The 112,213-nt window shown below is 71.0% G+C and carries 110 protein-coding genes and 2 pseudogenes (2 of these 112 running past the window's edge); 39 read left to right on the top strand and 73 right to left on the bottom strand.

From position 1 onward, the window contains the following. From OHS58_RS38625 to OHS58_RS38610, 4 genes are all read right to left on the bottom strand, one after another. Positions 1-652 carry the beginning of a LamG-like jellyroll fold domain-containing protein gene (locus OHS58_RS38625; RefSeq protein WP_328645689.1) on the bottom strand. 8,126 nt of this gene lie to the left of the window's left edge, so 652 of the gene's 8,778 nt are visible here — the first part of the coding sequence; it begins with the start codon at positions 650-652; its stop codon lies beyond the left edge, outside the window. A gap of 211 nt (positions 653-863) precedes the next feature. Beyond that, positions 864-2,468, bottom strand: coding sequence for a hypothetical protein (locus OHS58_RS38620; RefSeq protein WP_328645688.1), 1,605 nt, complete (start codon positions 2,466-2,468; stop codon positions 864-866). A gap of 59 nt (positions 2,469-2,527) precedes the next feature. Beyond that, a complete protein-coding gene (locus OHS58_RS38615; RefSeq protein WP_326945634.1) occupies positions 2,528-2,917 on the bottom strand; it encodes a hypothetical protein in 390 nt (129 codons plus the stop codon). Positions 2,918-2,976: 59 nt separating this feature from the next. After that, on the bottom strand, positions 2,977-3,606 hold the full coding sequence (locus OHS58_RS38610) for a hypothetical protein (RefSeq protein WP_328645687.1): 630 nt from the start codon (positions 3,604-3,606) through the stop codon (positions 2,977-2,979). A gap of 185 nt (positions 3,607-3,791) precedes the next feature. On the opposite strand from OHS58_RS38610, the gene OHS58_RS38605 reads away from it, so the two are divergent. Further along, positions 3,792-4,472, top strand: a complete 681-nt coding sequence (locus tag OHS58_RS38605) for an acylneuraminate cytidylyltransferase family protein (protein ID WP_326945632.1) — start codon at positions 3,792-3,794, stop codon at positions 4,470-4,472. 1 nt (position 4,473) lies between these two features. Here OHS58_RS38605 and neuC read toward each other — a convergent pair whose 3' ends face one another. Together neuC and OHS58_RS38595 are read right to left on the bottom strand one after the other, a co-directional pair. Continuing rightward, positions 4,474-5,604 (bottom strand): UDP-N-acetylglucosamine 2-epimerase, encoded by a 1,131-nt coding sequence (neuC, locus tag OHS58_RS38600; RefSeq protein ID WP_326945631.1) that lies wholly within the window; start codon positions 5,602-5,604, stop codon positions 4,474-4,476. Continuing rightward, a complete protein-coding gene (locus OHS58_RS38595) occupies positions 5,597-6,622 on the bottom strand; it encodes an N-acetylneuraminate synthase family protein (protein ID WP_328645686.1) in 1,026 nt (341 codons plus the stop codon). Before OHS58_RS38595 ends, neuC begins: the two co-directional genes overlap by 8 nt. Before the next feature lie 128 nt (positions 6,623-6,750). Between OHS58_RS38595 and wzm the strand changes: the two genes are divergently transcribed. From wzm to glfT1, 3 genes are read left to right on the top strand one after another with little or no spacing between them, the layout of a single operon-like run. Next, entirely contained in the window at positions 6,751-7,704 is a 954-nt protein-coding gene (gene wzm, locus OHS58_RS38590; protein ID WP_328645685.1) for a galactan export ABC transporter permease subunit Wzm/RfbD, read from the top strand. 3 nt (positions 7,705-7,707) lie between these two features. Then, entirely contained in the window at positions 7,708-8,523 is an 816-nt protein-coding gene (gene wzt, locus OHS58_RS38585; RefSeq protein ID WP_247059962.1) for a galactan export ABC transporter ATP-binding subunit Wzt/RfbE, read from the top strand. Then, positions 8,523-9,431 carry a galactofuranosyltransferase GlfT1 gene (glfT1, locus tag OHS58_RS38580; RefSeq protein ID WP_326945628.1) on the top strand — a complete coding sequence of 303 codons (909 nt, stop codon included), beginning with the start codon at positions 8,523-8,525 and terminating at the stop codon, positions 9,429-9,431. The genes wzt and glfT1 overlap by 1 nt, the downstream gene beginning before the upstream one ends. Positions 9,432-9,435: 4 nt before the next feature. Here the strand turns inward: glfT1 and OHS58_RS38575 are convergent, their stop codons facing one another. The 9 genes from OHS58_RS38575 to OHS58_RS38535 all read right to left on the bottom strand — a co-directional run bounded on the left by OHS58_RS38575 (position 9,436) and on the right by OHS58_RS38535 (position 17,024). Next, positions 9,436-10,404, bottom strand: coding sequence for a hypothetical protein (locus OHS58_RS38575; protein ID WP_328645684.1), 969 nt, complete (start codon positions 10,402-10,404; stop codon positions 9,436-9,438). Next, positions 10,401-10,781 carry a hypothetical protein gene (locus OHS58_RS38570; RefSeq protein WP_326945626.1) on the bottom strand — a complete coding sequence of 127 codons (381 nt, stop codon included), beginning with the start codon at positions 10,779-10,781 and terminating at the stop codon, positions 10,401-10,403. Before OHS58_RS38570 ends, OHS58_RS38575 begins: the two co-directional genes overlap by 4 nt. Positions 10,782-10,803: 22 nt before the next feature. Further along, positions 10,804-12,132 (bottom strand): hypothetical protein, encoded by a 1,329-nt coding sequence (locus tag OHS58_RS38565; RefSeq protein ID WP_328645683.1) that lies wholly within the window; start codon positions 12,130-12,132, stop codon positions 10,804-10,806. Continuing rightward, entirely contained in the window at positions 12,132-12,950 is an 819-nt protein-coding gene (locus OHS58_RS38560; RefSeq protein WP_328645682.1) for a WXG100 family type VII secretion target, read from the bottom strand. Before OHS58_RS38560 ends, OHS58_RS38565 begins: the two co-directional genes overlap by 1 nt. A 13-nt stretch (positions 12,951-12,963) precedes the next feature. Further along, complete coding sequence (locus tag OHS58_RS38555; protein ID WP_328645681.1) at positions 12,964-13,461, bottom strand: YbaB/EbfC family nucleoid-associated protein; 498 nt, start codon at positions 13,459-13,461, stop codon at positions 12,964-12,966. A 103-nt stretch (positions 13,462-13,564) separates the two neighbouring features. Next, positions 13,565-15,097: a hypothetical protein gene (locus OHS58_RS38550; protein WP_328645680.1), complete on the bottom strand. Its 1,533-nt coding sequence runs from the start codon at positions 15,095-15,097 to the stop codon at positions 13,565-13,567. 9 nt (positions 15,098-15,106) lie between these two features. After that, entirely contained in the window at positions 15,107-15,676 is a 570-nt protein-coding gene (locus OHS58_RS38545; RefSeq protein ID WP_328645679.1) for a DUF3558 domain-containing protein, read from the bottom strand. A 6-nt stretch (positions 15,677-15,682) separates the two neighbouring features. After that, on the bottom strand, positions 15,683-16,129 hold the full coding sequence (locus tag OHS58_RS38540; RefSeq protein ID WP_326945619.1) for a hypothetical protein: 447 nt from the start codon (positions 16,127-16,129) through the stop codon (positions 15,683-15,685). Positions 16,130-16,259: 130 nt separating this feature from the next. Then, positions 16,260-17,024 carry an ESX secretion-associated protein EspG gene (locus OHS58_RS38535; RefSeq protein WP_247059943.1) on the bottom strand — a complete coding sequence of 255 codons (765 nt, stop codon included), beginning with the start codon at positions 17,022-17,024 and terminating at the stop codon, positions 16,260-16,262. 141 nt (positions 17,025-17,165) lie between these two features. Here OHS58_RS38535 and OHS58_RS38530 point away from each other — a divergent pair, with 141 nt between their 5' ends. Next, on the top strand, positions 17,166-17,411 hold the full coding sequence (locus OHS58_RS38530; RefSeq protein ID WP_326945618.1) for a hypothetical protein: 246 nt from the start codon (positions 17,166-17,168) through the stop codon (positions 17,409-17,411). 53 nt (positions 17,412-17,464) lie between these two features. Here OHS58_RS38530 and OHS58_RS38525 read toward each other — a convergent pair whose 3' ends face one another. Continuing rightward, positions 17,465-19,384, bottom strand: coding sequence for a glycosyltransferase (locus OHS58_RS38525; RefSeq protein ID WP_326956317.1), 1,920 nt, complete (start codon positions 19,382-19,384; stop codon positions 17,465-17,467). An 8-nt stretch (positions 19,385-19,392) separates the two neighbouring features. Further along, complete coding sequence (locus tag OHS58_RS38520; protein ID WP_247059940.1) at positions 19,393-19,863, bottom strand: GtrA family protein; 471 nt, start codon at positions 19,861-19,863, stop codon at positions 19,393-19,395. A 125-nt stretch (positions 19,864-19,988) separates the two neighbouring features. Here OHS58_RS38520 and OHS58_RS38515 point away from each other — a divergent pair, with 125 nt between their 5' ends. The 6 genes and pseudogenes from OHS58_RS38515 to OHS58_RS38490 form a co-directional block, all read left to right on the top strand. After that, positions 19,989-21,359, top strand: a complete 1,371-nt coding sequence (locus tag OHS58_RS38515; RefSeq protein ID WP_328645678.1) for an FAD-binding oxidoreductase — start codon at positions 19,989-19,991, stop codon at positions 21,357-21,359. Then, entirely contained in the window at positions 21,356-22,111 is a 756-nt protein-coding gene (locus tag OHS58_RS38510; RefSeq protein WP_326956319.1) for a decaprenylphospho-beta-D-erythro-pentofuranosid-2-ulose 2-reductase, read from the top strand. Before OHS58_RS38515 ends, OHS58_RS38510 begins: the two co-directional genes overlap by 4 nt. Before the next feature lie 101 nt (positions 22,112-22,212). Then, complete coding sequence (locus tag OHS58_RS38505; protein WP_328645677.1) at positions 22,213-22,833, top strand: VC0807 family protein; 621 nt, start codon at positions 22,213-22,215, stop codon at positions 22,831-22,833. A 50-nt stretch (positions 22,834-22,883) separates the two neighbouring features. Then, complete coding sequence (locus tag OHS58_RS38500; RefSeq protein ID WP_328645676.1) at positions 22,884-23,495, top strand: VC0807 family protein; 612 nt, start codon at positions 22,884-22,886, stop codon at positions 23,493-23,495. Next, positions 23,492-23,998 (top strand): YceI family protein, encoded by a 507-nt coding sequence (locus tag OHS58_RS38495; protein ID WP_328645675.1) that lies wholly within the window; start codon positions 23,492-23,494, stop codon positions 23,996-23,998. The genes OHS58_RS38500 and OHS58_RS38495 overlap by 4 nt, the downstream gene beginning before the upstream one ends. Positions 23,999-24,083: 85 nt before the next feature. Continuing rightward, positions 24,084-24,794 (top strand): annotated as a pseudogene (locus OHS58_RS38490) (DDE-type integrase/transposase/recombinase); the annotation flags it as partial. Between the two features lie 89 nt (positions 24,795-24,883). Here the strand turns inward: OHS58_RS38490 and OHS58_RS38485 are convergent. From OHS58_RS38485 to glf, 5 genes are all read right to left on the bottom strand, one after another. After that, positions 24,884-26,401: a hypothetical protein gene (locus tag OHS58_RS38485; RefSeq protein WP_328645674.1), complete on the bottom strand. Its 1,518-nt coding sequence runs from the start codon at positions 26,399-26,401 to the stop codon at positions 24,884-24,886. A 102-nt stretch (positions 26,402-26,503) separates the two neighbouring features. Beyond that, entirely contained in the window at positions 26,504-27,316 is an 813-nt protein-coding gene (locus OHS58_RS38480; protein WP_328645673.1) for a hypothetical protein, read from the bottom strand. A 111-nt stretch (positions 27,317-27,427) separates the two neighbouring features. Further along, positions 27,428-28,420: a decaprenyl-phosphate phosphoribosyltransferase gene (locus tag OHS58_RS38475; RefSeq protein ID WP_328645672.1), complete on the bottom strand. Its 993-nt coding sequence runs from the start codon at positions 28,418-28,420 to the stop codon at positions 27,428-27,430. Continuing rightward, positions 28,417-28,935 carry a phosphatase PAP2 family protein gene (locus OHS58_RS38470; RefSeq protein ID WP_328645671.1) on the bottom strand — a complete coding sequence of 173 codons (519 nt, stop codon included), beginning with the start codon at positions 28,933-28,935 and terminating at the stop codon, positions 28,417-28,419. The genes OHS58_RS38475 and OHS58_RS38470 overlap by 4 nt, the downstream gene beginning before the upstream one ends. After that, a complete protein-coding gene (gene glf / locus OHS58_RS38465; protein WP_247059928.1) occupies positions 28,928-30,151 on the bottom strand; it encodes a UDP-galactopyranose mutase in 1,224 nt (407 codons plus the stop codon). The genes OHS58_RS38470 and glf overlap by 8 nt, the downstream gene beginning before the upstream one ends. Before the next feature lie 79 nt (positions 30,152-30,230). Between glf and OHS58_RS38460 the strand changes: the two genes are divergently transcribed. After that, complete coding sequence (locus OHS58_RS38460; protein WP_328645670.1) at positions 30,231-32,240, top strand: DUF6541 family protein; 2,010 nt, start codon at positions 30,231-30,233, stop codon at positions 32,238-32,240. A gap of 138 nt (positions 32,241-32,378) precedes the next feature. Here the strand turns inward: OHS58_RS38460 and OHS58_RS38455 are convergent, their stop codons facing one another. Beyond that, on the bottom strand, positions 32,379-33,275 hold the full coding sequence (locus OHS58_RS38455; RefSeq protein ID WP_326956326.1) for an LLM class flavin-dependent oxidoreductase: 897 nt from the start codon (positions 33,273-33,275) through the stop codon (positions 32,379-32,381). 96 nt (positions 33,276-33,371) lie between these two features. On the opposite strand from OHS58_RS38455, the gene OHS58_RS38450 reads away from it, so the two are divergent. Beyond that, complete coding sequence (locus OHS58_RS38450; RefSeq protein ID WP_326951732.1) at positions 33,372-34,172, top strand: HAD family hydrolase; 801 nt, start codon at positions 33,372-33,374, stop codon at positions 34,170-34,172. A 4-nt stretch (positions 34,173-34,176) separates the two neighbouring features. On the opposite strand, the gene OHS58_RS38445 is transcribed toward OHS58_RS38450, so the two are convergent. The 3 genes from OHS58_RS38445 to OHS58_RS38435 form a co-directional block, all read right to left on the bottom strand. Beyond that, positions 34,177-34,908, bottom strand: coding sequence for a lysophospholipid acyltransferase family protein (locus OHS58_RS38445; protein WP_326956327.1), 732 nt, complete (start codon positions 34,906-34,908; stop codon positions 34,177-34,179). Between the two features lie 69 nt (positions 34,909-34,977). Then, positions 34,978-36,411 carry a glycan biosynthesis hexose transferase WsfD gene (gene wsfD / locus OHS58_RS38440; protein ID WP_328645669.1) on the bottom strand — a complete coding sequence of 478 codons (1,434 nt, stop codon included), beginning with the start codon at positions 36,409-36,411 and terminating at the stop codon, positions 34,978-34,980. Continuing rightward, complete coding sequence (locus OHS58_RS38435) at positions 36,408-38,072, bottom strand: hypothetical protein (RefSeq protein ID WP_328645668.1); 1,665 nt, start codon at positions 38,070-38,072, stop codon at positions 36,408-36,410. The genes wsfD and OHS58_RS38435 overlap by 4 nt, the downstream gene beginning before the upstream one ends. 194 nt (positions 38,073-38,266) lie before the next feature. On the opposite strand from OHS58_RS38435, the gene OHS58_RS38430 reads away from it, so the two are divergent. Next, positions 38,267-40,150, top strand: coding sequence for a DUF6541 family protein (locus OHS58_RS38430; RefSeq protein ID WP_328645667.1), 1,884 nt, complete (start codon positions 38,267-38,269; stop codon positions 40,148-40,150). Between the two features lie 202 nt (positions 40,151-40,352). On the opposite strand, the gene OHS58_RS38425 is transcribed toward OHS58_RS38430, so the two are convergent. The 7 genes from OHS58_RS38425 to OHS58_RS38395 are packed head-to-tail and all read right to left on the bottom strand — an operon-like array spanning position 40,353 to position 46,736. Further along, entirely contained in the window at positions 40,353-41,336 is a 984-nt protein-coding gene (locus tag OHS58_RS38425; RefSeq protein ID WP_247059918.1) for a lysylphosphatidylglycerol synthase transmembrane domain-containing protein, read from the bottom strand. A gap of 12 nt (positions 41,337-41,348) precedes the next feature. Next, on the bottom strand, positions 41,349-42,593 hold the full coding sequence (locus OHS58_RS38420; RefSeq protein ID WP_328645666.1) for an acyl-CoA reductase: 1,245 nt from the start codon (positions 42,591-42,593) through the stop codon (positions 41,349-41,351). Beyond that, complete coding sequence (locus OHS58_RS38415) at positions 42,590-43,642, bottom strand: LuxE/PaaK family acyltransferase (RefSeq protein ID WP_326945600.1); 1,053 nt, start codon at positions 43,640-43,642, stop codon at positions 42,590-42,592. The genes OHS58_RS38420 and OHS58_RS38415 overlap by 4 nt, the downstream gene beginning before the upstream one ends. Continuing rightward, on the bottom strand, positions 43,639-45,033 hold the full coding sequence (locus OHS58_RS38410) for an AMP-binding protein (protein WP_328645665.1): 1,395 nt from the start codon (positions 45,031-45,033) through the stop codon (positions 43,639-43,641). Before OHS58_RS38410 ends, OHS58_RS38415 begins: the two co-directional genes overlap by 4 nt. Continuing rightward, on the bottom strand, positions 45,030-45,767 hold the full coding sequence (locus OHS58_RS38405) for a glucose 1-dehydrogenase (protein WP_326945598.1): 738 nt from the start codon (positions 45,765-45,767) through the stop codon (positions 45,030-45,032). Before OHS58_RS38405 ends, OHS58_RS38410 begins: the two co-directional genes overlap by 4 nt. Beyond that, positions 45,760-46,005, bottom strand: a complete 246-nt coding sequence (locus OHS58_RS38400; RefSeq protein WP_285456927.1) for an acyl carrier protein — start codon at positions 46,003-46,005, stop codon at positions 45,760-45,762. The genes OHS58_RS38405 and OHS58_RS38400 overlap by 8 nt, the downstream gene beginning before the upstream one ends. 11 nt (positions 46,006-46,016) lie before the next feature. After that, on the bottom strand, positions 46,017-46,736 hold the full coding sequence (locus OHS58_RS38395; protein ID WP_328645664.1) for a UDP-N-acetylglucosamine acyltransferase: 720 nt from the start codon (positions 46,734-46,736) through the stop codon (positions 46,017-46,019). Positions 46,737-46,886: 150 nt separating this feature from the next. Between OHS58_RS38395 and OHS58_RS38390 the strand changes: the two genes are divergently transcribed. Beyond that, positions 46,887-47,993 carry a DegT/DnrJ/EryC1/StrS family aminotransferase gene (locus OHS58_RS38390; protein WP_326945596.1) on the top strand — a complete coding sequence of 369 codons (1,107 nt, stop codon included), beginning with the start codon at positions 46,887-46,889 and terminating at the stop codon, positions 47,991-47,993. Continuing rightward, positions 47,990-48,946 carry a Gfo/Idh/MocA family protein gene (locus OHS58_RS38385; protein ID WP_326945595.1) on the top strand — a complete coding sequence of 319 codons (957 nt, stop codon included), beginning with the start codon at positions 47,990-47,992 and terminating at the stop codon, positions 48,944-48,946. Before OHS58_RS38390 ends, OHS58_RS38385 begins: the two co-directional genes overlap by 4 nt. Here the strand turns inward: OHS58_RS38385 and OHS58_RS38380 are convergent. The 3 genes from OHS58_RS38380 to OHS58_RS38370 all read right to left on the bottom strand — a co-directional run bounded on the left by OHS58_RS38380 (position 48,927) and on the right by OHS58_RS38370 (position 50,649). After that, positions 48,927-49,220 carry a hypothetical protein gene (locus OHS58_RS38380; protein WP_328645663.1) on the bottom strand — a complete coding sequence of 98 codons (294 nt, stop codon included), beginning with the start codon at positions 49,218-49,220 and terminating at the stop codon, positions 48,927-48,929. The genes OHS58_RS38385 and OHS58_RS38380 overlap by 20 nt on opposite strands. A 197-nt stretch (positions 49,221-49,417) precedes the next feature. Next, positions 49,418-50,143: a hypothetical protein gene (locus OHS58_RS38375; protein WP_328645662.1), complete on the bottom strand. Its 726-nt coding sequence runs from the start codon at positions 50,141-50,143 to the stop codon at positions 49,418-49,420. Further along, the gene (locus OHS58_RS38370; RefSeq protein WP_328645661.1) at positions 50,140-50,649 is read right to left on the bottom strand and encodes a SigE family RNA polymerase sigma factor; all 510 of its coding nucleotides are present in this window, start codon (positions 50,647-50,649) and stop codon (positions 50,140-50,142) included. The genes OHS58_RS38375 and OHS58_RS38370 overlap by 4 nt, the downstream gene beginning before the upstream one ends. A 124-nt stretch (positions 50,650-50,773) precedes the next feature. On the opposite strand from OHS58_RS38370, the gene OHS58_RS38365 reads away from it, so the two are divergent. Further along, complete coding sequence (locus tag OHS58_RS38365; protein ID WP_328645660.1) at positions 50,774-51,394, top strand: hypothetical protein; 621 nt, start codon at positions 50,774-50,776, stop codon at positions 51,392-51,394. A 408-nt stretch (positions 51,395-51,802) separates the two neighbouring features. After that, a complete protein-coding gene (locus tag OHS58_RS38360; RefSeq protein ID WP_328645659.1) occupies positions 51,803-52,795 on the top strand; it encodes an IS481 family transposase in 993 nt (330 codons plus the stop codon). Here the strand turns inward: OHS58_RS38360 and OHS58_RS38355 are convergent. Genes OHS58_RS38355 through OHS58_RS38335 form a run of 5 tightly spaced genes read right to left on the bottom strand, consistent with a single transcriptional unit; the run spans position 52,792 to position 57,356 of the window. Then, positions 52,792-53,367, bottom strand: a complete 576-nt coding sequence (locus OHS58_RS38355; protein WP_328645658.1) for a Uma2 family endonuclease — start codon at positions 53,365-53,367, stop codon at positions 52,792-52,794. The two genes, OHS58_RS38360 and OHS58_RS38355, sit on opposite strands and share 4 nt — an antisense overlap. 57 nt (positions 53,368-53,424) lie before the next feature. Further along, on the bottom strand, positions 53,425-54,054 hold the full coding sequence (locus OHS58_RS38350) for an acyltransferase (RefSeq protein ID WP_328645657.1): 630 nt from the start codon (positions 54,052-54,054) through the stop codon (positions 53,425-53,427). Continuing rightward, complete coding sequence (locus OHS58_RS38345) at positions 54,041-55,237, bottom strand: glycosyltransferase family 4 protein (protein WP_326956338.1); 1,197 nt, start codon at positions 55,235-55,237, stop codon at positions 54,041-54,043. Before OHS58_RS38345 ends, OHS58_RS38350 begins: the two co-directional genes overlap by 14 nt. 32 nt (positions 55,238-55,269) lie before the next feature. Continuing rightward, positions 55,270-56,199, bottom strand: a complete 930-nt coding sequence (locus OHS58_RS38340; RefSeq protein WP_328645656.1) for an NAD-dependent epimerase/dehydratase family protein — start codon at positions 56,197-56,199, stop codon at positions 55,270-55,272. A 23-nt stretch (positions 56,200-56,222) separates the two neighbouring features. Continuing rightward, positions 56,223-57,356: a DegT/DnrJ/EryC1/StrS family aminotransferase gene (locus OHS58_RS38335; protein WP_328645655.1), complete on the bottom strand. Its 1,134-nt coding sequence runs from the start codon at positions 57,354-57,356 to the stop codon at positions 56,223-56,225. A gap of 127 nt (positions 57,357-57,483) precedes the next feature. Here OHS58_RS38335 and OHS58_RS38330 point away from each other — a divergent pair, with 127 nt between their 5' ends. Next, a complete protein-coding gene (locus OHS58_RS38330) occupies positions 57,484-60,579 on the top strand; it encodes a BTAD domain-containing putative transcriptional regulator (protein WP_328645654.1) in 3,096 nt (1,031 codons plus the stop codon). On the opposite strand, the gene OHS58_RS38325 is transcribed toward OHS58_RS38330, so the two are convergent. Further along, complete coding sequence (locus tag OHS58_RS38325; RefSeq protein ID WP_328645653.1) at positions 60,554-61,045, bottom strand: nuclear transport factor 2 family protein; 492 nt, start codon at positions 61,043-61,045, stop codon at positions 60,554-60,556. The genes OHS58_RS38330 and OHS58_RS38325 overlap by 26 nt on opposite strands. Beyond that, positions 61,042-61,638: a TetR/AcrR family transcriptional regulator gene (locus OHS58_RS38320; RefSeq protein ID WP_326945584.1), complete on the bottom strand. Its 597-nt coding sequence runs from the start codon at positions 61,636-61,638 to the stop codon at positions 61,042-61,044. The genes OHS58_RS38325 and OHS58_RS38320 overlap by 4 nt, the downstream gene beginning before the upstream one ends. 95 nt (positions 61,639-61,733) lie before the next feature. On the opposite strand from OHS58_RS38320, the gene lhgO reads away from it, so the two are divergent. Further along, a complete protein-coding gene (gene lhgO, locus OHS58_RS38315; protein WP_247059886.1) occupies positions 61,734-62,918 on the top strand; it encodes an L-2-hydroxyglutarate oxidase in 1,185 nt (394 codons plus the stop codon). A 3-nt stretch (positions 62,919-62,921) separates the two neighbouring features. On the opposite strand, the gene OHS58_RS38310 is transcribed toward lhgO, so the two are convergent. Both OHS58_RS38310 and serS read right to left on the bottom strand, forming a co-directional pair. Then, positions 62,922-63,923: a DUF3558 family protein gene (locus OHS58_RS38310; RefSeq protein WP_326945582.1), complete on the bottom strand. Its 1,002-nt coding sequence runs from the start codon at positions 63,921-63,923 to the stop codon at positions 62,922-62,924. 64 nt (positions 63,924-63,987) lie between these two features. Continuing rightward, entirely contained in the window at positions 63,988-65,250 is a 1,263-nt protein-coding gene (serS, locus tag OHS58_RS38305) for a serine--tRNA ligase (protein WP_326956345.1), read from the bottom strand. A gap of 120 nt (positions 65,251-65,370) precedes the next feature. Between serS and OHS58_RS38300 the strand changes: the two genes are divergently transcribed. Continuing rightward, positions 65,371-66,663: an aspartate aminotransferase family protein gene (locus OHS58_RS38300; protein WP_326956346.1), complete on the top strand. Its 1,293-nt coding sequence runs from the start codon at positions 65,371-65,373 to the stop codon at positions 66,661-66,663. Between the two features lie 166 nt (positions 66,664-66,829). On the opposite strand, the gene OHS58_RS38295 is transcribed toward OHS58_RS38300, so the two are convergent. The 4 genes from OHS58_RS38295 to OHS58_RS38280 all read right to left on the bottom strand — a co-directional run bounded on the left by OHS58_RS38295 (position 66,830) and on the right by OHS58_RS38280 (position 70,022). Beyond that, positions 66,830-67,735 carry a haloalkane dehalogenase gene (locus OHS58_RS38295; RefSeq protein ID WP_328645652.1) on the bottom strand — a complete coding sequence of 302 codons (906 nt, stop codon included), beginning with the start codon at positions 67,733-67,735 and terminating at the stop codon, positions 66,830-66,832. 71 nt (positions 67,736-67,806) lie between these two features. Continuing rightward, positions 67,807-68,259 (bottom strand): DUF350 domain-containing protein, encoded by a 453-nt coding sequence (locus OHS58_RS38290; protein ID WP_247059881.1) that lies wholly within the window; start codon positions 68,257-68,259, stop codon positions 67,807-67,809. Between the two features lie 44 nt (positions 68,260-68,303). Then, a complete protein-coding gene (locus OHS58_RS38285; RefSeq protein WP_326945578.1) occupies positions 68,304-69,470 on the bottom strand; it encodes a glutathionylspermidine synthase family protein in 1,167 nt (388 codons plus the stop codon). Further along, positions 69,471-70,022 carry a hypothetical protein gene (locus OHS58_RS38280; protein ID WP_326945576.1) on the bottom strand — a complete coding sequence of 184 codons (552 nt, stop codon included), beginning with the start codon at positions 70,020-70,022 and terminating at the stop codon, positions 69,471-69,473. It lies immediately after the preceding gene. 154 nt (positions 70,023-70,176) lie between these two features. Here OHS58_RS38280 and OHS58_RS38275 point away from each other — a divergent pair, with 154 nt between their 5' ends. The 3 genes from OHS58_RS38275 (at position 70,177) to OHS58_RS38265 (ending at position 72,176) form a co-directional block, all read left to right on the top strand. Continuing rightward, the gene (locus OHS58_RS38275) at positions 70,177-71,235 is read left to right on the top strand and encodes a septum formation family protein (RefSeq protein WP_247059878.1); all 1,059 of its coding nucleotides are present in this window, start codon (positions 70,177-70,179) and stop codon (positions 71,233-71,235) included. Beyond that, positions 71,235-71,585 carry a metallopeptidase family protein gene (locus OHS58_RS38270; protein ID WP_155548455.1) on the top strand — a complete coding sequence of 117 codons (351 nt, stop codon included), beginning with the start codon at positions 71,235-71,237 and terminating at the stop codon, positions 71,583-71,585. Before OHS58_RS38275 ends, OHS58_RS38270 begins: the two co-directional genes overlap by 1 nt. A 108-nt stretch (positions 71,586-71,693) precedes the next feature. Next, the gene (locus OHS58_RS38265; protein WP_328645651.1) at positions 71,694-72,176 is read left to right on the top strand and encodes a hypothetical protein; all 483 of its coding nucleotides are present in this window, start codon (positions 71,694-71,696) and stop codon (positions 72,174-72,176) included. A gap of 4 nt (positions 72,177-72,180) precedes the next feature. Here OHS58_RS38265 and OHS58_RS38260 read toward each other — a convergent pair whose 3' ends face one another. From OHS58_RS38260 to pheA, 3 genes are all read right to left on the bottom strand, one after another. Next, entirely contained in the window at positions 72,181-72,822 is a 642-nt protein-coding gene (locus OHS58_RS38260) for a DUF4232 domain-containing protein (protein ID WP_326945574.1), read from the bottom strand. 171 nt (positions 72,823-72,993) lie between these two features. Continuing rightward, positions 72,994-73,611, bottom strand: a complete 618-nt coding sequence (locus tag OHS58_RS38255) for a histidine phosphatase family protein (protein WP_328645650.1) — start codon at positions 73,609-73,611, stop codon at positions 72,994-72,996. Continuing rightward, a complete protein-coding gene (gene pheA, locus OHS58_RS38250) occupies positions 73,608-74,516 on the bottom strand; it encodes a prephenate dehydratase (RefSeq protein WP_247059872.1) in 909 nt (302 codons plus the stop codon). The genes OHS58_RS38255 and pheA overlap by 4 nt, the downstream gene beginning before the upstream one ends. 98 nt (positions 74,517-74,614) lie before the next feature. On the opposite strand from pheA, the gene OHS58_RS38245 reads away from it, so the two are divergent. From OHS58_RS38245 to OHS58_RS38235, 3 genes are all read left to right on the top strand, one after another. Further along, complete coding sequence (locus tag OHS58_RS38245) at positions 74,615-75,229, top strand: macro domain-containing protein (RefSeq protein ID WP_328645649.1); 615 nt, start codon at positions 74,615-74,617, stop codon at positions 75,227-75,229. A gap of 110 nt (positions 75,230-75,339) precedes the next feature. Then, positions 75,340-76,272 carry a type I pantothenate kinase gene (coaA, locus tag OHS58_RS38240; RefSeq protein ID WP_247059870.1) on the top strand — a complete coding sequence of 311 codons (933 nt, stop codon included), beginning with the start codon at positions 75,340-75,342 and terminating at the stop codon, positions 76,270-76,272. Positions 76,273-76,481: 209 nt separating this feature from the next. Then, positions 76,482-76,637, top strand: a complete 156-nt coding sequence (locus OHS58_RS38235; protein ID WP_247059869.1) for a hypothetical protein — start codon at positions 76,482-76,484, stop codon at positions 76,635-76,637. A 1-nt stretch (position 76,638) separates the two neighbouring features. Here the strand turns inward: OHS58_RS38235 and OHS58_RS38230 are convergent, their stop codons facing one another. The 3 genes from OHS58_RS38230 to OHS58_RS38220 all read right to left on the bottom strand — a co-directional run bounded on the left by OHS58_RS38230 (position 76,639) and on the right by OHS58_RS38220 (position 80,714). Then, positions 76,639-78,150, bottom strand: a complete 1,512-nt coding sequence (locus tag OHS58_RS38230) for a hypothetical protein (RefSeq protein WP_328645648.1) — start codon at positions 78,148-78,150, stop codon at positions 76,639-76,641. A 190-nt stretch (positions 78,151-78,340) separates the two neighbouring features. After that, on the bottom strand, positions 78,341-79,693 hold the full coding sequence (locus tag OHS58_RS38225; RefSeq protein WP_442875489.1) for a DUF6880 family protein: 1,353 nt from the start codon (positions 79,691-79,693) through the stop codon (positions 78,341-78,343). Between the two features lie 88 nt (positions 79,694-79,781). After that, positions 79,782-80,714, bottom strand: coding sequence for a nitrate- and nitrite sensing domain-containing protein (locus tag OHS58_RS38220; RefSeq protein ID WP_328645647.1), 933 nt, complete (start codon positions 80,712-80,714; stop codon positions 79,782-79,784). A 136-nt stretch (positions 80,715-80,850) separates the two neighbouring features. Between OHS58_RS38220 and OHS58_RS38215 the strand changes: the two genes are divergently transcribed. Then, positions 80,851-81,174 carry a nucleotide pyrophosphohydrolase gene (locus OHS58_RS38215; RefSeq protein ID WP_326945569.1) on the top strand — a complete coding sequence of 108 codons (324 nt, stop codon included), beginning with the start codon at positions 80,851-80,853 and terminating at the stop codon, positions 81,172-81,174. On the opposite strand, the gene OHS58_RS38210 is transcribed toward OHS58_RS38215, so the two are convergent. The 3 genes from OHS58_RS38210 to OHS58_RS38200 are packed head-to-tail and all read right to left on the bottom strand — an operon-like array spanning position 81,171 to position 83,466. Then, positions 81,171-81,509, bottom strand: a complete 339-nt coding sequence (locus tag OHS58_RS38210) for a DUF3024 domain-containing protein (RefSeq protein ID WP_328645646.1) — start codon at positions 81,507-81,509, stop codon at positions 81,171-81,173. The genes OHS58_RS38215 and OHS58_RS38210 overlap by 4 nt on opposite strands. A gap of 24 nt (positions 81,510-81,533) precedes the next feature. Next, on the bottom strand, positions 81,534-82,070 hold the full coding sequence (locus tag OHS58_RS38205) for an AAA family ATPase (protein WP_328645645.1): 537 nt from the start codon (positions 82,068-82,070) through the stop codon (positions 81,534-81,536). 10 nt (positions 82,071-82,080) lie between these two features. Beyond that, positions 82,081-83,466, bottom strand: coding sequence for a 3'-5' exonuclease (locus OHS58_RS38200; protein ID WP_328645644.1), 1,386 nt, complete (start codon positions 83,464-83,466; stop codon positions 82,081-82,083). 193 nt (positions 83,467-83,659) lie between these two features. Between OHS58_RS38200 and OHS58_RS38195 the strand changes: the two genes are divergently transcribed. Then, the gene (locus OHS58_RS38195; protein ID WP_328645643.1) at positions 83,660-84,457 is read left to right on the top strand and encodes an excalibur calcium-binding domain-containing protein; all 798 of its coding nucleotides are present in this window, start codon (positions 83,660-83,662) and stop codon (positions 84,455-84,457) included. A 14-nt stretch (positions 84,458-84,471) separates the two neighbouring features. Then, a complete protein-coding gene (locus tag OHS58_RS38190; protein WP_328645642.1) occupies positions 84,472-86,754 on the top strand; it encodes a helicase-associated domain-containing protein in 2,283 nt (760 codons plus the stop codon). Here the strand turns inward: OHS58_RS38190 and OHS58_RS38185 are convergent. Next, complete coding sequence (locus tag OHS58_RS38185; protein WP_326945563.1) at positions 86,751-87,404, bottom strand: class F sortase; 654 nt, start codon at positions 87,402-87,404, stop codon at positions 86,751-86,753. The two genes, OHS58_RS38190 and OHS58_RS38185, sit on opposite strands and share 4 nt — an antisense overlap. Continuing rightward, complete coding sequence (locus OHS58_RS38180; protein WP_328645641.1) at positions 87,401-87,895, bottom strand: excalibur calcium-binding domain-containing protein; 495 nt, start codon at positions 87,893-87,895, stop codon at positions 87,401-87,403. The genes OHS58_RS38185 and OHS58_RS38180 overlap by 4 nt, the downstream gene beginning before the upstream one ends. Positions 87,896-88,197: 302 nt before the next feature. Here OHS58_RS38180 and OHS58_RS38175 point away from each other — a divergent pair, with 302 nt between their 5' ends. Then, positions 88,198-88,824, top strand: coding sequence for a response regulator (locus OHS58_RS38175; RefSeq protein ID WP_247059859.1), 627 nt, complete (start codon positions 88,198-88,200; stop codon positions 88,822-88,824). Positions 88,825-88,829: 5 nt separating this feature from the next. On the opposite strand, the gene OHS58_RS38170 is transcribed toward OHS58_RS38175, so the two are convergent. From OHS58_RS38170 to OHS58_RS38145, 6 genes are all read right to left on the bottom strand, one after another. Further along, a complete protein-coding gene (locus tag OHS58_RS38170) occupies positions 88,830-90,026 on the bottom strand; it encodes a hypothetical protein (RefSeq protein ID WP_328645640.1) in 1,197 nt (398 codons plus the stop codon). A 276-nt stretch (positions 90,027-90,302) separates the two neighbouring features. Continuing rightward, positions 90,303-91,733: a GAF domain-containing protein gene (locus OHS58_RS38165; protein ID WP_328649922.1), complete on the bottom strand. Its 1,431-nt coding sequence runs from the start codon at positions 91,731-91,733 to the stop codon at positions 90,303-90,305. Positions 91,734-91,792: 59 nt separating this feature from the next. Next, positions 91,793-95,458, bottom strand: a complete 3,666-nt coding sequence (locus OHS58_RS38160; protein ID WP_328645639.1) for an ATP-binding cassette domain-containing protein — start codon at positions 95,456-95,458, stop codon at positions 91,793-91,795. Continuing rightward, a complete protein-coding gene (cydB, locus tag OHS58_RS38155) occupies positions 95,455-96,462 on the bottom strand; it encodes a cytochrome d ubiquinol oxidase subunit II (RefSeq protein ID WP_328645638.1) in 1,008 nt (335 codons plus the stop codon). The genes OHS58_RS38160 and cydB overlap by 4 nt, the downstream gene beginning before the upstream one ends. Positions 96,463-96,714: 252 nt before the next feature. Continuing rightward, positions 96,715-98,187, bottom strand: coding sequence for a cytochrome ubiquinol oxidase subunit I (locus tag OHS58_RS38150; RefSeq protein ID WP_328645637.1), 1,473 nt, complete (start codon positions 98,185-98,187; stop codon positions 96,715-96,717). Between the two features lie 79 nt (positions 98,188-98,266). Further along, positions 98,267-99,232, bottom strand: a complete 966-nt coding sequence (locus tag OHS58_RS38145; protein WP_328645636.1) for a S41 family peptidase — start codon at positions 99,230-99,232, stop codon at positions 98,267-98,269. 185 nt (positions 99,233-99,417) lie between these two features. Here OHS58_RS38145 and OHS58_RS38140 point away from each other — a divergent pair, with 185 nt between their 5' ends. Together OHS58_RS38140 and OHS58_RS38135 are read left to right on the top strand one after the other, a co-directional pair. After that, positions 99,418-100,005, top strand: coding sequence for a TMEM165/GDT1 family protein (locus OHS58_RS38140; RefSeq protein ID WP_247063852.1), 588 nt, complete (start codon positions 99,418-99,420; stop codon positions 100,003-100,005). A gap of 128 nt (positions 100,006-100,133) precedes the next feature. Next, a complete protein-coding gene (locus tag OHS58_RS38135) occupies positions 100,134-100,802 on the top strand; it encodes a DUF998 domain-containing protein (RefSeq protein WP_328645635.1) in 669 nt (222 codons plus the stop codon). On the opposite strand, the gene OHS58_RS38130 is transcribed toward OHS58_RS38135, so the two are convergent. From OHS58_RS38130 to OHS58_RS38120, 3 genes are all read right to left on the bottom strand, one after another. Further along, complete coding sequence (locus OHS58_RS38130) at positions 100,799-101,179, bottom strand: DUF6188 family protein (RefSeq protein WP_328645634.1); 381 nt, start codon at positions 101,177-101,179, stop codon at positions 100,799-100,801. The two genes, OHS58_RS38135 and OHS58_RS38130, sit on opposite strands and share 4 nt — an antisense overlap. Positions 101,180-101,261: 82 nt before the next feature. Then, positions 101,262-101,903, bottom strand: coding sequence for an IclR family transcriptional regulator (locus OHS58_RS38125; protein ID WP_247059844.1), 642 nt, complete (start codon positions 101,901-101,903; stop codon positions 101,262-101,264). Further along, a complete protein-coding gene (locus tag OHS58_RS38120) occupies positions 101,900-102,754 on the bottom strand; it encodes a hypothetical protein (RefSeq protein WP_305879381.1) in 855 nt (284 codons plus the stop codon). Before OHS58_RS38120 ends, OHS58_RS38125 begins: the two co-directional genes overlap by 4 nt. An 85-nt stretch (positions 102,755-102,839) precedes the next feature. On the opposite strand from OHS58_RS38120, the gene OHS58_RS38115 reads away from it, so the two are divergent. From OHS58_RS38115 to OHS58_RS38105, 3 genes are all read left to right on the top strand, one after another. Beyond that, positions 102,840-104,012: a homogentisate 1,2-dioxygenase gene (locus OHS58_RS38115; RefSeq protein WP_328645633.1), complete on the top strand. Its 1,173-nt coding sequence runs from the start codon at positions 102,840-102,842 to the stop codon at positions 104,010-104,012. An 80-nt stretch (positions 104,013-104,092) separates the two neighbouring features. After that, positions 104,093-105,901 carry a substrate-binding and VWA domain-containing protein gene (locus OHS58_RS38110; RefSeq protein ID WP_326956366.1) on the top strand — a complete coding sequence of 603 codons (1,809 nt, stop codon included), beginning with the start codon at positions 104,093-104,095 and terminating at the stop codon, positions 105,899-105,901. After that, positions 105,901-106,638: a hypothetical protein gene (locus OHS58_RS38105; RefSeq protein ID WP_328645632.1), complete on the top strand. Its 738-nt coding sequence runs from the start codon at positions 105,901-105,903 to the stop codon at positions 106,636-106,638. Before OHS58_RS38110 ends, OHS58_RS38105 begins: the two co-directional genes overlap by 1 nt. 180 nt (positions 106,639-106,818) lie before the next feature. On the opposite strand, the pseudogene OHS58_RS38100 reads toward OHS58_RS38105, so the two are convergent. Beyond that, positions 106,819-107,077: pseudogene (locus OHS58_RS38100) on the bottom strand (IS110 family transposase); the annotation flags it as partial. Positions 107,078-107,306: 229 nt separating this feature from the next. Between OHS58_RS38100 and OHS58_RS38095 the strand changes: the two are divergent. After that, complete coding sequence (locus tag OHS58_RS38095) at positions 107,307-107,780, top strand: DUF4231 domain-containing protein (RefSeq protein ID WP_247059836.1); 474 nt, start codon at positions 107,307-107,309, stop codon at positions 107,778-107,780. Here OHS58_RS38095 and OHS58_RS38090 read toward each other — a convergent pair. Further along, positions 107,777-108,691: a LysR family transcriptional regulator gene (locus tag OHS58_RS38090; RefSeq protein ID WP_328645631.1), complete on the bottom strand. Its 915-nt coding sequence runs from the start codon at positions 108,689-108,691 to the stop codon at positions 107,777-107,779. The two genes, OHS58_RS38095 and OHS58_RS38090, sit on opposite strands and share 4 nt — an antisense overlap. A gap of 92 nt (positions 108,692-108,783) precedes the next feature. Here OHS58_RS38090 and OHS58_RS38085 point away from each other — a divergent pair, with 92 nt between their 5' ends. Next, positions 108,784-110,025 (top strand): MFS transporter, encoded by a 1,242-nt coding sequence (locus OHS58_RS38085; RefSeq protein ID WP_328645630.1) that lies wholly within the window; start codon positions 108,784-108,786, stop codon positions 110,023-110,025. Here the strand turns inward: OHS58_RS38085 and OHS58_RS38080 are convergent. Next, positions 109,992-111,041 carry a hypothetical protein gene (locus OHS58_RS38080; protein ID WP_326945551.1) on the bottom strand — a complete coding sequence of 350 codons (1,050 nt, stop codon included), beginning with the start codon at positions 111,039-111,041 and terminating at the stop codon, positions 109,992-109,994. The two genes, OHS58_RS38085 and OHS58_RS38080, sit on opposite strands and share 34 nt — an antisense overlap. A gap of 166 nt (positions 111,042-111,207) precedes the next feature. Between OHS58_RS38080 and OHS58_RS38075 the strand changes: the two genes are divergently transcribed. Further along, positions 111,208-112,002, top strand: coding sequence for a DUF2470 domain-containing protein (locus tag OHS58_RS38075; RefSeq protein WP_247059832.1), 795 nt, complete (start codon positions 111,208-111,210; stop codon positions 112,000-112,002). Here OHS58_RS38075 and OHS58_RS38070 read toward each other — a convergent pair. Next, a protein-coding gene (locus OHS58_RS38070; protein WP_328645629.1) for a PPOX class F420-dependent oxidoreductase crosses the window boundary here: on the bottom strand, positions 111,994-112,213 show its end. It continues 242 nt past the right edge of the window; the window shows 220 of its 462 coding nt (coding positions 243-462); its start codon lies off the right edge, out of view — the gene reads right to left on this strand; it ends in the stop codon at positions 111,994-111,996. The two genes, OHS58_RS38075 and OHS58_RS38070, sit on opposite strands and share 9 nt — an antisense overlap.

Here is a 112,213-nt window from a genome sequence, read left to right as displayed (position 1 = left end):
CGCCCGCGGTGGCCGTCAGCCGGAGGTCGGTGTCCGGCCGGACCGCCGGGTAGGTGACGGCGTCACCGTGCACCTGGCCTGCGGCCGGAGCCGCGTCTCGCAGGGCGTACCCGAGGGACAGCCCGTCGACCCCGAACGTCGCCACCGGGTCGGCGGCCGCGGAGGTGGCGAAACTGACGTCCGCGGCACTCGTCTTCGGCCGGAGCCGACCATCCGCCCCGGCGACCAGGTTCAGGTCGGCCGGCTGCCAGCTGCCGTCCGGCCGCCGGACGTTCGACGGCCCGCTGTGCACCCGGAGGGTCCGGGTGCCGTCCGGGTTGTCGAACGTTTCGGTGTTTTCCGTGCGGTCCTGCGGTCTTTCGACCGCCTTCGGATCGATCGAAGGCCGGTCGTTGCGCTGCACCACGGCCGGCTTGACGTGCTGCCGAGCGGCCATGGCGGCCGTCTGGGCGGGCGGCACGGCCCGTTCGTCCGCCACGGCACCAGGAGGCCGCGGGGTGTCCCTCGGTGACAGGGCCGGGTTGCCGTCGTCGCCGACGCCCGCTCCCGTGCCTGCGCGCTGCGCGGGGGAATCGAGTGACGCCCCGGCCGGCAACGGCGCACCGGGCTTGGCGTACTCCACCGCCGAGCCCGCGACGGGAAGCAGAATCACCAGGACAAGCGCGAAAATCGACCAAATCCGCGCAGAACTCAGCGCGCGTGAACGCACCACGAAGACGCCCCCTCGGACCACACCAAACGCAGCCGTCCCCCGACGCCAAGCGGAGACGCTATGCAAGAGTTGATCAGGAGGTCAATCTTCTTGACGCGGAGTTAACTCGAATGTTGTAACTCAGAGACAAGTCGACCTTACTCCGAGTGGTCTAGCGTCGAGGGCAGACCGTCAGCTCGCCCGCAGGAAGGGCGCGGTCGCAGTCGAACCGGCCGCGCAGCCGCGTCGCGACGTCCGGCGGGAGGCGGTCGACCGCCAGCCAAGAGGACTGGACCACCAGGTACTCGGCGGCGGTCCGCTCGATGCACGCCAGGTTCTCCCGGTAGCTCTCCAGGCCGCGCACCGCCGGGACGTAGGTACCGCGCTGCACGAACACCGGCGCCGGGTACCGGCAGTCGGCCGGGTTGCCGAAGAAGTACGCCATGTCGCCGAACGCCAGGTAGAGCACGGTGGCATCCGGGCCGATCCGCGCCCGGACCGGTTCGAACAGCCGCTCGTCGAGCCGCGCGGCCGCCACCCGTCCGGAATTCGTGTAGTCGGCGTGGATCGCGTCGAACGAGTAGGGCGCGCTCGGCCACACGGGCACGACGAGTACGGCGACCGCGCCGAGCACCGCCACCACCGGCCGGGTCCGCCGTCGATCCAGGAGCCCGATCAGCGCCACGGCGACCACCGACGCGACCAGCGCCGCGTAGACGACCGTCCCGTGCCCGAGGCGCCACTCCGTCGTCGCAGCCGAAACGATCGGCGCGCCGATCCCGAGCGCGACCGTCAGCAGCACGAGCGCGCGAGGCGGGCCGCCGTGCTCGGCGGACCAGCGCGCCACGGCGAGCCCCCACAGCGCCGCGGCGAACGGGACCAGCGCCGCGAGGTGGTACTGGAACCACTGCCCTTGGATCACCACAGCCGCCAGCACCACGCCCACGGCGACCACCGGCAGGACGAGCCACGCCAGGCGAGCACGACGTCCCGGCGCCAGCCGCGCCAGCACCACGATGCTCACCGGGAGAAGCGCCAGCACCGGGACGGCCAACGCCTCGTTCAGCACGGTCCCGGCCAGTGCTCGCACATCGCTCCACAGCAGGCCCCGGCTGAGCGGGCTCCCGCCGTTGAGGCTGGACAGCTCGCCGAACCACCGCCACTCCCGCGGCTCGACCAGCACGGTCAGGCCGAACAGGCCGAGACAAATCGGCAAGCCGAACGCGCCGGTCAGCAGCGCGCGCCGCCGGTCGAGGACGGCGAGCGCGCCGAGCGCCACCAGCGCGGTCGGCACCGTCGTGTACTTGACCAGGACAGTCAACGCCAGCAGCACGCCTCCGGCGGTGGCCGCGAGCAGTGGCCGGCGGATCCGGAGCGCAGCCCCGACGGCGCCGGCCGCGAACACCGCGGCCAGCCACTCCGGCTGCAGGAAGTCCCAGTTCGGGGCCAACGCGAGCGCGAGCCCCGTCATCGCGGCGACCGCCGTCGCCTCACCGGCCGGGCGGCACCGCGCCAGACCCGCACGCAACAGCACCGTCACCAGCAGCACGACGAGCAGGGCCAGCACCCGCACGACCGCTTCCCGCACGGGGATCGGCAGCGAACTGCCGACGTCCCCCAAGGCCAGCACCACCCGGTAGGCCATCGGCCGGTGCACGAAGACCTCGGCCGGCGAGAAGCCCGCGCGACCGGCCGTCTCGAGCGTGCCGAGGACGAACCGGACGTCGTGGTCGAGCCCGGTCCAGGCGATGGTCAGGGCGAGCGGGACCAGGAGCAACAGTCCCCAGGGAAGCAGCGCCCGGCGGGACCCGGTGGGCGCCGCGACGTCGTTTCGGCTCAGTTGCTCACCTCGGGCCGCGCGGTGAGGGACTCCTCCAGCCGCGCCAGCCGCTCTTCGTACTTCGAGATCGCCGACAGCCGCGCCCGGATCCTGGCGTGCTCGGCGCGAACCTGGTCGGCTTCGTCCGGCGCGTACTCGAGCTTGTCCGCCGGCCGGGCGGCCGAGCCCGGCCGCTCGACGGCCGCGACCCGCGCGTCGAGGGCCGCGAGGTGCGGCGCCAAGCGGCGCTGCTCGTCGTACAGCCACTTCACGTGACCATCGAGTTCTTTGGTGCACTTCTCGACGTCTTGGCGCAGTGCCGCGATGTCCCCGTGGAGCGCGTCGAGCTCGGGCCGGATCCGGTCGAGGGCGATGTTCTCGATCCGCGGCCGCACCTTCGCGACCACCGGCCGACCGACCGCCCGAGCGAGCTCTTTCGCCCGTGAGAGCGCCCCCTGCAAATCACTCACTGCACAATCTCGATTCTTCCGGAGTCACGCCAGGCACTCAGCAGCCGGGATTCCGCGTCGAGGCGGTGCTCGGCCGTCACGCCGACCTTGCTGCCCCAAGCGTGCTCGAAGTCGGTCTGGTCGGGTCGTTCGATGATCGACACGCCGGTGAGCCGCACCACCGCGTCGGGGAACAGCTCCTTGCACAGGTAGGTCACGAGGGTGCCTGTCGTGGCCCACACGTGCTGGTCCGTCGAGAGCCCGAGCAAGCGCGAAAGCGGCTGTACGAACCGCCGGTTGGAGATCGGCACGAACCCGAGGTCGGCGGGCCACCAGTCGGGCAGGGTCTCCGGCTCCCAGAAGAGCCGGCCCGGCTCCGCGAGCAAGTAGAGGCGCGAGGTGTAGTCGGCGAAGGTGTACGGGGAGACGATGACCCCGCGGTGGACCACCACGACGTCGGTGCGGGTGCCGTAGGCCGGCTCGGCGTCCGGCTCGTCCAGCGCGAACGTCGTCATCCGGAAGACCAGGTCGCTGCCGTCGATCAGCGCGGCGCGCTCGGCGTCGGGTGCCATCGGCGCGTTCCCCACGACGGCGATGGTGGCGGCCTGCTGGCCTCGAGCGTAGGAAAGCAGCAGTTCTCGAAGCATGTGACCCGTATCACTCTCACCGAGCCGTCCGGACGTCTCATCTTTGAACTGAGTCCGATTCATTGCTTCCTCACCGACATGTCCGGAGCTGCCGACCCCGCCAGTAACCGGGCCGCCGTCAGGCGGCAGTTGAGCAGACGGACAATAGCCGACAGACCACCGTCGTCACCCGGAAGGGGTGCACTGTGACCGCGCTGGCCATCGTCCCGGCTAGGGGCGGCTCCGTCGGGCTGCCGGGCAAGAACCTGGCGCTCTTCCAGGGCCGTCCGCTGGTAGCGCACACGGTGCACACCGCCGTCGCGGCCGGGATCGCGGACGTCGTCGTCACGACCGACGACGCCGAGATCGCCGCCGCCGCGGCGGCCGAAGGCGCCCGGACCGTCGAACGCCCGGCCCGCCTCGCGGACTCGGCCAGCAGGACCCTCCCGGCGGTCCTCCACGCCCTCGACGCCCTCGACGTCCCGGACTCGACCCTGGTCCTGCTGCTCCAGCCCACGTCGCCGCTGCGGACGGCGGGCGACATCGCCGAGAGCCTCGACATCCACGCCGACCGGCCCACCGGCTCCGTCGTGCAGATGTGCCGGACGGCCGAGCACCACCCGCTGAAGGTGTGCCTGGAGACGCCGGACGGCGGCATCGCGCCGGTGCGGGACTGGTCCGACCTCGAGGCGCCACGGCAGACGCTGCCCGTCGTACTGCGCCCGACCGGCGGGATCTACCTGGTGCGGGCCGGGGACCTGCGGACGCACGAGCGGTTCTTCATCCCCGAGGTGCGACCGCAGTTCGTGCCGGTCGAACGTGCGATCGACATCGACTCCGCGGCCGACCTCGTGCTGGCCGAGGAACGGGCGGCCGCCCGCCGCTGACTCAGCGGTCGACGAAGGCCTTGTACAGCGAAGGCCGCCAGATCTCGTCGCCTTCGAGCAGTTCGACGATGCGCCGGTGGGCACCCGGTTCGCCGAACGCGGTATCGGGCTCGCAGCGGCCCATTGCCCGGGCCTCGGCGATCCCGGCCGAGACGGCGTCCGCGGTCGGCTCGACCGTCAGCACGCTGGGCGCGACCGCGCGGTTGCGCTGCCGCGTACCGACGGTGACCGAGGGCGTGCCCAGCACCGGCGCCTCCCGGACGCCGGCGCTCGAGTTCCCCAGCACGACCGCCGCGTTCTTCATCAGGGTGACGAAGTATTCGAAGCGCATCGACGGCAGCCGCACGAACCGCGGGCCGGCGAGGCGGTCGAGCTCGCTGCGGATTTCGCGGCAGCCCTCGTCGTTGTTCGGGTCGATGACGACCCAGTTGCCCTCGGCGAGGACCGCGTCGACCACGGCGGCCGCGTTCCGCCGGTTGAGGTCGCGTTCGGTGGTGACCGGGTGCAGCGCGAGCAACCCGTAGTCGGTGAACGGGATCTCGTAGTGCCGTCGCACCTCGTCGAGGTCGGGCAGCCGCGCGGACGTCAGGACGTCCACCTCGGGGCTGCCGACGACGAAGATCCGATCCTCTTCCTCGCCGAGTTGCAGCAGCCGCCGGCGGGCTTGCTCGTTGGCGACCAGGTGCACGTGGGCGTGCTTCGACAGCGAGTGCCGGATGACGTCGTCGATGGTGCCGCTGACCTCGCCACCTTCGATGTGCACGACCCGGACGTTGGCCAGGGACCCGACGATCGCGCCGGCAAGCGCCTCGACGCGGTCGCCGTGCACGACGATCGCGGCCGGCTGCTCCTCGTGCACCAGCCGGGCCAGCGCCTGGACGGTGTTCGCGAGCACGAGCGCCATCGGCTCGTCTTCGATCTGGTTCGGGATCAGGTGCAGCCGCTCCAGCCCGGCCAGCTCGATCTCGCGCACGGTGTAGCCGTAGCTGCGCAGCATGTGCATGCCCGTGACGACGATCCGGGCCGACAGCACCGAGCTCTTCTGCACGGCGAGCATGACGTCCCGGAGCTTCCCGAAGTCGGCGCGGGTCCCGGTGAGGAACAGGACCTCACGCCGCCCGGGCTCAGCCAAGGTCCGCCCAGCTCACCTGCGTGTTCGCGGGGAGCGCCCGCGTCGCGACCCGGCCGAGCAGGCTCTCGAAGTCCTTGGCCTTGATCTCGCCGGTGCCGGGCCGCTTGACCCAGATGTTCTCGGTGCTGAGCGACTCGCCTTCGGCGACGTCCTTCGTGGTGACCACGCAGGCGTAGGCGAAGTCGATCGTCGGCTGCTCCTCGGCGAGGATCTGCTTCGAGCCACCGCGCGCCGCGTGGATCAGCCGCGAGCCCACCACGAGCTCCTTGAACTCGGCCGGGGTCGAGGACACCGGGATGTCCGGACCCGGCCAGCTCATGTCGGACGTGAAGTGCCGCTCCAGCACCGAGGCGCCGAGCGCGACCGCGCCCAGGCAGGGGTAGATGGTGGTGGTGTGGTCGGAAAGCCCGAGTTCGGCGTCCGGGAACGCGGCGTGCAGCTCGGCGAGCGCGCCGAGGCGAACCTGCTCCGGCGGCGTCGGGTAGAGCGAAGTGCAGTGCAGCAGCGCGAACCCGACCCCGGCCGCGCGCAGGATCTCGACGGCGGGGGTGATGGACGCGACATCGTTCATCCCGGTCGACAGGATGACCGGCTTGCCGAACGAGGCGACGTGCCGGATCAGCGGGTAGTTGTTGCACTCCCCCGAGCCGATCTTGAAGCCGGCGACGTCCAGCTCGGCCAGCCTGTCCGCGGCCGCGCGGGAGAACGGCGTCGACAGGAAGACCAGCCCGCGCTCCTCGGCGTGCGCCTTGATCTCGCGCTCGTCCTCGGCGGTGAGCGCGACCCGGTTCATCATGTCCCAGATCGGCTCGTCGGCGTTGCCGGGCACGACGTCGTTCGGGATCATCTCGTCGTCGACCACGTGGGTCTGGATCTTGACGACCTGGACGCCGGCGTCCGCGGCGTCGTCGACCATCTTGTGGGCCTTCTTGGGGTCACCCTCGTGGTTTATGCCGATCTCGGCGATCACGAGAGGCGGGTGGTCGGCACCGACCGGGTGCTCGCCGAGCATGAACATGAAAACCTCCGGGTCGCTGCGTGGCTGCGGTCCGTCCACGACCTTAGCCCGTGCCGTACCGGACCCCGGCGGCCCGACCCGAGTGCCCTACCAATGGGCCCGCTCATCCCATCGGTACCCTCGTCCACGTGCATGCCACCAGCACGGTTCAGGCCGCGGACTCACCCGTAGCGACGTCGGCACCGCCGAGGTCGGACAGCAAGACGTTCGCGCGAGCCATAGCCGACATCAAGGCCGGTTTCTCCGCCCGCGAGCTGTGGGGTCACCTCGGCTGGCAGGACATCAAGCAGCGCTACCGCCGGTCGGTGATCGGGCCCTTCTGGATCACGATCAGCCAGGCGGTCATCGCGCTCGGGCTCGGGCTGCTGTACTCGCAGCTGTTCCACTCGCCCATCGAGGTGTTCCTGCCCTACCTGAGCACCGGCTTCATCCTCTGGGGCTTCATCAGCGGGTGCCTGGCCGAGGGCATGGAGACGTTCATCGCCAACGAGGGGATGATCAAGCAGCTCCCGGCGCCGCTGAGCGTCTACATGCTGCGCACCGTGTGGCGCCAGACGCTGCTGCTCGCGCACAACATGATCGTCTACGTCGTCATCCTCGTGATCTTCTTCGGCGCGCTGGACAACCCGTATTCGCTGGGCTCCGCGGACGGCCTCTGCCACTTGGGCCAGTACTGCCACCCGGGCCTGAGCTGGAACATCCTGCTCGCGATCCCCGGCTTCGTCCTGCTGGCGCTGAACGCGGGCTGGGTGACGCTGCTGCTGGGCATCATCTCGACCCGCTTCCGCGACATCCCGCAGGTCATCAACTCGCTGATCCAGCTGCTGTTCTACGGCACGCCGATCGTGTGGCCGGTCGACCAGCTGCTCGGCGGCGGGGCTCGCGCGAGCATCTCGTGGGTGCTGCCGATCATCCAGCTGAACCCGCTGTACCACTTCATGCAGGTGGTCCGCGCCCCGCTGCTCGGCCAGTCGTTCACGGCGGGCAACTGGATCGTGGTCGGCTCCATCACCATCGTCGGCTGGGCGCTCGCGCTCGTCGCGATGCGCAATTACCGTGCCCGCGTCTCCTACTGGGTGTGACACATGGTCTCCATTGATGTTCAGAACGCTTTCGTCGACTTCCCGATCTTCGACGCGAAGACCCGGTCGATGAAGAAGCGCGTCCTCGGCAAGGTCGGCGGCAAGATCGGCACCGACACCAAGGTGCCGATCATCGAGGCCCTCCACGACGTGACCCTCAACCTCCGCGAGGGCGACCGGGTCGGCCTGGTCGGCCACAACGGCGCGGGCAAGTCCACGCTGCTGCGGCTGCTCGCCGGGATCTACGAGCCCACCCGCGGCTCGTCGCGGATCACCGGCAAGATCGCGCCGGTCTTCGACCTCGGCATCGGCATGGACCCGGAGATCTCCGGCGAGGAGAACATCATCATCCGCGGCCTCTTCCTCGGCATGACGGCCAAGGAGATGGAGAAGCGGGTCGACGACATCGCCGAGTTCACCGAGCTCGGCGACTACCTGCAGATGCCGCTGCGGACGTACTCCACGGGTATGCGCGTGCGACTGGCGCTCGGCGTCGTCACCTCGATCGACCCGGAGATCCTGATCCTCGACGAGGGCATCGGCGCGGTCGACGCGGCGTTCCTCAACAAGGCGCGCGACCGCCTCAAGGACCTGGTGAAGCGCTCGGGCATCCTGGTGTTCGCCAGCCACTCGGACGAGTTCCTGTTCGAGCTGTGCGACTCGGCCCTCTGGATGGACGAGGGGCACCTCAAGCAGCAGGGTTCGCTGCGGGACGTCCTCACCGGGTACAAGGGCCGCGACCCGTTCATGGACATGAGCCAGGAAACGCTGCAGCGCCTGGGCATCGAGCCGGTGGCGACGACGAACGGCGGGGAATGATGGCCAGCGAGACCCAGCAGCTGCCCGACGGCGCGGTCGTCGGCGTGGTCGTCACGCGGCACCGGCGCGAGCTGCTCGCGGACTCGCTGAAGGTCATCGCGGCCCAGACCCGCCCGGTCGACCACCTGGTCGTCGTCGACAACGGGCCGGACAACTCGGCCCGCGAGGTCGTCGAGAACTACCCGCTGCCCCACACGTACCTGCCGTCGCACCGGAACCTCGGTGGCGCCGGCGGGTTCGCGCTGGGCATGCTGCACGCGCTCTCGCTGGGCGCGGAGTGGGTCTGGCTGGCCGACGACGACGGCCGTCCGGCCGACGAGAACGTGCTGGCGATCCTGCTGGAGGAAGCGGAAAAGCGGGGCCTGGCCGAGATTTCCCCGGTGGTGTCGAACATCGACGCGCCGGAGAAGCTCGCGTTCCCGCTGCGCCGCGGCCTGACGTGGAAGCGGTCGCAGTCCGAGCTGGGCGTCGACTTCCTGCCGGGCATCGCGTCCCTGATGAACGGCGCCCTGTTCCGGGCGTCCACTTTGGACGTCGTCGGCGTGCCGGACCTGCGCCTGTTCTTCCGCGGCGACGAGGTCGAGCTGCACCGGCGGCTCGCCCGCTCGGGCCTGCCGTTCGGCACGTCGCTCAAGACGAAGTACCTGCACCCGGACGGCTCGGACGAGTTCAAGCCGATGCTGGGCGGCAAGTTCCACGCCCAGGACCCGGAGAACGAGGTCAAGCGGTACTACACGTACCGCAACCGCGGCTACCTGTTGTCACAGCCGGGAATGCGCAAGATCGGCGCGCTGGAGGTGCTCCGCTTCGGCCTGTACTTCGTGGGCGTGAAGCGCGACCCGAAGGCGTTCCTGGCGTGGCTGAAGCTGGTCCGCCAGGGCCGGGCGGAGAAGTTCTACCGCTACTAGCTTTTCAGCCGCGGTACGCGCCTTCGATCGGCACGGGCTCGGCTTCGGTCCGGACGTCGGTGAGCTCGGCGGCCGGCACGGTCTGGCGCCACACGCGGTAGTCCACCTCGACGAGCCCGAGGTCGCGGGCGAGCAGGTAGTCCTCGTCGACCAGGTGCAGGTCGGCGCTGTCCCGCCCGCGGCCGAGGACCTCGAAGGTGCCACCGCGCCACCGGCACAGCGTCCGCACGAACGTCAGGTCGTCCAGTTCGACCTGCTCGACGACCTTCATCCGGAAGCCGTAGGTCTCGGTGAAGTCGGCCGGCGGCGCCGCACCCGGCAACGGGTGCAGCACGACCCGGCCGGCGCCGGCGAACTCGGCGTCGAAGTCGCCTCCGCGGTACCGGGCGGTGTAGCCGCGGCGCACCAGCGGCGGTAGCGGTACGGGCGGCGGGAAGAACGCGGCTTCGCCGAAACCGTCCTTCTGGTCGGGGATCCAGCCGACCTTCCGGCTGTGGTACTGCGCCAGCCGCACGTCGCCTTCGTCGCGGCGGACGACCAGTTCCGCACCGGCCGGGATCTCGATGAGCCGCAGGACGTACTCGGGCAACGGGTGGTCGACCCCGGGGAAGTACCCGGTGCCGAGGAACGGCGGCGGGTACACCCGCGCCACCCCCAGCTCGGCCGCGATCTCCCGGTCCGACGAGCCGTAGGAGGTGCGGAACGGAAAGGTGTGGCCGGCCGCGAACTTGAGCAGGTAGAGGGCGTCGAGCGAGCCCCAGCCGGGGATCTTGGCCAGCCCGTAGTTCCGGAGCGCGGCGGCGGCGTCGAGCTCGGCGACGTCCTCGGCGCGCCCGGCGAACCCCTGGATCCGGTGCGGTTCGAAGCGCCCGGGGACGATGACGTTCCCCAGGTAGAGCCCGACGAGCCCGGGCTTGACCGGCAGCTGGACGACGGTGCCGCCCGCGAGACCGGCGGGAGCGTCAGGACTCATCGGTTTCCTTCTGTCGTCGGATGGTCGGTGCGAACCTCATGGATGTCAGTCACCATGTGCTTCGGCACCAAGGCCTCGTAAGTGAACCGGTCCATCTGCTGGAAATGCACGTCGGGGTGTTCTTCCGGCTTGGCCCAGGTATCGGCGAGCCAGTGACCGTCGCCTTTTCCCACCACGCCGATGAAGAACTCGCCGTCCTCTTCGCTGTAGACCTCGAACCGGTGATCGAGAAAGGTGCCGTACGTGCGCACCGTGTACCACTCGTCCAGGTCCGCGATCGCCACTTCCTGGTCAGGAACCCCTTCGCGTCGCAGCATCACCCGGTCCGGAGGCCGCTCCGACACCGAAAAGACCGAACCCCGGTACACCCCGGACACCCGGGGGGAGATCCTCCTCGACTCAGGCACCCGCCCCTCCTCGTCCACGTACGTCGAACCACCCTCGTCCGTCCAAGTACACCCCGGCCAAGGATTCCGTCCCGTCCGCGTGCACGAAGTACATCTCGGCACGGCCGCCGTAATCCGCCCGGGTGTGCAGCCATTCCGGTACGCCTCCGCCGGTGTAGCCCGTGCCGAGGAACGGTGGATCCCACGGGCGCGGCGCCGACTGTCCGGACAGGACCTGCATGTCGTGTGCGGACCCGGGATCCGTGCCGCCGTAGCTGATCTCCATCGCACCCGCGTCACGAGAAGCGGGGAACCTGAGCTGGTAGGCGTGGGGCGCATTGGCTTCGATCGGTGTCCACCCCGCCCCTTGGTCATCGAGCGCCAGCTTGGTCCGGAACTCCGCGGGCGTTCCGTACTGTGCGGTGTCGCTGCCCCGAGCGACGGAACCACCGACCTGCGCGGGGTCGAACACCTTGGTGTCGCCGGTGCTCAGCTCCACGTACCTGGTCTTGTTTTCCAACGTGGCTTCGCCCATTTCGGGCTTCACGACCTTCGTCATGATCTCGCCCGGGTCGGCCTTCAGTTCGTTGCGCACCGCGACGATCTCCGCGCGCTGGGCCGGGGTCAGGTTCGCCGTCGGCTGCAGGGTCATCGCCAGGTGGCGGTCCGGGTCGTAGCCCAACCTGCTTGCCGCGCCGCGGATCTGGTCGTCCGTGGACGTCGGGCGCGTCTGCATCGAGTCGCGGGTGTACTGGCCGCGCAGCTCGTCGTCGGTGGCGTGGTGGCCCTGGTTGTTGTGCATGCCGCCGGGGTCGTCCGGCGGGTGGGGCGGGTTCGCACCGGGCGGTGGGGTTCCGCCGCCGCCTGAACCGCTCGCCGCGGTCTTCTCCGTGGGCGCGTCGACGCGCTTGCCGGCGGCGGTCATCGTGTCCGCCGCGTTCGCCTCGGTGGTCTGGTAGTGCTCGCGGACCGCCTTGGTGCGGGTGCCGGCGTCCTCGACCGCCTTGCCCGCCCGGGTGACGTGCTCCTTGGCCGCGGAGACGGTGGTGTTGAGCGTGCCGGTCATGGTGGAGCCGACCAGGCCCATCGACTGGGCGCCGAAGTTCGCGCCGGAGACGGTCCGGCCGACCGCGTGCACCTTGTCCTTCGTCCGGCCGAGGTGGCCTTCCATGGTGCCCAGGGACTCCGTGTGCAGGGCGTACCCGCCGCTGTGGCCGCCACCCGCCGCCGGACGTGGCTCGGTGGGGTGCGGGCTCGACGTCTCGTGGTGCGCCGGCGAGACGTCCGGGGTGTGGTGCGGCGTGCTCGTGTGGTGCGGGGTGCTGGTGTGGTGGGTCGCCATCACGCCTCCGCCGGCTGCTGGGTCTCGTACGGCTTGGCGGCCTGGTACGCGCCCGTCGCGAGCCCGCCGACCGTGGAGAACCGGTCCAGGCCCGTGGTGAGCTTCTCCATGGCTTCGAGGAGCTTGGCCAGCCGGCCGCCCTGGCGCCCGAAGCCTTCGAGGAGCTTGCTGATCTTGCCGGCGATCTTCGACGCCGTCGCCGCGGCGCGGGCCGACGCGACCCCGCAGAACGCGGCGATCGAGCCGCCGAAGGTGCAGACCGCCGAGGCCGCCGCGATCAGCGCGTCCCGGATGAGCTCGGCGATCACCGACGAGATCAGCCCGAAGACGATGCCGCGCAACGTCGTGACGAGCATGCCGGAGATGCCCGCCACCGCGGCGGTCCCGTCGAGCGTCTTGCCGAGCGACTCCAGCTCCTCGGCCATCTTCGTGAGGCTGTCGCGGTAGGCGTCGGCGGCCTGGCCGGTCCATTCGGCGACGCTGCGCAGGTCGTCCCGGTGTTCCTGGGCGAGCGTGTGCATCTCGGCCGCGGCGGACTTGAGCTGGTCGACGTTCGCGTTGATCTCGTCGGGGTTGCCGAGCAGGGCGTCCAGCGGCTCGCGCAGGAAGCTGATGTGCTCCAGCAGCCAGCCGACGCCGGCGTTGAGGACGGCGCCGAGCGGGTCGATGGCGGCGCCGACGGTGTCGACGACCGCGCCGGCCGCGCTGATGGAGACGTCGAGGACGCGCTGGCCCTCGGACTCCGAGTCGGCGGTGACGGAGTCGACGAGCCCGGCGTAGGTGTCGAAGACACCGGCCCCGGAAGTGGCGGTGGTCATGTCCGAAGTCCCCTCAGTCGCGGCGCATGATCGCGGAGCCGCCGAAGTCGTCATCGTCGTCGCGCGGCGGGCGCGTCGGACGGCGTGGCGGTGGCGGTGGCGTTTCCGGCTCTTCGTGCTGCCAGAGCTGTCGTTCACGGATCGGATCGGGCGCCGGTGGCTCCTCGGGTTCCTCCGGCGGGACGTAGCCGGTGACCATGTGCATGGCCTCGGAGTCCCCGCCCAGCGGCGCGAACGCGGCCGCGACGTTGACGGCGGCGTCGCGCTGCGCCTTGCGGGCGAGCTTGAGGATCTCCTCGGCGAGCTTGGCCCCGGACTTGCCGGCGATGGCGGAGTCGGTGAGCCGCAGGTCGGTCAGCGAGCCGTTGGGCGCGACCCCGACGTGGATCGTCCCGTCGGGCGAAGCCACGGTCGTGCCGGCGGCCTCGAGCCCGACGCGGAACTCTTCGGCCTTCTCGCGGACGTCGGCGATCTTCGTCTCGAAGTTCGCCAGCCATTCCTCAGGTGTCATCCCGGCCTCCCCGCAGTCCGACGCGCGGGGAAGGTTACTGGTTCCGTGACCAGCGTGGACGCGAAAACGCCCCGCACCTGGTGCGGGGCGTTTCGCCGAGCTGTTATTCGCCGATGACGGGCGGGGCCGTGCGCATGTCGGTGCCGAAGACCTCGTCGGGGTCGCCCTCGACCAGGTACGTCGGGCGCGAGTGCTCCGTGTCCTCGTCGCCCTCGCCCTTCTGGCCGCGGCCCATGCCGCCCGCGCCCATCCCGCCGCGGCCCGCCGCGCCGCTGCCCGAGCCGAGGCCGCCCATGCCGCGCCCCGCGGCCGCTTCGGCCGCGCCGATGCCACCCGGCCGGGCCGCACCCGAGGCGGCGCCCGCGCCGGTCGCGCTGCCGGAGCCCGAGCCACCGGGGCCGAAGCCGGAACCACCCCGGCCACCGCCGCCCGCGCCTCCGCCGAGCTTGGAGTTGTAGGCCTCGTCGCCGCCGAAGCCGCCACCCATACCGCCGCCCATCGGCATCGGGCTCATCGGCATGCCGCCCATGGAGGTGTTCGGGTTCCCCGCCGACCCGGTCGGCACGGCCCCCGGCTGGAAGCCCGACGGCGTGGTGGTCCCGGCCGGCAGGATCCCGGCGCCCGTGGTCGAGCCGGGCCCGGAGATGTGCGGCGTGACGTTGGGACCGGGGACGTTGCCGCCGGTGAAGTTGCTGCCGGTCGAGTTGTTGCCGGTGGAGTTGTTGCCGTTGCTGCCGCCCGGCGTGTTCACCGAGCCGGAGCCCGGCATGTTGACGCCGGAGGGGTTGTTGATCCCTTCCTTGTCGCCACCACCGGTCGGGTCACCGGTGCCGCCCCCGGTGCTGAAGCTGGGCGGCGGCGCGAAGGCGGGCTGCTTCGACGCGGCCTCGTAGAGGTTCTTGTCGTAGGTCGACATCACGCTGGCGGCCTGGTCGTGCGCCGCCTGGCTGTCCTTCTGCTTCTGCAACGACTTGTCGACGTTGTCCGGCAGGCTGAACGGGTTGGACGTCGCCCAGTTCTTCATCTCGTCGGTCCAGCTGAACGGGATGGGGGCGGGCATCGAGTTCTTGGCCGTGGAGGCGGCTTGACCCTGGTCGTAGATGGTCTCCGAGGCCAGCTTCGCGTTCTGCGAGTTGGCGTCGGACCACTTGCCGAGGCTGGTGAAGTACGACTGCGCGTTCTCCGCGGCAGGCCCTTCCCAGGTGCCTTTGGAGGAATTGACTGCGGTGTTCATCGACGTGGCGAACTTGTCGAAAACCTGGTGGACCTGGTGGTACGCGGTCGAGACGTCGGAAACTTGCTCGACGTTCAGGTTGCTCTGCAGGTACGCCTGGAGCTGAGTGTGGTCGCTGCCCTTGTAGTCCGCGTTCGGCGCGTTCAGGCCGGAGACGTAGTCGACGTCGCGGCCCTTGGTGGCCTCCGCGACGTTCTTGTCGCCCATCTCCTGGGACTGGTTCTTGGCCTGCTGCTGGGCGATCCACTGCTGGAGCGGCCCGAAGAGCCAGTTGCCGGGGTCGACGCCTTCGTCGGCCTTCTGCTGGAGGTAGGCATCCCGGTCGGCGGGCGCCATGTCCTGGACCTGCTGCGGCGTCTTGTCCGGCGTCTTGGGCGCCGGAGGCTGCTGTCGCGTGCTCATCTGGGTCCCCTATCCCTTCGGCAACCGCGGCTCGACGATCTTCGTGGCCACGTCCTCGGCGAGCTGGCAGGCCCTCTCGACGGTGTTGACCGACGTGACGTTCACGTCCACTCGCGCCTTGTCCCCGACGCCGAGAGCGACCGTGCAGCCGAGCGGCGCGGTGCTGGACGCCTCTTTGGCCTTGCGGCCGTTCACCTGGAGGTCCTTGATGCCACCACCGGTGTCGACGACCGCGTCGAGCGGGACGTCGTCGCGGATGGCGGCAGTGATGGTCATGCCTTCTTCGCTCGCCGTGGTGGTCTTGTTCTCATAACCGCAGATCCGCGCTCCGCCGAGCTTTTTCTCCTCGGCGTCGCCGAACGTGCTGTACGGGCTGACGTCGGCAGCCGTCAGCAAGGTGCACGGTTCAAGAGCGGTAGTCGTGGCGCTGCCGGGGTCCGCGGTGCTCGAACTGCCGGAGGTCGGCGCGGCCGACTCCGAATTCGCCGGCGTGGCCGTGCCGTTCTGGGCGCTGGTGCAGCCGGCCAGCAGGAAGACGCCCGCGACGACGGGCAACGCAGCGCGTGCGAGGAGTTTCATCATTCCCTACGGCTTGGACTTCAGGCTGTCGAGAGCGGTGTTCTCGGCCTCGGTGTACTGACCCGCGGCCCGGGCCAGCGCCTCGTCGGCCTGCTTGGCCACCTCGCGGAGCTGGGACAGCGCAACGCCGGCAGAGCCTTCCGCGTCCGCCGCACCCTTCTGGTCGTGACTCGCGACGGTGTGACCGTACGGGTGGTTCCCCAGCTGCGGCGTCTGGTTCAGGACCACGACGTCCTTGTCCAAGTGGCGCAGGTCGGTGACCAGGTCGTTCAGCGCGTCACGGATCGGCTTCACGCCTTCGGGGGTGATCTTGAAACCGCCGCCCTTGGCGGCGTCCACCAGCTTTTGGGTCTCCGCGGTGACGCCCTTGATCGCCTCGCTCATGCTGCCCGAGGAGAGCGGGTTGACTATGTCCGCGAACGAGCCGCCACCGCCGCCGTCGGCTATCAACATCGCTGTTCCACCCCGTATCGCTTCGCCCGTGCGTGTGCACCCGGGAGTCTACTAGCCGGGTACCCTGCGCAACTGCCGTTCACCGATCTTCACCTGTGACGCGCGGCCGCCGCCGAAGGTTCCGCAAGGGTCAGAACTGGCCTTCGAGCTGGGCGTACAGCTGCTGGGCCAGGCGGGCGTTGTCGGCCGGGGCGTAGGTGATCCAGCGCTGGCCGTCGTCGGATCGGCGGGAGGACATCAGCCAGCGGCCCTGTTCCGTGTCGAACCAGGCCAGCGGGGGGAACGTGCCGCCGCGGGTCTGGGCGGTGAACTGGCCGATGCGCTTCTTCGGCTCCTGGAAGACGCGCTCGATCATCCGGACCTGCGGGCCGCCGGCGCCGCTGTGCGAGCGTGGGCCGCTGACGCCGGCGAAGGGGTCGTACGCGTCGTCGCGACGCTGCTGGCGGGGCTGCTCGGCCGGGCGGGAGATGGTGACCGACTGGCCGGGTGCGGCCGGGGTCAGCGGCAGCAGGTCGACGATCGCCGGGACGATGCCCGTCGGGCGGACCTCCTCGAAGACGATGAGGTTCTCGTCCTGCTTCGCGAGCACGGCGAACTGGCCGTCGGAGGCGACGCGGGCGAAGAGCTGCTTGCCGCCCAGCTCGGCGACCGCGCTGATGGTCAGGCTGCCGCGGACGAAGGTGGCCAGCGCCAGCTCGGCGTCCGCGTCGAGGCGGCCGCGCTGCCACAGCCCGCGCCCGGTGAGGTCGCGGACGACGGCGTCGCGGATCATCCCCCGCTGCTCGACGGTCGTGCCGACGTGTGGGACCTCGAACGGCGTCGGCGCGCGGCCGAGACCGAGGCGTTCGACCAGGATGTCCACCGCCGCCAGCGACAGCGAGAACGTGTGTGGCATCGCTTGCATCTCCCCCGCGGGTTTCAGATCTCCGGGAAACGGTAGTCCACCGCACACGATGACCGCAGCCGGACGCCGAAGCCGCTGCGCCCTCAGCGAACTCGCTTGCCGCGCGAAGATCGCCGCTGGTCCGATGGGTGCATGGCTGACCAGAAACCCGCACTCGTGCTGCACCTCGCCACCGGCGGCGAGCCGCTGCTGTTCGCACTGACCGCCGAAGAATCCGGGAAGCTGGCGGGCAAGCTCCCCCAGCTGGTGAAGTCCGCCGCGGTGGACACGGTGACCACCAAGAACGACGCCGAGGTGACGATCAACTTCGCCCACGTCGCCGCCGCCTACATCGACGACCTCAACCGGAAGACGAACATCTTCGGCATGCACACCTGACGCACGAAGGCCGCCTCACGACGCATCGTGAGACGGCCTTCGGGACACCTGGGTCAGAGCTTGTACAGGCGCTTCCAGTTCTCACGCGAGGTGAGTTCCGGCATGGCGCGCTTGTACTGCTCCTGCACTCCCGCGCCTTCCTTGCGCAGCCGCTGGACGACCTTCGCGCCGCGCTTGGCCAGGTCGAACATCTTGACCTTGTCGTAGGAGCGGACGCGGACGCCTTCCTGGTTCGCGTCGGTGACGACCGCCGTGTCGAACAGGGCGATGTGCCACCAGTTCGCCTCGTCGATCGGCACCGCGCCGAGCCCGAAGCGGCTGCGGCCGAGCACCCGGTCGAGCACGCGCTTGATCAGCACCAGGCGCTGCATGCTGGGCCGCGGCGCGCTGTTGATGATGCCGATGTCGTTGGAGGCGATCCCCGGGACGTCGGTGGCCTTGTGGCGCTTGGTCTCCGGGTACTGGTCGCGGATCCGGCGGATCTCCTTCATCGCCTCCACGCCACCGTCGCGCAGGACTTCAGGGCCTTCGAGGAAGTCCTCCACGGCCTTGATCAACGTGGCCGACAGGCCGTACTGCATGCCCAGCAGGTACCGCACGAGCTGGGCGAGCAGGACGCGGGAGAGGAGGTTCAGGTTGAACGGGGAGTGCAGCGCGGCGGTGATGATGGAGTTGCGCAGGTTGAAGTAGCGGTGCCACTCGTCCCAGTCCTTCATGTGGAAGTCCGCGTGCCACACCCCCGCACCCGGCAACGTCACCGTCGGGAAGCCGTGCGCCCGGGCCCGGTAGGAGTACTCCGCGTCGTCCCACTGGAAGAAGAACGGCATCGGATACCCGGTGGCCTGCACCACCTCGTACGGGATCAGGCAGGACCACCAGCCGTTGTAGCCGGCGTCGAGACGGCGTTCCTGCCGGTTCGGCTTCAACGTCTCCTCGTCCACCCCGAGCAGGTCCGCGGTGGTCAGCGAATGCTCGACCGGCTGACCGGGTTCGAGGGTGTTCAACCGGGCGTATTCGGCGCCGACGTGGAGCTGGTTGGGGTGGAACAGGTTGAGCATCTGCCCGCCGACGATGATCGGGTTGGCGGCGCGGTTGGAGAACGCCGTCATCCGGATCACCAGGTCCGGCTCCAAAAGGACGTCGTCGTCCATGAACAGGACGTTGGCGTGGGCGGTGGCGGTGTGCCCGGCGACCTCGTACAGGCCGCGGGTGAACCCGCCGGCGCCACCGAGGTTGGGTTGCTTGATGTAGTGCAGCTTCTCCCCGAGGTCCTTCACGACCTGGTCGAACCCGTCGCGGGATTCGACCAGGTCGGTGCCCTGGTCGGCGACGTAGATCGCGTCGAGGGTGTCGAGGGAGGAGACGTCGGCGGCGAGGGCCTGCAGGTTCTTCAGGCAGTCATCGGCGCGGTTCATGGTGCAGATGGTGACCGCGGTCGGGCGGATCGTCTCGGGGGCTTCGACGGTCCAGCGGACCTGCTCCACGCGCAGGGTCTGGCCGCCTTCGGTTTCCAGGTCGAGCCAGAGCGCGCCACCGTCGTAGAACTTGTCCAGCTTCCCGGTCAGGGCGATCTTGTGCTGTGTGACGTCGGTGACCTGCTCGGCCTCGATGACCCGCGGTTCACCTTCGACGTCGGAGGCACCCATGGACAGCAGCCCGGTGCCGGTGACGACCGCCTCGACCGACACCTCGGTCACGGTGGTCCAGCGCTGCCAGTAGGACGCCGGGAACCGCCCGAAGTACGTGTTGCCCGAGACCTTGGAGGCGGGCTCGAGGCTGATCGCCGCACGCTCCCGCACGGCCGAGCCCCACTCGAGCTCGGCGTAGAGGTCCTTGCTGACGATCGGCGCCGGGCCGGCGTAAAGCCCGCGCTGCGCCGTCAGGCGACCCTGCGGAGTGTGCTCGGTGAACCGCGTCTCGGCGGCCGCGCCGGCAGTGGTGGTCGGCGCCGGGGTAGCTGTTTTACCGGGCATGAAGTTCCTCAGTTCTCCTCAGTCGACGGCTCGCGGAAGACGACCCACTTGAGCATCACGAAATTGATCACGGTGGCGGTGGCCTGCGACACGGCCCAGCACAGGGTGTGCTGCCACGCGGACTCCGGCAGCACCTGAAGCATCAGCTGGTTCACCCCGACCGCGACGAAGAACGTCACGGTGTAGAGCAGGACGAACGAGCCGACCTGCGTCTTCCCGTCGCGCCGCCCGCCGGAGAAGGTGAACTTGCGGTTCAGGAAGAACGCCGTGGTCGTGCCCACGATGAAACTGATAGCGCGCGCGATGTCGACCCACGGTGAAGCGGCCATCCCGGCCACCTGGGTCAGCAGCGTGTACGTACCCAGGTCGATCAGGGCGCAGAAGCCACCGATCAGGGCGAAGCGGATCAGCTGCCCGAGCAGTCCGATGGAGGACGGCTGCGCAGCTGCGATGTCGGCTTGCGGATCGGTCGCCACCACTGCATTACCTCGTTGCCTGAGTCATGGTCACCCGCGCGGGCGCTTGTGCCTTGATGCGCAAAGTGTAGAAGCGAGCACTTCAGGGTCACGTTCCGGGCATCGTTCGGCGTGGCTACCCTGGTCGGGTGACCCCAGGACTCGACACACAGCGTCGCACGCTCACGGGCTGGGCGCGGACGGCACCGACCACCGCCGACGTGCTGAGCACCGCAGACGTCGAAGTCATCGCGCGGGCCGTGACCCAGGCCGGTGAACGCGGTGTCATCGCCCGCGGGCTCGGCCGCTCCTACGGCGACCCGGCGCAGAACGCGGGCGGCCTCGTCATCGACATGACGGCCCTGAACCGGATCCACTCGATCGACCCGGACAGCGCGCTCGTCGACCTCGACGCCGGCGTGAGCCTGGACCAGCTGATGCGCGAGGCGCTGCCGTACGGCCTGTGGGTCCCGGTGCTGCCGGGCACGCGCCAGGTGACGATCGGCGGCGCGATCGCCAACGACATCCACGGCAAGAACCACCACAGCGCGGGCAGCTTCGGCAACCACGTCGTGTCGATGGACCTGGTGACCGCGGACGGCAAGGTCCGCACGCTGACGCCGGAGGGCCCGGACGCCGAGCTGTTCTGGGCGACCGTGGCGGGCATCGGCCTGACCGGGATCATCCTCCGGGCCAAGATCCGGATGACCAAGACGGAGACGGCGTACTTCCTCGCCGACAACGAGCGCACGAACAACCTCGACGAGACGCTGGAGCTGGTCAGCAACGGCTCCGACGACAAGTACACCTACTCCTCGGCGTGGTTCGACACGATCTCCACCGGCTCGAAGCTGGGCCGCGCCGCCTTCGGCCGCGGCTCGCTCGCCAAGCTCGACGAACTGCCGCCGAAGCTGCGCGCCAACCCGCTGAAGTTCGACGCTCCGCAGCTCGCGACGCTGCCGGACGTCTTCCCGAACGGCCTGGCGAACAAGCTGACCTTCGGCACGATCGGCGAGCTGTACTACCGGAAGACGCCGAAGGAAGCCCACGGCGTCATCCAGAACCTGACCGCCTTCTACCACCCGCTGGACATGTTCGGCGAGTGGAACCGGGCCTACGGCTCCAAGGGTTTCCTGCAGTACCAGTTCTCGACGCCGCTGGGCGCGGCCGAGCCGCTCGAGAAGATCGTCAAGAAGATCGCCGAGTCGGGGCACGTCTCCTTCCTCAACGTGTTCAAGCGGATGGGTGAGGGCAACGCGGCGCCGCTGTCGTTCCCGCACCCCGGCTGGATGGTCTGCGTCGACTTCCCGATCAAGGACGGGCTCAGCCGGTTCTGCCAGGAGCTCGACGACGACGTCCTCGAACTCGGCGGGCGGTTGTACACCGCGAAGGACTCACGCACCTCGCCCGAGACGTTCGCGAAGATGTACCCGCGGCTCGAAGAGTGGCGCAAGGTTCGCGCCGCCGTGGACCCCGAAGGCGTTTTCGCCTCTGACATGAGCCGGAGGCTCGCACTGTGATCGACGCCGTTGGCAACCCCCAGTCCCTGCTGCTGCTCGGCGGCACCTCCGACATCGCACTGGCGATCGCGGAGAAGTACCTGGCCGAGAAGCCGCTGCGGGTCGTGCTCGCGGCCCGGCCCTCGCCGCGGCTCGACGCGGCCGCGCAGCGCCTGAAGGACAAGGGCGCCGAGGTCGCGACCGTCGACTTCGACGCGAAGGACCTGGCGTCGCACCCGGGCGTGCTGGACAAGGCGTTCGAAGGCGGCGACATCGACGTCGCGGTCGTGGCGTTCGGCCTGCTCGGCGACGCCGAGGAGCTCTGGCAGGACCACGCCAAGGCCGTCGAGCTAGCGACCGTGAACTACTCGGCCGCGGTGTCGGTCGGCGTCGCGCTGTCGGAGAAGCTCAAGGTCCAGGGCCACGGCACGGTGATCGCGCTGTCGTCGGTGGCCGGCGAGCGCGTCCGGCGGTCCAACTTCGTCTACGGCTCGACCAAGGCCGGTTTCGACGGCTTCTACCTGGGCCTCGGCGAGGCGCTCGCGCCGCACGGCGCGAAGGTGACCGTCGTCCGCCCCGGGCACGTCAAGACGAAGATGACCGAGGGCATGAAGGACGCCCCGCTGGCGCAGACCGCTGAGCAGGTCGCCGAGATCGCCGTCTCGGCCGCGCGCTCGGGCAAGGACCTGGTCTGGGCGCCCGCGCCGTTCCGCCTGGTGATGTCGGCGCTGCGGCACGTCCCGCGGCCGATCTTCCGCAAGCTCCCCATCTGAGATCTCTCCTGGGGCCTCCACCCGCGGGTGGAGCCGGATTTCCATCCGGGCCCGACCCGCGAGCCGATGTGTCGTGACGGCTGTCGAAACAGACTGTCGTCATGACGAACACCTCGAGTGACCGCGCCCGGCTGACGATGCTTCTGCGCGACGTCGCGCTCCCGATGGCCCTGTTCTACGTCCTGCGCTCCTTCGACGTCGACGCGCTGTGGGCGCTGCTGGTCAGCGCGCTGCCGCCGGCGATCCGCTCCGGGTACGTCCTGGTGCGGCACCGCCGGATCGACCCGATCGGCGCGTTCGTGCTGGCCGTGCTCGTGGTCAACGGCGCGGTGGCGCTGATCTCCGGCGACCCGCGGCTGCTGCTGGTCCGCAGCGCCTGGGTCGGGCTGCTGCTGGGCGGGCTGATGCTGGGGAGCCTGGTCGTCGGACGGCGGCCGTTCCTGTTCCGGGCGATCTGCACGCTCCAGCCGGCCCGCGCCGCCGGACTCGAGGCCGGCTGGGCCGCCGACGAGGGCTTCCGGCAGCCGTGGCGCACGGTGACCCTCTGGTGGGGCGTGGGCGGCGTGCTGCTCGGCTGCGCCGTCGTGCTGATGGCGTTCACGCTGCCGGTCGACGTCGTGCCGTTCCTCGACACCGCGCTGACCGTCGGCTGCCTGCTGCTCGGCGTGAAGCTCACCCGGAAGCGGTTGATCGCCGGCATCAACCGGACGGTGGATGCGTAGGAGCCAGGTCGACGATGGCCCCGGCCCGGCCCGGCCGCGAAGCTCGGGGCATGGGGAAATCGCTCGTCGCGCTGCTCTGCGACATCGCCGCGCCGGTCGGCGGGTACTACCTGCTGCGGGCGTTCGACGTCGCGCCGATCTGGGCGCTGGCGTTCAGCGGCCTCCCGCCGGCGCTGCGGATGCTGTACCTGGCGCTGCGGCACCGGCGGGTCGACGGCATGGGCTTGTTCGTGCTGTTCGTCGTCGCGATCGGGCTGGTGACGTCGCTGCTGACCGGCGACGCGCGGCTGCAGCTGGTCCGGAGCGCGTGGTTCAGCATCCTGTTCAGCGTCTGGATGCTGGCGAGCCTGTGGGTGGGCCGCCGCCCGACGACGTACCAGGCCGTGCTGGCGCTGGTGCCGCACCGCGCCGACACGCTGGAGGCGCGGTGGGCGGACACGCCGTCGTTCCGCCGGGTCTGGCGCGTGCTGACGGTGATCTGGGGCGTCGGCGGGCTGGTGCACAGCGGGCTGAGCGTGGCGCTGGCGTACACGTTCCTGGTGGACAGCGTGCCCGGGCTCGATACGGTGCTGTCGATCGCGAGTTTCGTGGTGCTCCAGGTGGTCACCCAGGTGCTGCTCGCGCGGGAGGGCACGATGAACCGGATGTGGGCGCGCCGATGATCGAGATCCCGCCACCCGGCGAATACCGGCTGGACCCGGCGCGGTGCCGGGTCGGCGTGTCCGGCACGCACCTGTTCGGCATGTCGACGGTGACCGGCGAGTTCCCGCTGGCCGGCGGCACGGTGCTCGTCGGCGACCCGGTCACGGCGTCGCTGGTGACGGCGGAGATCGACGCGACGGGCCTCGCGACCGGCGACCGGCTGCGCGACACCGAACTGCAGTCCCGCCGCTTCCTGCACGGCCGCGAGCACCCGGTGATCACGTTCACCGAGGGCCACCCCCGCCAGGACGGCACGCGCTGGCTGCTGGACGGCATCGTGGCGGTCCGCGGGACGGCGGGCCGCGTCCAGTGCGAGATCGACGCGGTCACGCTGACACCGGACGGCTTCACGGCCCGCGCGGCGACGGTCATCGACCGCTTCGCGTTCGGGATGACGTACGGCAAGCGCATGGGCGGCCGCGAGTTCACGCTCACCCTCGACGTCACCGCGCTGCGGAGCTGAACTCCCGGAGCGGGCCCCACCCCCGCCCTCCTCTGGGTGTGATGTCCAGGGACGTTGTCCCGAGCTGAGGTGACCCGGTGAAGGCCTGTCGTGCAGACAGGTGAAGGCCCGGCTCGCCCGCCTGATCGTCGAACAAGGCTGGACCTGCGCCGCAGCAGCGAAGATGTTCATGGTCGCCGCCAAACCGCCGCGAAATGGGCTCGCCGCTACCAGCTCGAAGGTGTTGCCGGGATGGCTGATCGCAGCTCACGCCCCGCACCACAGCCCCACCCGCACCCCCCCAACACCTGGTGCGGGCGATCGTGCGGCTGCGGTGGCGCAAGCGACTGGGCCCGGTCCAGATCGCCGGTCGGCTCGCTCTTCCCGCCTCGACCGCGCACGCGGTACTGGTGCGTTGCCGGATCAACCGGCTCACCCGCATCGACCGGGTCACCGGTGAGCCGCTGCGCCGCTACGAACACGACCACCCCGGCTCGCTGATCCACGTCGACGTCACCAAGTTCGGCAACATCCCCGACGCGGCGGACACCGATACCTCGGCCGGCAGCAGGGAGCCCGCAACAAACGAGCTACTTCCGGCTTGCCGCGCAACGCCTACCGCAACCCACGCACCGGGACCGCGTTCGTGCACACCGTCATCGACGACCACTCGCGCGTCGCCTACGCCGAGATTCACTCCGACGAGACCGCCACCGCCGCTGCGGTCCTGCGTCGGGCGGTGGCCTGGTCCGCCGACCGCGGCGTGACCGTTGAACGGGTTCTGTCCGACAACGGCTCCGCCTACCGCTCTCATGCTATCGGCGCCGGGCGACGGAACCGGCTTCAAAGCCGCCGGCGGGCCGAGTTGTCCACATCTGACGTCGCTTGTGGACAAACGCCGGCGGGTCAGCTTCCGGGGGCCGGCGCGGGCATCAGGTAGAGGTTTTGCCGGCCCATCCACGGCGAGTCGATGTGCCAGCTCGCCAGCGCCGTCGACGGCGGGGCGTGGCGCGTGGTCGCCAGGACCAGCTGCGGGCTGATCGGGGCGACGCTGTGGTCGAAGTTGTGGAAGTTGGCCTCGAGCAGCGCGCGGCCCAGCTCGCCGCTGCGGCGTTTCGTCTCGGCGATCGCCGGGTCGACCGCGCCGCGGTCGGAGAACTCGTCCACCAGCTCGCAGTCGCACGCGTACGCCAGCGCGCCGACCTCGCCCGCCGTCTCGACCGTGCGGCCGTGGGCGATCGCCGCCAGTTCCTGGCCGATCTCGCGGTACTCCGTCGTCGACGCGTGGTTGCTGGTGATCGGCGCGAACTGGCGCGGGACGCCCGGCAGCACGTACACCGCGACGCTCGCGGTGAGCACCGCGCCGGCGCCGGTCCACGCGGCCTGCTTCGCCCGGTGCGGCGCCGCCGTGACGCAGGCGCCCAGGAAGATCGTCGCGCCGATGATGCTCGGCGCGTAGTACCAGTGGTACGGCGGGACGCCCAGCTGGCTGTAGGCGAGGTAGTGCAACGCGCCCGCGACGGCGAGCATCGCGAACGGCGTCAGGCGGCGGGCCGTCGCCGAGCCACGGCGGAGCTGGACCAGCCAGAGCAGCCCGGCCAGGCCGCCGAGCAGCAGCGGCAGGAACGACAGCGTGGCCGCGGCCGGGAAGTTGCGCCAGTAGAGGAGCGGGCCGTTGGTGAAGCTGAACGGGCCCCACGACTGCTGGCTGATCTTGATGACCAGCGTGTCCGGCACGGCCGAGCCGAGCACCAGCCAGCTGAAGCCGAACCACGGGAGCGTCACGGCGAGGGCGCCGAAGACCGTCCGCCAGATGCCGTCCCAGAACTCGCGGCGGGCCAGGAACACCACGAGCGCGATGAGCAGCAGGTCGATCCGGACCAGCGCGAGCAGCCCGATCACGAGCCCCAGCCGGCCCGGCCGGCGCTCCCCCGCGTAGACGAGCGTCCAGACGACACCGGTGGCGCCGAGCGCCACCTCCAGGCCGACCGACGACAGCAGCAGCGGGTTGACCAGCAGCAAGGCGAACGTCAGGGGCGCGAACGCCGGCGGCAGGCCGGCGCGCCCGGCCAGCCGGCGCAGCCCGAGCACGAGCCCCACCTGCGCGGCGACGAACACGATCCCGGCGGCCACCACGGCGTCACGCACGACGAACGTGACCGCGGCGAGGGCCAGCACGTTCAGCGGGGACGTCGCGGTGTTCGCCGTGCCCTGCTCGATCAGGCCCCAGTGCGCGTGGAAGGCGAGGTTTTTGGCGTAGGACAGCGTGATGTACGTGTCATCGATCAGATGGCGGCTGACCAGGGCGAACACCACGGCGGACGCCACCGCGGCACCCGCCGGGAGGATCCACGTACGGGTGACGGGCTGGGCCACCGGCAGCGCACCGGTGGCCTCGTCGAGTTCTGCGGAGGCGCTTCGCATCACGAACACCGTACTCTGCTCGTGACGCGAACGTGATCTGACCGGTATCAAGTGACACCAGAGCCGTCACTTTCACGGCGAAAGTGACGGCTCTGGGGTGGGTCAGATACCGGCTCCGGAGCCGTTCGTGCCGTCGGTGCTGCCGGAGTTGCCGCCGTTGGGGTTGCCGGGGTCGGTGTTGCCCGGGTTGGTGTTGCCGGAGTTGCCGCCGCCTCGGTTGCCGAAGCCGCCGCGGCCGTCCATGCCCGGGCCGGCGCCGGGGCCGGAGTACTGGCGGTTGATGCCCGGACGGCCGTCGCGGGGGCCGCCGCCGTGGCTCGTGGCCGCCGCGATCCCGCCGACGATGCCGCCGCCGATCAGGAGCCCGAGGATCCCGACGGCGACGAGCTGGGTGGCGCGGTGCCCGACGAACCGGCGGAACCCGCCGGACTGCCGTGGTGCGGCCGCCGCGGGGGCGCCCCAGGCGCCGTAGCCCGGGCCGGGAGCCCCGTAGGCCTGCCCGGGGCCGGGCTGGTTGAGCTGAGGGGTGGGCGGGCCCTGCTGGCCGTGGGCGGCGGTCTGGTCGGCCGCCGGAGCAGCGCCGGGCTGGGCCGCGGCACCGGGCTGGCCGGGCGCCGCCGCGGACGGTGGCCCAGCGGACGGCAGCGTCATGGTCGGCTGCCCGGATGACGGCTGCCCGGTGGCCGGTTGCCCAGCCGCCGGTTGCGCGGCGGACGGCTGCACGGCAGTCGGTTGCTCGGCTCCCGGCTGCACGGCTGCAGGCGAGGCGGACGGCTGCGCAGCGGCGGGTTGCCCGGGCTGAGCCGTGGCCGGTTGCTCAGCCGCGCCGGCCTGGGCCGTGGGCTGTTCGGCGGCCGGTTGCTCCGCGCCCGCGTTCGGCGGGACCTGGTTCGGGTCGCGCGGCTGGTCGGTCATGGTCGCTCCTGTGGTCTACGGGGACGAGCGCGCTGCCCGCCCCCACCACCTCAGGGTGACCCCGTCAGCTGTGCTGAACCTGAAGCCAACCTGTCGATCGGCCATGAGACCTCACAGGTAGAACGACAGGAACAGCGTGGCCACCCAGGTCAGGCCGAGCACCTGGAGCACGCGGTCCTTGAGCGCGATCTCCTCGGGCTCGCCCGCGATGCCGCCGTCGACGTCCACTGCGTAGCGCAGCACCGCCACCACGAACGGCACCATCGAGATCAGCGCCCACACCGAGTTGTGCTCGGTCTGGCGGATCTCGAACGCCCACAGGCAGTAGGACATGATCAGGATCGCCGCGGACGTCGCCCAGACGAACCGCAGGTAGCTGGCCGAGTACTTCTTCAGCGACGACCGGATCTTCGCCCCGGTGCGCTCGAACAGCATGATCTCCGCGTAGCGCTTGCCGGCCACCATGAACAGCGAGCCGAACGCCGTGACCAGCAGGAACCACTGCGAGAGCGCCAGGCCGCCCGCGACGCCACCGGCGATCGAGCGCATCAGGAAGCCCGAGCCGACGATGGCCAGGTCGACCACCGGCTGGTGCTTGAGGCCGAAGCAGTAACCGAGCTGGACGGCTTCGTAGACCGCCAGCACGACCGCCAGCTGCCAGCTGGCGAGGAACGAGACGCCGAGGCCGGCGAGGAAGAACACGACCGCGGACCCGTACGCGACGGGTACCGGCACGATCCCGGCCGCGATCGGCCGGTTCCGCTTGGTCGGGTGCGCCTTGTCGGCCTCGACGTCGACCGCGTCGTTGATGAGGTAGACCGAGCTCGCCACCAGCGAGAAGGCCACGAAGGCGACGATCGCGTCGAGCAGCAGGCCCGTGCGGTCGGTCGATTTCGAGAAGGCGAAGAACGGGGCCGCGAAGACCAGCACGTTCTTCACCCACTGGCGCGGACGTGCGGTCTTGATCACGCCGCCGACCAGGCCGAACGGGCCGCGTGTCGCGGTCCCCGAAGAGGTCTCGGCCGTCTCCGCCACCGGGTTCTCCGGTGCCTCAGGAGTCACGGCCGCTTCGTCGCTGTTGCGCTGCTCGGTCGTCTCGCTCATGGGTTCTTCTTCAGCTTCCGTCGTATCAGACCACCGACGAGCCCCCCGAGGGCCGCACCGGCCAGAACGTCTGTCGGATAGTGAACGCCGAGCACGAGCCGCGAGGCGAGCATCGGCGGTACCAGGGCGGGCACCAGGTTACGCCCGGTCAATCCGGAGTAGAGCACCGCCGCCGCCGTCGTGGACGTCGCGTGCGACGACGGGAAGCTCAGCTTGCTCGGCGTGCCGACCAGAACCTCCACGCTCGGGTGGTCCGGACGCGGCCGCCTGACCACGCGTTTCACCGCGATCGACGCCGCGTGGGCACCGACGACGCCTGCCGACGCGATCAGCCAGTCCTTGCGCCGCTTCTTGTCGACCGCGGCGCCGATCAGGCCGAGGCTGAACCAGCCGATGGCGTGCTCGCCGAAGTGCGACATGCCGCGCGCGGCTTTCACCGAAACGTCACTCTTCAGAAAGCCCTGCGCCTTCGAAAGGACGGCGACCTCGCCCTTCGGGGCGCCCTTCTCAAGCATCGAGGGACCCGTCGAGCGGTGCGCCGTCGGTCAGGTGCGGGGCGATCTTGTTGTCGAACGCCGAGAGCGCCGACCCGATGGCCATGTGCATGTCGAGGTACTTGTACGTGCCCAGCCGGCCGCCGAACAGGACGTTCTTCTCGCGCGCCTCGGTCTTCGCCAGCTCGCGGTAGGCCTCGAGCTTCTCGCGGTTGTCCGGGGTGTTGATCGGGTAGTACGGCTCGTCCTCTTCCTTCGCGAAGCGGGAGAACTCGCGGAAGATGACCGTCTTGTCCTTGGGGTAGTCCCGCTCCGGGTGGAAGTGCCGGAACTCGATGATCCGGGTGTAGGGCACTTCCTGGTCGTTGTAGTTGACGACCGGGGCGCCCTGGAAGTCGCCGGTCTCGGCGACCTCGGACTCGAAGTCGACGGTGCGCCAGGTGAACCGGCCCGCCGAGTAGCCGAAGTAGCGGTCCAGCGGCCCGGTGTAGACGGTCGGGGTGCCCGCCGGGATGTGCTCGCGGACGTCGAAGTAGTCGACGTTCAGCCGGATGTCGATGTTCTCGTGCTCGGCCATCTTCTCGAGCCACGCGGTGTACCCGTTGACGGGCAGGCCCTCGTAGGTGTCGTTGAAGTACCGGTTGTCGTAGGTGTAGCGGACCGGCAGGCGCGTGATGATGTTCGCGCCGAGGTTCTTGGGGTCGTTCTCCCACTGCTTCGCGGTGTACCCGCGGATGAACGCCTCGTAGAGGGGCCGGCCGACCAGCGAGATGGCCTTCTCCTCGAGGTTCTCCGCCGTGTCGGTCTCGAACTCGGACGACTGCTTGGCGATGAGCTCGCGGGCCTCGTCCGGGGTGTGCGCCTTGCCGAAGAACTGGTTGATCAGCGCCAGGTTCATCGGGAACGAGTAGACCTGGTCCTTGACCCGGGCGAAGACGCGGTGCTGGTAGCCGGTGAACTCGGTGAACCGGTTCACGTACTCCCACACGCGCTTGTTCGACGTGTGGAACAGGTGCGCACCGTACTTGTGCACCTCGATGCCGGTCTCGGGCTCGGCCTCCGAGTAGGCGTTGCCGCCGATGTGGCTGCGCCGCTCGAGGATGAGGACCTTCTTGCCCAGCTCGGCCGCGGCCCGTTCGGCGACGGTCAGGCCGAAGAATCCGGACCCGACGACGACGAGGTCGTAACCTGCGAAATCGGCTTCAGTAATCTTGGCGGGGTTCGTGTGCGCGCTCACGGGCGTCGAGGGTACGCAGGTCGGTATCCCGGCCCGCACCCGACTATCACATTTCGGCCTACGACACACCTGGAAAGCAGTGCCTGCACCCGAGGACTTCTGGAGCTACTTCGCCGCCGTGGCCACCTACGTGGCCGTGCTGGCGGTCCCCGGCGGCGTCGTCGGGTGGGCCGCCGGCCTGCGCGGCTGGGCCCTCGCGGGCCTCACGCCGCTGCTCAGCTACGCCATCACCGGCCTGGCCGGACCCTGGCTGGCGATCGCCCACGTGCCGTACGGCCCGCTCAGCGTCGTCGCCTGCACGCTGCTGCTCGCGGCCGTGCTGTACGGCCTGCGCCGGCTGGCCGTGGCCCGGGGGTGGATGACGCCGGGCGCCGAGGAGCCGCACCAGGCGTGGACCCGCCGGGCGCACCTCGCCGTCGCCGGCTGCGTCGGGATCGCGACGGCGGTGTCGATCGCCGTGGTGGTGTCCGGGCGCGGCGGCACGACCGCCGTCTTCCAGCGCTGGGACACCGTGTTCCACGCCAACGGCATCCGCTACATCGCCGATACCGGCGACGGCTCGCTGACCGGCATGGGCACCCTCAACTGGTACCCCGACGGCTCGTTCTACCCGAACGCCTACCACCTGGTCGGCGCGCTGGTCTACCAGCTGTCCGGGACGTCGATCCCGGTCACGCTGAACGCCGTCACGATGCCGATCGCCGGGCTGTTCGCGCTGGCCATGGTCGCGCTGGTGCGCCAGCTCGGCGGCCGCGCGGTGTTCGCGGGCTGCGCCGCGCTGGTCGCCGGCGGCGCCACCACCGGCGCGTACGAGTCGGTGTCGAGCGGGCTGCTGCCGTTCGCGCTGGGCATCGTCCTGACGCCGCTGGCCGCGGTCGCGCTGCAGCGGTTCGTGGTCCGGCCGGGCGTCGACACCGGCGCGGTGCTGGCCCTGAGCGCGGCGGGGCTGCTCGCCGCGCACTCGAGCGCGTTGTTCGGCGCGATCCTGTTCGCGTTGCCGCTGGTCGTGCAGCGCTGGTACCGGGCGCTGCGCGGCCGCCGCGTCGACGGCGTCCCCGACGGCAAGGCCGCCTGGCGCGTCGCGGGCGGCGACGTGCTGAAGATGATCCCGGTGATGGTGGGGGCGGGCCTCCTGGCCGCGCCGCACATCCTGGGCGCGATCACCTTCACGTCCGGGTCCTACCCGTACCACCCGTGGGGCTCGCACATGCCGGTGTGGAAGGCCCTGGCCATGCTGGCGACGTTCAAGCAGGTGCTGCCGGTGCCGCAGATCTGGCTCACGGTGTTCCTGGCGTTCGGCGCGCTCACGCTGGTGGCGCTGCGGCGGCTGCGCTGGGTCATGCTCTCGGCACTGGGCCTGTCGGCGCTGTTCGTCGTCGTCGCGTGCTTCGGCGGCGAAGACTGGGTGATCTCGCTCTCGCGGCCGTGGTGGAACGACCGGTTCCGGCTGATGGCGCTGGCGGCGATCCCGATGTGCCTGATCGCGGCGCACGGCATGAGCGAGGCCCAGCGGTGGCTGGCGAAGCTCGCCGACCGACGCGCCTGGGTGCGCGCGCGGCCGTGGCTGACCGGCCGGGTCGGGCTGGCGACGGCGGTGCTGATCGTGGTCGCGATGGGCGTGCTGACCGGCGGGTTCTACCGCGCGGCCAACGCCAAGACGGTGTCGCTGCTCTACTACAACGGCCTGCCGGGCGAGGTGGTCCCGCCGGTCAGCCAGGACGAGATCGACGCGATGGACCGGCTGGGCACGCTGGGCATCCCCGGCGACCAGAAGGTGCTCAACGACCGCCTCGACGGCACGGCGTGGATGTACGCGCTGACCGGCGTGCACCCGGTGGCCGCGCACTACGACGCCGGCGCGGTGAACCCCGACGCCGTCTACCTGGCGGCGCACTTCCGCGACTACGACACCGACCCCCGGGTCCGCGCGGTGGCGCAGCAGCTGAACGTGCACTACGTGCTGGTCGGCAGCGGCACGATCCGCCGGGACACGCCGATCTCGCCGGGCCTGCAGAAGCTGGACGGGCTGGACTTCGTGAGCGTCGTCTACCGGAACCCGGGCGCGGTCATCTACCGGATCACCAAGTAGACAAAGCCCTCGTGGCCGCGGCGCCCCGTGCCGCGGCCACGAGGGCCTCCCGTCCCCCAACCACCCCCGGGGTGATCCTTGACGTCTGCTCTGAAGGACGCCTGAGGGACGGCAATCGGTTTCCCGGCTACCCGGATGTCACCCGTTCGGCCCAGCGTGCAGCTCCGGCAGGACGTCGCTCGCCACCTGCTCCAGCACGGCTTCGTGGCCCTCGTACGGGGACGACGACCGCGGCCAGTGCGAGATGACGTCGGTGAAGCCCAGCTCGCCCGCGCGGCCGGCCGCGTCGCGGAACGCGTCCACGCTGCTCAGCGAGAACACCGGGCACGAGTCCAGGCTGAGGTGGCGCTGGATGCCCGCCCGCTCCCGGCCGACGGCGTCCAAGCGCTCGTCGAAGACCTCGGTCAGTTCCTTGATCCCGCGCCACCAGGCGTCGACGGTCTCACCGCCCTTGCCGGTCGTCACCCAGCCCGCGCCGAACCGGGCCGCGAGCGTCATCGTGCGCGGGCCGTTGGCCGCGACCACGAACGGCAGCCGCGGCCGCTGGACGGTGCCCGGCAGGTTCCGGGCGCCGCGCGCCTTGTAGTACTCGCCGTCGAAGTCGAACTTGTCGGTCATCAGCAGCCCGTCGAGCGACTCGACGAACTCCGTGAAGCGGTCGACGCGCTGCTTGGTCGTCAGCTCCGGCGCGGCGAGCACCTCGCCGTCGTAGTGCCGGTGGTCGACACCCGCGCCGACGCCGAGGACGAACCGGCCGTCGGAGACGTCGTCGAGGGTGGTCAGCTCGCGCGTGAACGGCACGGGGTGCCGTGCGACCGGCGACGCCACGAAGGTGCCGAGCCGGATGCGGGAGGTCACCATCGCCGCCGCGGTCAGGGTCGGGATCGCGGAGAACCACGGGCCGTCGACCAGGTTGCGCCAGCCCAGGTGGTCGTACGTCCACGCGTGGTCGAAGCCGTACTCCTCGGCGGCCCGCCACTTCGGCTCGGCGGCCCACCAACGATCTTCCGGGAGAATCACGATGCCTACTCGCACAGTGCGGGACGCTATCGGCAACCACCGACATTCTCACGGACGGGCGGGACCTCACCCGGACGTGTCAGGGACAATGACGGGGTGGAGAGACCCCTTCTGATCGCGTCCGACGTCGACGGCACCCTGCTCGGCCCGTCCGAAGCCCTCAGCGAGCGCACGATCGCGACCGTGCGCCGGGTGATCGAGGCCGGTGTGCCGTTCGTACTGGCCAGCGGCCGGCCGCCGCGCTGGATCGCGCCGATCGCGCGGCCGCTGGAGCTGACCGGGTACGCGGTGTGCGCCAACGGCGCCGTTCTCTACGACTGCGGCACCGAGGAGATCGTCGAGGTCCACGGCCTGCTCGAACCGTCGCTGCTGCACGACATCGCGAGCGCGCTGGACAAGGCGCTGCCCGGCTGCCGGCTGGCCTCGGAGCGCGTCGCCGTCGGCGCGGTGGACCACGACATGCGCAACTTCGTGATCGAGCCGGACTACCACAACCCGTGGGGCGACAACGAAGGCCGCACCGGGCCGCGCGCCGAGGTGCTCGGGCACCCGGCGATCAAGCTGCTGGTCAGCCACCGCGGCATGACGTCCGAGGAGATGGCCGAAGCCGTGAACTCGCTGTTCGACCGCGAGGTCGACGCCACCTACTCGTCGTCCGGCGGGCTGGTCGAGATCGCCGCGCACGGCATCACCAAGGCGACCGGCCTCGCCGACGTCGCCGCGCGCTTCGAGGTCCCGGCCGACCGGGTGATCGCCTTCGGCGACATGCCCAACGACCTCGAGATGCTCAGCTGGGCCGGCCACGGCGTCGCCATGGAGAACGGCCACCCGGCGGTGCTCGGCGTGGCCGACGAGGTCACCGGGCCGGCCGGGGACGACGGCGTCGCGCAGGTCCTCGAGCGCTGGTTCTGAGGCGTCAGGAGCGGTTGTCGAGCTCGGCCGCTTCTTCCGGCGTGGGCGCGGTCCCGCCCAGGTGGGCGGGCAGCCACCAGCGTTCCTCGTCGGACGCGGGGCGGTCCGGGTAGCCGGCCTGGGCGCGGTCGACGAGCGCGCTCATCCGGTCGCGCAGCTCCTTCGTCACGACGTCCCAGTCGTCGCCCTTCGCCGGGTGCATCGGCTCGCCGATGAGGATCGAGACCGGCACGTGCCGCCGCGTCAGGTCCTTCGGCCGGCCCTTCGTCCACAGCCGCTGGGTGCCCCACAGCGCCATCGGCACGACCGGGACGTTCGCCGCCGCGGCCATCCGGACGGCGCCCGACTTGATCTCCTTGACGGTGAACGACCGGCTGATGGTCGCCTCCGGGAAGACGCCGACGACCTCGCCGTCCTTCAGCTTCTGGAGGGCCTCGCGGTAGGAGGCGATGCCGGCGGCGCGGTCGACGGGGATGTGGTGCATCCCGCGCATCAGCGGCCCGGCGATCTTGTTGTCGAAGATCTCCTGCTTCGCCATGAACCGCGTCAGCCGCTTGGCCGGGCGCGCGCCGAGGCCGCAGAAGATGAAGTCCAGGTAGCTCACGTGGTTGCACGCGATGACCGCGCCGCCGGTGCGCGGGATGTGCTCCGCGCCCTCGATCCGGATGCGGTTGTCCAGTACCCGGAACATCGTCCGGGCCGCCGCGATCACGGGCGGGTACACGAAGTCAGCCATCCCGTCAGGTTACGGGACCGTAGGTTGGGGCCGTGGGTTCAGCGGGGAAGAACACAAACCGGGCGAACCTCACACCGCCCGCACGCCGGCCCGCCGGACGGGCACGGCGAGCACCAGGGCCAGCAGCAGCGTGAACAGCGCGACGGACTGGTGCTTGACGCCTTCGATGCCGTCGCCGAGCGCCGCCATGCCGAACTGCGTCACCGAGACGACCAGCAGGAACGCCAGCACGACGCCCAGCGCGGCCCGGCGCTGACGCCACGCCCGGGCCGCCACCAGCAGCCACAGCGGCACCAGCGCGAACAGCCCGAGCGGCGCGATCAGCCGGGTCAGCCACGACACGACCGGCACCCGGTGCTCCTGCGCGTGCGGCGCGAAGCCCGCCGACTCGTCGAAGCTGCCGAGGTAGTCCGGCCGCGCGGTGAGCTGGTCGGTCGCGGCGCGGTTCAGCACCCCGAGCGTCCGGCCGGGGTGGCTCGCGAAGTAGGCGATGACGTTCGCGCGGTCCATCCGGTCGCGGTAGACCGGGTAGAGCGGGTCGATCCGCGCCGGGTGCGGGTGCCACCAGCCGTTGCCCGCGTACTGCGCGAACGACGGCGGCAGCCCGAGGTCCGCCAGGTCGGCCTGGGTGTCGTGCCGGCCGTCGACGATGTTCAGGAAGATCGTGTTGAACATGTTGATCTCGCGCGAGTCGTCGCCGGGCAGCTCGGCGAGCGTGCCCTCGGGGGTGACGGCGGGCTCGACGCTCAGCTGCGCGGCGAGCGTCACGGCTCCGAGCGCGCCGATGACCAGCACCGCCGCCGCCCAGCGCCGGGCCCCGCGCAGCGTGCCCGGGCGCACCAGCAGGATCGCGACCACCAGGATCGGCAGGATGGTCAGCGTCTGGACCTTGGCGTTGACCGCCAGGACGCCACCGGCGAGCGTCACGGCCATGCCCGCGTAGCTCCACCGGCCTTCGCGTGCGGTCAGCAGCAGGCCGCCGGCGATCAGCAGCAGCCCGAGGAAGGCCGCGCCTTCACCGAGCACCGCCGCGAAGTACCCGAAGAACGCCGAATCGGCGACGACCAGCAGCAGCCCGGCCGCCACGGCGAGGCGCGCCCGCCGGCCGTAGGGCAGGCCGAGCACGATCGCGGCGACGGCCGCGGCGGCGATCAGGCTGCTCAGCAGGCCGAGGACGACCAGGCTCAGCGTCGCGTGGAAGCCGAAGAGGCCGCCGAGCCGGACGGCCAGGTCGGCCAGCCAGCTCTGCGTCAGCAGGTAGGTGGGCCGGCACGGCGCCGCGCCGGGCGGGGCGCGGTAGGCGAGGTGGATGAACGGCTCGGGCCCGCCGTGCCAGGTGATGCCGGCGCCGCAGAGCACGCGCAGGCCGTCGCCGTTGTTGGACATCGCGATCGGGCGCGGCACCAGGAACCGCACCACGAACAGGGTGAACGACGCCGCGAAGACCCCGATCCCGAGCGCGGCCTCGGAGGTCAGCCGCTGCTTCGGGACGTCGAGTTTCACGAAGGACAGGGTACGTAGCGGAAGTCCGGATCCTTGTCGAGGTCGTCGACCACGGACTTCGCCTGCTCGACCCGCGGGTAGACGGAGACCCAGTACGGCGTGCCGACCCGGCGGAACGTCGCGACCTCGTACTGGCCCGCGTAGACCGGGTCGATGGTGCAGTGCTGGCTCTCGGCGTAACCGCCGTCGGCGGGCACGGCGACGGTCGGCCGGCGGCCGTTGACGACGTAGTCGTAGTCCGTGGCGTACCCGCCGTCGTGCGTCCCGTCCCGCGCGATGTGGTCGTCGGTGCGGCCGAGGACGTCGACGATGAGCAGCTGCCCGCCGCGGGCCGAGAGCGCGCCGGGCGCGGCGGCGCTGACCACCGACCCCGGCGGCAGGTACGTGCCCAGCCAGCCGCCGATCTCGGTGAGCTCGGTGCCGTAGGTGTGCCAGTCACGCACCCGGCCGAGCATCTCGGGGCTGAACACCGAGACGAGCACGGCGATCCCGGCCAGGCCGCAGGCGGTCACCGGGACCAGCCGGGTGCCGGCGGGCCAGGCGCGCGGCCGCGGTGACGGCTTGCCGTCGACGTCCGCCGTCAGCACGCCGTACGCCGCGACGGACCCGACCGAGAGCAGGGGCGGCACCGCGGCCAGCAGCCGCCACGACGGGCCCGCGTCACCGCCCGACAGCACGGCCGCGGCGGCGAGGCCCGCCGTCATGGCGAACATCAGCCAGATCAGCGCGCGGGACTCGAGCGCGGCGCCGGCCGCGCGACGCAGCAGCAGCGCGACCGCGGCGACCAGCGCGAGCAGCAGGAAACCCTGGTGCACCAAGGCGAACCCGGACAGGTACGGCCAGCCGCCCGCCACCTGCGCGCCGAACGGGCCGCCGAGTTTCGCGGCCAGCGGCGCGGGGACGTAGTGCTGGTAGAACGTCAGCCGCCAGGCCAGCCGGGGGATGAGGAACACCAGCGCGCCCAGCGTGTAGCCCGCGGGCGCCCACCAGCTGTGCTGCTTCTTCACGGCGGCACCGGCCAGCCAGAGGCCGCCGAGGACGCCGACCACCAGGCCGGTCGGGCTGGTCATCACCGCGAACGCGACGAGCACCCCGGCCACGACCGGGCGGCGCGCGGCGAGCGAGTAGCAGACGGCGAGGACGAGGAGCACGAACAGCGGCACCTCGGAGCCGGACGGCCCGTAGACGGCCAGCCCGCCGGCGGCCGCCGTCAGCACCGCGGCGGCGACCCCGATCGCCGGCCGCGGCTCGGTGCCCTCCGGCGTCGCGGCCGCGACCACCCGGTTGACGAGGAAGTAGGAAAGCAACACACAACCGAGGGCCGAGAGCACTCCGAACACGACGGCGGTGGTTTGCACGTCGGCGCCGAATGCGGCGCGCGGAAGGGCGATCAGCACCAGCCAGAAGAAGTTCGTATAACCCTCGACGCGTTCACCGGGGTTGAAGACCGGGCCGTTGCCGTCGGCGATGTTCGTCGCGTACCGGAACGAAACGAGCGCGTCTTCCGTGACGGTCGCGAACAACAGCTGGTGCAGCAGCGAGAGACCCAGCGTGAGGGTGAGGACGACCCCGCGCAGGCCGCGGTCGGTGCCCAGCCGGCCCCAGGTCAGCACCACGATCGCGGCGAGCACCAGCCACGCCACCACGACCGCGTAGACCACCCGGCCCCCTCACCTCGTCGCCCTGCCGGCCCCGCCAGGTTATCGGGCATCGGGAGGCGAACCCCGGGCCAATATAACCCGATCGGGTGGCAATTCCGACGATTCCCGCGACGCCTTCGAAATCACGCGCAAAAGCCCTGATCAGGGCCGTCCCCCGGGCTGTCCGGCCGGCCGTTGTCGGCTTAGTCTCCAGCGTGCTCTCCGTCTGCGTTGCCATTGCCGTCATCGCCGTCCCGGGCCTCCTGACCGGGTACGCGGCGGGCGTGCGCGGCTGGGCCCTGGCCGGGCTGACGCCGTTGCTGAGCTACGCCGTCGGCGGGCTGACCGGACCGTGGACCGCGGCGGCAGGCCTGTCGTTCACCCCGCTGACCTACGCCGTGTCGACCGTCGTGTTCGTCACGATCGCTTCCGGGGTCCGGAAACTGACCGTGCGCCGCCGGCCGCCGGAGCCCGGACCGGGGCTGTGGGCGCGGCGCGGGCACCTCGCGGTGGGGGCGTGCCTGCTGTTCGCGGCGGTGATCGGCGGTTACGCGACGCTGCTCGGCCTCGGGCACCTCGGCGCGCTGCCGCAGGGGTTCGACGCGGTGTACCACGGCAACGCCGTCCGCTACATCGCCGACACCGGCGACGGCGGCCTGTTCGGCACCGGCCACGTGAACTGGTACGGCGACGCGGCGCCGGTGTTCTACCCCAACGCCTACCACCTGCTCGCGGCCGTGACGTACCGGCTGAGCGGCGCGTCGATCCCGGAGGTGCTGGACGCGAACACCGTGCTGCTGCCGGGTTTGCTGGCGCTGTCGCTGGTGACGCTGGTGCGCGAGTTCCGCGGCCGCGCGGTGCTGGCCGGCGCCGTCGCGCTGACGGCGGTGGCGCCGGTGATGGGCGTCTACGAGTCGATGGACCGCGGCCCGCTGCTGCCGTTCGCGCTGGGGCTGACGCTGACGCCGTTGAGCGCGGTCGCGCTGCGCCGGTACCTGGAGCGGGTCGCGCCGGACACCGGGCTGGTGCTGCTGCTGGCCGCGGTCGGGCTGCTGTGCGTCCACTCGTCGACGTTGTTCGGCGGGATCCTGTTCGCCGGCCCGCTGCTGGTCCAGCGCTGGCTCGGCGGGTGGCGCCGGATCGGCCGCGACCTGCTGGCCCTGCTGCCGATCGCGGTGGTGGCGCTGCTGGTGGCGTGGCTGCAGCTGTTCGGGGCGCTGGGCCTGGCCAACAGCGCGGTGCCGTACTACGGCTGGCCGAGCGAGTGGCGCGCGTCGACGGCGCTGGGCGCGCTGCTCGGGTTCCAGCACCAGGAGCCGCACCCGCAGATCTGGCTGTCGGTGGCGTTGTTCCTGGGCATCGTGTTCTTCGCCCGCGCGGGGGCGCTGCGCTGGATCGGCCTGACGGCGGCGGTGACGGGCCTGGCGTACATGGCGGTGGCGTCGTCGAACGCCCCGCTGGTGATGGCGCTGTCGCGGCCGTGGTGGGACGACCCGTACCGGTTCTTCGCGATGGCGGCGGTCCCCCTGTGCGTCCTGGCGGCGCACGGCTTGGCGGAGACGCAGGCGTGGCTGTCTTCGCGGTTCTCGCGGATACCGGCGGTCGCCGTGGCGGTGGTGGTGCTGCTGGGGTTCGTCCTGTTGTCGAACGGCCTGTACTTCCGGTCCAACGGCGCCCGGGTGGCCGCGGGCTACCAGGCCGCGGACCCGTCGAAGCTGCGGGTGACACCGGGCGAGGCGGCGGCGATGGAGGAGCTCGGGCAGCTGGCCAAGCCGGGTGAGTGGGCGATGAACGACCGCTTCGACGGGACGGCGTGGACGTACGCGCTCTCGGGCGTCCGCACGGTGGCGGCGCACTACGACGAGACGCTCCCGCCGTCGGACGCCCTGCTGCTGGCCGACCGGTTCCGCGACTACGAGACGGACCCGGCGGTGCGGGCGGCGGTGCGGCGGTTGAACGTGCGCTGGGTGATCTTGGGGAAGCCGTCCACGGAGCCGGGCAAGCCGTACCAGCCGGGGCTGACCGGGCTGGCCGGGGAGCCGTTCCTGCAGGAGGTCTGGCGTGACTCGGACGCGGTGATTTATCGACTCCGGCCCTGAAGTTGTCCACAGGTGCATAAGTGCCTGTGGACAACTTGGGTACAGGCCTGTGGGTAGCTGCCCGATCGTGCGGAAATCGGGGTGGAATGCTGTGACAGCCCCGGAAAGCCCGCTTGCGTCACGGTGACGAAAGGCCCCGGTTCCGGCTCCGAAGAGGGCTCCCGCGGGCTAGTTGTCCACAGGCCAAGAGCGAATCGGCAGGTCAGGCGGCTGCGGGGGTCTTGCCGCGCAGCGAGCGGGCCGCGAGGGCCGCGCCGCCCGCCGTCAGCAGGTCCGCGACCGTGAACATCACCCGGGAAGCCACCGCGAACGCCGTGGCCTGGCCGACCGTCAGGCCGCTCGCCGTGAGGACCGCGACCTGGGCCACTTCGCGCACGCCGACGCCGCTGGGCAGGATGAACGCGAACGTGCCCACCGTCATCGCCACGGCCATCGCGCCGACGCAGAGGATGAAGCCGCTGATGCCGGGGGTGCCCACCGAGTTCGCCAGGAGCCACAGGTGGACGCCCTGCAGGCACCACGCCGCCGTCGAGGCGCCGAAGACCTTGCCGACGACCTTCCAGGTCAGCGGCTGCTGCAGCGGCGGGCGGCGCAGCACACGCAGCACCAGCGACGTGCCCCACGTCAGGATCTTCGGGTGCAGCATCGCCAGGCCGACCGGGATCAGCACGAACAGCCACAGCGCGCGCGGGCTGTTGCTGAATACCGCCGGCGCCGCCAGCAGCGACACGACCAGCGCCGACACGATGCCGACGCCGAGCTGGATCAGTGAACCGGTGAAGATGCGGGCGCGGGCCAGGCCCGCCTTGCGGCCCAGCTCCATCTGCAGCAGGTACGCCCAGACCGAGCCGGGCACGTACTTGCCGAGCGAGCCGACCAGGCAGATCTGCGCGCCGCGGGCGTAGCCGATCGGCTTGCCCAGGTCGTCGACCATCACCTGCCAGCCCCAGGTGGACACCATGATCGCCGCGACCAGGGCCACCAGGCTCAGCAGCGACGACTGCCAGGCCACGTCGTGCAGGGTGCGCCAGAACTCACCCCAGTTCGCCGCGAGCTGCTTGGCCGCGAAGCCGATGACCAGCAGGATCGCGACCCACCTGACGACGTCGAGGATCTTCGCCTTGGTGGACTTCGGCTGCTTCTTGGCAGCCGGCGTCTCCCACTCCGGCGACTCCAGTGTCGTCATTGACGCATCTCCTCAGGCCTGCACGGTGACCAGGCGGCTGAACTCGGCCAGCAGATCGTAACCGTCCCAGACCGCCGAGAACGTCAGGGCCGAGCCGAACGGCACGATCCGGTCGACTCCGCGACCGGCCAGTTCGTAGGCGAACGCCGTCAGCTCTTCCGTGGTAAAGCCGAACTGGCCGACCGTCTGGTCCTTGCGGAGGACGGTCGGGACCAAATCGGACAGAGACGCGACCCGCGCGTTCGCGAACGTGCCGGCGCCGAGCCACTCGCGCGGCATGGTCGCCGGGTCGGCCAGCTCCAGCGTGGCCAGCCCGTTGCCCGCGAAGGAGATGTCCTTGACCAGGCCGTCGACCGCAGCGCCGTACGCCGAGACGCGCTTCTGGACCGCCATCGCCGGCTCGGTGACGTGCTGCTTCGTCACGAGCACCTGCGCCAGCAGCGTGCGGAACTCCTGGCCCGCGACGCGCGCGCCGTCTTCGTCGCCGACCCAGAACACCGCTCGCGGTGACGAGCAGGCGGCCTGGTCGAACCAGTACGAGTCGTTGTAGAAGCCCTCGGCGGCCGCGCGGCGCTCCGGTTCGGACGCCCGCTGCCAGCCCGCCACCGACGCGACGGCGAACGACGAGCGGTCCGGGAACGTCAGGTCACGCGCGTGCGGCGCGAGCGGGTACTTGCGCAGCGCCGCGACCGAACCGTCGCCGCCCCAGATGACGCGCAGGTCGGCGGCCAGCGACAGGGCGCCGCTCACCTCGTCGCTGCGGTCGTAGGTGACCATCCGCTGGGTGGCCGTGATCGCCGCCGCCGTAGCGGGGTCCACTTCGGACAGTGCGGCGTTCAGCGCCTCCAGCACCGCCTCGGCGGCCCCGGCCGAGCGCGACGACACCCGCACGACGTTGTGGTTGCCCGCCAGCGCGGACAGCGCCCACGAGTAGACGAAGATCGTGTCGACGTTCGCCGGCGGTACGTGGAACACGAGCCCGCGCGGGAACCGCAGCGCGCCACTTTTAGTGTCCAAAGTGGACAAAGCCTTGGCGATCTCGCCCTTGCGCAGGAAGAACCCGAGCGACGCCAGCTCCGGGAACCGGCGCGCGGTGGCCGGGGCCAGCAGCTTGCGGGCGAACTTCGTGACGAACTCGACGACCCGCGGGTCACCGACGCGCAGCCGGCCGCCGGGCGGCTTGGCACGCAGCTCGCCGACCAGGTCGCTCACGGAAACCGCGTCGGACAACGGAAAACGCTGGGTAAGGGTGCTCACGCCGCCGCTCCCGAGAACGTGTCCGAGCAGCCGCGGGCCTCGGCCTTCGGCAGCCGCCCGAGGACGGAGAAGTGCTTGCCCGGCCAGTCGCCGTCGTCGATCCCGTTGTAGACGCCGAGGTCTTCGGTGAGCAGCACGTGCCCAGGGTAGGACCGCGGCAGCGTCGAGACGACCTCGATCACACCCGGCTCCCCCACCGGCTGCTCTTCCCAGGTCTCCGGGTCGCGGATCACGACGTCGGCGAAGTCCGGGCAGTACAGCGAGTTGCCGGACGGGCCTTCGAGGAACACGGTGCCGATCTGCTCGATCATCCCGTAGTAGTTGTGGATCCGGGTGAGCCCGGTGTCCTCCTTGAAGCGGCGCCGGAACTCGGTGTTGTCCACCGCGCGGTCGATCAGCTTCTTCCAGCCACCGGAGTGGACGAGGATGCCGTTGGAGAGGTCGAGCCGGTGCTCCCGGGCGACCTCGTAGAGGTACTGCCAGACCATGAACGTGAAACCGAAGATCAGGAACGGCTTGCCGCCGTACTCGGCCAGGAACTTCTTGACGGCTTCGACGTCCGGCTTGTCGTTTTCGTCGAGCACGTACGTGTGCTTGCGGCCGAAGTTCGCCATGCCCAGCACGCCCGCGCCGCGCGCGGAGAACGAGCGGCGGTTCTTGATGATGCCGATGGTGTCGACCATCAGCATCGGCAGCCGCTCGCCGCCGAGGACCTCCTGCAGGGTCGCGCCGAGCTGCTTGGTCTGCGCGCCCGCCGCTTCCTTGTCGAGGTAGATCCGCGACGCGCCGGCGCCGGTGGTGCCGGACGACGTGAGGGTCTTGAACACCTCACTGTCCGGAACGGACTTCAGGTCGTGCGTCTTGAACATCCGCACCGGCAGCCACGGCAGGTCGGCGATCGACGCAAACTGAGCACTTGGCGCGATTCCCAGCGACGACAGGATCCGTTCGTAGCCCTCGGAATTCGCCCGGTGGTGTGCGGTCAGGGCGGCGAGCTCGGGCAGCAGCAACGCTTCCCGGTCAGCCTGCGACCGAGTGAACACACTCATACCTTCGCCTCCAGCGACCGGTAGTCGATCTTGCCGCTGGCCAGCAGCGGCACGGTGTCGATCGGGCGCACGTCGAACCCGCTCGTGTGCAGGTGCAGCCGCTCGGACAGCGCCTTCGACGCGTCCTTGCAGATGTCCTTGCCGACGCCCTCGGCGAACAGCACGACCTTGTCGCCGGCGGGCACCGCCGCCACGACGTCGATCCCGACCGCCGCGGTGCGGACGGCCTGCTCGAGATCGTCGAGGCTGACGCGGTTGCCGAAGACCTTGCCGATGCGCTTGAGCCGGCCGGTGATGAACAGGAACCCGTCTTGGTCCAGGTACCCGAGGTCACCGGTGGCGAGCACGCCGCCGCATTCGTCACCCTTGGCCAGGCCGGACTCGTCGTCCGCGTAACCCAGCATCACATTGGGCCCACGGTAGACGACCTCACCGACAATTTTCGGGTGCGTGGTCTCCGACCCGTCGTCGCGGCGGACGGCGAACCGGCCACCCGGCAGCGCCGGCCCGGCGGAACCGAGCTTTTCGGCCAGCCGCTCGGCGGGCACCGTCGTCATCCGCGGGGCCGCCTCGGTCTGGCCGTACATCACGTACATCCGGCCGCCGACGGCGATCATCTTGTCGTTGAACTCGGTGATCAGCTCGTCGCGCAGCTTCCCGCCGGCCTGCGTCAGGGTGCGCAGCGTCGGGTACTTCGCGGGGTCGAACTTGAGTCGCCGCAGCATTTCGTAGTGGTACGGGACGCCCGAGAGGGACGTCACGCCGTGGGTGTTCACCGCGTCCCAGAAGCCGCGGCCGAGCACGCCGGACGGCTCGATCACGACGGTCGCGTCGCGCACCAGGTGCGAGTTCAGCACCGACAGGCCGTAGCTGTAGTGCAGCGGCAGGCAGGTGGGCGCGACCTCGTCGGCGTCGATGTGGAGCACCTGCGCGATGGCGTCGGCGTTCGACAGGATCGCCTGGCGCGAGAGCCGGACGAGCTTCGGGTTGCCGGTGGACCCGCTGGTCGGGAGCAGCACGGCGAGGTCGGGGTGCGGCGCGACGCCGTCGGCCGACGAGCGGATCCAGTCGTCGCCCCGGGTCGTGTAGCCCGCGGGCGCGTCACCCGAAGCGGACAGCACCGCAGCCGGGCGGAAGCGTTCGACGAGCCCGGCGAGCACGTCCACGTCCAGCGCCGGGTCGATCAGCGCGATCGCGCGACCGGACTCGAACGCGCCCAGGTAGGTCAGCACGCTCGGCAGGTCGACGGACATCCGCGCGAACACCACGCCGACCGGCAGGTCCGCCAGGGCTTCCATCCGGCGGCCGACCTCGGCCGACAGTTCCGCGCCCGCCAGCGTGCGGCCCCCGGCCACGTCCACCAGCCGAGCTCCCGCACCCAACAGCGTCACAACACCAAGCCTCCGTCGACGCCCAGCACCTGGCCGGTGATGAAGGACGCATCATCGCTCACCAGGAACCGGATCGCGTTCGCCACGTCTTCCGCCCGGCCGAGCCGCCCGAGCGGCGTCTTGCCGGCGTTCTCGGCCTTCGCGTCCTCGCTCAGGCCCGCGGTCAGGTCGGTCTCGATCACGCCGGGCGCGACCGCGTTGACCCGGATGCCGGACCGGCCGAGCTCCTTCGCCGCCGACCGCGCGATGTTCGCCACCGCCGCTTTCGACGCCGCGTACACCGTCTGGCCGGCGCTTCCGTACACACCGACTATCGAGGCCAGAACCACGATCGAGCCGGTTTTCTTGCGCATCATCGCCCGCGCGGCCGCCTGCACGGTGTGCAGCGTGCCGGCGACGTTCGTGCTCAGCGTCGTGTCGACGAGCTCTTCGCGGATCATCCCGAGGAGCGCGTCCTCCATGATCCCGGCGTTCGCCACGACGATGTCGAGCCGGCCGTGCTCCTTCGCGACGCCCCTGACCAGCGACGACACCGCCTTCGCGTCGGTGACGTCCAGCGCGAGCCCGGCCGCGGCGCCCGCGGCCGAAGCCGCTTCCTTGGCGCGGGCCTCGTCGCGGCCGGTGAGCACCACCGTCGCGCCCGCCGCGGCGAGCGCGCGGACGGTGGCCAGGCCGATCCCCCGCGTCCCGCCCGTGACGAGCGCGACGCGACCGGACAGGGACTCGTCAGTCATTCTTCGACTGGAGCTCGGTGACCATGTCCACGGCGACCTTGAAGCTCGACATGTCGATGACCTGGTCGGTGTCGAACTCGACGTCGAACTCGTCCTCGATGGCCGCGACCAGCGCCATGTGGCCGACCGAGTCCCACGCCTCGATGTCGCGGTACTTCAGGTTCTCGACGTCCACGTCGCCGTCCAGGTCCAGCGCCTCGACGAAGACCTCGCGCAGCTTGGGGGCCACTTCAGACATGCTCACGACTCCTAGTGCTCTTCGCGCGGGCGGGCGTCCCACGCCTTTACCAAGGTAGAGAGGTCTCCGGGCAGGGTGGCGTCCGGGAGACCTTCCTTACCCTTCAGCCACGGCCCGAGCGCCTCGATGGTCGCCTCGTCGAGGCCGCGGCGGGACAGGCCCACCACGTTGACGCCGGTGACCCGGGCCGGGTTGCCGACGGCGATGGTGAACGCGCCGATCTCGCGGCGGACCGCGGAGCCCATCCCGACCATCGCGCCGGGGCCGATCACGACCTTCTGGTGCAGCACCGCGCCCATGCCGAGGTTCGCGCCGTCCCAGATGTGGCAGTGGCCGCCGGTGACGACGTTGGACGCGATGGTCACGGCGTCGCCGACCAGGCAGTCGTGCGCGATGTGGGAGCCGCGCAGGTAGTAGCCGTCGCTGCCGAGCGTCGTCGTGCGCCAGGTGCCCTGGTGGACGCTCGCGTACTCGCGGATCTTGTTGCGGCTGCCGATGACGACGCCGTGGCCGTCGTGATCCGGGTCACCGGACGGCGCGGTGTCCCAGGCGGCCGGGTGGGGGCGGCCGCGGTCCTCGCCGGGCGTGCCGATCGTCACGTGCGGGCCGATCCAGTTGCCGTCCCCGATCCGCGCCGGCCCGGCGATCACCGTGAACGGGCCGATCACGTTGTCGTCCCCGAGTTCGACGCCTTCACCGAGGACGACGGTCGGGTGGATGCGGTTGGCCACGGGTCGGGTGTCCGTTCGTCGGCGGCTGGGTACTGGGCGTGCTACCGCGCCCGGTAACGTGTGGCCCGCGTTCATGCAGGGCGGCCGGGCGCAGAACCGGCGGCTCACTGTACCGGACGCGTCGAAATCGCCTGCCGAGAGAGACTGCCCATGATCCCCATCACCGTGGTCGACGTCCGCGACGCGGAGGACCTCGTCGTCGAGGTCCTGCGTTCCGGCGCCATCGCACAGGGACCGATGGTCAAGCGCTTCGAAGACGCCTTCGCGGCGGTCTCCGGGACGAAGCACGCGATCGCGGTCAACAACGGGACGACGGCACTGGTCGCCGCGCTCCAGGTCCTCGACCTGAAGCCGGGCGACGAGGTCGTCACGTCGCCGTTCACCTTCGTCGCGACGCTCAACGCGATCCTCGAGGCCGGCGCGACCGTCCGTTTCGCCGACATCCGGCGGGACGACTTCGCGATCGACCCCGACGCCGTCGTCAAGGCCGTCACCGACCGCACCAAGGTGCTCATGCCCGTGCACCTCTACGGCCAGACCGCGGACATGGGCAAGCTCGCCCCGCTCGCGGCCGAGCGCGGGCTGACGGTGATCGAGGACTCCGCGCAGGCCGTCGGCGCGTCCTTCGAGGGCAAGCAGGCCGGCTCGTTCGGCATCGGCTGCTTCTCGCTGTACGCGACGAAGAACATCACCACCGCCGAGGGCGGCGTCATCACGACAGACGACGACGCGCTGGCCGACAAGCTGCGTGTGCTGCGCAACCAGGGCATGCGTGCCCGGTACCAGTACGAGGTCGCCGGCCACAACTACCGGATGACCGACCTGCACGCCGCCGTCGGCATCCCGCAGCTGGCGAAGCTCGACCAGCTGACCGCCGCCCGCCAGGCGAACGCGAAGCGGCTCTCGGAGGGCCTCGCGGGCACGCCGGGCCTCGACGTCCCGCAGGTGCTGCCGGGCCGTGAGCACGTGTGGCACCAGTACACCGTGCTGGTCGGGCCGCACGCGTTCCTCTCGCGCGACGAGCTGGCCGCGGCGCTCACCGAGCGCGGTATCGGCAACGGCATCTACTACCCCAAGATCGTCTTCGACTACGACTGCTACCGCGGCCACGACCTGATCCCGGGCGCGCGCGTCGAAGACTTCCCGGTCGCGAAGTCGGTCGCCGACCAGGCGCTGTCGCTGCCGGTGCACCCGCACCTGACCGAGTCCCAGCTGGACACCATCATCGAAACCGTTCGCGAGGTACTGGGCGCATGACGCATCGGATCGCTGTTGTCGGGACGGGGAACATGGGTTCCCTGCACTCGCGCGTGCTCGCCGCCAACGAACGCGTGGAGCTGGTCCGCGTGATCGATCCGCGCGAAGAGGCCGGCAAGGCCGTCGCCGAGCGGTACGAGACGAAGTGGACGCCGGAGATCGGCTCACTGTCCGATGTGGACGCCGTCGTGCTCGCCTCGGCCACCGAGGTGCACTACGACCTGGCGCAGGAGATCCTCGGCCAGGGCAAGCCGATGCTGGTCGAAAAGCCGGTGTGCAACAGCTACGAGAAGTCGCAGGAGATCGTGGCGCTGTCGAAGAAGCAGGGCGTCGCGCTGATGTGCGGGCTGCTCGAGCGCTACAACCCGGCGGTGATGACCGCGCGGGCGCTGGTGCAGGAGCCGATCCACCTGATGGCCCGCCGCCACGGCCCGTACGCGCCGCGCATCAAGACCGGCGTCGCGTGGGACCTGCTGGTGCACGACGTCGACCTGGCGATCCAGTTCTTCGGCGGCGCGACGCCGGCGCGCGTGACGTCCGGCGCGGGCTACTTCCACCCGCAGTCGGTCGAGGGCGCCGAGGACACCATCGAGACGGTGCTGTCGTTCCCGACCGGCCTGGCCACGGTGTCGGCGTCCCGCTTGGGGCAGAAGAAGGTCCGGTCGCTGGTGGTGTCCGAACTGGACCGCCTGATCGAGATCGACCTGCTGCGCCGCGACGTCACCATCTACCGCCACATCTCGCACGACTCGGTCACCCCGGACGGCCTCGGCTACCGCCAGCAGACGGTCATCGAGATCCCGGAGCTGATCACCGCGCGGGAACCGCTGGCCACCCAGCTGGACCGCTTCTGCGACCTGCTGGAGGGCAAGATCGACGCCGACACCGAGCGCGACCTGATCCTGCCGTCGCACCACGTCGTCGAGCAGGTCCTCACGCAGGCCGCCGCCTGACGCTCCCCGGGGCCGCGTTGGCCGCTCCCGCCGCCGTGTTGACCACTCCGGTCAGCACGGCGGTGGACAGCTGAGTTGTCCACGGCTGCATTGCGCTGGCGACCGCCGATGTGCACATGACCGTTCCGTATTCGCACTGGGCCAGGTTCTGTGCAGCCGCGGGCCGTGGCGTGCCCTCACCTGCTTCGACCAGGCGTTGACGGGACTCGACGACCGGGAGGCCCATGCGCTGATCGCGAAGATCGATCTCCGTCTCGTCGCCTGCGACGACCACCGAGGCACCCGTGTCGCCGAATCGTTGCTCTTCCTCGGATCCGGTAAGGCCGAGTCGCCACAGGAAGGATGGCTCGTGATCCGGGCCCGCAAGGACGTGTTCACGGCCCCGGACAGACTTCTACAGAAGATCGAGGACGCGTTTCGAAGACGGCTTCGCTCAGTGCCTGACCGGAACTGCCAACACAATGAGGTGGGCTACTTGGTGAGCCGGCTTCCCTTGCTGTCGTAGGCGATCAGCGGTGTCAGCGAAGCCGAGTCCGGGACCGCGACCGGGTCGAACCAGAAGATGACCACGTTCAGGTCCTTGCTCCACTTCGCCACGTTCGCCTGGATCGTCTTGCCGTGCACCGTCGTGGTGATGCTCGCGGCCGCGCCGGCGAAGTAGCCGAAGACCGGGATGGTCTGGTCCTGCAGGACCTCGCCGCCGTCGGTGGCGTGGAAGCCGAACGAGCGGTCGGAGCCGCGGAACTCGTTGGTGGCCAGGACCGGCTCCAGGTTCCCGCCGTCGCGGAAACCGGCGACGAGGCCGAAGTGGATGTCCGGCAGGATCTGCGGCTCGTCGACCGCCTTGGCGAAGATCACGATCTCCCCGGCCGCGGTGCGGATACCGGTGCCGACGACCTCGCCGAGCGGCTCGGCCGGGGGCGGCCCGGCGGTCGTCGGCGGCGGGACCGAAGACGTCGGCGCGGGCGGGGCCGGCGGCTGCGCGACCGGCGCGGGCGCGGGCTGCCGCAGCTGGACGGCGAACACGACCACCAGCACGACGACGGCCGCGGCGGCGAGCCCGCCGGTGGTCGTCAGCACGCGGCGGCGACGCCGCAGGCGCGTGCCGTCGGCCATGATCCTGCTCAGGTCCGGCTCGGCGAAGGGCTCGGACGGCGGCCGCCGGAGGGCGGCGCGGAAGTCGTCGAGGTCGTTCATCGCCCGCTCCCTCCGATCAGCGTGTCTTCGGTGCCCGCTTCGATCCGCAGCTTGGCCAGCGCCCGCGAATTCGTGCTCTTCACGGTACCCAGCGAAACGCCCAGTTCGCGCGCCACGTCGGCTTCGGGCAGGTCGAAGAAGTGCCGCAGCACGACGACGGCGCGCTCGCGGGCGGTCAGCGTCTTGAGCACCGCCGTGAGCCATTCCCGCTGGGTGACGGCCTGGTCGACGTCGACGCGGTCCGGCCGCTCGGGCATCTCCTCGGTGGCGTACTCGCGGATCGGGCGGCGCCAGCCGTCGATGACGTGGTTCACCAGGACGGTCCGGGCGTAGCCGTAGGCGTCCTTGTGGCGGACCCGCGACCACGCCGCGTACGTGCGGGTGAAGGCCGTCTGAGCGGCGTCTTCGGCCTGGTGCCGATCGCCCGTGAGCAGGAACGCGGCGTGCGTGAGGCGAGCCGAGGACGCGCGCACGAAGTCCGCGAACTCGTCGTCACCGCGCGCCATGCGTCACCCCTTTCGCCCCCAGCGACGGCCGGGCCCCGGAAAGGTTGCGCGGGCGCGTCTCAACCTTTTCGACCCTACGCCCGTAGTCACCGGCGGACGATCTTGCCGATCCGGGAGGAAACCCGTGAAGAACCGCCTCGTCATCGCCGGTACCGTGGTCGCCGCTTGCGGCGCGCTGGTGGTTCCCGGCCTCCTGACCAGTGCGAACGCCGAGACGCCGCCGGCCGCTCCGGTGGCCGCCGCACCGGTCCCGCCGGCCGCGCCGGTTTCGCCGCCGCCGACCCGGGACGCCGCACCCGAGCACGAGGTGCTGGGCGACGTCATCGGCACGGGCCGCCGGGACAGCTCCGGCGAGCTGGTCTTCTACGGCGTCAAACTGCAGGAGCCGCAGCTGCCGAACACGACGTTCGGCATCATGGGCGGCATCCGCGACGCCGCGGGCGGCCTGCAGGACGTCATCGTCGCCAACGAGTTCGCGGGCAGCGACAAGGCCCCGGGCTTCCACGCGGTGACCGGCGGCGCGAACCTGGACGGCCACGACGTGCCGAGCTTCGGCTACTACGCCGGCCCGGCCGCGAAGATCACCGCCGCCGGCAACGTGGTCGCGCACCAGGCGAAGTGGAGCGCCGACCCGAACGTGGTGGTGTTCTGGTTCGACTCGGCCGCCGACCCGGGCCGCCTGCGCGCCTACGACGCCGCGGGCAACAAGCTGCCGGCGGGCCACACCGGCGTCGGCCACGGCTGAAACGTTGCGTAACCGATATCCTGCGCTCGGTGACCGAGCGCTAGATTGACCTCGGTGCGCACCTTGGGGGAAATCTTCGCCGCGGCATGCCTGCTGACCTGCGTCACAGCGTGTTCCGGCGGCTCCACGGCGGCGGCGCCGGCGACCACGCCGGCGCCGCCGTCATCCACTTCGATGAGTGTGTGACTACGGCAGTGGCCCGGTTCGTCGCGGGGGTGAAGTCGGGGTGCAAGAACCTAGTGAAGCTGCCGGACACCGGTGAGGTCGCGCGGCACTGCGCTAGGTGTGATGTTCAGGGACGTTGTCCCGAGATGAGGTGACCGGTGGCGGCCTGTCGCACAGACAGGTGAAGGCCTCCGGATGTGAAGTGGAGCTGTCTAGGAACCACATCACCGCCCGGAGGCCTTCGTGTCCCACCCTAACGCCACCCTGACCCCACGCACCCGACTACGGCTCGCCCGCCTGATCGTCGAACAGGGCTGGACCTGCGCCGCAGCAGCGAAAATGTTCATGGTCGCCGCCAAGACCGCCGCGAAGTGGGCCCAGCGCTACCGCGCCGAAGGCGCGGCCGGGATGGCCGACCGCAGCTCGCGTCCGCACCACAGCCCGGCCCGCACCCCCGAAAACCTGGTCCGGTCGATCGTGCGGCTGCGGTGGCGGCAGCGGCTGGGCCCGGTCCAGATCGGTGGCCGGCTCGGCCTGCCCGCCTCGACCGTGCACGCGGTGCTGGTGCGTTGCCGGATCAACCGGCTCTCCCGGATAGACCGGGTCACCGGTGAACCGCTGCGCCGCTACGAACACGACCATCCCGGTTCGCTGATCCATGTCGATGTCACCAAGTTCGGCAACATCCCCGACGGTGGCGGCCACCGCTACGTCGGCCGTGCCCAAGGCGACCGCAACCGGGCCGCGACACCGGGCAAACCACGCAACGCCTTCCGCAACCCCAAGATCGGGACCGCGTTCGTGCACACCGTGCTCGACGATCACTCCCGCGTCGCCTACGCCGAGATCCACTCCGACGAAACCGCCGCTACCGCCACCGCGGTCCTGCGCCGGGCGGTGGGTTGGTTCGCCGCCCGCGGCGTCAGCGTCGAGCGGGTGCTCTCGGACAACGGCTCGGCCTACCGGTCCCACGCCTGGCGCGACACCTGCACCGAGCTGGGAATCACCCCGAAACGAACTCGGCCTTACCGGCCGCAGACCAACGGCAAGATCGAGCGGTTCCACCGCACGCTGGCCGAGGGCTGGGCCTACGCCCGCTTCTACCCAGCGGAGACCCTGCGGCGGGCCGCGTTACCGGGGTGGCTGCACTTCTACAATCATCACCGACCCCACAGTTCAACCGGCGGCAAGCCGCCGGTCACCCGGCTGACCAACCTCCCCGGACATCACAGCTAGGGGCGCTGGGCTCGCCGGGTGGTGAGTGCGTTCAGGTCGATGGTCAACGCGTGGCCGCCGAAGTCGAGTTCGGCGATGCCGGACTGTTCACCGAAGTTCTCGTACTCCTCGTCGACCAGCCGGTAGGTGATCATGCTGATCGGCGGGTCGAGGTCGACGATCCAGTAGTGCTCGATCCCGGCTTCCGCGTACTCGGAGAACTTCGTGACCTGGTCGGTCCGCCTGGTGCCCTCGGACAGCACCTCGATCACCAGCTGCACATCAGCGACATCGAGCCGAGCCGGGTTCGTCGCCACCAGGGCGGCCGGGGCCACCAGCACATCGGGCACCCGGACGGTCAGCGGCGCCTCGGCGATGACTGCTTCGACTTCGCTCAGCGCACAGTACTCATCGGGGAGCTGCTCGTTGATCAAGTAGCCCAGCCGGGTAAGGGCGAGCTGGTGGAATGGCATCGGACGCGGCGACACGACAAGAACGCCTTCGACCGCCTCGACCTGGTGCTCCGGGGTTTCCGGCAGATCGACCCAGTCTTCAAGGGACAAGAGGTGGTGAGGCCATTCCATGACACTCATCGCCTTCTCCTCGCCGCAGTCACTGGACGTCATTTCGCACGTCAGCCTGCCAGAACGCTACTGCTCCGAGAAGTCGCCCGATGGGGCTCCCCAGCCCGAAGTGTTCTGCCCGTGTGACTCCGCGATCTCGCGGCGGCGGGCGTTGTCCGCCCGGACACGGTCCACTTCGGACTGGATGTACTCCTCGTCGTAGCGCTGGAAGACCCGGGCCGGGTTGCCCGCGACCAGCGTGCGCGGCGGGACGTCCTTGGCCACCACCGAGTTCGGCTGGACCGTGGCGAAGTCGCCGATCGTCACGCCCGCCATGATGACCACCAGGCCGCCGATGAAACAGCCCTTGCCGATCTTCACCGGCTTGCGCTCGATCAGGTCGCTGCCCGAATGGTTCTGCAGCGTCATGTTCGCGAGCCAGCTGGAGTGCGTGAAGATCAGCGTGTTCAGCCCGATGCTGGTGTGCTCGCCGATCTCCAGGCCGCCGCTCGCGTCGAGCGCCGCGCCTTCGCCGACCCAGCAGTGGTCGCCCATCTTGAGGTTCTCGGGGCTGATGATCTTGACGCGCTCGCGGACGCGGCACGTCGAGGGCAGCCCGTAGAACTGCGCCCGCTCGGCGTCGTTCATGTACTGCGAGACGAGCTCGGTCAGGATCTGCGGGCGCAGCCGGTGGCTGCGCTCGTCATCGAAGAACATGGGCGTCCGACACCAGTTTCTCGAAGGTCCGCAGGTGCTCCTCGGCGACGACGTCGAGGCCGAAGTTCGACCGCACCATCTCGCTCGCCCGCTGCGCGATCTGCGCGCGCCGCTCGGGGTCGTCGAGCAGCTCGATCACCGTCGAGGCCACGGCTTCCGAGTCGTCCGGGCGCACCAGCAGGACGTTCTCGCCGTTGCGCAGCTCGATGCCCGGGTAGTTGTCCTCGGTGACCGACGCGATCGTCGCGGTGCCGGACAGCATCGCCTCCAGCGACGCCGTGCCGCAGCCGCCGTTGAGGTCGTGCGTCACGATGTCCGCCGCCGCGAAGTACGCCGGGACGTCCTCCTTCGGCACCGCGCCGGTGACGACCAGCGCCTCGGAGACGCCCAGTTCGGCGGCCCGCTTCAGGAACGCGTCGTGGTAGACGCGGCCGACGACGACCACCCGCACGCCGGGGTGCTTGTCCAAAATGGACGGCAGGGCCTCGATGAGCGGCAGCCGGTTGCGCAGCGGGATGACGTGCCCGAGCGAGACGATCAGCGGCGCGTCGCCGATTTCGTGCTCCGCGCGGACGTCCTTCGTCACCGGCTTCGCGAAGTGGCCGGTGTCGACCGCGATCGGGAAGTACTCGGAGTTCGCGTCGCTGGTGCCGTAGCGCTCGACGCAGTAGTCGACGCCGAGCTTGTCGAGGATGACGTACCGCGGCCGGATGTAGCGCAGGATCGGCCGCACGAGCACCGCGTCGAGCACCCGGAACACCCCGCCGTACAGCTTGTTGTCGCTGATCAGCAGGGTGTGGATGGTCAGCAGCGCCGGAATGTGCCGCCGCCGCGCGTAGATCCCGGCCAGCCACGACAGGTCGAAGAACTGGCCGTGGAGGTGGATCGCGTCCGGCTTGAACTCGTCGAGCAGCTTCCACAGCCGCCGCCAGTTGCCCGGCCGCACCGACGCGAAGCTCATGTCGAAGTCGATCGACAGGCCGACCTGCGGCATCTTCGTCGACGGGAGGCGCACGACGCGGTAGCCGTCGCGCTCCTCCTCGGCCGGGGCGTCGGCGTAGGCGGCCGTGATCGCCAGGACCTGGTGGCCCTCCTCGACGAACTGCGCCGCGAGCGAGGCCGACATGTGCGCGCTCCCGCCCACCCGGGGCGGGAAGAAGTTGTTGACCACCGCGATGCGCATCGCACGTCCTCGGGCAGGGCCCGCGGCGGCACTCACTCGGAGTCCTTGACCAGCTGTCGCATGCCTTCTTCGACAGTGATCCGCGGCTCCCAGCCGAGCACGTCGCGGGCGCGGGTGATGTCGGCGGCGCGCCGCGAAACCAGCACGTCACGCTCGTTGAACAGCGGCTCGACGTCGACGCCGACGGCCTCGATCAGGATCTTGGCCAGCGCCGCGATCGAGGTGTCGATGCCGGTGCCGATGTTGATCGGCAGGTTCGCCTGCTCGGACTCCAGCGCGGCGACGACGGCCCGCGCCAGGTCGGTGACGTGCACGAAATCCATCGACTGGTCGCCGCGGCCGTCGATGATCGGCGGCTGGCCGGCGCGCAGGCGCTGGATGAAGTGGTTGATCACCGAGGTGTAGTACGCCTCGATCTTCTGGCCGGGGCCGTACACGTTGAAGAAGCGCAACGCGGTCCAGGACAGGCCCTTCTGGCGCTCGTAGAAGCCGAGCATGTCCTCGCCGGCGCGCTTCGAGATGCAGTACGGCGTGAGCGGCTTGAGCTCGTCGTCCTCGTGCATCGGCAGCCGCTTCGGCTCGCCGTAGACCGACGCGGTCGACGCGAACACCAGGCGCTCGACGCCTTCGTCGGCGGCCGCGGCGAACACGTTGTGGTTGCCGGTCATGTTGATGTCGAACGACTCGTGCGGGTCGGCGATCGACTTGTTGATCGAGACCGTGGCGAAGTGGATGACGTGGGTGCAGCCGCGCATGGCCTCGCGCACCGCGCCGCCGTAGCGGACGTCCTTCTCGACCAGCTCGACCTTGCCGGTGGCGACGAACTCGTTGACGCGGGCGCGGTCGCCGCGGGTCATGTTGTCGAAGATGCGGACGGTGTAGCCGCCCTCGATGAGCAAGGGGATTACGTGTGCGGCGATGAAACCACCGGCCCCGGTGAACAGGACCTTCTTGTCGGACACCAAATTCTCCTCGGTCGGTGGCTTCAGGACAGGGACTGCACGGCGGCGCGCACGACCTCGCCGACGCGCGCCACTTCGGCGTCCGTCAGGTTGGCGTGCATGGGGATGGCGAGCTGACGCGCGAACGCGTCGGCCGACACGGGCAGCGGGGTCTGGGGGCCGTAGATCGGCTGGAGGTGGGAAGCGTAGGTGCCGAAGTTGCACTGGACGCCCTGCTCGCGGATGCGCAGGGCCAGCTGGTCGCGGCTGACCTCCGGGGCGACCGTGAGCAGGTAGGCCTGCCACGGGTGCTCGCGGTCGGGCAGTTCGACGGGGACGGTCAGCGCGTCGACGTCGTCGAAGGCCTCGTGGTAGCGCTTCGCCACCGAGCGGCGGGCGGCGAGGAGGTCGGGCAGGCGGTCGAGCTGGACGTTCATGATCGCGGCCTGGACGTCCGACATGCGGAAGTTGTAGCCGAGCTCGTGGAACTCCGGGATCGGCAGCGTGGTGGAGCCTTCGCGGCTGATCGCCGGTTCGATGCCGTACGTGTGGAGCTTGCGGGCGTGCGCGATGAGATCTTCGCGGTCGGAGACCAGCGCGCCGCCTTCGCCCGCGGTGATGCCCTTGCGGCCGTGGAAGGAGAACGCGGCCAGGTCGGCGAGGCTGCCGGCCGGGCGCGTCTTGTACGTCGCGCCGGCGGCGCACGCGGCGTCCTCGAACAGCCAGAGGCCGTGCTTGTCGGCGATCGCGCGGTACTCGTCGAAGTCGCCCGGCTGGCCCGCGACGTCGACGGCGAGGATGCCGACCGTGCGCGGGGTGATCAGGGTTTCGATGTGCGCCGGGTCGGCGCTGAAGACGTCCGGGCGGATGTCGGCGAAGACCGGCTTCGCGCCGGCCTGGACGACGGCGTGGCCGGTCGCCGGGAAGGTGTAGTCGCCGACGATCACCTCGTCGCCCGGCTGGACGCCGAGCACCTTGAGACCGAGGAACAGCGCCGACCCGCAGTTCGCGGTGGTAAGCGCGTGCGCGGTGCCGGTGACCTGCGCGAACCGTTCCTCGAACCGGCGGCACGCGGGACCGGCCCCGGCCAGCCAGCCGGAGCGGAAGACTTCGGCGACGGCGGCGAGCTCTTCCTCGCCGACGGTCGGCTGACCTAGGGCAATGCTGTCGGGCGACATACCTCTCCCATTGCGTGGGGACCCGGCGAAGTGTATATACGCACGCTCAGCTGATTCACAGGCCCACGCCGAACCCCCCTTTCGAGTGACCCCCACCACGAGCCTGACCACGCCCTACGCTGGGCGCATGCGATTCGGGGTCCTGGGGGCCGTCACCGCGTGGCACCCGGACGGCGCACCAGCGGCGGTGGGCGGTCCGCGCTCACGCACGCTGCTGGCCCTGCTCGCCCTCGACGCCGGCCGGTTCGTCCCGGCCGAGCGGCTGATCGACGGGATGTACGGCGAGGAGCCGCCGGACGGCGCGGCGAACGCCCTCCAGTCCCAGGTGTCACGGCTGCGGACGGCGTTGAAGGACCTGGCGCCGGTCGAGTTCACCGCCGCGGGCTACCGCTTGGTCGTCGAACCGGACGAAGTGGACGTCCACCGCTTCGAGCGGCTCGCACGCGAAGGCCGCGCGCTGCTGAAGGCCGGCTCGCCCGCCACAGACGTCCTGGGCGAGGCCTTGGCGCTGTGGCGCGGACCCGCGTTCAGCGACCTGGCGGACGCGCCGTTCGCCGCCGCCCAGGCCGCCCGGCTCGACGAGCTGCGGGCCGAGGCGGCCGACGACCACGTCGAGGCCCGGCTGGCTCTGGGCCAGGCCGAAGACGTCCTCGCCGGCCTGCGCGAGACCGTCGCCGAGCGGCCCCTGCGGGAACGGCCGCGCGCGCAGCTCGTCCGGGCGCTGCACGCCGCGGGCCGGTCCGCCGACGCGCTGGCCGCGTTCGAGGACGCCCGCCGCACCCTGGCCGACGAGCTGGGCGCCGACCCCGGCGCGGAAATCGCCGAAGCGCACCTCGCGGTGCTTCGCGGCGAAACCGAGAAGCCGGCGATCTCGGCGCTGCCCGCGCAGCTGACCAGCTTCGTCGGCCGTGACGACGAGCTGCGGCAGGTCTCGGACCTGCTGGCGCGCGCCCGGCTCGTGACGCTCACCGGGCCCGGCGGTACCGGCAAGACACGCCTGGCCGTCGAGGTCGCGGCGACCGAGACGGGCCCGGTCGCCTTCGCCGAGCTGGCGCCGCACGGGCCCGCGGACGTCGTCGGCGCGGTGCTGACCGCGCTGGGCCTGCGGGACACCCCGCTCCGGCAACGCGAAGCGCAGGACCCCGCCGACCGGCTGATCGCGGCGCTGCGCGACCGCACGACGCTGCTGGTGCTCGACAACTGCGAGCACGTCGTCGACGTCGCGGCCCGGCTGGCCGGTCGGCTTCTCGGCGCGTGCCCCGGGCTGCGGGTGCTGGCCACCAGCCGCGAGCCGCTCGGCATCACCGGCGAGCAGCTGGCGCCGGTGCCGCGCCTGGCCGTGCCGCCGCCCGGGACGTCCGCCGCGCGGGCGGGCGAGTTCGCGGCGATCCGGCTGTTCGCCGACCGCGCGGCCGCGAGCGATCCCGCGTTCGCCGTCGACGAGTCGACGATCGGCGACGTCCAGCACATCTGCGCCGCCCTCGACGGCCTGCCGCTGGCCCTGGAGCTGGCCGCGGCCCGCGTCCGGCTGCTGCCGCCCGGCGAGATCGCGGCCCGGCTCGACGACCGGTTCCGGCTGCTCGCGCGCGGCAGCCGGACGGCCGAACAGCGGCACCGGTCGCTGCGCGGCGTCGTCGAATGGAGCTGGGACCTGCTCGACGACGAGGAGCGCGAACTCGCGCGGCGGCTGACGGTGTTCCCCGGCGGCGCGACCGTCGCCGCGGCCGCCGAGGTGTGCGGCGCGGACGTCGACCTGCTGCCGGAGCTGGCCGACAAGTCGCTGGTCGAGGCCGTCGGCGGGCGGTTCCGGATGCTGGAGACGATCCGCGCGTTCTGCGCCGAGAAGCTCGACGAAGCGGGCGAGACGGACGCCCTGCACCGCGCGCACGCCGAGTACTTCCTGCGGTTCGCCGAGGAAGCCGACCCGATGCTGCGGACGGCGGCGCAGCTGGAGTGGCTGGCCCGCATCGACGCCGACTACGACAACATCCTCGCGGCCCTGCGCTGGGCGGCCGAGGCGGACGTCGTGATCGCGTTGCGCATGGTCACGCCGCTGGCGATGTACTGGTGGATGCGCGGCCGGCGGTTCGAGGGCGCGGTGGTGTCGCTGGAGGTCGTCAAGCGCTGCGGGCCGGAGGTGCGGGCGGAGTACCTCGAGGAGTTCCTGCTCTGCCTGCTCACCGCGCTGGCCGGCATGCCGAACGAAGAGGCGCTCGCGCCGCACGTGCCGATGGCGCAGCGGTACGCCCGGGACTCGATGTGGATGCCGCGGCACCCGATGCTGATCATGGTGCTGGCGGTGGTGGTCGGGCCGCCGGCCGACGACGCGGAGCTGTACGGGCGCGGCGAGGCGATGCTGGCCCACGGCGACGCGTGGAGCTGGGCACTGGTGCCGACCGGCCTCGGCCTGCGGTCGATGATGACCGGCGACCTCCGCCAGGCCGAGGAGGGCCTGCGCGAAGGCGCCGGGCAGTTCCGGGCGCTGGGCGAGCGGTGGGGCCTGTCGATGGCGCTGGACCACCTTTCCCAGCTGCTGAGCTGGCGGGGTGAGCACGCCGAGGCGCTGGTGAAGATGGACGAGTCGCTGGCCCTGATGCACGAACTGGGCGCGACGGACGACGTCGCGGACCTGATCACGCGCCGCGCCTGGACCCGGGTGCTGCAGGGCGACCACGACGGCGCGCGGGCGGACTACGAGCTGGCCGCGTCGACCGCCCGCCGCTCGGGCATGCCGGAGTCCCGGGCGGCGGCCTACGTCGGCCTGGCCGACCTGTCCCGGCTGGCCGGCGACCTGGCCACGGCACGCGCCTTCTGCGAACGCGCGCTGGCGGAGTGCGACGGCGGGTCGTTCGCGGCGGAGACGGCCCACGCGCGCGCGTTGATCTCGCTGGGCTGGCTGGCGCTGACGGAGGGCCGGGTCGCCGACGCGGCCGAGTCGCACCGGAAGGCGCTGCTGCTGGGCCGGCACTGGCACGCGGGCGACGTCGTGGCGTTCGCGCTGGAGGGCCTGGCCGGCGCGGCGACCCACCCGGACCAGGCGGCGGTGCTGCTGGGCGCCGCGGCGGCGGTCCGCGGCACGGCGATCAGCGGCGACCCGGACGCCTCGGCCGTCCGGGCCCGGGTGCGGGAGTCGTTGGGAGCGGCCGGTTTCGAGCGGGCTTACGGCGTCGGGCTGGGGATGAGCGCGCAGAAGGCGCTCACGACGGCCGGGCTGGCGGACTGACCAGCGGGACCGCGTACCGGTCCCCCGACTTCACCATCGCCAGCAACGGCTTCGTCAGCACGCTCAGCACCCGCGCGGCCCACCGGCGGCCGTTGCGCCGGGCGATGTCCGGGCCGAACCGGTCCATCAGCGCCACCAGCCCCGGCAACGTCCGCACGAACAACGTCACCTCTTCGATCAAGCCGGCGGAGTCCAGCCGCAGCAGCGCCGCTTCCTCGATCGGCTCGCCGCCGACGCGGGCCGTGTAGACGACTACGCGGGTCCGGTCGTCACCGACGTCCGTGTGGAAGCGGATCTCCGTCAGGTGGGTGTACGCCACCTCGATCAGCGCTCGCAGCTCCGTGTGCCCGGTGAAACGCACCCGCGAAGTCAGCGGTGAGTGCAGCACCGCGTCCGGGGCGAACGCCGTCATCGCCAAGCCGGCATCGCCGGTTTCCGCCGCGCGCCGGTAGGTCTCGGTGCTCATCGCTCCCCCTTGGTCAGCGTGGCCAGGCCGCGCCACAGCAGGTCCACCGTCAGCGCCACGACCTCGTCGCGCGGGACTTCCCGGTGGCGCCACCACCACGTCGCCACCGCGTTCAGCGCGCTCTTGCTCGCGTCCGCCAGGACCTCGTCGGCCAGCTCGCGCGGGATGCGGGCGGTCAGGTCGAGGCTCGGGATGCCGCGGAACAACGCCGTCAGGTTGGCCGTCGCCCGGTCCTGGCCCGCCCGGTGCGTCGCCGCGACCGCCGGGTCCGACGGCGGCTCCGCGAAGATCATCCGCCAGCCGCGCTCGTGGGTTTCGATCCACGCGAAGATCGCCGACACGCGGCTGCGCAGCAACACTTCCGGGTCATCCGAGAGCGGCAGCTCGGCCCAGCCCGCCAGCAGATCGTCCACTTCGGACTCCAGCAGGGCCGCGTACAACTGGGCCTTCGCCGGGAAGTGGTCGTAGAGCACCGGCGTGCTGATTCCGGCCGCTGCCGCGACTTCGCGCATGCCGGCCGCGGCGTAGCCCGCCGAGGCGAACACCTCGGCGGCCGCGGCGACGATCAGCTCGCGCCGCGCTTCCCGGGTCAACCGCTTACCTGACATCGGTCAGGTACGTTACCTGACGGACGTTAGGTAACGCCAGGGGGCGGCGCGTACGAGGGACTCGCGTAGCCTGGTCGATCGTGCGCAACGTGGTGGTCGTCGGGGGCGGGATCGTCGGTCTGGCTGTGGCCTGGGAGCTGACCAGGCGCGGGCTGGACGTCACCGTGCTGGAGAAGGAGCCGCGGTGGGCGGCGCACCAGACCGGGCACAACTCGAACGTCGTCCACGCCGGGCTCTACTACAAGCCCGGCTCCTTCAAGGCGCGGATGTCCGTCGCCGGCAACCGGTCCATCGTGGACTTCGCGCGCCAGTACGGCGTGCCGGTCGAGGTGTGCGGGAAGCTCGTCGTCGCCACCGACGAGAAGGAGATCCCCGCGCTCGACACGCTCGCCGAGCGGGCCGAGGCCAACGGCGTCCCGGCCAAGAAGATCTCGCCCGCCGAAGCGCGGGAGTACGAGCCCGAGGTGTCCTGCGTCGCCGCGCTGCGCGTCGAGTCGACCGGGATCATCGACTTCCCGGCCGTCTGCGCGGCGCTCGTGCGGCTGCTCGACGAAGCCGGCGTCGACCTCCGGCTGAACAGCCCCGCGATGGCCATCCGGGCCGGCGCGAACGGCGGCGTCGAGGTCGCGACCGGGTCCGACGTCATCGTCGCGGACGGGCTCGTCAACTGCGCCGGCCTGCACTCCGACCGCGTCGCGCGGCTGGCCGGGCTGACGCCGTCGGCGAAGATCGTGCCGTTCCGCGGTGAGTACTACGAGCTCAAGCCCGAACGCCGCGGCCTGGTCAAGGGCCTGATCTACCCGGTGCCGGACCCGACGCTGCCGTTCCTCGGCGTGCACCTGACCCGGATGCTCGACGGCAGCGTGCACGCCGGCCCCAACGCCGTGCTCGCGCTGCGCCGCGAGGGCTACCGCTGGGCCGACTTCTCCGCCAAGGACGTCGCCGAGGTCGCGGCCTTCCCCGGCGTCTGGCGGCTCGCGAAGAAGTACGCGTTGCCGACCGGGCTCGACGAGGTGCGGCGCTCGTTCTCGAAGAAGCGCTTCGCCGCCAGCCTCGCCCGGCTCGTCCCGGCCGTCACCGAGGACGACATCGTCCGCCACGGCTCGGGCGTCCGCGCGCAGGCGATGCGCCGCGACGGCTCGCTCGTCGACGACTTCCTCATCGAGACCGCCCGCGACCAGGTGCACGTCCTGAACGCGCCGTCGCCGGCCGCGACGAGCGCGCTGGAGATCGCGCGCCACATCGCGGACCAGGTCTCGGCCTGAGGTTCAGCCCGGCAGGTTCGCCGTCACCAGCGGCAGTCCCTGCTTGACGACGTCGCACGTCTTGGTGTCGTCGCCGATGAACCCGCTGACCACCTGCACCGACGACGTGTCGGTGATCGGCAGGGTCGCGCCGCAGGTCGCGCGCAGGCCGCCCATGTTCGGGAAGACGCCCCACTTCTTGCCGCCGACGTCGACGGTCTCGGTCGGCTGGACGTCCTGCGTGCCCGGCCACTCGGCCACCGGGGTGCTGGGGCCGACCCAGACCTCGAACGCCTTCTGGCCGTCGTCGCCGTCGGTGTCGTCCCACAGGCAGTAGGACGAGTTCGGCACCACGGTCGAGACGGTCTTCTCGCCGCTCGGCGAGATGTTCTTCAGCTGCGCCAGCTGTTCCGGCTTCATCAGCGTGCACGGGTCGACCGACAGCAGCGGGCCGCCCGGCTCGGGCTTCGCCGACGTCGACGGCGTGATCGAGGGCGCGTCCTGACCGCCCGGCAGGTGCGAAGCGACCTGGGGGATCGCCGGTTTCGCCAGCGCGCAGGACTTGGCCAGGTCCGTGCCGGAGACGCTGACGTAGGCGAACGACTTCTCGCCCAGCACGGTGTAGAGCGAGCAGTCGCCGGCCAGGATCGACGCGTACTGCGTCCAGCTGAAGCCGCCGATCCGCTCCGGCGAGGACTTCGGGACGGCGCCGGCGAGGTACTCGTCGATGCTGATGTCCACCGCCATGCCGACGTTCAGCACCGACGACATCTCGGCGTCGTCCTTCGAGTTCCAGAGGCACATGGCCGCTTGGTTCCGCGATTTGTCGCTCGGCACCGACCGGCCCGCACCCTGGTAGCCGAGGGCGTCGACCTGCTCCGGGGTCAGCAGCGAACAAGCGTCGACGACCTTGGTCACCGGCCCCTGGCCCGGCACCGGCGACGCCGACCCGCCGACCGTCACCGTGCAGCCGGTCACCACGACCGCGGCCGCGATGGCCGCCACGGCCTGCCACTTCATGCGCATGCGTCCTCCCGTTCGGCCCGGACCTTACTGGGCCGAACGGGTGCGCACCTGGCATAACCCCAAATCAGCGGGGCGTGAGGACTTCCTTGCCGCCGACGAACGGGCGCAGCGCCTCGGGCACGCGCACGGAGCCGTCTTCCTGCTGGTGGTTCTCGACGATCGCGACGATCCAGCGGGTGGTGGCCAGCGTGCCGTTGAGCGTCGCGGCGATCAGCGGCTTGCCGTTCTCGCCGCGGTAGCGGACCGAGAGGCGGCGGGCCTGGAACGTCGTGCAGTTGGACGTCGAAGTCAGCTCGCGGTAGGCCTCCTGGCTCGGGACCCACGCCTCGCAGTCGAACTTGCGGTGCGCGGACGTGCCGAGGTCGCCGGTCGCGGTGTCGATGACCCGGTAGGGCACCTCGATCTTCGCCAGCATCTGCTCTTCCCAGTCCAGCAGCCGCGCGTGCTCGGCCTCGGCGTCCGCCGGCTTGGTGTAGACGAACATCTCGACCTTGTCGAACTGGTGCACGCGGATGATGCCGCGGGTGTCCTTGCCGTACGAGCCGGCCTCGCGGCGGTAGCAGGACGACCAGCCCGCGTAGCGCTTCGCGTCGTCGTTCAGGTCGAGGATCTCGTCGGCGTGGAAGCCGGCGAGCGGCACCTCCGACGTGCCGACGAGGTACAGGTCGTCGTCCTGGAGGTGGTAGATCTCGCTCGAGTGCTGACCGAGGAAGCCGGTGCCGGCCATGATCTCCGGGCGCACCAGCGACGGCGTGATCATCGGCGTGAAGCCGTTTTCGAGCGCCTGCGCGATGGCCATGTTGAGCAGGCCGAGCTGCAGCTGCGCGCCGACGCCGGTGAGGAAGTAGAACCGCGAGCCCGACACCTTCGCGCCACGTTCCATGTCGACGCCGCCGAGCGCTTCGAGCAGCTCGAGGTGGTCGCGCGGGGTGAAGCCGAGCTTCGTGGGCTCACCGACGTGCTTGACGACGGTGAAGTCGTCCTCGCCGCCGATCGGCGCGTCCGGGTGCACCAGGTTCGGGACGGTGCGGAAGAGCTGGTCGAACTCCTCCGACGAGGTGTTCTGCTCCGCCTCGGCCGCCTTCACCTGAGCGGCGAGCTCCTTGGCCGTGGCCAGCAGCTGCTGCTTCTCCTCCGGCGGCGCCTTCGGGATCTGCTTGCCCAGGATCTTCTGCTCGTTGCGCAGCTTGTCCGCGGCCGCGATCGAAGAGCGGCGCCGGGAGTCGAGGGAGAGCAGCTTGTCGACCACTCCTTCGTCCTCGCCACGGGCGCGCTGCGACGCGCGCACGGCTTCCGGGTCATCGCGCAGAGTCCTGGGGTCAATCACGAAGACAGAGGGTAGTCCGTACAGACTGTGCGCCCGTCAGCGGTTGTCCCGACAGTCTGATCGTTGAAGCTCGGTTCGCGGGCTCCTCATACTCCAAGGAGACCCCGAGGAGGCGCCCCGATGACCGACGAGCTGCTCGCCCGCCACCGCGCTGTGATGCCGTCCTGGATGTCGCTGCTCTACGAGGAGCCGATCGAGATCGTGCACGCGCACGACCGGCGGATGACCGACTCGCAGGGCCGCACCTACCTAGACTTCTTCGCCGGCGTGCTGACGAACTCGATGGGCTACGACGTCGCCGAGATCGGCGACGCGGTCCGCAAGCAGCTCGACACCGGCATCCTGCACACCTCGACGCTGTACCTGATCCGCTCGCAGGTCGAGCTGGCCGAGCGGATCGCTTCGCTGTCCGGCATCCCGGACGCGAAGGTCTTCTTCACGAACTCCGGCAGCGAAGCCAACGACACGGCGTTGATGCTCGCGACGCAGTTCCGGCGCAGCAACCAGGTGCTGGCGATGCGGAACTCCTACCACGGCCGGTCCTTCGGGACGGTCGCGATCACCGGCAACCGCGGCTGGTCGGCGTCGGCGCTGAGCCCGGTCAAGGTCAACTACGTCCACGGCGGCTACCGCTACCGCAGCCCCTTCCGCGACCTGTCCGACGCGGCCTACATCGACGCCTGCGTCGCCGACCTGGTCGACGTCCTCGACACGGCGACGGCGGGCGACGTCGCCTGCCTGATCGCCGAGCCGATCCAGGGCGTCGGCGGGTTCAGCCTCCCGCCGGACGGCCTGTTCCGCGCCATGAAGGAAGTCCTCGACTCCTACGGCGTGCTGTTCATCTCGGACGAGGTCCAGACGGGCTGGGGCCGCACGGGCGAGCACTTCTGGGGCATCGACGCGCACGGCGTGACGCCGGACATGATGACGTTCGCGAAGGGCCTGGGAAACGGCCTCGCGGTCGGCGGCGTGGTCGCCCGCGGCGACGTGCTGGACTGTTTCCAGGCCCAGTCGTTCTCGACGTTCGGCGGCAACCCGGTCTCGATGGCGGGCGCGACGGCGGTGCTGGACTACATCAAGGACCACGACCTGCAGGCGAACTGCGCGGCTCGAGGCCGTCAGCTGCTCTCGGGGTTGCGGGCGGCTTCGTCGCCTCTGGTGGCGGAGGTCCGCGGCAAGGGCTTGATGATCGGCATCGAGCTGATCAAGCCGGGCACGACGGAGCCCTTCGTCGCCGCGGCGGCCCGGATGCTGGAGGAGACGAAGAAGCGCGGCCTGCTGATCGGCAAGGGCGGCCTGCACGGCAACGTGCTGAGGCTGGGCCCGCCGATGACGTTGACGGCGGAGGAAGCCCAGGAGGGCCTGGACATCCTGGTGGACGCCTTGGCAGCCACCCAGGCGGCACTCGCCTGACCTGAGCAGCCCCCGATTCCAGCCTAGCGAGCACCCCCGACAACCCGGGGTCAGGAAAAGCCGTGAAGGCCTCCTTACCGGCCATAAGAGCCGGTAAGGAGGCCTTCACGGCTTTCGGGCGAGCGGAACTGTCGGCCCGTCCCGGTAGCGTGGAATCGGGGGCTGCTCAGCCCCGGATGAAGCGCACCACGTGCTCGGCCAGCTCCTCGCCCGCGTCTTCCTGCAGGAAGTGCCCGGCCCCGGCGATCACCGGGTGCGTCAGCCCCTGCGCGCCCTTCAGCGACGCCTGCAAGACCGGGGCCAAGCCGCCCGTGATCGGGTCGCCGTCGGAGAAGGCCACCAGGAACGGGAGCTCCAGCTCGGTCAGGACCTCCCACGCGGAGCGGTTCGCCGCGGATGCCGGGTTGTCCGGGCGGAACGGGACCAGGCCCGGCATCGCCCGGGGCGCGGCCTTGTACATCTCGTTCGGGAACGGCGCGTCGTACGCCGCGCGCACCTCGTTCGACAGGGACGACTTGCAGCCGGACTGGACGAAGCGCGAGACGTCCAGCACCTGGGCCTTCTCGACGGCTTCGCGGAACGCGTGCCACACCGGCGGCATGTCGTGGTCGCCGGTCGGGAGGCCTGTGTTGGACGCCACGACGCGCGCGAACCGTGACGGGTGCTCGGCGACCAGGCGGAGGCCGATCAGGCCGCCCCAGTCCTGGCCGACGAGGGTGACGTCGTGCAGGTCGAGGGCGTCGAAGGCGAACCCGCGCATCCACTCGACGTGGCGGGCGTAGGTGTGGTCGACCATGTCGCCGGGCTTGTCGGACCGGCCGAAACCGACCAGGTCCGGCGCGATGGCGCGCAGCCCGGCGGCCGCCAGCACCGGCAGCATCTTGCGGTAGAGGTACGACCAGCTGGGCTCGCCGTGCAGCAGCAGCACCGGCGGGCCGTCCGCGGGGCCGGCCTCGACGTAACCCACTCTGATGACGCCGCCGTGCGGGTCGTCGAGCTCGACGTACCGCGGCTCGAAGGGGAAGTCGGGCAGGTCCGTGAACCGGTCGTCCGGTGTCCTCAGCAGGCGCACGAACTCCACGCTAGTGGGAACAAGAGAGCCGGGCCACGGACGTGGCCCGGCTCACCTGGATGCGCGAAAGGTCAGGAGATGCCGACCGCCACCACGAGGCCCAGCCCGATGTGCGCGGCCGCGACGACGATGCTGACCGGGGCGAACTTCTCGCTCTCGATGGTCGACGCCACGTCGATGCGGGTCGCCCACTCCAGCAGCCGGACGGCGATCACCTGGACGGCGATCCCGAGCAGGCCGTAGACCAGCGAGGTGATGAGGCCCTCGGTGAGGTCGCTCGCCGAGTTGAAGATCGCCACGACGACGATGAACGCCATCGAGAGCAGCCCGGACGCGGTCACGATCACCGCGTTCGGCAGGCCCTGCGTGACCAGCTTCGACAGCTTGCCGGGCGTGGTCCAGTCGATCGCGTAGAAGCCGGCGAACATCAGCAGCAGGCCGATGACGCCGTAGAGCAGGATCGCGCCGATCCCCCGCACGAGGTCGGAGCCGAACGTGTCGGACAGCGCAAGGGTCGTGTTCACGAGTTGTCTCCCAGAGAAAAGAGCTGATCAGCAGCGGTGTTGTATCACGACTCGGGGATGCGATGTGGGACGAATGCGGCACCGTCGTCGGTGACCAGGCCGCCGGTCTCCCGGATGCCCAGCCCCGCGGAGCTGTCGCCGACGATCCACGCGCCGAGCGCCGGCCGGTAGCCGTCGAACTCGGGCAGCGGGTCGAACGCCTGGTAGACGAAGCCTTCGGCGCCGTAGACGCCGTCGGTCTGGGTCTCGTAGCCGGGGGCGACGATCTGGACGTTCGCGCCCTCACGGCCCAGTTTCGGCTTGCGCACGTACTCGGTGAGCAGGCCGGGGTCGTCGGCGAACGCGGGCAGCAGGTTCGGGTGGCCCGGGTAGTTCTCCCACAGGATCGCCAGCAGCGTCTTGTTGGAGAGGATCATCTTCCAGAGCGGCTCGACCCACAGCGTCCGCGGCAGCGACTCGACGGCGTTGCGGCCGAACTCCTCGTCGACCAGCCACTCCCACGGGTACAGCTTCAGCACGGTCGCCATCTGCTGCTCTTCGAGGTCGACGAACCGCTTGAGCACCGGGTCCCAGCCGACCTCCTCGATCGCCAGGCCCACGGTGTCCAGGCCGGCCTCGGCCGCCGTCTCCTGCAGGTACGCCGTGGTGACGTTGTCCTCGCCGCTCGGGTCGGCCGCGGACCAGGTGAAGTGCAGCTCGTTCGACGGCAGCTTCTCCTGCAGCGACGACCACCGCTCGACGAGCTTCTCGTGGATCGAGTTCCACTGGTCGTCGTCCGGGAAGACGTCGGTCTTCCAGTGCCACTGCAGCAGCGACGCCTCCAGCAGCGTGGTCGGCGTGTCCGCGTTGTACTCGAGCAGCTTCGCGGGCGAGCGGCCGTCGTAGCGCAGGTCGAACCGGCCGTAGACGTGCGGGTCCTGCCGCTTCCACGACTCGGCGATGTGCGGCCAGACCCACTCCGGGATGCCGAACCGCTGGTAGCCCTCGGTCGTCACGACGTTGTCGACGGCTTCCAGGCACATCGAGTGCAGCAGTTCGACGTCGGCTTCGAGCGAGAGCACCTCGTCCATCTCGAAGACGTAGTGCACGGACTCGTCCCAGTACGGCCGCACGCGGCCGCTGCTGTCACGGGCCGGCGTGCCGTAGACGAGCCCTTGCTCCTCGACGATCCGCTGCCAGTCGCGCCGCGGCTCACGCCGGTCCCGGTACACCTAGGATCCCCCGCTCTTGCCGCTGCCGCCGGTCCCGCCGGTGCTGCCGCTCTTGCCGCTGATGCCGAAGCCGCCGCGCTGGACGGACTTGCCCGACTTGGTGTTGACGTTGGTGCGCGACGACGGCGCGTCGAAGGAACCGCCGGACACGCGCTGCCCGATGGTGCCGGAGCCGCCGTAGTTGTAGCGGTAGCTGTTGTAACCGCCCCCGCCGATCGGCAGGAACAGGAAGCCACCGCTGGAGTACCCGCCGTGACTGGTCACGTAGTTCTCGTCGCAGTTGTCGTCGCCCTGGACGATGCCGTTCGAGTCGGTGCAGACGGCGGTGACGTCACCGGCCGGCTTCGCGACCGAGTAGAACGTCGCGACCAGGCCGACGAGCCCGACCGTGACGCCGCTGCCGATGAGGATCTTGCGCCGGGTGGCCGCCTTGGCGTCCGCCTGACGGGCCAGTTCCTCGTCGCGTTCTTCCTGGGCGACCGCCTGCTGGCGGGCCCGCTGTTCGGCGAGCGAAGGCTCGCGCCGTTGCGTGCTGGAGTCCTGGAACCTCATGGAACCGCGCTTCGGCGGCTCCGGGGGCGGCTGGTCCCCAGTGTTGTTGTCCTGCGTCATATACGCTCCGTAATCACCGGCCACCACGAAACCGTGACCACCCTAACCACCCGGATCGCGCACGTCGCGCGCGACGCGGGCATCATGGACTGCGATGTCTTCCAGCGCCGATCGGTTCCCTACCGCCACGCAGACGCTGCGCACCCGCGTCGTGATGGGCGGGATCTTCGCGGGCGCGCTCATCGCGCTCGCCCTCAGTGTCGTCTTCTCTTGGAGCGACGGCATCGCAGGCGGGGCCGGCGGTGGGGCCGGCAAGCTGTCGGCGGCCGCCGAAGAGGCCTTCCACTCGCCCCCTGGCAGCTGCCTGACCTGGGACAACCCGGATGCGAGCGACGCGCGCAAGGTCGTCTGCACCCAGCCACATCTGTTCGAAGTGACCACGCTCGTCGACATCGGCGCCCAGTTCCCGGAGGGCGCGCCGACCCCGACGCTGGACCAGTGGCAGCAGATCGCGCAGCAGAAGTGCACCGCCGACGTGAAGCCGTACCTCGGGCACAACCTCGATCCGTACGGGAAGCTCACAACGAACCTGCTGCGCCCGACGGCGTCGCAGTGGGACGACGGCGACCGCCAGCTGCGCTGCGGCCTGCAGTGGGCCGGCCCCGGCGGCAAGCTGCTGCCGACCACCAGCCCGGCGAAGGAGCAGGACCAGTCGCTGGTCTTCGAGCCCGGCGCCTGCCTCGGGCTGCTCGGCAAGGGCGTCGGCGACCCGGTCGAGTGCACGAAGCCGCACTCCTACGAGATCATCGCGACCCTCGACCTCAAGTCGAAGTTCAAGGACGGCTACCCGAAGCAGGACGACCAGAAGACCTGGCTCGACACCGAGTGCACCAAGTCGGCCGCGGACTACACCGGCGGCGCCGACCTCGACGCCAAGCACCTCATCCTGACCTGGGACCTGCGGGAGCAGGAGAGCTGGGACGCCGGGTCGAGCAAGGTCAACTGCAAGGTGGCGGCGAAGCTCCCCGACGGCAGCGGCCTGCAGGCCGTGACCGGCAGCATCAAGGCCGCGCCGGCGGGCACCGACGGCGGCCAGCCGGGTGACGGCCCGCCCGCCGACGGCCCGCCGTCCGACGGCGGTGGCGGCCCGGAGACGTCGAGCTCCGCGCCACCGAGCTCGAGCGCGCCGCCGACCTCGAAGCAGAACGGCTGATGCCCGTCGAGATGAGCCGGGAGCGGTTCGAGGAGCTGGTCTCGGAGGCCCTGGACGAGGTACCCGCGGAGTTCGCGAAGGCGATGGACAACGTCGTCGTGCTGGTCGAGGAGTTCAACGACGAGGCGCCGGACATCCTCGGGCTCTACCACGGGATCGCACTGACCGAGCGGACGTCGTCGTACGGCGGGGTGCTGCCCGACCGGATCTCGATCTACCGGCAGCCGATCCTGTCGATGTGCGAGGACGAGGACGAGGTCGTCGAGGAAGTCCTCATCACGGTCGTGCACGAGCTGGGCCACCACTTCGGCATCGACGACGCCCGGCTCCACGAGCTCGGCTGGGGCTGACCCGCACCGCTCGCCGGATGACGAATCGGCCTCAGCCGGGGCGCTTCCGCACCAGGATCCGCGAATGTGAGCTGGAATGTCTCATCACCCAGGTGGTGGGAGGCTGATATGCGCACCGTGGACCCCGGGACCGGCACCGACGCCGGTCCCGACTACGAAGAGATTTCGGCCGAGCCCAGCGAGGTCGCGGCCCCCGCGCCGCCGTCTCGCCGGTTGCTGGTGCTCTGCGCCGTGGCCGGGTTCGTGCTGGGTGGTGGCGTGCTGGGCCTGCTCTGGGGGCTGTCCGGGGTGCACGCCGGGGCTCTCGACGACGCCCTCGCGGCCTGTCAGGCGCTCGACCGCGTCGGCGACCTGCCCGACACGAGCCGTGACACGCAGCCGGCGCTGACGCCCGGGCTCACGCCCGAACGGCTCCACCGCGTCACCGCCGCCCGTGAGCTCTCGGCGGCGGCCGCCCAGGTCAACGAGAACTACCAGCCGCTGGCCGACCACATCGACGGGGTCAGCCGGATGGTGCTGAGCCTGCACTTCAACGACATCTCCGGCCAGCGGCACCTGGTCCAGGCGCGGGAGATCTGCGCCCGCATCTAGCGGCTCAGGACGGGTGGACCGTCTTCACCGCGAGCTGGTTGCCCGGGATCTTCGTGCTGGCGCAGCCAGTGCCCGGGGCCGGCACGAAGTTCGACGCCGTCTCCTGCGGCAGGTAGATCCGCAGGCCCTTGACCTCGGTCGGCTGGCAGGTGGCGGAGTCGAAGTTCCGCACGTTGACGAACTGGATGTCGGCGGCCGCGCTCTGGCCCGGGTTCAGCTTGACCGCGTTGCCCTTGGTGCCCTCGCGGAAAGCGTCCTTGCCGACCTGGTGCCCGTCGGTCCCGCCCACGTAGGAGACCCCGGGGAAGCCTTGGATCTCGCACGGCTTGCCGCTGGCGTTCGTGATGACCAGCGACCGGTACAGCGAGCCGGCGCCGGCGTCACCCTGGCCGAGCGCGAGCTTGACGTCCCCGGACTTGCAGAGGCCGTTGTCCACCGGCGCGGCGGTCGGCGACGTGGCCGGCGCCGGGTTGCTGGTGCTCGGCGTCGCCGTGGGGGCCGTCGAGGAGGTGGCGGACTCGGACGTCGAGGGGGTCGAGCTGCTCGCCGCCGGCGTCGTCCCGCCGCCACCGCAGGCGGAAAGCGCGAGGACGCCCGCCGACGCCGCGACGACCGGGAACAACCGTGAAAGCCTCGTGCGAACCATGTCACTCGCCTCCCTGGTACTGGGTGCTACTGGTGGGTGGACGCACGGGCACCCCACCAGGTTGTTTCCGCCCGTGAATCACTCACGAACCCTATGCGGATCTTGTCCGAAGTACCCGGCGATGACCTGCGCCAACCCGCCGAACTCACCCAGGCGTGTCAGGGCGGGATGTCAGAGCGGCGTGTCGACCCACGTGAGGCAGAACCACTGCGCGTCCGGCCGGGCCTGCAGCTCGACGATGCCCGTGTTCGGGATCAGGGCCGCGTTGGCGACGTCGGCGTGGACGTTGGGCGCCAGCCACTCGGCACCGAGGCGGATCGCGCCACCGTGGCTGACCAGCGCGACGACGCCGTCCGGGTCGGCCTGCTCGTGCTTGGCGCGCAGGCGGCCGACGGCGTCGAGCATCCGGGTGCGGACGCTCGTGCCGTTCTCGCCGCCCGGCAGCGCCGGCTCGAGCTCGCCGAGCGTCCACTTCTTCACGGTGTCCATGTAGACCCGGATCGACGCGTGGTCGGTGGCGCCCTCCAGATCGCCGGCGCCGACCTCGTGCACGCCGTCGACGACCTGGACGTCCAGCCCGAACTGCGCGGCCAGCGGCGCGGCGGTCTGCTGGGCGCGGGTCGCCCGCGACGCGTACACCGCGACCAGCGGCTCCTCGGCCAGCCGGCCCGCGAGCGCCGCGGCCTGCGACTGCCCCAGCTCGGTCAGCGGCGGCCCGGGCAGGGCGGTGTCCAGCGCGCCGCGGACGTTCCCGTCGGTCTGGCCGTGGCGGATGAGCAGCAGCCTCACGCCAGGTCCCCCTTGCGGACGGCGTCGGCCCACCCGGCCGCGTCGACGAAGTCGTCGTTGCCGAAACCGGGCTCGAGCGTGGTCCGGGTGCCGTCGGCCCGCGGGTGCGAGCCGAGGAACCGCAGGTTGCGGCAGTGTCGGCGCAACGCCGTGAGCGCGTCGAGGATCCGCGGCTCGGCCACGTGGCCCTCGAAGTCGATGAAGAAGCGGTACTCGCCGAAGTTGCTGCGCGTCGGCCGGGCGTCGAGGCGGGTCAGGTTGATCCCGCGGTCGGCCAGCGCGGTGAGCAGCTCGGCCAGCGTGCCGGTGCGGTTCACGGCCGCGGCCACCACCGACGTCCGGTCGGCGCCGGTCGGCTCGGGCAGGTCGCCCGGCGGGCGGACCAGCAGGAACCGGGTCGCCGCGTCGGTGACGTCGGCGACCTCGGTGGCCAGCACCTCGAGGTCGTAGTGCTCGACCGCGACGGGCGCGCAGACCGCGGCGTCGAAGTCGCCCTGGAGCACGCCGACCGCGGCCGCCGCCGTCGAGGACGCCGCCACCGGCTTCGCGTCCGGCAGGTTCGCCTCCAGCCAGTCACGGACCTGGGCGAGCGCGTGCGGGTGGCTGGCGACGGTCCGTATCTCGCGGTCACCCGGCCGGGTGAGCACGCTGAAGTGGACCGGCAGGATCGCTTCGGCGATCGCGACCAGCGGCGTCGACTCGCTGAGCGCGTCGAGGGTCGTGGGCACCACACCTTCGACGGAGTTCTCGATGGGGACGCACGCGGCGTCCGCCTGGCCCGTGCGGACGGCCGTCATGGCCAGCCGGACGGTCTCGACGGGAATCAGTTCCTCGCCGCCGGCGAGGACCCGCGCGGCCTGCTCGGTGAAGGTCCCCTGGGGGCCGAAGTATGCGATCCGTGACACAACACCCAGGTTACGGGGCCCGGGCGTGGCCACATTCACTCGGACAGCCGGTACGTGACCCGGTTACGCCGGGTGGCATTTTTTGCGATGCTGGACGGGTGACCGCCGACTCGGGCACGCACGCCGGCCACGAGGGCGCCCACCCGCCGGTTTCCCCTCGGTCCCCGGAGCTGGTGCTGTGCGCCGTCGATGAACCGCTCGCCACCGCCTGGACCACCGCCACCCGCTCGCTGGGCGGCCGGATCCGGGTGCACCGCGGGTCGGTGCTCGACGTCCTCGCCCAGGCCGTGGTCAGCCCGGCCAACTCCTACGGCCGGATGCGCGGCGGCATCGACGCCGTCTACGCGCGGGCGTTCCCCGGCGTGGAGCAGTCCGTCCGCAGCGCCGTGCTGGCGTTTCACGGCGGTGAGCTGCCGATCGGCGAGGCCGTGATCGTGCCGACGGGCGAGGCCGAGCCGGCCTGGCTGATCAGCGCGCCGACCATGCGGGAGCCCGGCGAGGTGCTGCCCGCCGACACCGTGCACCCCTACCTGGCGGCGCGCGCGGTCTTCCTGAAGTGGCGCGACGGCGTGCTCGACGACGGCCCGGTGCGCGAAGCCGTCGAGACGATCGCGATGCCCGGGCTCGGCACCGGAATCGGCGGCGTGGACCCCGCGACGTGCGCGCGTCAGGTCGCCGCCGCGTGGGACGACGTCTTCCGTCACTCCAGGTGAACACCACCCGGTGGGGTGGACATCACAGCGCGATCGGCGGCCGCAAGCCCTACCGTTGATGGACGCAGGTGAACGTCCGCCAGTGCAGGCGACGGCCGGAGGAGTGTGCGATGACCCGGGTCCGCGAACTCAGCCCCTATGTCGAGCTGCACCGGGAACAGTGGAAAGAACTGCGAAGTTCGACGCCGTTGCCGTTGACGGCGGAAGAGCTGCTGCGCCTGCGCGGCCTCGGTGAGCAGGTCGACCTGGCCGAGGTGGCCGACGTCTACCTCCCGCTCTCCCGCCTGATCAACCTGCAGGTCGCCGCGCGTCAGCGGCTCTACGAAGCGACCACGACGTTCCTCGGTGACGACTCCCGCGGCACGAAGGTCCCGTACGTCATCGGCATCGCCGGCAGCGTGGCGGTCGGCAAGTCGACCACCGCCCGCGTCCTGCGCACGCTGCTCGCCCGCTGGCCGGACCACCCGCGCGTCGACCTCGTCACCACCGACGGGTTCCTCTACCCGGGCGCCGAGCTGCAGCGCCGCGGGATCATGCACCGCAAGGGCTTCCCGGAGAGCTACGACCGCCGCGCGCTGCTGCGGTTCGTCACCGAGGTCAAGTCGGGCGCCGAGCGCGTCGCCGCGCCGGTGTACTCGCACCTCGCCTACGACATCCTGGCCGGCGAGGAGCAGGTCGTGCAGCGGCCGGACATCCTCATCCTCGAGGGCCTGAACGTGCTGCAGCCCGGCCCGCGGCTGACGGTGTCGGACCTGTTCGACTTCTCGATCTACGTCGACGCGCATACCGACGACATCCAGCGCTGGTACGTCGAGCGGTTCCTGAAGCTGCGGCACACGGCGTTCGCGGACCCGGCGTCGCACTTCCACCACTTCGCCGGCCTGCCCGACGACGAGGCTCGCGCCGAGGCGCGGCACCTGTGGCACTCCATCAACGAGCCCAACCTGATGGAGAACATCAAGCCGACCCGCCCCCGGGCGACGCTGGTGCTGCGCAAGGACGCCGACCACACGATCAACCGGGTGCGGCTCCGCAAACTCTGACGCTGTCACCGCGACCGTTCACCCACATGTCGTCTTTTCCACTGTGGGCGAACGGCCGGGCACGCGTGGTGGCTCTCAGCTCCCGTTTGCCGGCCGATCGGCCGAGGCGACCCCCGCAGGCGTAACCGGTTGGCCGATACCGGCAACCGGTTCCGAAAGCGACCCTGAAGGAGTCAGGAAACGGCTCTGAGCTGGGGAGGAGGCCCGCGATGTTCACGATGATCCTCACGTGGGTCGGTGCGGTGCTCGGTCTGGCCCTGCTGATCGCGATGGCCGCCGGGGCGTTCGTCGTCGACTTCGACGACAAGCTCCAGGAGCGGCACCACCGCACCAAGCCCGTCGAACCGGCGGGCCCCCTCCCCTGACTCAGGCCAGCTCGGCCAGGGCCTCCAGGTAACCGTCGGCGTCGTACTCGAGCTCTTCCGATTCGAGCAGGGTGCCCGCCAGCGCGTCGATCAGCCGGTCGAAGATCTCGACGCGGTCGAGCTCGCCCTCCTGCAGGCGCTGCACGGCCTGCCAGGCCTCGACGGGCTCGTCCTCCCACAGCTGGTCGACGACGGTCGCGCGCAGCACCTGGCGCTCTTCTTCCTCGTCCTCGTCCGCCTCGGCGATGACGAGCGCGCGCCGCTGCTCGGGGTCGCCGGGGTCGAGGTCGACCTCCTCGTCGCCGATCTCCGCCGTCAGCGACGGCACGGCGAACATCCGGCGTTCCAGCGCGTCGGCCAGCTCGGACGGCGACAGGTCACCGACGTCGCCGAAGTAGCGCTCGAGCGGGGAGTCGTCCTCGTCGTTGTACTCGCCCAGGTACTCGGCGACGGCCTCTTCGAGCGCCGCCGTCGCGGTCTCGGTCAGGCCGTCGCGCCCGGCCGCCCACTGCGCCCAGGCCAGCACCACCGGCTCGACGGCTTCCTCGTGCTCGGCGTCGAGCTCGTACTCCTCGCCCAGCAGGCCCTCGAGGAACCGCGCGAGCTTCTCCGGGCCGACGCGCAGCGGGTTCGCCGGGTCGGTGCGCAGGCCGTGCTCCAGCAGCAGGCCACCGATCGCGCGCGCCGACTCGGCCTCTTCACCGCTCGCCACGACGAACTGCTCGACGACGGCGGCCCGCTCGGTGCCGGACCACTCGGCCACCTCAGGCACGAGCGACGGCTCCGGCAGCGCGCGGCACCAGGTGAGCGCGACGGCGTGGAAGCGCGCGTAGTCCTCGCTGACGTCGGCCTCGTCGAGGTGGTCGGTCGTGTCGAGGCCGTCGGCGATCATGCGGTGCGCGTCGGCGGGGTCGACCGCTTCCAGCACGACCAGCTCGGGGTCGGCCTCGGCCTGTTCCCGCATCTCCTTGAGGACCTCGCCGGGCTGGTCGATCACGACGAGGTCGCGCACCCGGCCGCCCTCGGTGAAGTCCAGCAGCGCGAGCAGGCCGTGCACCTGGTCGCCGTGGCCGAACACGATCAGCAGGGACGACTCGTCGCCGTAGACGTCGCCGGTGCGCCAGCACTCGCCCGCGGTGACGCGGCCCAGCCCGCCCGCCCACGGCGGCGCGGGGATGCCGCGGCCGAGGACGGTCTCCAGGCCGGCGTCGGCGGCCTTGCGCTCGACGTCGGTCTCCGCGACGACGGCCAGCGCGGCCAGCAGCGCGGCCGCGCCCGGCGTGATCTTGCGCTGCGCGAAGGCGATCAGCTCCAGGCCGAGCGACTCTTCGCCGTCTTCGAGCGGGACGTCGTGGAACTGGCCGAGCACCTCGGAGGCGAGCAGTTCGACGTCCACCGGCGCCGGGTCGGCGCCCATCGCCGAAAAGTCGTTCAGGACGTCCTTGAACAGACCGGTCACGCTGTGCGTGACGGGTTGGGGGGCCTTCTTGCGGGCGCGACTCACCGGGCTCATGAGGTCATGTTTTCATGCACGCTCGGCGAGCAGGTCGCGGTGGCCCTGGCGCGGGTCCCACCGGCCGCTCGACGGGGAGGCGCCGAGCCGGACGGCGGAACAGGGCCACCGCGACATCACTGGCCAGAAGCGGTGTGACCGCCTTGGCGGGCTCGATGCCGGCGATGCACGTGCAAACCGGTTCAGCCGGTCAACGAGCCGCGCGCGGCGAGGTTACGGCTTTCGGCAGGGCGATGCGCGCGGCGCGGACTTCCGTGATCAGCCGCGTTTTCCGCTTGTGGGTTTCCACCAGCGTGCCGAGGTAAGCGGTGAATTCGTCCGGGGTCCCGGCGCGTTTGTGCAACGTGCGCAACAGCTTCAGCCGGCGCGCGGCCTCCTGGTAGGACTGCGGGTCCTTGCGCTCGATGAGCTCGTCGACCGCCGCGCGGAACACCGGGATCGTCTCGGCCGGGTGCTCGGCCGACCGCAGCTCGGCCAGGTCGAGCCTGACCTGCGGCGATGCCTCGAACCGGACGCAGGCGCGCCAGGCCTCGTCGGGCCGGCCGTCCTCGAGCAGGACGCGCGCCAGCTCGTCGGCGCGCTCGACGCCGTCGGCGGCCAGCTCGCGCAGGCGGGCCAGCGCGGCCCGGCGCTGGACCGGCCACTTCCCCGCGTCCGTCGCGGCTTCGCGCAGCGCGGTGTAGGTCTCGCGGCCGGGCCGTTCGTCGAACTCCTTGCGGCGCCGCGAAACGTCGTCGTCCGCTTCGGGCTCTTGGGGTGGCGGCGGCTGGTGTGGTGGCTGGAGGTGCTTGTGCGGGGTGAGCGCGCGGGCGGCGTGCGCGATGGCCTCGCTGTGCCGGCCCGCGGCCCGCAGCACGCGCACGATCTTGAGGCTGACGTCGACGCGCGGCGGCTTGGCGGACAGGATCGCGACCAGCCCGTCGACGTCGCCGAGCACCTCGGCCAGCTGTTCCTGCAGGCGCTCGGCGACGTCGCGCCGGTGGCCGGGCCCGCTCGCGGCGAGTACGTCGTCCACAGTGGACTTGATCCGGCGGAGGCCGGGTTCGCCCAGCGCCGTCGCGAACTCGGCGAGGTCGATCACCGGGTGGCCGGGGCCGTCGAACTCGACCTCGAGGATCCAGTCGGCCAGCTTCTCCGGGTCCGGCGGCCGGGCGGTGCACGCACGGGCGTAGATCTCGACGGCCCGGTCCAGCCGGTCGCCGAGGTCGCCGGGGTGGTCGCCGGCCTGCTCGTACATCGCGCTGATGTCGTCGACCGTGCGGCGGGCCAGCGGCGCGAGGTCGGCGCGGCTGCCGGCGTCGAGCATCCGCCGCAGGGTGTCGAGGACCGCGCCGACTTTCGCGGTGTATTCGACGTTCCCGTCGGACACCGCGGTGTCCAGGAGCCGGTGCGCCTCGCTGACGTCACCGGATTGGGTCGCGGCCCGCAGTTCGAGTGAATGGCGTAGCTCAGGGTCACGCTCGGCCTGGGCGTGCAACAGGTCCGCCAGCGTCTCCGCGTCCAAAGTGCGCAGGTAGGGGCGAAGATCCGAGGGGGGACTCACGCGCACCAGTCTGCCCCACGGTGACAAGGTGGCGTGTGGGCCAACCGCGTGCTCTTTTCGGAGTAGCCGATGACGTTCGGTGAGCGCCTCATCGGCGACGCAGGCCTTCGAACACGGCTTTCATCGGCCACGGCTCGGGTTCCCGCGACACCGGTGACCGTGTGTGGCGGGGCCGCGGGATCGCCGTGCGGGCCGCCGGGTGGATCGTCGGCACCATGATCGGCACGACCGGCACCGGCACCCGCGCCACCAGCCGCCGGACGACGAGCAGCAGGAGCACGGCGCAGAGCAGGATCCCGGTGCTCGCCGCGAGCGCGCCGGCGAGGGTCCGGCGGCCGTCGTCGAGGGTCAGCTGCACGGCGTACTGGCTCTGCCGGGTGTAGAGCTGACCGAGCTGCAGCGAGACGGTGTAGGCGGCACCGCGCCACGTGGATTCGGGGATGGGCAACGGTTCGGCGGCCGCGAGCGCGTCTTCGGCGGCGGCCAGCCTGCTCCAGTCGGCGCTGCGGGTGACGGCCTCGTAGGCCTCCCGGCCGGTCTCGGTGAGCTGCCCGGAGACCTGCGCGAGCTCGGCCCGGTAGGCGGCGACGGCCAGGACGAACGACCGCCGCGTCACGTCGTCGAGCCCCGCCAGCGCGAGGGAATCGGCGCGGTACATGCCTTCGGCCACGGAGAGCAGCTGGATCGCGGTGGTCTGCTGGTACCCGGATTCCGCGTCCGGCGCGCGGCGCGCGTAGTCGCGGAGCCCGGCGATCGCGGTGTCGATCCGCTGGGTGAAAATCGCGTACGCCGAGGACCGGTGGTCGGGCGTCGCCATCGCGGCCGCCCGCTGACCCTGCAGGGAGACCACGGCCCGAGCCGTCCGATCGGCCGCGGCGGCCGTGTCCATCGCCTGCTCACGCGTCCGGACCGCTTGGTGGACCAGGAAACCCGCGATCACCAAAGCGACGACGACGAGAGCTGACCCGGGGATGAACGCGATGCCCAGCATGCGTCCACGCACGGATCGCAGGTACTTCAAGTACGTTCCCTTCCCAGCACCTGGCCCCGCAACCATCCCGACGGTGGTCAACCTATTGAGTGAGAGATTCACCGGTCAACGCCAGTCCGCCATACGGCCGTTAGCGGTCCGTGACCGCCCGAGGACAATCACCCCGGTGACCTTCGACGACGTGACCCAGCGCCTACGCGACTTCGCGGCCGCCCGCTCCTGGGAGCCGTTCCACACCCCGAAGAACCTGGCGATGGCCCTGTCGGGCGAGGTGGGCGAGCTGACCTCGTTGTTCCAGTGGCTGACACCGGAAGAATCCGACGCGTGGCGCACGGATCCCGCGCTGGAGAAGAACGTCCTGGACGAGATCGCCGACGTCACGCTGTACCTGCTCCAGCTGGCGGACCGCCTGGGCATCGACCTCACGGAGGCGGCGCACGCGAAGATCGACCGCAACGAGCTGCGCTTCCCCCCGCCCTCGCCGAGCTAACCCCAGAAGATCCCGTGGGGATTGCGATCGATCTCGGCCAGCAACGGCGGCGGCGTACTGGCGACCGGCGCGTCCGGGTAGGTCAGCCACTTGCCGTTGCGATCGGCCCAGCGCACCGACCAGATCCCGTGCTCGTCGAGACGCAACTGCGCGATCTTCTGTTCGGTCCACTCAGGCCCGGCTTCCGGCGACCAGGGCGCGCGGCGCTCCAGGATCGTGACCGTCCGGCCCCGGGTCCGGCACTCGACCCGGACCTGGTCCAGGACCCGCTCGGGTACCCGCTGAGCGCACCACCGTTCGATCTGCCGCAGGGCCAGTTCCGGAATCGCCGCCATGGACCCAGTGAACCCGACCCCGACTCAGAGCACGGCGACGACCTCGTCGTAGGTCTGGCCGGGAGCACACCCATCGGTCCGCACGACGACACAGCCGGGCCGCAACGGGAGGTAGGCGGCGAGCTGGTCGTGGATCCGCGCCACGACCGCGGCCCCACCCCGCCCCTGGACGACGTCGTCGACGCCACCGTTCGTCCCGCTCGCCACCCGCGCGGCGAACCGCTCCAGCGCAATGGGCTTTTCGGCGGTCAGCACGATTTCCCGGTACTCGCCCCCGGCCCGCGCGGCGGCGGCCTCGAAGGCCTCGACGTCGCTGACGCGCGTGGCGAGCTGCGGCATGACGACGTCGTGCCCGGTCCGCAGGTGCGCCTCCGCCATGGCGACGGTGAGCACCTGCGCGGCCTTGAACGTCTCGAAGAAGGTGTCCCGCCACCCACCGATCAGGCAGACAACGCGATCGGTGTCGAGGTTCAGCACCCCCGGCCGCAGCTCGGCGTACCGCTGCGCGATCGTCGACTTCCCGATCCCGGACGGCCCGTTCAAGTGGATCAGTCTCGGCACCGGACCGAGGCTACCGAGTCTCCGGCTCCGCGAGCCACCAGCCGCCGAGCAGGGCGCCGACCCCGAAGATCGCGAAGAAGATCCCCGCGACCAGCGGAGTACCGCCGAACATAGCGACGACAACGATGAACATCAGCAGCAGTCCGACGCCCATCAGGACCCGGCCGCCGAGCCGCTTTCCCTGGACCGCCACGATCGGACGCGCCACCGGCGGCGGCTCGAACCCGAGCGCGACCGGCGCTTCCCGGACGCCGAGCACCGCGACGCCCAGTTCACCGGCCCGCCCCAGCCGGGGCTCGTTCGACGCGACGGTCGTGTCCGCCACCAGGTGCGTGACGCTCCCCGTCAGCTTCTTCGCCAGCTGGACGCCTTCCGCGAGCACGCGGGCCCGCAGCTGGTCGGCCGCGGCCGTCGTGCCGAGCACGAGCACCCGCGTCGGCTTGCCGGCCGCCGTGGGCCGCAGGTCGCGGACGGTTTCCGCGACCCCGAGCGCCGTCGCGACCTGACGCAGTTCGCGTGCCTCCGCCGCGGTCACCACGCCGTCCCCTTCCGCGACCGCCCGCAACGCCGTCACGAACCGCTCGTGCGTCGCGCGCACGCTCTCGCCGTCCCAGCCCGCTTCGTCCGCCAGCGCGGCCAAGGCCGACACCTCGGGCGGCGACAGGTGCTGGTCGGCGACGACGCCGGCGAGCAGGTCCAGGTACGCGTCCTCGCCGGTCCGAGCGGCGACGACCCGCTCGACGGCTTCGGCCATCCAGCCCGGCTCGGCCGCCGGGACGTCTTCCCGTGGCCGCAACGGGCCCGCGGCGAACGTCGGCAGCGTGGGCAGCACCGGCCGCGCCGCGAAGGTGAACCCGTGCCGTCCGAACAGGCCGGTCGCCAGCTGCGCGACGGTCCGCGCGCCGCTCAACGCGGACGGCCCGGGCCGCGGCACCCCGAACGCGGGAGCCACCGTCGCGAGCCGGTAGTTGGGCAGCCGGACGGCGGACCGCGCGGCCGTCAGCACGTCGACGCCCGGCAGCACCGGCACCCGGGCGCCGAGCCGCGCGGCCTCGCTGCCCAGGAACGCCGCGAGGAACGGCAGGTCGTGGGCCACGACGACGCTGCCGCGGCACAGGTTGAGCAGTGACCCCAGCACGGCGCCGAACGACGGCGCGGCGTCCAGCTCTTCCCGCGTGATGCCGTGCAGGACGACCGGGCCGGGCGGCACGCCGGGCCCCGGGTTCACCAACGTCGTCAGCTCGCCGGCGAGCACGCCGTCGGCGCGGACCCGCACCGCGGCCAGCTCGACCACGCGCCCGGGGCGCAGGCCGGTCGTCCGGATCTCGAGGGCGGTGAAGTCGATGCCCTGCGCGGGGTAGCCGCCGGCCCCGAGCAGCGGGAGGGATTCGATCACGTCCGCCAGGTCGCTCGACCACGCGCCGTTGTGACGGTTTTTCGCGACGAAAAGGGTGTTCGTGACGCGATCGTGACGGTTACATTCCGCCGGATAACGACTGGTGGTCGATCACGGTCCGCGGCGTAACAACGTCGGGAGATTTCCCGAGTACACCGTCGGCACGTCGCGTCGAAGAGCAAGGAAATCCGTCATGAAGCGCCTACCGAATTGGCTGAAGATCGTCCTGGCCGCTTTCGGCGTCCTGTTCGTGCTCGGCGCCGTCTTCGGGAAGGCGCCCGAGCCGAAGCTCACGGCCGCCGCACCGACGACCACGGCTCCCACCAGCACGACCAGTGCGACGCCGACCCCCACGCCGGTCGCCGTGACCTACACGGTCGCGACCGTGACGGACGGCGCGAACGTCGTGGTGAACGGCAGCGACGGCACCCGGAAAACGGTGCGCGTGCTCGGTGTCATCGCCCCCGTCACCACCGTCGGCTGTTACGCGGCGGAATCGCTGGCCTGGGCCGCGACGACCCTTTCCGGGAAAACCGTCCAGCTCGGCGCGGAAACCGTCGACGGCATCACCGTGACGCTGGCCGGCGGGCAGGATTACGCGACGCTGGCGCTCCAGAACGGCTATCTCAAGTACGCGACGAGTGCCGCGGCGCCAGCACTGGCCGCCGCCGAAAACGCGGCGCACCAGGCCGTCAGCGGACTGTGGGCGGCGCCGTGCAACGGCACCATCGACGTCCCGGCGCCGACCCCCACACCGAGCCCGACGCCGATCCCGCAGCCGCCGGCCCCGGTGATCACCAAGGCGGCCCCGAAGCCGCCGCCCGCGCCGGTGACCACCGAAGACGCACCGGCGCCGAAGCAGGATTCCGCCGCGTACTACAAGAACTGCACCGCCGCCAAGGCCGCCGGCGCCGCACCGCTGTACCGCGGTGAGCCCGGCTACCGGGCCGCGCTCGACCGTGACGGCGACGGCGTGGCCTGCGAACGGTGATCTAACCTGGGCCGATGACCACCGCCGACGGATTGCTCGGGCGGCTCGCGGGGCTCGACCGGGGGCGCCTGGCGACGGTGCTGGCCCACCGGCCGGACGTGCTCGGGGAGCCGTGGCCGCGGCGGCTGGACGTCGTCGCCGCCCGGCTCGGCACCGCCGCCTCCCTGAACGAGGCCCTGATCGGGTTGCCGACGCCGCACGCGCAGGTCGTGCGTGCCCTGCAGCTCTGTCACGCGCTGGGAACCGGACCGGCGTCGATCGACGACGTCGCGCGGCTGCTCGGCACCGGTCCCGCCGTCGCCGAGTCCTTTGTGGACGAACTGGCGGACCGAGCGCTCGTCTGGCGCGAACCCGGCGGCGTCACGCTGCCGGAGCTGCTGCACCGGACGAACTTCCGGGCGGACGGCCTCGGCGAACCGGCCGCGCACCTGCTCGGCGAGCTCGGCACGACGCGGCTCGCGCAGCTGTCGCGGGCCGTCGGCCTGCCGGACGACGTGCGGCGAACCGAGCTGCTGAGCGGTCTCGTGGAGTTCTTCCGGGACGCCGACGGCCTGCGCGAACTGGCCGGCACCGCGCCGGAGCCCGTTCAGAAACTGTTGCGGGACATGGCCGACGGCGTTCCCGAGATCAACGCCGTGACGCCGCTGCCGGGCACGCCGGAGGCCTGGGCGTTCGAGCGCGGCTTCCTGTTCGGGACGTACTACGGCAGCGCCGCCATGCCCGTCGAGGTGTCGCTGGCCCTGCGCGGCCCGGACCACCCCCTGCCCTTCACGCCGGTGGAGCCCGAAACCCCCGTCGTCCACATCGGAGCCGACTCGGCCGAAGCCGCGTCGTCGGCTGCCGCGTTGCGGCTGCTCGACCGCGTCTCGGCGGTGCTCGAGCTGGCCGCCGCCGAGCCGTTTCCGCTGCTCAAGGACGGTACGATCGGGTCGCGGCTGATCAAGAAGGTGGCCAAGGAGGTCCGCGCCAAGCCCGAGGAGATCGAGCTGGCCATCGACCTCGCCGTGCAGACCGGGCTGCTGCTGGCCGAGGAGCCCAACCCGCCGCGCCGGGGCCAGAAGGCGCCGCCGCCCACGCTCGAACCGGACCCCGACGTCGTCCGCCCCGGCCCGGCGCTGCTCCACCGCCTGCTGCTGACGACCTGGTGGGAACCCGCGCCGCCGGTGGAAGGCCCGGGCCACGGCGCGCAGGTGCGACGGCTGGTCGTGCGGTTGCTGGCCCGGCTGGCACCCGGCACCGGGATCACCGACGTCGACGCGCTGACGCGGCTCGCCGAGTGGCACGCGCCGATGGTGGCGGCCGAGGACTTCGCCGGGCACGTGCAGGCCGCGCTCGCCGAGGGCGAGCTGCTCGGCGCCGTCGCGCACGGCGCCGTCACCAAGGCCGGGCGCGCGCTGCTCGACCCGGGCAAGCTCGTGGCCGTCACCGAAGAACTGGTGGCCCACGCCCGCACGACGGCGTTGTTCGGCACCGACCTGACCGCGATCGTGCCCGGCTCCCCCGACGCCCGCCTCGCCGCGCAGCTGGACCGCGCCGCCGATCGCGAAACCCAGGGCACGGCGACGAGCTGGCGGTTCTCGCCGTCGACCGTCCGGCGGGCCTTCGACCAGGGCGCGACGGCGGCCGAGCTGCTAGGCGAACTGGGGGCGATCGCCGGCGGTGAGCTGCCGCAACCGTTGGTGTACCTGGTCAACGACGTCGCGCGGCGGCACGGCGAGGCGCAGGTGTTCGACGTCGCGAGCGTCGTCACCGGCGAACCCGCGGTGCTCGCCGAGATCGCCGCGCACCGCAAGCTCGTGAAACTCGGCCTGCGTTCAGTGGCTCCGACGGTGTTGACGTCCACAATGGACGCATCGCGCACGCTCGAAGCGTTGCGCGACGCCGGTTACGCGCCGACGCACCACGCCGCCGACGGGAGCATCGTGCTGCCAGCGCGGGAGCAGGGCGAGCCGAAGGTCGCCATCCGCGATCCCGAGGCCGCCGACCGGAAACCCGACCCGCTGGACCACGCAGACCGGCTGCTGGCGGCCCCGCCGAGCGGCCCGAGCCTGCTGCGCGGGCAGCTCGCGCGGGCGATGAGCGACCGCTACGCGGGGCGGCTCACGCCGAAGCAGCAGCAACTCTGCTGGCAGCTCGAAGCCGGCATCCCGGTGGACGTCGTCTACCGCGCGGACGGCGCCGAGCCCACGCGGCTCGTCATCGCGTACCCGGAGCTGGACGACGACGTCCTCGACGTCTGGTCCCTCCACGATCGCGCCTACCGCCGGCTCGAGCTGGCGCGGATCGACCTGGCTTAGGCCTCGACGGCGGTGAGCTTCGCGAAGGCCACGACGTTGTCGAGGTAGTTCCCGCTCGACCGGTCGAACGCGCCGCCGCAGGTGATGAGCCGCAGCTCGGGCTCGGTCGTGTCGCCGTAGACCTCGTCGGTCGGGAAGTCGGCCTTGGCGTAGCGGTCGACGCGGTAGACGGTGAAGACCGCTGTCCGGCCGTCGGTGCGGCCCACCCGCACCAGCTCGCCGGAGCGCAGGTCCTTCAGCTTGCTGAACGCGCCGGGCACGTGCTTGTAGTCGACGTGCGCGGCCAGCACCGCCGGCCCGACCTCGCCGGGCGACGGCGCTCCGGTGAACCAGCCGACGGTCGTCGCGTCGGGCGGGACCTGCAGCTCACCGCCGGGCGTGAGCCCGAGATCGGCGATCGACCCGGCGCGCACCCCGATCGCCGGGATGCTCAGCGACGCCGGTTTCGCCGCCGGGAGCCCGCCGTGCGGCGGGGTGGTCGTGGTGCCGGCGCTCCCCGCGGCGCTCGTGTAGGGCGGCGACGGCGGCGGCGCGACCTCGTCCGTCGCCGGTGAGGAGAAGGCCAGGACGAGTGCCACGACCACGACCACGCCGAGCGCGGCGGCCACCGCCGCGATCGCCGGCCACAGCGGCGGGTGCGGCCGCCTCAACTCGCGCGCCGGCGCAGGTAGAGCACCATCCCGCCGGACGTCGCCGCGGCCAGCAGCGCGCCGCTGAGCAGGAGGAACCCGGGGGTGCCCTCGTCGGGCTCGCCGCCACCGGTGGCCACACCGCCGACCGGCTTGACCTTGACCTGGCCGCCCGTCGTGGCCTTCTTGGTGGTCGTCGGCTTCGGGGTGGTGTGGGTCTTCGTCGAGGACGGCTTCGGCTGCTCGGTCGTCGGCGTCGTGGTGTTCTGCACCGGGCGGTGCGGCAGGGACTCGCAGGCGATGCCGTCCTTGTCGGAGTCCAGGTTGTTGGGGTCACCCGGCGTCGCGTCGAGGACCGCCTGCGCCTCCTCCTGGTACGTGAAGTTGCCGCAGTCCACGTCGCCGACCGCGAGGGGCGTCGCGAGCTGCGCGGAGGCGAGGGAGACGGGGCCGAGGAGAGCGAGCCCGGCGACGGCTGCGGCCGTCGTCAGGGCACGACGAAATAAGGACAACGGAAGTCCTTCCGGGGAAGAATCGGAGTCGAACACGGCTCTGGCGCCGCGATGCGTGGTTAATATCGCGGCCACGTCGAGGCCGTTACGGACATTTCCGAAATTCGTACGGTTGCCGGTAAACGCCAGCACCCAACCAAAATCCGGGCGCCTCGTGATTCTTCGCCGGATTGATGATCGAATCGTGTTGACCAGCGTTTTCGCCCGTCCGAAAATTCGTTGTAATACGTACCGGTCGGAATGTCGGACGATCTCCGTCACCTCTTCGAGCGAATTGGCCGCCGACCCCGTAACCTGGGGGTATGCCGATCCAGGTACTGCTCGTCGACGACCACGAACTGGTCCGCCGAGGGCTCCGCGACCTCCTCGGCGACGAGCCCGACATCGAGGTCGTCGCCGAAGCGGGCAGCGTCGAAGAGGCGCTGGCGGTCGCGATGCACGTCGAGCCGGAGGTCGCGGTGGTCGACGTCCGCCTCGGCGACGGCGACGGCATCACGCTCTGCCGCGAGCTGCGGTCGAAACCGAACCCACCGGCGTGCCTGATGCTCACGGCGTTCGACGACGAAGAGGCGATGGTCGGCGCGATCATGGCCGGCGCGGCGGGCTACCTGCTGAAACAGGTGCGCGGGCAGGACGTGGTGAACGCGGTCCGCGAGGTCGCGGCCGGCCGGTCGCTGCTGGACCCGGTGAGCACCGCGCGGGTGCTGGACAAGATGCGCCACCCGCCGACGGACGAGCTGGCCGCGCTGACCGAGCGCGAGCGGGACGTGCTCGAGCTGATCGGCCAGGGCCTGTCGAACCGGGAGATCGCGGAGCGGCTGTTCCTCGCCGAGAAGACGGTCAAGAACTACGTCACGTCGGTGCTGGCGAAGCTCGGCATGCAGCGCCGCACGCAGGCCGCCGCCTGGGTCGCGCGCCGGGAGAAGTAACCCGGCTACTTCACCAAACCGCCAAGGGATGACCACTGCCCCGTCACCGCGAAGACGATGGCAAGAATCACGACGATGAGCAAGCTGATCGTCTTCCACCCGTTCTGCACGAAGGCGTTGAACGCCTCGTAGCGCCGCCGCCCCGCCGAGCTGCGATCGGGTTGCTGCAGCACGTCGGCCACAAGCGGTTCGACCCGAGCGGGCAGAGAAGCTGGATCCTCGACCGTGAGCAGAGCCAGAGATGCCACGACGAGCTGCCGATAACCGAGAGTGCGTTCCTGATCGAATCCCGCTTTGATCGCGTGACTACGCAGCTCGCCAGTCACTCCGCGATAAGCAGCAGTGACCCTTTCGTGGTCACGGGGAGTCAACGTGTCGGCCATCCCCCGCGCACAGCGGTCCGTGTAGTGAGCCAACCCGAATCCGACACGGTGCGTGTAGTTCCGCCAGCGCGCAGCGATGAACGATCGCGGCAGTTGCGCGCCACGGATCGGTCGCTCCGAGAGGCGACGCTCGTCCAGGTACCACAACAGCCGGAACGCGTCGTGGATCAGCGTCCGATGCGGGAACACGTATCGCAGAGCCGACTGCACCAGGTACAACCCGAACACGGCCAGCCCGAGACTTGCGACCGTCCCAGCCTGGCTGAAGTCACCGACCTTGCCCGCGTCTGCGCGCGCCGGGAAAGTCACGACAGTGATCGTGCCTCCGGCCCACACCATTCCCGGCAAGAGAGCGGCCAGCAGTGTGAGACCACTCATGCGGTTCGCCGTATAGGAAGCCGCCAGATCACGCAGGGTCTCGTCCCGATCGTGGTCGTCCAGAAGTGACCAGTCGCCCGCCTGATGTTTCGAGGCAGCGCGGAACGTACGGCTGCCCATGACCAGGTAGCAGGCGATGTAGAACGGGGCGAAAAGGAATACGACCCAGACTGTGACCGCACCCATGCCGACCCTGTACGCGACGAGCCCGAGAGTCTCGGCGACCAGTACGACGAAGAACACGCTGAAGCTCAGCCTGAGGAGACGAGCCCAGTGCCCGCGGCGGCTCCCGTCATGGAATTGCCGCCGGTACCGGACCCGCAGGAACCCTCGCAGCAGGCCGTCATGCTGGATGATCCGGCAACCGACGTGGCACCACGCCACCAAGGCCGCGAACAAGACCAAGCGAGCCGCGAATCCACGCATCATCGTCTCGAGCATTGGCCCCCCTCAACTCTTGATCGATGAGTCTAGGCCACGAACTCGCCGATTGGGGCAACATGAGCAAAGGTGCCGCAAGCCGCCGTTCGCTGCGTACTTTTCACGGTCGTGTCACCGTGCGCCACGTCAAGCGGGGTTTGCGCACTCCGGATTCACTCGAACGTGAGTCGAATATATGTTCGAGAATTCGATAAGATCCTTCCTGAGGACGTGGGAAGGAGGCTTGGATGACCCGAGAAGGGTGAGACCGAGTCTTGTCGGTCGTGTGTGCCGGTTTCAGTCGAGTGGCAGGTCGAACGCGACGAGCGTGCCGAGGCTGGGCGAGGAGTTCAGGAAGAACTTCCCGCCCGCGGCGTCCGCGCGTTCGGCGAGGTGGCGCAGGCCACGGGTGGCGACACCTTGGGGGACCCCGGAACCGTTGTCCCGGACGCGGAGCTTCACGCCGTGCGAGTCCCGGGCCAAGGTGACGCGGGTTTCGCTCGCGCCCGAGTGTCTGACCACATTGGACAGTGCTTCACGCAGGGCGGCCCGGATGTGGTCGGCCCGTTCGGCGGGGACGTCGGCGAACTCACCGGACAGCTCCAGGGTCGGCGGGTAGCCGAGCAGCTCCCCCGCGATACGGACCTCGCCGCGCGCCGACTCGGCAAGATCGGCAGGCGTGCCGGTGTCGTGGCGAGGTTCTGCGGACCGCAGCGCGCGCACGGTCCCGCGGATCTCCTCGATGGTCTGGTCGAGCTGGTCGATCGCATCGGACAGGCGAACACCGTCGGCCTGGGCGAACCGCTTGCGCATGTTGCGCCGCACCCGGTCGAGCTGCATCCCGGCACCGTAGAGCCGTTGGACGATGACGTCGTGGAGCTCGCGAGCAATCCGCTCCCGCTCCTCGTAGAGCGCGACGCGGTGGCGAGCATTGGCGCCCTCGGCAAGCGCAAGCACCACCCCGGCCTGCGCAGCGAAGGCGACGAGCATTTCGACGGTCCCCGCGGAGAAGGGCTCACGCCCCTGCTTCCGGTAGACGGTGAGCGCGCCGAGAACCCGCCCCCCAGACCCAAAGGGAGCGGCCGCGAAAGGCCCATAGCCGTGAAGCTCGGCAGGGACGTAGGGCGCGGTCCGCGGATCGACGGTGAAGTCATCGCTGGCGATGGGCTCACCACCCCGAGCCACCCGCCCGGCCGCGGAGTCAGCGGAGAGCGAAAGCCCACGAAGCGACTCACCGACGACCGGAGCAACGCCACCGCTGTCAGCGGCTGATCCCGGTTCGCTGTCGCGCACGCCGGGCGCCGACGCGACTGGCGCCATCGCGCTTGGCGCCGGCACGGCTGCTGCCGTCGCGCCTAGCTCGGACGTGCCTGGCGACATGCCGGGCGCCGTCGTGGTGTCGCTGCCCGACGCGCCTGGCTCGCTCGCATGTCCGACCCCACCTAGAGACCCGGCCTCTGAAGCGTCGGGGGCCGCATCGACATCGCTGGCTCCCGCACTCGTCGGCGCGGCGATCTCGCTCGGGTGCGGCGTGGCGTAGTGCGCGGCCTCGACGACGACGCGGCCGTCGTCAGCGCTGACCATGGCGAGGCCCAGGTCGGCGTCGGCGAGTTCGGCGGCGCGGGCGACGACCGTGTCCAGCACCGCGCCCGGGTCGTCGCCGGACAGGGCGGTGCTGGTGATCTCGGTGGCGGCGGACAGTGCCCGCGCGGCAAGCGTCGGATCCATGAGTTCCGTCATTATCGCGCGGCGTGGCGGCAGCGCGGCAAGGACACAGCGGGAATCGATCACGTCACCCCCGCCACCGGCACTCGCGTGACGACCCGGCCGTCCCGGACCTCGAGCACCACGTCCGCGTGTTCGGCCTCGTCGGCCCGGTGGGTCACGTGCACCACGGTCCGCCCCGCCAGCACCACACGCAGCTGTTCCCGCAAGGCGCGCGCGGTCGGCTCGTCGAGGTGCGCGGTGGGCTCGTCGAGCAGCACGAGCCCCGCCGAAGACGCCCCGAGCAAGGCCCGCGCCACTGCCACGCGCTGCGCCTGCCCACCGGAAAGCCCACTGCCACCACTGCCGAGCACGGTCTCCGGCCCGACATCGTCGAGCGCGGCTTGGTGCAAGGCTTCCCGCAGTTCGTCCTCGGTGGCGGTCGGCCGCGCCAGCCGAAGGTTTTCGCCCACGGTGGTGGCGGCCAGCATCGGCTCCTGCGGCGCCCAGGCGACACCATCGGGCACGTTGACCACGCCTCGCGAAGGCGAGAGAAAGCCGAGAAGCGCGGCAACCAGCGTCGACTTGCCGGCCCCACTGGGCCCAACGACGGCGGCATAGGTCCCGGGAGCAAGAGCCAGATCAACCCCACGAAGCACGACGGGCCCATCCGGCCACCCGAGGTCAGTCCCACAAAGTTCGACGGACGGCCTCTCGCCACCCCCGAACTCACCCTGGTGCAACCCGGCGACCCGAGACCGAACGGCACCCTCAACGTCAACGGGTCGATGCTCGGCCGCAGTCGCGAGCGGTCCCACCAACTCGGCCTGAGGCTGAGCGGCGCCAACACTCTGCCCGGCCCGGCGCACCCCACCGGCTGCCATGTCGACCCGAAGCTGAACGCCATTCCCAAAGTCCGCCGGTCGCGGCTCGGCGACAGCCGCGCGAGATCCCGCCAAGTCGGCCCGAGACCCAGCGGCACCTATGTCATCAGCCGGTCCCTGCCCAGTTGACCGATGTAACCCGGCGACCGCCACTTCGGTTCGGGGTCGAGCAGCATCGATGTCGGCCGGGCGCTGTTCGGTCTGGCGCGGCCCCACGGCAAACGACCCGACCCGCGGCCGAGCCAAGCCCGTCGGGCGCGACTCGGTTGGCGCCGAGTGACCGGCCGTGGTTGGGGTGTCGGCTAGGCGGTGGCGGGCCTGCTTCAGCGTGTCCCAGTGCTGGGCCACCGGTGGTAGCAGCGCCAGCACCTCCGCCAGCGCCAACGGCACCAGCGCCAGGAGTGGCGCCAGCACCGGGTCGAGACGGCCGGCCGCGACCGCCTGTGACGCGAATGCCGTGCTCACGATCGCCGCCGTGCCGCAGGCCAATGTCACCAAGGCTTCCGCCGCGCCGGCTCCGAATGCCTGGCGGCGGGCCTGGGTCACCAACCTGGTGTCCGCCTCGGCCAAGGCCCGGCGGTGCTCCGCCGCGCGGCCGAAGGCTAGTAGCTCGGCCGCCGCGTCGAAGAGCACCAAGACCCGGGTAGCGACGTCACGTCGGCCGGTTGCCAAGGCTGACGTTGCTCGGCGTTCGGCTCGCAGGGCGACCAGTGGGGCGCACAACCCCAGGGCGACCGCCGCCGCGAGGGTCCAGCCTGCCGCGGGGAGGACCCATGCCTGGACCACGATCGCTCCGGCCGCGACCAGTGCGACCACCAGTGGCGGCGAGACCACCCGGGGCAGCAGGTCGCGCACCGTGTCGACGTCGGCGACCAGGCGCTGCTGGCCTTCGCCCGCGCGCAGACTCCGGGCCGGGCCGAGGCGGACCAGGGACTTCCACAGCCTCACCCGGAGGCGGCCCGCGATGCGGAACGCGGCGTCGTGCGTGACCAGGCGTTCCACGTACCTAAGACCGGCTCGGCCCAAGCCGAACGCGCGGACGCCGACCACCGCGACCGTCAGCGTCAGGATCGGTGGCTGCTGGGACGCCTTGGCGATCAGCCAACCGGACGTCGCGGTCAGCGCGACCCCGGCCAGCAGGGCTATCGCTCCGAGGAAAGCGCCGCCGAAGAGACGTCCGTCCAGTAGGGCACGCCAGGGCAGGGGCGAAACAGAAGAGTCCACTGTGGACGCGTCAGAAACGACGAGCGACGGAGTCGACATATCGACGGCCGCCGTGCGCTCGTGGGCCGCGATGATCGCCGCGGCTCCGTGGTCGACGGCGCGCTGCACCGCGTCCAGCACCAGGCGCGCGTTGGCCTCGTCGAGATGGGCCGTCGGCTCGTCCAGCAGGAGGAGCCACGCGCCGTCGCGGACCCGCAGCAGTGCCCGCGCCACCGCGACGCGCTGTCGTTGGCCGAGGGAAAGCTTCGCCACCGGACGGTCCGCCAGCCCGGCCAGGCCGAGTTCGGCGAGGACGACGTCCGAGCCGACCTCTTCGCGGACCGTGCCGCCGGTGAACACCGGCGACTGCGGCACCCACGCGACCTGCTCCCGCCAGCGCGCGAGGTCGGCGTCGGCGAGGTTCGTCGTGCCGATGGTGATGCTTCCGTCGTGCGCGGGGACGAAGCCGAGGAGCGCCGAGAGCGTCGTCGACTTGCCGCCGCCGCTGGGGGCGCGCAACCAGACCGTCTCGCCGGGGCGGATCGCGAACGTCTCGCCGTCCGGGGCGAAACCGCCGCGCCGCGCCACCCGTAGAGCGGAAACTCGCAGGTCACGGCCGTCGATGAGCGCGCTGCCGCGGGAAGGCGCGGGCACCGCCAGCAGGTCGACGACCCGGCGGACCGCTTCGACGCCGTCCTCGCTGGAGTGGAACGCCGCGCCGACCGCGCGCAGCGGCTGGTAGCACTCCGGCGCGAGGATCAGCACGCCCAGCCCGATGGCCAGCGGCAGGTGGCCGCCCGCGAGGCGGACGCCGATCACCACCGCGACGAGCGCGACCGACAGCGTCGCGATCAGTTCGAGCACGAACGCCGAGGAGAAGGCGACCTTCAACGTCTTGAGCGTCGCGCGGCGGTGGCGTTCGGAGAGCTTCCGGACCGTCTCGGCCTGGGCGTCCGCGCGGCGGAACGCGGTCAGCACCGGCAGCACGCGCACCAGTTCGAGGAGCCGCTCGGACATCCGGTGCGTCGCGTCCGTGGCGCCGGCGACGCGGCCGGCGGTGTACTTGCCGACCAGGATCGCGAACATCGGCAGCAGCGGCACGGTCAACGCGACGATCACGCCCGACGGCCAGTCGGCGAACAGGATCGCCGCGCCGGCACCGAGCGGGACGACGGCCGCCGTCACCAGCGCGGGCAGGTACTCGCGGAAGTACGCGTCGAGCGCGTCGAGGCCGCGGGTCGTCAACGCCGTCAGCTCGCCGTGGCCGCGACGGGCGATCCACTCCGGGCCGAGGCGCAACGCGTGGTCTACGGCTTTCGCGCGCAGTTCACGCTGGGCCGTCGCGGCCGCGCGGGCGGCGACCGTGCGCACCGCCCAGCCGGTCAGCGCGCGCGTCGCGACGAGCGCGAGCAGCGCGGCCAGCTGGGCGGCGCGTCCCCCGGACCCCGCTCCGACGATCGCCGCGAGGACGTCGGCGAGCAGGAATGCCTGGGCCACCAGCGCGGCGGCGTTGAGGAACGCGAGGAACCCCACCAGGGCCAGCGCTCGGCGCACGGCCGGCACGAGGGCCGGCAATGCGCCGAGCGGGCCCTTTCCCGGCCGCGCCGAGTCCACTGTGGACTCCGAGGCGGAATGGGGAGCGCGCCCGGGAAGCTGCGTCATGGTGCGTGGACCGCCGGGATGTGCTGGGTGCCGATGCGCTTGCGGAACACCCAGTACGTCCAGCCCTGGTAGATCAGCACGGCGGGGGCGCCGAAGACGGCGACCCAGGTCATCACCGTCAGCGTGTACGGGCTCGACGCCGTGTCGGCGATGGTCAGCGTGTTGGCGGCGTCGAGCGTCGAGGGCAGGACGTTCGGGAAGAGCGAGCCGAACATCGTGACGGCGGCCCCGGCGATGACGACGCCGAGCGCAGCGAACGCCTGGCCGTCGCGGTCGGCGCGCAGCTTCAGCCAGGCGACGACGGCGGCGAGAGCACTGATCCCAAACGCGAGCAGTGTCCACAGCGTGCCTTCGCGCCACTGGACGACAGCCAGGAACGCGACGACCGGCACCATCGCGAGCGGCAACATGCGCAGCGCCAGGGTCCGGGCGCGTTCCCGCAGTTCACCGGTGGTTTTGAGGGCGAGGAACGCGGCGCCGTGGGTGATCGAGAAGGCGGCGACGGCGACCGCGCCGAGCAGGGTGTCCCAGCGGAACGCGGCGAACGCGGAGCCGACGCGGTTGCCTTCGGCGTCGAGGGGCAGGCCGAGGACGGTCGTCGCGAGGATCAGCCCGACGCCGAGCGGTGGGATCCACGAGCCGGCCACGATCACGCGGTCCCAGGTGCGGCGCCAGCGGTCGGAGTCGACCTTGCCGCGGTACTCGAAGGCGACGCCGCGCCCGATGAGGGCGAGCAGCAGGAGGAGAAGCGGCAGGTAGGCGGCGGAAAACAGGCTGGCGTACCACCCGGGGAAGGCGGCGAACATCGCCCCGCCGGCGACGATCACCCAGACTTCGTTGCCGTCCCAGACAGGCCCGATGGTGTTGACCATGACGCGGCGCTCGGTGTTGTCGCGCGCGAGCACGGGCAGCAGCATGCCGACGCCGAAGTCGAAACCTTCGAGGAACAGGTAGCCGGCCCAAAAGAAGGCGATGACGCAGAACCAGATCGTCGGGAGGGTCATCGGACGCCGCCTAGCACGTCGCCCCGACGTTCGGCCGTGACCGAGGCTCGATCGCCGTGAGTTATCCACAAGTGGTCGAGTTGTCCACAGATTTGCTGTGGGTAACCCGTGAGAGTGACCAAGCCGATACGCTGGGTTCGGGGACGCCCCCCGGGACGGGTGGGGGCTGCGTTGCGGGAGGTTGGGCCCGCAGCAGGGGGTTTTGCCTGGTCAGTGGGCTTGGAGTGGGTCAGGGTGCTCATCGTCGCCGCCTCAGTAGGCGAACGCGAGCGTGTCGCCCGGTTCGTTGTCGTCGTCTTGCTTCTTCGGGGGCATCACCGCGTCGACGCCGCCGCGGATGTACTTGCGCATCAGGTACAGCTCCACCACGCCCAGCACGGCGTACACCGTGGTCAGGGCGATGAGGGACGTCCAGACCTCGCCCGTCGACAACCGCGAGACCGCCTGGGCGGTGAACATCCAGACGCCGTCGACGCCCGACGGGTTCGGGGCCACCACGAACGGCTGACGGCCCATCTCCGTGAAGATCCAGCCCGCGCTGTTGCCCAGGAACGGGGTGGCCACGCCGGCCAGGACCAGCCACGGGAACCAGCGTGAGCCGGGGATGCGGTCTCGGCGGGTCAGCCACAGGGCCAGCAGGCCGATGCCCGCCGACACCGCGCCGAAGCCGATCATCATGCGGAAGCCCCAGTAGGTCACCGGGAGGTTCGGCACGTAGTCGATCGGCTTTCCCGCGAGCGAACCCAGGTCCGGGTCGTCCGGGTAGTTCGTGCCGTACTTCGCCTGGTACTCCCCGATCAGGTCCTCGACGCCCTTGACCTCGGTCTTGAAGTCGTTGTGCGCCAAGAACGAGAGCAGCGCGGGCACGTTGAACGTCTTGACGTCTTCGCAGTTCGACCCCGCGACGTCGCCGATCGCGATGATCGAGAAGCTCGCCGGCTGTTCCGTGTGGCACAACGCTTCCGCCGACGCCATCTTCATCGGCTGCTGCTCGAACATCAGCTTGCCCTGCGTGTCACCGGTGATCGCCAGGACGGCGAACGCGGCGATGCCGACCCAGCCGCCGAGGCGCAGCGACGTCCGCCACACCTCAGCGTGGTCGCCGCGGCGCCAGAGGTGCCAGCCGGCGATGCCGACCAGGAACGCCGCCGCCACCGAGAACGCGCCGGCGAGCGTGTGCGGGATCGCGGCCAGCGCCGTGTTGTTCGTCAGCACCGCCCAGATCGAGTTCATCGTCGGCTTGCCGTTCTCGAACGTGACGCCGACCGGGTGCTGCATCCACGAGTTCGCGGCCAGGATGAAGTACGCCGAAGCCATCGTGGCCAGCGAAAACGCCCACGCGCACGCCAGGTGCACCTTCTTCGGCAGCCGGTCCCAGCCGAAGATCCACAGGCCGAGGAACGTCGACTCGACGAAGAACGCGAGTAGCCCTTCCATGGCCAGCGGCGCGCCGAAGACGTCGCCGACGAAGCGCGAGTACGCGCTCCACGTCATCCCGAACTGGAACTCCTGCACGATGCCGGTCACCACGCCCATGGCGAAGTTGACCAGCAGCAGCTTGCCCCAGAACTTCGTCATCTTCAGGTGCCGCAGCTCGCCGGTGCGGACCCAGCGGGTCTGCATCGCCGCGACCAGGATCGACAGCCCGATGGTCAACGGGACCATCAGGAAGTGGTAGACGGTGGTGATGCCGAACTGCCACCGCGCTAGCTCAAGGACCTCCACGTAGCCCAGCGTGCTCCGGGCCCGGCGGCGCGACCAGTTCAACTGGTCCCGATGTGCCCAGGACCAACGTCCTGGGTGACTACATCCGGTCGAGTGCCGCCCGCGCTTCCTCGGCGACGGCCCGCCGCGGGCCGGTGTCGCCGAGGTCGAGCACGTGCTTCAGCGCCAGTGCGTACGCCGTGTCGAACGCCTCGTCCGCGTCGACCGGGATGTCCGGGCGGACGCCGGTGCCTTCCCAGTTGTCGCCGGTCACCGGGTGGAAACCGCGCGCGATCGAGACGGTCACGTCGAGGTGGGTGTCCACTTTGAACTGGTTGCGCGGGTGGGCGCCGCCTCGGGTCGCCGTGCCGACCGTCTTCGCGCGGCCCAGCCGCTGCAGCGAGAAGCTGACGTCCTCGCCGCCGGAGAACGTGTCCGGCCCGGTCAGCACCCACACCGGCTTGCCCGCGCCGAACAACATGCCCGGCACGTACGGCCAGGTCCACATCTCGCTGGTCTTGTTGCCTTCGCGCTCGTAGATGCTCAGGTAGTGCGTCGGCTCGTCGACGAGGTAGCTGATCAGCATCGCGACCGTGCGCGGGTCGCCGCCGCGGTTGCGGCGGACGTCGAGCAGCAGCGCGTCGGTGCCGGAGAGCAGCGTCATCGCCCCCGCGACCGCGTCCCGCACGATCTCCGCCGGGTAGAACATCGTCGTGTCGAGGTAACCGACGTTGCCCGCGAGCCGCCTCGCGGCCGCGAGGCCGTAGCCCGAGAGCTGGGCTTCGAGCCGGTACGCCTCCATGTCGAAGGCTTCGCCGTCGCCCTCGGCGTCCGGGACCGGGTCGACGTGGTGGCGCAGCCGCACGTGCTTGTCGCCGTTCACCGACTGCAGATCCACTGTGACGACCGTCGCGAACTCGACGTCGTCGAGGTCCGCGTACGCGCCTTCGTCGAGACGCCGGCGAAGCACCTCCGCCAGCTTCGCCGCGACGTCCGGGAAGACGTAGTGCGCGTCCAGCCGGCGGATGACCTCGTTGACCTGCGCAGTACGCGCTTCCGTCCCCATGACCGCAACCTACCGCAGGCCACAACCGGAAATTCGGCGTGCCGAAGAAAATTGTGCGACCGACCGCGATGACAAATTCATGGGTACCGATTCGGCAATTTCGCAGAAGCCATCAGCTTGCGACCCGCTGAACCGCCCCTTTATCGTTGCAGCGAAAGGGGCGAGAAATACTCATGACTACCGCGATGGTGGCGTTGATCAGCGCGTTCGGCCTGGTCCTCGCCGTGGAACTGCCGGACAAGACGCTGGTCGCGACCTTGGTGCTGACCACCCGTTTCCGGGGCTGGCCGGTATTCGCCGGGGTGTGCGCCGCGTTCGCCGTGCAATGCGTCATCGCGGTCGCGTTCGGCAGTGTGTTGACGCTGTTGCCGGACGTCGTGCTTTCCCTGGTCGTCGCCACGATGTTCGGTCTCGGCTCTTTCATGCTCCTTCGCGAGGGATTCAGTGACGCGGACGAAGCGGGCGAAGACGCTTCGCGCACGGGCCCCTCGCCGGCGACCTTCTGGCGCTCCGCGCTGACGTCGTTCGGCGTGCTCTTCGCCGCCGAGTGGGGTGACGCCTCGCAGCTCGCGACGGCGAGCCTCGCCGCCCGGATCGGCAACCCGATCGCGGTCGGCGTCGGCTCGTTCGCCGCGCTCGTCGTGGTGGCCGGGCTCGCGGTGTTCATCGGCGGCAAGATCCGCGGCAAGATCCGGCCGAAGCTGATCCAGCGCGTCGCCGGGTTCGCGTTCGCCGGGTTCGCGGCGTTCGCCCTGCTCCAGCTGGCCTTCTGACCTGGACGTACGAGTTCTTCACAGGATCACGCGGTAACCTTTCGGGAACGAAAGGGTGAGGGCAAGGTGAACACCACCTTGCCCTTCTCCATGCCCTTCTCCATGCCTCGACCAGCAGGAGACCGCAGGTGACCGCTCCGAAGCCGCAGACCGCCGTCTCGCCGGTGCACGGCAGGCTCGCGCTGGGCGGCATCGGCCTGGCCGTGGCCATCTCGATCGACCTGCACCTGCGCCTGTCCGGCCAGGTCAGCCCGATCTGGCAGACGCTGTCGGAGTACGTCTACGGCAAGCTCGGCGGCTCGTCGGCCGCGCCGCTGTTCAGCGCGATGTGCCTGGCACTGGCCCTCGGATCGGTCGCGCTGCTCACCGGCATCGCCAAGGCGCGCCGCCCGGGCACCACCGCCGTCTGCGCGCTGCTCGGCGTCTGGTCGGCCGGGCTGCTGGTGTGCGGGCTCGTGCCCGTCGACCCGGACGGCGAAGCGCGTTCGCTGTCCGGACAGGTGCACAACATCGCCGCGCTGACGGCGTTCGTCGCGCTGCCCGCCGCCGCGTTCGTGCTGACCCGCAGGGGTCGCGAGCGCTGCCCGTGGGAGCCGCGCCGCACCACGATCCGGCGCCTGGCCACGGCGAGCTTCGCCAGTGTCGGCGTCGTGCTCGGCGGCTTCGTCGTCACGCTGGTCATCGGCCCGGCGCACCAGGAGGTCACGCTCGGGCTGTTCGAGCGGCTCCTGTTCAGCGTCGACGTCGCGCTGCTGCTGAGCATGGTCCGGCCGCTCGTGGCCGCGTCGCGGCGCTAGTTCGACTCCCCCGGCCCGACCAGGATCGGCTCGATGCCGTGCCCGGTCAGCCACCACGACTCGTACGCCGGATCCGGCCAGACGGACAGCTCGGCGCCGTTGTCGAACGTCAGCGCGAGACTGCCGGACCGCAGCCGGACGGCCGTCACCGTGTGGCCGAACAGGTCGAGCACGGGCGCCAGCGCGGCCCCGGTCGCCGGTCTGAGGTCGTGGCAGCGGCCTTCGGCGTCACGCAGCCGGAACGACGTCTCGACGACGAGTTCGGCGTCGACGCGCGGCTCGTCGTCCTCCGGCTCGTCGACGAGTTCGAGACGCACCTGGAAGTCGAACGCGGTCCGGCGGACCGCGCAGCCGACGAGCTCTTCGGGAATCTTCACCGCACCCCCGGCCGGGTCACGGCGGCTCCCCGCTGAGCCGCCTCTGACACCACGAGATCACATCCCGGCGCCGATGCGCCAACTACGCGTCCGTTCGGAGCACCTCGGTCAGCCGGGCGGCGGCCGCCACGACCTGTGGCCCGACCTCGGCGGCCTTGAGGGGTTCGAGGGAGACGACGCCGACGCTCGCCCGCAGCCCGGGCACCCCGCGCACCGGCGCGGCGACGCCGGACGCGCCCGCTTCCAGCTCACCGGCCGAGGTCACCCAGCCGTCGCCGCCGGGGCGCAGGGTCATCGCCTTGCCGGCCGCGCCCGAGTTGAGCGCGTGCCGGCTGCCGACGCGGTAGGCGACGTGGAAACTCGTCCAGGACGGCTCCACGACGGCCACCGCAAGCGCTTGCGCCCCCTGCTCGACCGACAGGTGCGCGGTCGCGCCGACCTTCTCGGCCAGCTCGCGCAGCACCGGGCCGGCCGCGTCCCGCAGCTGCGGCAGGACCTGCCCGGCCAGCCGGAGCAGGCCGACGCCGAGCCGGACCTTGGTGCCGTCGCGCCAGACCAGCCCGCGCTCGGACAGCGGCACGAGCAGCCGGTAGACGGCCGCGCGGCTGGCCCCGATGGACACGGCCAGCTCGGAGATGGTCGCCGCGTCGCCGCCGGCGTCGGCCACCGCTTGCAGCAGCGCCAAGCCCCGGTCGAGCGTCAGCGACCCCTCCCGGCCGGTCACAGCAAGCCGAGTTCGCCCATGTCGGCGACCGGCTCGTCGAACGAGGCCGCCGCGTACGACGCGAAGAGCTCTCGCACGGCCTTCGCGGCCGGCTCGGGCAGCGCGCGGGCCTCGTCGGCCAGCGCCTGGCCGTCGGTCTCCTCCAGGGCCGCCCGGACGTCCCCGCCGGACAGGCTGCGCGCGGACGCCACGAGCAGGTTGAGGAAGCCGTGGTGGACGAAGCCGGTGCCGGGGTCGGCGTGCCGGACCGCGCGGTGCAGGCTGTTCGTCGCCTTGAACGAGGCGCCGGCGGACCCGCTGACGACGGCCAGGAAGTCCGCCACCTCGTCGACGCTCGGGAAGTTCTCACCCGCCTTGCCGCCGCAGCGGATCTTCGGCCAGCTGCCGTGCTCGATCACCTTGCGGACGCCCTCGAGCCAGCCGACGCCGCGCCGCGGCTCGACGACCCGGATGACGTCCTCGGGGACGAACTCCGAGACGCGTTCCAGCCACACCTCGTCGACGTCCGACGGTGCCGGCATCTCGACCATCCGCAGCGCGAGCAGCTCACTGCGCGACTCGACGATGGAGATCGCCTTCGGCACGCCGCCGAGCCCGGTGTCGATGATCAAGGAAAGCGGCAGCGGCTGCTTCGGCTTGATCTTGATCAACTCGGTGATCAGCTCGGGCAGACGGGACGCCTGGCAGAGAAAAACCCCCAGTACACCCGCGTGTTCGGACTCCCGGCTCGCGAAGTGCGCGCGCAGGGCTTCGGGCATGGCCGCATCGCCCGGCGGGAACAGCGCCGAGTCGTCGACGAGCCTCGCGAACAGGGGAGGGATCCCACGGGGGCCGGGGGGCGTGAGTTCCACAGCGCTTGACACGAATGACACGCTAGTAGCGTACGACATGAGGACAAAATCGTTCGCACAACGGACACGTCAGGAGGGGACATCGATGCCTTACTACCGGCGAGTAGGCGAGATCCCGCACAAGCGGCACACGGCCTTCCGCAAGCCGGACGGCGGGCTCTACGCCGAGGAGCTGATGGGCGTCGAAGGCTTCTCCGCCGACTCCGCGCTGCTCTACCACCGCGGGCTGCCGACGGCGATCGTCGACGCCGTGGCCGTCGAGGAGGACCGCGGGTCGCTCACCCCGAACCACCCGCTCAAGCCGCGGGCCTACAAGACCGGCGAGCTCAAGTTCGGTGGTGACGCCGACGCGGTGACCGGCAGGCGGCGGCTGTTCGGCAACGCCGACGTCTCGATCGGGTTCGTCACGGCGACCGCGCCCAGCCCGCTGTACCGCAACGCGGCCGGCGACGAGCTGTTCTACGTCCAGGGCGGCTCCGCGACCGTCGAGACGATCTACGGCAGCCTCGAGATCGGCGACGGCGACTACCTGGTCATCCCGACGTCCTGCACCTACCGCGTCCTCCCCCACGGCGAGGTCGGCCTCTTCACGCTGGAGGCGCGTGGGCACATCGGCCCGCCGAAGCGCTACCTGTCGACGAAGGGCCAGTTCCTGGAGCACTCGCCGTACTGCGAGCGCGACGTCCGCGGGCCCAGCGAGCCGCTGCTGGCCGACGGCGAGGACGTCGAGGTGCTCGTGCGCCACCGCGCCGGGCTGACCCGCTACACGTACGCGACGCACCCCTTCGACGTCGTCGGCTGGGACGGCTGCCTGTACCCGTGGGTGTTCAACATCGACGACTTCGAGCCCATCACCGGCCGCGTGCACCAGCCACCGCCCGTGCACCAGACGTTCGAGGGCCCGAACTTCGTGGTCTGCTCCTTCTGCCCGCGGAAGGTCGACTACCACCAGGACTCGATCCCGGTGCCGTACAACCACGCGAACGTCGACTCCGACGAGCTGATGTTCTACGTGCGCGGCAACTACGAGGCCCGCAAGGGCTCGGGGATCGGCGTCGGCTCGCTGTCGCTGCACCCGTCCGGTTTCACGCACGGCCCGCAGCCGGGCGCGGCGGAGGCGTCGATCGGCGCGGAGTTCTTCGACGAGACCGCCGTCATGGTCGACACTTTCGCCCCGCTGGAACTGGGCGAAGCCGCCGACGCGTCCGAAGACCCCGGTTACGCGTGGACGTGGTCGCGCCGCGGCCCTAAGGGTTAGTCAAGTTTCGGCAACGCGCCCCCGGCGCTCCCCCGCCGACCGGATAATGGACTTTCCGGTCGGCGGAGGGGGCAATTTCGATGATCAATTCCCAGCCAGCGCGAAGAAAGCGGAAAATTCTTCCCTTCATCGCCGCAATTGTGGTTGCCGCGGGGTTGATCATCGGGATCCGGGCCTGGACCAGTAGCTCGGACGACACGGCCGACGCGCCGAAGTGCACCGGCTCGGACGCGATCGCGTTGCACGTCGCGTCGTCGCCGGAAAAGGTCGGCATCGTCCAGGAAGCCGCCAAGGCCTACTCCGGGCGGTCGGTGGCCGGGCATTGCGTCGACGTCGTCGTGCAGTCGAAGTCGTCGGGCGTCGCGATGCAGGCGCTGGCCAACGGCTGGAACGAAGCCACCGACGGCCCGCGCCCCGACGTCTGGACGCCGGCCGCGAGCGGCTGGGTCAACCTCCTGCGCGTCAACGCCAAGGGCGACAGCGCGTCGATCGTGCCGGACGGCGACACGCAGTCGGTCGCGAACTCGCCGCTGACCATCGCGATGCCGAAGCCGATGGCCGAGGCGCTCGGCTGGCCGGGCAAACCGATCGGCTGGAAGGACCTGGCCGCGCTGGCCACGGACCCGGCGGGCTGGGCGAAGTTCGGGCACCCGGAGTGGGGCAAGTTCCGGCTGGGCAAGACGAACCCGAACATCTCCACGGCCGGCCTGAACGCCACGATCGGCGCGTACTACGCCGCGACCGGGACGTCGTCGGACCTCACCGCCGCCGCGCTCGAGAAGCCGCAGGCGAAGCAGTTCGTCACGAACATCGAGCAGGCGATCGTGCACTACGGCGACAACACGCTGACGTTCCTGACGAACCTGCAGAAGGCCGACGACAAGGGCGCGGCGCTGTCGTACATCTCGGCGGTGACCGTCGAGGAGAGCTCGCTGATCGGCTACAACCAGGGCAACCCGACGAACGACCCGGCCAAGGTCGGCCAGCACGCGCCGCCGAAGGTGCCGATCGTCGCGATCTACCCGTCGGACGGCACGCTCAACTCCGACCACCCGTTCGTCACGCTGAACTGGACCGACCCGGCGCGCAAGCAGATCGCCACGGACTTCCTCGGCTACCTGCGCGGGCCGGAGACGCAGCAGAAGTTCGCCGCGCTGGGGTTCCGCTCCTTCGACGGCAAGCCGGGCCCGCAGGTGACCACGGCCAACGGCGCGCAGCCGGACGCGAAGATCAGCTTCCTGCAGCCGCCGTCGCCGTCGGTGCTCTCGAAGCTGCTGACGACGTGGACCGAGCTGCGCAAGAAGGCGAACGTGCTGCTGGTCGTGGACGTTTCGGGCTCGATGGGTGACGAGGTCAAGGGCACCGGCAAGAGCAAGATCGACCTGGCGAAGCAGGCCGCGATCGACGCGCTCGGCCAGTTCGTGCCGCGCGACCAGGTCGGGCTCTGGCAGTTCTCGACGCAGCTCGACGGCGACCGGGACTACCAGGAGCTGCTCCCGGTGCAGGCGCTCGGCAACAGCGGCAAGGAAACGCTGGCGCAGCGGCTGAGCGGGCTGACGCCGCAGGCGGGCACGGGGCTGTACGACTCGTCGCTGGCCGCCTACGAGTACATGAAGGCACACCTCGACCCGGCCGCGATCAACGCCGTGGTCGTGCTCACCGACGGCCGCAACGAGGACTCCGGCGGCGTCGACCTCGACCACCTGCTGCCGCAGCTGCGGCCCGAGGGCAACGCGGAGACGGTCCGGCTGTTCACCATCGCCTACGGCGGCGACGCCGACCAGGACGTGCTCAAGCAGATCGCCGAGTCGACCGAGGGGTCGGAATACGATTCGTCCAAACCGGACTCGATCAACCAGGTCTTCACGTCCGTGATCTCGAACTTCTGATGAGATTCGTCCGCGAGCTGGCCGAACCGTGGGGGCTGCTGCTCGGCGCCACGTCGGCCGGCGTGGCGTGGGCCGTGCAGCTGCCCGTGGTCGCCGCGCTCGGCGTCGGCGTCGCGGTACTGGCCGCCCGCGCCGGCGTCGCGCTCGCAACCCGCGAGAAGGAGCCTCAGCCGCGCGAAGCGAGGGTCCTGGACGTCACGCCGGGGTCGGCGGAGGCCAACTGGCTGCAACGCGCCGAGCACGCCGCCGACGGATTCGTTTCGCTGAGCGACTCCCTCGGCGCGGGCCCGCTGGCCGACCGCGTCGCGGACATGGAACCAGTGGTCCGCGAGACGCTGTCGACGCTGGAGCGGTTGGCAGGCCGCGCATCGGCGACGGGAAAGGCGTTGTCCCGCGTCGACCTCGACGCCGTCGCTCGGGAGAAACGCCGGCTGCAAGGAGAGCTGAGGTCGGCCCACGAGGACGTCCGCGGCGACTTGGAGTCGGCGTTGAGCGCGGTCCAGGCCCAGGCGGACGTCCACGCGCGATTGTCGGGTGCGCGGGACAAGCTGCTGGCGCAGCTGCAGTCGGGCGCGCTGGGCCTGGACAGCCTGGTGGCACGGGTAGCGGAACTGACGGCGGCGACGACGGACTTCGCGGTGGACACGGGCGCGGTCCGCGAGCTGAGCGACCAGCTGGAGGGAATCCGCCAGGGAGTCCTGGAGACGGAACAGGCAACGCGCCGATCACTGGGCTGACCCGGATTTTTGCCGGCGGCCCGGCCCAAGAGGGTCCAGACATCCCCCACCACTCCCAGGGGGGCGACCCCGGGACCAGTCTATCGGCGCCGGCTGACCGGAAGGCCGGAAATCCTTCTGGCCAACGGAGTTGTCCACAACCTGTGCCGGGTGTGGACAACTGCGGCAGCCGTGTGAAACCGCGGTTGCGGTGCCCGGGACGGTGACGGTCTGCTCGGCCGGCGCGGTCACGATCGAGTCGATGAGCTTGTCGCCCACGCGAGGCGCGTGAACCTTCGCGATCGCGGTGAGTTGCGCCGCCCGGCCTTGGCGATCCCGGTGGGGCCGCCGCAACGGGAGAGGATCTCCGGCACGTCCGGTGGCTGACCCGCGAGCCGATGGCGTGGCCGAGGGCGTAGTGAATGCCGGTGAGCGGGCCGCGGATCCGGTTGGCGATGCGGCGCATCGCCAACCCGGCAGCGGCACCCACGCCACGACGGGACCTGCCTGGTGGTGGCCGTGTTCCCAGTCTATCGGCGCCGGTGGACCGGAAGGCCGGAAATCGTTCTGGCCCACGGAGTTGTCCACAACCTGCGCCGGGTGTGGACAACTGCGGCAACGTGTGAAACCGCCGCCGAGCAGGCCCCGCGTGCTTGACCGGATCACCCGCTGGTGTGAACTTCCGTCCCATGAAGGCAGAGTCGCGAAGTCAGTGGGTCCTGGACGCGAAGGGCGTCGACGACGAGCCCGTGCCGCCGTCGGTGCTGGCCGAGTGGCGGCGTTACCAGCGGAACTCGTGGGCCGCGCGGCGCCGGCACTCCGTGGTCGAGATGTCGAGCCTGGTCGTCACCGCCACGATCCCCGTGCTGGCGGCCTTCGCCATCGACGCGCGGCTCATCGCCGCCGTCGGGTCGCTCGCGGTGCTGATCAACGGCGTCCGGGCGCTGGGCGGCTACAAGGAGAACTGGACCAGCCGGACGCGGGCGCGGTACGCGATCGAGAAGGAGATCGCGCTCTTCGCCGCCCACCACGGCACCTACGCCACCTCCGGTGCGGCCGCCGTCCTGGTGGAGACCGTCGAGGAGATCTGCGCCGGGGAGCGCGACGGCTGGGTCGCGCTCCGGCTGTCGTACGGCAGCTCCCGGGCGGCGAAGACGACCTAGCCGGCCCAGCTCGGCCGCCACGTCGTGGCGGCCCGGGCGCCCGGGCGCAGGTGCGCGCGCAGCCGGGCCAGCGCGGGGTGCGCGTTGTCGGCCCGCCAGATCAGCGAATGCGGGTAGACCGGCGTCGGGTCTTCGAGCGGGACGCGGCGCAGGTCGAGGCCGGGCGGCCACGACAGCCGGATCTCCGCGCCGACCAGGGTGGCGACGTCGGGGGCGTCGGCGATGGTTTCGAGGAGGACCTCGGTGCCGAAGTTCGGGCCGAGCGCGTCGATCGAGAGGCCGAACGCGGTGGCCAGCTCGGCGTAGTAGGCGGTCCACTCGGCGCCGGGCACCAGGCCGGGCATCCAGATCCGGTGCCCGGCCAGCTGGTCGAGCCGCAGGACGGTGGCGTCCGCCAGCGGGTGCGCGGGGCCGGTGAGCAGCTGGAGCGGCTCGTCGAGGACCAGGGTCGCCTCGACGCCGTCGGGCAGCTCCCTGGCGGCCACCGCGCGGAACGACGCGTCGATCGAGCCGTCCCGGACCGCCGCGACCGCCGCGTCGGCGTCGGACAACGTCGCGACTTCGAGGGCGACGTCCGGGTGCGCGCGGTGGAAGCCGCGCAGCAGCGTCGCCGTCCCCAGCCGCCGGCCGATGACGTCGACGCGCAGCGCGCGGCGGCCGGACCGCACGGAAGCCACCGCCCGCGCCTCGGCCAGCAGCAGCTCGCGGGCGTGCGGCAGGAACGCTTCGCCGTCGCCGGTCAGCCGGGCGCCGCGGGCGGTGCGCGTGAACAGCCGCACACCAAGGGTTTTCTCGAGCGCGGCGATGCGTTTGGAGACGGCCTGCTGGGTGATCGCGAGGTCGGTCGCGGCGTCCTGGAAGCGGCCCGCGTCCGCGGCGGCGACGAACGTGCGCACGGCATCGAGGTCCACGACAGCCGACTCTAGAACCACAACGCCGCGTTGTGGCTCGCCGCCACGGCGGTTGTTTGCCCCGCGGACGTCTTCTTCGCTTTGCTCTCCGGGTGATGCGCAGGCGTTCGCTGGGACCGCGGTTCAGATGGCTGTGGACGGCTTACGCCGTCAGCACGCTCGGCACGTGGCTCGGGTTCGGCGCCTTTCCCCTGTTGGCGATCCTCGTGCTCCACAGCGGGCCGACGGCGGTTTCGGTCCTGGCCGCCGTCGGGCCCGCGGTGGGGGCGCTCGTGGCGGTGCCGCTGGGGCCGTGGATCGAGTTCCGGCCGAAGCGGCCGGTCATGGTGCTGATGGACGTGGTCCGGTTCGCGGCCCTGATGACCGTGCCGGTGGCCTACGCGCTCGGCTGGCTCGGTTTCACGCAGCTGCTTCTCGTGTCGGTCATCGTCGCCTCCGCCGACATCGCCTTCACCGCGGCGAGCGGCGCTTTCCTGAAGGCGCTGGTGCCGCCGGAAGACCTGCTCGTCGCGAACGGGCGGTTCGAGTCGACGACCTGGACGGCCACCGCGCTCGGCCCGCCACTCGGCGGCGCCGCGTTCGGGCTGCTCGGGCCGGTGACGACGGTGGTCGCCAACGCCGTCAGCTTCCTGCTTTCGGCGCTGGGGATCCGGGCGATCGGCGGGACGGAACCACCACCCGCGCGCACGGCGTCGCGGCTGCGGGCGAGCGATCTGGCCGCGGGGTGGCGCTTCCTGCTGACGCACCCGGGACTGCGGCCGCTGCTGCTCAACACGTTGCTGTTCAACGGCCTGATCATGGGGACCGAGCCGCTGCTGGCCGTGCTCATGCTCGGGCAGCTCGGGTTCACGCCGTGGCAGTACGGGCTCGCGTTCGCGGTGCCGTGCCTCGGTGGGCTCGTCGGCTCGCGGCTGACCCCGCGGCTCGTCGCGCGGTTCGGCCGGCACAAGGTGCTGTGGACGTCCGGGGTACTGCGCGCGTTCTGGCTGCTCGGGCTGGCTTTCCTGCCCGCGGGCCCCGGCGGGCTCGCCTTCGTGATGGCCATCGAGTTCGGCCTGATCTTCTTCTGCAGCGTCTACAACCCGGTCCTGGCCACCTACCGGCTCGACCAGATCCCCGCCGACCGCGTCGCGCGGGCGCTGTCGGCGTGGTCGGTCAGCACCCGGGCGAGCATCGCGGCGATGACCGCGCTCTGGGGCGTGCTCGCCGGCGTCACGGGCCCGCGCGTCGCGATCGGCGTCGCCGGCGTGCTGATCCTGGCGACGCCGTTCCTGCTGCCCCGCCGCGACCGCACGCCCGCTCAGCCGAGCCGGACCGTCCCCAGCACCGGGTAGCCGGGGACGCCGGTGGCGGCGCGGCCCGGGCGCGGGACGCCGGCGATCCACAGCCGGCCGGTCGTCGCGACGTTCGCGGCCATCGACGCGTCGACGTCACGCAGCCGGAACGGGACGACCCGGCCGTCGGCGAGCATCGTCAGGCCGCTCACCCGGGCGGAGCCGTGCGCGCTCATCCGCACCGGGCCGTCCAGCACCGCGCGCAGCTCGGTCCAGTGCTCCGCCGGCTGCGGCCGGAGGTAACCGACCGAGCGCGTCAGCACGGCGATCGCGCCCGCCAGCGCGACCACCGCGAACCCGGTGGCCGTCGAGACGGCGAACCCGGTCAGCCGGTCGTCCGCCGGGAAGTCGAGCCGCACCCAGGTCGCGAACCCGGCCAGGGCCAGCAGGAACGCGGCGGCTTCCCACAGCTCGCGGGCGAGCCGGCGCCGGTGCGCGGCGAGCACCGGGTCGAGCCGCGGCGAGCCGGACCACGCCGTCGGCGCGACGGCGACCGCGCCCGCGGGCGGCGCGTCGTGGATCCGGGCGCGGCGAACGCGCACGACGCCGGGGAAGCCCACGAACACCTTCGGGCCCGAGCCCAGCAGCCACACCCGCCGGTGCCCGGCCAGCAGCAGCCGGTACGCCTCGGTGAGCCGGATCCGCAGCCAGCGGCCGTCCGGCAGCCGGACGCCGACCGTCCGGCCGACGGCGACCAGGCCGTCCGCGGTGATGTCGACCGGCCGGAACGGCACGCGCTTCAGCCGCGTCTCGGGCACCCAGGCGCGGCCGCGGTAGATCCAGAACAGCTCGAAGACGCCGAAGAGCGCAACGATGGACACGGGCAGCGCGATGCCCGTCCCGGTGAAGAACTGGGTGACGCCGAGGAACACGAACGGCAGGCCGACCAGCCGCTGGTTCGCCGTGCTCCGGCCGATCCGGTCGAGGTACTCGCCGAAGATCGGCACCGCACCGGACGGCATGGCGGGGTCGAACTCGAACGCGCGCACGCGTTCGGGAACCGGGACGATCTGCACGCTGGGCCCCCACCGTGTCGGCACTGGTCACCGACCCTTTCGGTAAAGCGGTCATCGGCGTTACCGGATGCTCCGTTCAGCGGAGCGGCCCGTGACCACCGCCGCGAACGAGCGACTACCCAGACCGACGGATTCAGGTTAGGCTCACCTAAGTAGGAGGTGAGCCGTGACCGAAGCACCGACATCCATCCGCCGCCCGCCGGCCCCGAACCCCGCCGAGCGCGCGAAGACCATCGCGACCCGCAACGGCCCGGCGTCGCTGATGCCCACCTGCGAACGCGCCGGGCTGGAGTCCGAGCGCGTCGTCCCGGTCCTGCACCACGTGCACCACAGCGGCAGCGTGAGCGTGCTGCTGCCCGACGAGCACCCGATGGTCCGCGCGAGCAAGGAAACCCAGCGCGGCGAGCTGGCCGTGATGGTGGAGCTCGCCGACCAGGCGCCGGTCGACCTGCGCGAGCCGATCCGCGGCCTGCTCTGGATCACCGGCTGGCTGCGGCCGCTGTCGCCGGTCTCGGCCCGCGCGCGGGCGGTGGCGATCGCCGAAAGCCGGCCGGACGAGCGGCTCCTCGACGTCGGCCACGGCCTGACGCTGCTGCGGCTCACCCCCGCGTCACTCGTGCTCGCCGACGCCGAAGGCACGCACTCGCTGCGGCCGCACATGTTCAGCGCCGCGCCGCCGGACCCGTTCCACGACTACGAGGCCCAGTGGCTGCGGCACCTGGAAAGCGACCACTCCGACGTCGTCGAGCAGCTGGCGAAGCACCTGCCCGCGGACCTGCGCGGCGGCCGGATCCGCCCGCTCGGGCTGGACCGGTTCGGCCTGCGGCTGCGCGTCGAGTCCGACGCCGGCGACCACGACGTGCGGCTGGCGTTCTCGAAGTCCGTGGACAGCCCGCCGCAGCTCGCGGTGGAGCTGCGACGGCTCGTCGGCTGCCCGTTCCTGCGGGGCGCGTCAGGCTAGTTCGGCGGGGAAGCCGCCCTTCGCGAGCGGGCCCCAGCTCTCGATCGTCACGCGGATGATGCTCTTGCCCTGCTTGACCATGGCTTCGCGGTATTCGTCCCAGTCCGGGTGTTCGCCCGAAATGCTGCGGAAGTAGTCGACGAGCGGTTCGACCGAGTCCGGGATGTCCAGCACCTCGGCGGTGCCGTTGAGCTGGACCCACCGGTCGTTC

Origin of the sequence: Amycolatopsis sp. NBC_00348 (assembly GCF_036114655.1) — a bacterium.
Classification (GTDB): domain Bacteria; phylum Actinomycetota; class Actinomycetes; order Mycobacteriales; family Pseudonocardiaceae; genus Amycolatopsis.
This window is presented reverse-complemented; position numbering and strand designations above follow the sequence as displayed.

Bases quoted from the DNA above. Each gene is read 5' to 3' on its own strand.
- OHS58_RS38595 (WP_328645686.1), bottom strand. From the start codon at position 6,622: ATGTTCATGCTCGGCGAGCACCCGGTCGGTGCCGACCACCCGCCTCTC.
- OHS58_RS38500 (WP_328645676.1), top strand. From the start codon at position 22,884: ATGGGGAAATCGCTCGTCGCGCTGCTCTGCGACATCGCCGCGCCGGTC.
- OHS58_RS38400 (WP_285456927.1), bottom strand. From the start codon at position 46,005: ATGTCTGAAGTGGCCCCCAAGCTGCGCGAGGTCTTCGTCGAGGCGCTG.
- OHS58_RS38145 (WP_328645636.1), bottom strand. From the start codon at position 99,232: ATGGGGACGGAAGCGCGTACTGCGCAGGTCAACGAGGTCATCCGCCGG.
- OHS58_RS38485 (WP_328645674.1), bottom strand. From the start codon at position 26,401: ATGCGAAGCGCCTCCGCAGAACTCGACGAGGCCACCGGTGCGCTGCCG.
- OHS58_RS38475 (WP_328645672.1), bottom strand. From the start codon at position 28,420: ATGAGCGAGACGACCGAGCAGCGCAACAGCGACGAAGCGGCCGTGACT.
- OHS58_RS38375 (WP_328645662.1), bottom strand. From the start codon at position 50,143: ATGAACGACCTCGACGACTTCCGCGCCGCCCTCCGGCGGCCGCCGTCC.
- OHS58_RS38565 (WP_328645683.1), bottom strand. From the start codon at position 12,132: ATGGCGACCCACCACACCAGCACCCCGCACCACACGAGCACGCCGCAC.
- OHS58_RS38325 (WP_328645653.1), bottom strand. From the start codon at position 61,045: ATGAGCACCGAGACCTACCGGCGCGCGGCGGAAACCGGCGATGCCGGC.
- OHS58_RS38330 (WP_328645654.1), top strand. From the start codon at position 57,484: ATGCGATTCGGGGTCCTGGGGGCCGTCACCGCGTGGCACCCGGACGGC.
- OHS58_RS38540 (WP_326945619.1), bottom strand. From the start codon at position 16,129: ATGTTGATAGCCGACGGCGGCGGTGGCGGCTCGTTCGCGGACATAGTC.
- OHS58_RS38495 (WP_328645675.1), top strand. From the start codon at position 23,492: ATGATCGAGATCCCGCCACCCGGCGAATACCGGCTGGACCCGGCGCGG.
- OHS58_RS38165 (WP_328649922.1), bottom strand. From the start codon at position 91,733: ATGGATCCGACGCTTGCCGCGCGGGCACTGTCCGCCGCCACCGAGATC.
- OHS58_RS38140 (WP_247063852.1), top strand. From the start codon at position 99,418: ATGGTGGCGTTGATCAGCGCGTTCGGCCTGGTCCTCGCCGTGGAACTG.
- glfT1 (WP_326945628.1), top strand. From the start codon at position 8,523: ATGGCCAGCGAGACCCAGCAGCTGCCCGACGGCGCGGTCGTCGGCGTG.
- OHS58_RS38105 (WP_328645632.1), top strand. From the start codon at position 105,901: ATGAGATTCGTCCGCGAGCTGGCCGAACCGTGGGGGCTGCTGCTCGGC.
- OHS58_RS38115 (WP_328645633.1), top strand. From the start codon at position 102,840: ATGCCTTACTACCGGCGAGTAGGCGAGATCCCGCACAAGCGGCACACG.
- OHS58_RS38560 (WP_328645682.1), bottom strand. From the start codon at position 12,950: ATGACCACCGCCACTTCCGGGGCCGGTGTCTTCGACACCTACGCCGGG.
- OHS58_RS38190 (WP_328645642.1), top strand. From the start codon at position 84,472: ATGACCACCGCCGACGGATTGCTCGGGCGGCTCGCGGGGCTCGACCGG.
- OHS58_RS38160 (WP_328645639.1), bottom strand. From the start codon at position 95,458: ATGACGCAGCTTCCCGGGCGCGCTCCCCATTCCGCCTCGGAGTCCACA.
- OHS58_RS38535 (WP_247059943.1), bottom strand. From the start codon at position 17,024: ATGCCACACACGTTCTCGCTGTCGCTGGCGGCGGTGGACATCCTGGTC.
- OHS58_RS38230 (WP_328645648.1), bottom strand. From the start codon at position 78,150: ATGAGCCCGGTGAGTCGCGCCCGCAAGAAGGCCCCCCAACCCGTCACG.
- OHS58_RS38310 (WP_326945582.1), bottom strand. From the start codon at position 63,923: ATGCGCATGAAGTGGCAGGCCGTGGCGGCCATCGCGGCCGCGGTCGTG.
- OHS58_RS38350 (WP_328645657.1), bottom strand. From the start codon at position 54,054: ATGTTCTTCGATGACGAGCGCAGCCACCGGCTGCGCCCGCAGATCCTG.
- OHS58_RS38355 (WP_328645658.1), bottom strand. From the start codon at position 53,367: ATGAGTGTCATGGAATGGCCTCACCACCTCTTGTCCCTTGAAGACTGG.
- OHS58_RS38415 (WP_326945600.1), bottom strand. From the start codon at position 43,642: ATGAGTGTGTTCACTCGGTCGCAGGCTGACCGGGAAGCGTTGCTGCTG.
- OHS58_RS38280 (WP_326945576.1), bottom strand. From the start codon at position 70,022: ATGAGGTTCCAGGACTCCAGCACGCAACGGCGCGAGCCTTCGCTCGCC.
- OHS58_RS38170 (WP_328645640.1), bottom strand. From the start codon at position 90,026: ATGCTCGAGACGATGATGCGTGGATTCGCGGCTCGCTTGGTCTTGTTC.
- OHS58_RS38260 (WP_326945574.1), bottom strand. From the start codon at position 72,822: ATGGTTCGCACGAGGCTTTCACGGTTGTTCCCGGTCGTCGCGGCGTCG.
- OHS58_RS38505 (WP_328645677.1), top strand. From the start codon at position 22,213: ATGACGAACACCTCGAGTGACCGCGCCCGGCTGACGATGCTTCTGCGC.
- OHS58_RS38390 (WP_326945596.1), top strand. From the start codon at position 46,887: ATGATCCCCATCACCGTGGTCGACGTCCGCGACGCGGAGGACCTCGTC.
- OHS58_RS38525 (WP_326956317.1), bottom strand. From the start codon at position 19,384: ATGCCCGGTAAAACAGCTACCCCGGCGCCGACCACCACTGCCGGCGCG.
- OHS58_RS38480 (WP_328645673.1), bottom strand. From the start codon at position 27,316: ATGACCGACCAGCCGCGCGACCCGAACCAGGTCCCGCCGAACGCGGGC.
- OHS58_RS38265 (WP_328645651.1), top strand. From the start codon at position 71,694: ATGCGCACCGTGGACCCCGGGACCGGCACCGACGCCGGTCCCGACTAC.
- OHS58_RS38110 (WP_326956366.1), top strand. From the start codon at position 104,093: ATGATCAATTCCCAGCCAGCGCGAAGAAAGCGGAAAATTCTTCCCTTC.
- OHS58_RS38275 (WP_247059878.1), top strand. From the start codon at position 70,177: ATGTCTTCCAGCGCCGATCGGTTCCCTACCGCCACGCAGACGCTGCGC.
- OHS58_RS38095 (WP_247059836.1), top strand. From the start codon at position 107,307: ATGAAGGCAGAGTCGCGAAGTCAGTGGGTCCTGGACGCGAAGGGCGTC.
- OHS58_RS38335 (WP_328645655.1), bottom strand. From the start codon at position 57,356: ATGTCGCCCGACAGCATTGCCCTAGGTCAGCCGACCGTCGGCGAGGAA.
- OHS58_RS38300 (WP_326956346.1), top strand. From the start codon at position 65,371: ATGACCGACGAGCTGCTCGCCCGCCACCGCGCTGTGATGCCGTCCTGG.
- OHS58_RS38425 (WP_247059918.1), bottom strand. From the start codon at position 41,336: ATGACGACACTGGAGTCGCCGGAGTGGGAGACGCCGGCTGCCAAGAAG.
- OHS58_RS38385 (WP_326945595.1), top strand. From the start codon at position 47,990: ATGACGCATCGGATCGCTGTTGTCGGGACGGGGAACATGGGTTCCCTG.
- OHS58_RS38370 (WP_328645661.1), bottom strand. From the start codon at position 50,649: ATGGCGCGCGGTGACGACGAGTTCGCGGACTTCGTGCGCGCGTCCTCG.
- OHS58_RS38470 (WP_328645671.1), bottom strand. From the start codon at position 28,935: ATGCTTGAGAAGGGCGCCCCGAAGGGCGAGGTCGCCGTCCTTTCGAAG.
- cydB (WP_328645638.1), bottom strand. From the start codon at position 96,462: ATGACCCTCCCGACGATCTGGTTCTGCGTCATCGCCTTCTTTTGGGCC.
- OHS58_RS38550 (WP_328645680.1), bottom strand. From the start codon at position 15,097: ATGAGCACGCGACAGCAGCCTCCGGCGCCCAAGACGCCGGACAAGACG.
- OHS58_RS38210 (WP_328645646.1), bottom strand. From the start codon at position 81,509: ATGGCGGCGATTCCGGAACTGGCCCTGCGGCAGATCGAACGGTGGTGC.
- OHS58_RS38175 (WP_247059859.1), top strand. From the start codon at position 88,198: ATGCCGATCCAGGTACTGCTCGTCGACGACCACGAACTGGTCCGCCGA.
- OHS58_RS38235 (WP_247059869.1), top strand. From the start codon at position 76,482: ATGTTCACGATGATCCTCACGTGGGTCGGTGCGGTGCTCGGTCTGGCC.
- wzt (WP_247059962.1), top strand. From the start codon at position 7,708: ATGGTCTCCATTGATGTTCAGAACGCTTTCGTCGACTTCCCGATCTTC.
- OHS58_RS38270 (WP_155548455.1), top strand. From the start codon at position 71,235: ATGCCCGTCGAGATGAGCCGGGAGCGGTTCGAGGAGCTGGTCTCGGAG.
- OHS58_RS38530 (WP_326945618.1), top strand. From the start codon at position 17,166: ATGGCTGACCAGAAACCCGCACTCGTGCTGCACCTCGCCACCGGCGGC.
- OHS58_RS38195 (WP_328645643.1), top strand. From the start codon at position 83,660: ATGAAGCGCCTACCGAATTGGCTGAAGATCGTCCTGGCCGCTTTCGGC.
- OHS58_RS38345 (WP_326956338.1), bottom strand. From the start codon at position 55,237: ATGCGCATCGCGGTGGTCAACAACTTCTTCCCGCCCCGGGTGGGCGGG.
- OHS58_RS38555 (WP_328645681.1), bottom strand. From the start codon at position 13,461: ATGACACCTGAGGAATGGCTGGCGAACTTCGAGACGAAGATCGCCGAC.
- OHS58_RS38445 (WP_326956327.1), bottom strand. From the start codon at position 34,908: ATGGCTGACTTCGTGTACCCGCCCGTGATCGCGGCGGCCCGGACGATG.
- OHS58_RS38405 (WP_326945598.1), bottom strand. From the start codon at position 45,767: ATGACTGACGAGTCCCTGTCCGGTCGCGTCGCGCTCGTCACGGGCGGG.
- OHS58_RS38610 (WP_328645687.1), bottom strand. From the start codon at position 3,606: ATGCTTCGAGAACTGCTGCTTTCCTACGCTCGAGGCCAGCAGGCCGCC.
- OHS58_RS38545 (WP_328645679.1), bottom strand. From the start codon at position 15,676: ATGAAACTCCTCGCACGCGCTGCGTTGCCCGTCGTCGCGGGCGTCTTC.
- OHS58_RS38575 (WP_328645684.1), bottom strand. From the start codon at position 10,404: ATGAGTCCTGACGCTCCCGCCGGTCTCGCGGGCGGCACCGTCGTCCAG.
- coaA (WP_247059870.1), top strand. From the start codon at position 75,340: ATGACCCGGGTCCGCGAACTCAGCCCCTATGTCGAGCTGCACCGGGAA.